Source organism: Pigmentiphaga daeguensis (assembly GCF_039523035.1).
GTDB lineage: Bacteria > Pseudomonadota > Gammaproteobacteria > Burkholderiales > Burkholderiaceae_B > Pigmentiphaga > Pigmentiphaga daeguensis.
This window is the reverse complement of the sequence record NZ_BAAAEN010000007.1, coordinates 1-113,507: the sequence shown is the minus strand read 5'-3', so window position 1 is coordinate 113,507 and position 113,507 is coordinate 1. Positions and strand designations below refer to the sequence as shown.

The following is a 113,507-nucleotide window of genomic DNA, read 5'->3' as shown; positions in this document are numbered from 1 at the left end:
ATGCGTGATGGCGGCCAGCAGCCGGCCGTGGACGCGCAGATACAAGGGGTGGAGGGCGTCGGCCTTCGAGAAATAATTCAGCGTATGGACCAGGCGGCACAGCCGGTCCAGCCGTACCAGCGTCGCGTCGTCCGCGGCCCGCGAGAACAGGCCCCAGGGGCTGATGACGTCGCCGTCGGTCGCGTGCGAACGGGCATAGGCGTCATAGCCGGCCACCGCCCGCGTATCTATCCTGACCACCGGCTGGAAGCCGCTGGCCAGTTCGAATTCGTAGAACCTGCCCAGGACGGTGCCGTCGGGGGCCAGGCGCAGCGCAGCGTGCAGGTCGGGCTGGCTGGAGAGCTTTTCTATCAGTGTCCGGATCGCCGCGTATGCCACGGAATGCTCCTGAAGGGACGCTTGGAGGATTCCCCCGAGCGTACCGCCGAACACCATAACGCCAAACGATTGTTTCGCCGATCGGATATTTCTTCAGGTTCTGAAGGCTCAATAGCGTTGGCCGAGCTGCAGTTCGTCCAGCAGCCGGCCGTAGAGCGCATGGCGCTGGGGCGCGATCCGGCCCGCCTCCAGGGCTTCCAGCACGGCGCATCCCGGTTCGTGGATATGGGTGCAGTTGTAGAAGCGGCAGTGTCCCAGGTAGGGCGAGAATTCCGGGAAGCCCTTGACGATCTGCGCGCCGTCCAGGTGCTGCAGGCCGAAGGCCTGGAATCCCGGCGAGTCGATCAGGTCGGCCCCGGCGGCCAGCGTGGCGGGCAGGTGATACAGGCGCGTGCTGGTGGTCGTATGCTTGCCGGCGCCCAGCGCCTGAGAGTGCTCCTGGGTGGCGGCCAGGGCATCCGGGACCAGGGCGTTGAGCAGCGTGGACTTGCCCATGCCGCTCTGGCCCAGCAACAGGCTCGTGCGCCCGGCCAGCCTGGGCGCCAGGGCGGCCCGCGTGGCGGTGGCGTCGTGGGCGCTGAGTTCCAGCACCGGTACGCCGAGTGCCTGGATGGGCGCCAGCTTGCGGCGCGCGGCCGCCAGGCCGGCCGTGCGGTCGACCTTGTTCAGGATGACGATGGGAGCGATGTCGGCATTGAAGGCCCCGACCAGGGCTCGTCCCACCAGTTCGTCGGAGAAATCGGGCTCGGTGGCCACGACGATGAGCAACTGGTCGACGTTGGCGGCGAACTGCTTGGTCCGCATTTCATCGGAGCGATAGAGCAGGTTGCGGCGTGGCAGCACCGACTGGATGGCGCCTTCTGCCGGGCCCTCGGGCGCCACCTCGACCCGGTCGCCCACGGCGGCGGTGCCTTTCTTGCCGCGCGGGTAGCACTGGCGGGTCGAGCCGTCGTCGCACTCGACCGTGAAATGGCGTCCGAAAGCGGCCACGACACGGCCCTGCAGGCCGGTCCCCGGAGTGTGCCGCTGGGGCTTCATGGTTCGTAGCGCGCGTCGATCTTGGCCGCACAGATGAAGTCGTTGATGGAAATGCCGCCTATTTCGTGCGTGGTGTAGTGCACGCGTACCCGCCCGTGACCCACCAGCATCTCGGGGTGGTGGTTCTCCTGCCCGGCGATCTCGGCCACGGCGTTCACGAAGGCGATGGTGCGGGCATAGTCCGCGAATTCGTAGTCGCGCTCCAGGACGTCGCCGCGCCGCGCCCAGATGGGCAGGACATGGATCTGCTCGTCGATGTGGGCCGGGCTCATCGGCGCCCGGTTCTTCATGGGCACGCAGCGGCCCGAGCGCAGCTGTTCGATACTCAATACGCGGTTCATGCCGGTTCCTGGAGACGGTCGAGTGGGGCGGCATGCGGCGCGGCGGCTCGCAGCCTGCCGATGCGTATGCCGGCGGGCGGGTGCGAGTCGTAGAAGGCCGAATGCACGGGGTCGGGGGTAAGGGTGGCGGCGTTGTCGTCGTAGAGCTTGACCAGCGCCGAGACCAGGTTCGCGGGATCGGTCTGCTCGCTGGCGAAGCGATCGGCCTCGAACTCGTGCTTGCGCGAGTACCAGCTCGCGAGCGGGATGAAGGCGAAGGTGAAGACCGGCGCCACGAGGAAGAACAGGATCAGGGCCAGGCCGTCGTTGTGTCCGCCCAGCAGGGGCATGGTACCGAGCCCGGTGTAGAACCACACCTGCCTGGACAGCCAGCCCAGCAGGGCGAAGAACACCAGCGACACGCCGAAGCTGAACGCCAGGCGCTTGAGAATGTGCCGGTGCTTGAAGTGGCCGAGCTCGTGCGCCAGCACGGCCTCGATTTCCTCGGGGGCCAGGCGGGCCAGCAGCGTATCGAAGAAGACGATGCGCTTGCTCTTGCCGAAGCCGGTGAAATAGGCGTTGCCGTGCGCCGACCGCTTCGAGCCGTCCATGACGAAAAGCCCGTTCAGCGCGAAGCCGGTGCGGCGGGCCAGCGCCTGGATGCGCTCGGCCAGCGCCTGGTCGGCCAGCGGCGTGAACTTGTTGAACAAGGGCGCGATGACGGTGGGGAAAAGCAGCATGACCGAAAGGTTGAAGACGATCCACAGGCCCCAGCCCCACAGCCACCAGTAGGTTCCGGCACCCGCCATGAGCCAGAGCAGGGCCGAGAGCAGCGGCAACCCGAACACCACCGCCAGCGCGAGGCCCTTCATGGTATCGGCAGCGAACAGCCGCAAGGTCATCCGGTTGAACCCGAACCGGGCCTCGAGCACGAACTGCCGCCACAGGGTGAAGGGAAGGTCCAGCAGCGACAGCAGGGCTGCGGCCATCGCCACCAGCAGCAGCTGGCGGATGAAATCGGACGAGGCCAGCGAGGCGGCCAGCTCGTTCAGGGCCTGCAGTCCACCCAGCAGGGTCAGGCCGATCAGCACCGCCGTATCGAACAGCAGCGCCACGATGTCGAAGCGGATGCGGGCGATGGTGTAGTCGGCCGCCCGCCTGTGGCTGGTTTCTCCGATGCGGTCGGCGAACTCGGGCGGTACGCGGTCGCGGTGCAGCGCGACGTGGCGGGTCTGGCGGGTGGAGAGCCACAGCCGGGTAGCGACGCCGGCCAGCAGCATCAGGACGAACAGCAGGGTAAACACAATGACGGCTCGTAGTCAGGGGGGGCGTACGCACAAGCCCCGACGGACCCCGGTGCGGGTTCGGAAAGAGGAGGCGCCAGCCTGTGAGAAAATTGCCATTTGTGCCCGCGCCGCCGTCCTGGCGCCGCGCGCGCGATCATGCATGGTTCCGGAGCACCGATTATATGGCGTTGAACGAAAATCACCTGGTTTGGCTCGACATGGAAATGACGGGCCTGGATCCGGAAAAGGAACGGATCATCGAAGTCGCGGTGGTCGTGACCGACGCCCAGCTCGAAGTGGTGGCCGAAGGGCCGGTCCTGGTCCTGCACCAGTCCGACGAACTGCTCGACGGCATGGACAACTGGAACAAGGCCACCCATGGGCGCAGCGGGCTGATCGACAAAGTAAGGGCTTCCTCGTTGACCGAAGCCCAGGCCGAGGACGAGCTGCTGGCGTTCCTGGGCCAGTACGTGCCGGCCGGCAAGTCGCCCCTGTGCGGCAACACCATCAGCCAGGACCGCCGCTTCATGGTCCGCTACATGCCGCGGCTCGAGGCCTTCTTCCACTATCGCAACCTGGACGTCAGCACGCTGAAAGAGCTCTGCCGCCGCTGGAAGCCCGAGATCTATAAGGGGTTCGAGAAGAAAAGCCGGCATGAGGCGCTGGCCGACATCTACGAGTCCATCGACGAACTCAAGTACTACCGCGAGCACTTCCTGCGCGTCTAAGCCCTGGGCTGCGGCACCGCGGGAGCGGCCGGACGCCGGGCGGCCACCCGCCAGTAGACGTACTGCAGCATGAGCGACGAAACCGCCATGCTGAAGGTCGCCATCAACCACATGGTCCCGGCGCCCGTGGGCGCGCCGGGCATCAGCATCCCGACCACGCCGCGCAGCGCGCCGGCGCCCGGACCGAATGCCAGCCACCATCCTCCCAGCAGGCCGATGCCCCACAGCGCGCCGGCCTGGATCAGCATGGGGCCGACCGCCATCTTGTAGGCGCGCAGCAGGTAGCTGGTCATGCACTGCAGCGAATCGAACAGGTGGAAGAAGGCCAGCATGCCCAGCAACCCCAGCGCCACCACGGCGACCTGCGCATCGCTGGTGTAGGCCTGGACGATGGGGCCGCGCGCCAGCATCACGGCCGCGATCGTCAGCAGCGCGCCCGTGGTGCTGATCATCAGTCCGGCCGCGCCCGTGCGCCGTGCGCGCAGCGGATCTCCCGAGCCGATGGCCTGCGCCGTGAGCGCGCCGGTCGACACCCCCAGCGCCAGCGGCATCATGAAGCACAGGGCGACCAGGTTGGCCATGATCTGGTGTCCGCCGGTGGCGTAGACGCCCTCGCGCGCCACCAGCAGCGCCATGAACGTGAAGGACGTGACCTCGATCAGGTACGAGCCGCCCATGGGCAGGCCCAGCCGCAGGAGCTCTCCCAGCGTCTTTCTGTCCGGACGGCCGATGCGCAGGCCGAATTGCCGGTAGAACGGGTCGCGGCGCAGGACGAGGGCGCTCAGGCCCACGCTTATCCAGAAGACGAGGGCGGTGGACAGTCCCGCCCCCACCGCGCCCAGCGCCGGCAGGCCGAACTTGCCGTAGATGAAGAGCCAGTTGAACAGCGCCTTGAACCCGATGCCGGCAATGTTGATCATCATCACGACCTTGGGCCGCGATACCGCGGTGTTCAGGGCGTAGACGGTGCGGAAGACCAGCGCGGCGGGCAGGGCGACGATCAGCATGGCCAGGTAGCCGCGCACCTGGGCGCGCACGGCAGGGTCCACGTCTCCGGACATCGCCAGCCAGGTGTCGGGAAACAGCATCGCCAGTCCGCCCACCACCGACAGGCCCAGCGACAGCCAGACCGCCTGCCCCCAGGCGCGGCCGATCTCGGCCAGCCTGCGGCCGCCGAAGTGCTGGGCGGCGATGGGAATCAGCGCGTGCAGCACGCCGGTCAGGCCGATGAACACGGTGACGTAGATGGACACCGCCAGCGCCATGGCGGCCAGTGCCACGGGCGAGGCATGGCCCGTCATCGCGGTATCGAGCACGCCGAAGGCCATGCTGGCCCACTGGCCGACCAGGACCGGCCAGCCCTGTTGCAGGATGCGGCGCAGGGTCGCGCCCCAGCCGGATGGGAGCGCGAGCCCGGCTTCGCTCACGAGGCGGGACGCCCGGCCGGGGCCGGGCGCAGCAGGATGAAATACTCGCGGAACTGGGGCGCGCGGCGGAATTCCGCCGCCCGGGTGCCTTCCCACAGCACGCGGCTGCCGGCGTACTCGCCGCGCTGGAGCACGTTGCGCAGTACGCTGGCGTTGCCTTGCAGCAGGACGAGGGGGCAGTCGCCGGACAGCTCGAAGCGCAGGTTGTCGAAGACCGCGAACGAGGCGCGCTGCGACAGCCCCAGGCCCGAGCTGCGCACGCATTCCTGCCGGCCCGTGCGGACCCGCTCGGCGGCCAGGGCATGCGCCATGCCGTTCGAGACCTCGCGGTAGCTCTTGTTGTAGTTGATCGAGGGCAGCCACAACGTCATGATCAGCAGCCAGCACGCGACCACGCCGCCCGCCGACAGCACCGTTCCGCGCCACAGCCCGGTGGGGCGCGAGCGGAAGCGCCAGATGATCAGCGCGATCCAGGCCAGGCTGGCCGCGACCGCGGCGGTGAAGGCGAACAGCGAGAAATCGGCGTCGAAGCCCGGGGTCTGGCGGGCGATGTTGCGGGCGATCTTGGGCGGTACGCCGGTCATGATGGCGATCCATCCCATCCAGACCACGCAGGCGGTTGCCGAGAACACCATGACGGCAAACCAGTCCAGGGCGTTGATCAGGCCCCGCCGCAGCGTGGGCAGCGCGAGTGCGCCCAGCATTGCGCAGGGGATGACCAGCGCCAGGTATTCCGCATCGACCGGCTCGCGGGTGGCGAGCAGCATGGCCAGGCCCGCCAGCATCAGCGCCGCCGGGATCTGCACGTGGGGCGAGAGCAGGTATCCACGCCACCGCCAGAGCGCGAGCAGCGCGAGCGGTCCGGTGGGCCACAGGAACCAGGGCATGTTGCGCAGCGCGTCCGACAGTCCGCGCGGGGTCAGCATCCCGAACACGCTGGCGTTCCAGTGCCACCAGCCGCTCATCCAATAGGGGTGGAGCTGCGCGGTGGCGATCCACCAGGCCAGCGACAGCGCCAGGCCCAGCGGCAGGCTCAGCAGCGCGATCCAGCGCACGGCGGGCCGCAGCGCCGGGCTGGTGCCGGCCAGGACCGCGACGGCCAGCAATTGCGGCATGACGGCGGGGAAGCCTCGCGCCAGGAATGCGCCGCCCAGCGCAAGCCCCAGCGTCAGCGCGCCGGAGCGGGGATGGTCGAGCATCCGCGCGAGGGAATAGAAGGCGAGCGCGTGGAAGGCGAGCGCGGCCGGCTCGGCGGAGGTCTCGTGGGACCGCCACAATATGCCCAGGGTGGCCAGCAGCAGGAGCAGCGCGGCGTCGGCCAGCATGCGGCCGTAGTCGCGCGGTTCGGGCTGGCCGCCAAAGGGCAGCGCCAGCGGCTGGGCCTCGGCTCGCCGGCCCAGCAGGTAGGCGCCGTACCAGAGGCTGGTGCTGGCGATGCCGAACCAGATGAGGTTGGGGACGCGCGCCGCCAGGATGTGCCCCAGCAGCGGCGAGAAGACGGCCATGCACAGCGCGCCCACCCACGTCGCCAGGGGGCCTTCCTGCGACACCGCCACGCCGGCCGCCTCGGGCGCCAGCCATTGCGCCCAGCCGCCATCGTAGGCGGACCACATCTGCGCCAGGCCGATGACGTCTTCGCTCTTCCAGGGTTCGCGCATGACCAGGCCGGTCACGATGTACAACAGGCACAGGGCCAGCAGGCCCCAGCGCGGCAGCTTGGTTGCCGCGAGCGCGGTCAGCCGCGCGGGGGTGGGCGGCAGGATGGACGTATGGAAGGGCGACGGGAATCGGTGAGGCATCGAACCGCTGGGATTACCTAACAGGCGACAAGACGGATTCTAGTGTCCCGGCAGGCCGCGACACGCAAAAAATGGCGGAATGCGAAGCCGGATTGCAAGCAATTGCAGCGGCGGGCGGATTCCCGCGCCATGAACCCCGGCCGGGCGAGCGCAAGCAGGGCGCAGAAAAAAGGCAGCCCGCAGGCTGCCTTCTGGGTGCGCGGACGGTGCCGTCAGGCGGACGTCTTGCCGGCGCCGGTGGTGCGGGCGAAACGGGCGCGGAACTTCTCGACGCGGCCGGTTTCCACGATGCGGGTTTGCGCGCCGGTGTAGAAGGGGTGCGATTCCGAGGTCACGTCGCACTTGAACAGCGGGTAGGTCTTGCCATCGAGTTCGATGGTTTCGCGCGTGTTCAGGGTCGAGCGGGTAATGAACTTGTTGCCGGTCTGCAGATCCTGGAACACGACGTCGCGGTATTCGGGGTGGATGCCTTCTTTCATGGTCTTCCTTGGGAGTATGCGGGTCGCCAGCCGGACGAAGGTTTGCGCCTTGGGGGCGGTTTTCCCCAGGGGGGTTCCTTTATGGCGGCTTCCGTGTGTTTACTGCTGGACGGAGCGCCGGCCCGACAACGTGCCCAATTTCTAGAGCTAAGCCGTAAATTATCGCGGGATTCCCGGATTTGTGCAATCAGTACGATGTTTTGGGCGTTTTGCGCTTCAAAGGCATCGCTTGACGAGGCGATCGGGTTCTTTATCCGGCCGTCTCCTGGGCGGGCGCAGCCCCGTGGGCGCAACGGAGCCGGTCCCGGCGTTGCCGGGACTACCCGGTGTCGGCACGGTTGGCGGGGCGGGCGCAGAACTCGCACCGGGGTAGCCCACTGGGCTACCCCGAAAGCCGTGCTCAAACAGCTGCGCCCTTGCTTCCCCGCCAACCGTGCCGACACCGGCGGCTCCAATGCGCCCACGGGGCTGCGCCCGCCCAGGAGACGGCCTCCGGCGGAAGTTGGCCGGGAAGAGAGCAAGGAGGGCAGAAAACGTGGGGGAAGGCGGAAGTGAGGTGGGGGAGATGGCGGCATGCAAGAACGCCACGCCCCACCAGCCTGGTAGTACCCCAGGATGCGGTGGATCCGGCTCCGCCGGCCACCCGCATCGCCCCCCGGGACCCGGCGCCGGGCCGCCCCAAGGCGGGTCCCGGCCCCCTCGGGGGGCTGCCGCGTAGCGGCTGGGGGCTCACCATACTGGGCGCGCGAAGCGCGTAGGGGGGACCTATTTTTTCATCATGTCGAAGAACTCGGCGTTGTTCTTCGTCGAGCGCATCTTGTCCAGGATGAATTCCATGGACTGGATCTCGTCCATGTCGAAGATGAACTTGCGCAGCACCCACACCTTCTGCAGCACGTCCGGCTTGATCAGCAGCTCTTCGCGGCGCGTGCCGGACTTGTTCAGGTTGATGGCAGGGTAGACGCGTTTCTCGGCCAGGCGGCGTTCCAGGTGGACTTCGCTGTTGCCGGTGCCCTTGAATTCTTCGTAGATCACGTCGTCCATGCGGCTGCCCGTTTCGATCAGGGCGGTGCCGATGATGGTGAGCGAGCCGCCTTCCTCGATGTTGCGGGCCGCGCCGAAGAAGCGCTTGGGCCGCTGCAGGGCGTTGGCGTCGACGCCGCCGGTCAGGACCTTGCCGGAGGCGGGCACCACGGTGTTGTAGGCGCGGGCCAGGCGGGTGATGGAGTCGAGCAGGATGACGACGTCGTGCTTGAGCTCGACCAGGCGCTTGGCCTTCTCGATGACCATCTCGGCCACCTGCACGTGGCGGGTGGCGGGTTCGTCGAAGGTGGAGGCGACCACTTCGCCGCGCACCGAGCGCTGCATTTCGGTCACTTCTTCCGGACGTTCGTCGATCATCAGGACGATCATCGTGACGTCGGGATGGTTGGCGGTGATGGCATGCGCGATGTGCTGCATCATCACCGTCTTGCCCGATTTCGGGCTTGCCACCAGCAGGCCGCGCTGGCCCTTGCCGATGGGGGCGAAGATGTCCATGATCCGGCCGGTCAGGTTTTCTTCGCTCTTGATGTCGCGTTCGAGGCGCAGCGGCTTGTTCGGGTGCAGCGGCGTCAGGTTCTCGAACATGATGCGGTGCTTCATGGTCTCGGGCGCCTGGCCGTTGACCTTGTCCACCTTCACCAGGGCGAAGTAGCGTTCGCCGTCCTTGGGAGTGCGGACCTCGCCCTCGATGGAGTCGCCGGTATGCAGGTTGAAGCGCCGGATCTGGGAAGGCGATATGTAGATATCGTCGGTGCTGGCGAGGTAGGACGTTTCGGGCGAACGCAGGAAGCCGAAACCGTCGGGCAGCACTTCCAGCACGCCATCGCCGAAGATCGGCTCGCCCTGCTTGGCGCGCCGCTTCATGATGGCAAACATCAGCTCCTGCTTGCGCAGGCGGCTGGCATTCTCGATCTCGAGCGTGGCGGCCATTTCCAGCAGTTGCGAAACGTGCAGCGCCTTCAGTTCATTGAGATGCATCTCGGGTAAAGCTCCGGGGGGAGTTCTTGGTGGTGACACGTCCTCGTGGGAGGACTTTGCGCAGGGAGTCTGGTGCTCTTGGGGCGGAGGGCTGGATCCCGAGGCCGGGGCGCGCCGCCGGTGCGCAAGGAGAGGGCGTGGTAAAGGTTGATCGGAAAGGACCGGCTCGGGGCCGGTCCGTGTCGTGCTACCTGCTTACAGCGAGCTGTCCAGGAAGGCGGTGAGCTGCGACTTGGACAGCGCGCCCACCTTGGTGGCCACGACCTGGCCGTTCTTGAACAGCATCAGGGTCGGAATGCCGCGGATGCCGTACTTGGCGGCCGTGGCGTTGTTGTCGTCGACGTTTAGCTTGGCGACCGTCAGCTTGCCCTTGTACTGGGAGGCGGCCTCTTCCAGGATGGGGGCGATCATCTTGCAGGGACCGCACCATTCTGCCCAGTAATCGACCAGGACAGGCTCATTGGCTTGAAGTACGTCGGCATCGAAGCTGGAGTCGCTCACGTGCTTGATCGCGTCGCTCATGGTTTTCCTTCTGGAGGTGTGCGCAAAGCGCGGGAAGAGTGGTGCAGTGCGCGGTAAACGGGTATGTGATTCGATAGATATATGTGGGCGCGTGTGCTTGGATTCCAGACCCCTGAGGGGAATTTTTTTATATGCGCGGATCCTGACGGGAGTACCCCTGGGCGATGCGTGGGAAGCGCGAAACGCGAGGGGAGCGGGGCAGGTAGGCGCCGGAATCGGTCGGCGTAGAGCCCGAGATAAACCAATGGTAACCGCAAAAAAGCGGTTTTTCCAAGAGCCTGTCCGGCTAGTGTGGTTTTTAGAGCCCAGGACAAGGGAATTGGGTGGCGAGCCTGACTTCGGCACTGACGGTTTACAGCTATGGCTGCTTCGTTCCCGACCTGACCAGGTTCACCGCTCCGCCATGCGAAGGGGCCCGCCAATAAGAATTATAGCACCCCCCCTACGCCCTTCGGGCGCCCCCCAGGGGGCGGCACTGGCGGACCGGCAAAGCCGGATCCGCTGTGCCCTGGGTCTAGGGCCGGTTTCTTGGGTTGGGGCACCGGTGCTTCGCTGGCAGCAGCGGTAAATGGGTGCCCCAAATCAGGGCAAAGGGGTTAGGCCCAGGATGCGGTGGATCCGGCTTTGCCGGTCCACCCGCATCGCCCCCTTGAGGGGGCGCGCGTCAGCGCGTAGGGGGTGGGTTTCCCCATCGCCCGAAGGGCGTAGGGGGGTACAATAACCTTTATGACATATCTGGTGCTGGCTCGTAAATGGCGGCCGCGTTCATTCGATACGCTGGTCGGACAAGAACACGTGGTGCGTGCGCTGACGCACGCGCTTTCCACGCAGCGCCTGCATCACGCCTGGCTGTTCACGGGCACGCGCGGGGTGGGCAAGACCACGCTGTCGCGCATCCTGGCCAAATCGCTCAATTGCGAGACCGGGATCACGGCCACGCCGTGCGGCCAGTGCCGGGCGTGCACCGAGATCGATGCCGGCCGCTTCGTCGACTACCTCGAGCTCGACGCCGCGTCGAACCGGGGCGTGGACGAGATGACGCAGCTGCTCGAGCAGGCGGTCTATTCGCCCACCTCCGGCCGCTTCAAGGTCTACATGATCGACGAAGTGCACATGCTGACCGGGCATGCGTTCAACGCCATGCTCAAGACGCTGGAAGAGCCGCCGCCCCACGTCAAGTTCATCCTGGCCACCACCGATCCGCAGAAGATCCCCGTCACGGTGCTGAGCCGCTGCCTGCAGTTCAACCTCAAGCAGATGCCGCCGGAGGCCATCGTCGGCCACCTCGAGCACGTGCTGGCGCATGAACAATTGCCGTTCGAGATCCCGGCCCTGCGCCTGATCGGCCAGGCGGCGCGCGGTTCCATGCGGGATGCCTTGTCGCTGACCGACCAGGCCATCGCCTACAGCGCAGGCAACCTGTCGGAAGAGGCCGTGCGCGGCATGCTGGGCACGATCGACCAGCGCCACCTGGTGCGCCTGCTCGACGCGATCCGCGCGGCGGACGGCGCCGGGGTGGTGGGCGTGGCCGACGAGCTGGCGGCGCGCAGCCTGTCGTATGCCGGGGCGCTGGCCGACCTGGCCGTGATGCTGTCGCGCATGGGCATGGCCCAGCGCGTGCCGGGCGCGGTGTCGGAAGAGGATCCGCTGGCGCCGGACATCCAGCGGCTGGCCGGGGAATTTTCCGCCGACGAGATCCAGCTGTTCTATTCCATCGCCGTGCACAGCCGCGCCGAGCTTGCGTTGGCGCCCGACGAATACGCCGGGTTCGTGATGGCGTGCCTGCGCATGCTGGCATTCACGGCCGAACCGCAGGGTGCTTCCCAGGAAGCGCCCGTGCCGGCACCGCGATCCGCCGCCCTGAAGGCGGCGCCCGCGGTGGCCGCCTCGATGCCCGCTCCGGCTCCAGCCACGGTGCCGCCGGCCGCGCGTGCGCCAGCTCCCGCGCCCGCGGCGCCCGCGCCGGCCCGCGCGTCGGCGGCGGCCGAGGCGCTGGCCGCGGCCCGCAACATGTCGATGGCCGGCAACAAGCGTGCGCCGGCCTCGGCGCCTGCCCGGCCGGCCGGCAATACGGCGCGGACCGCGCCGGCGGCTGCTCCGGCCTCGCCCCCGGAAGGGGCGGGGGCCGACGAAGACGGGCCGCCTGCCTGGCACTCGGAGATCGAGGCCGGGCTGCAGGAAGAGGCGCCGCCGGTGGAGCGGGAAGCTCCCGCCGCGCCGGTTCCCACCGTGGCCCGGGCCGAGCCCCCGCGCGGCGAAGACGCCGCGGGCGCGGCCGGCGGCCCGATTGCATTGAACGAGCCGTGGCCCGTGCTGGCGGCTCGGCTGCCCATCAAGGGCATCGCCGCCCAGCTCGCGCAGCAAAGCGAGTGGGTGGGCGTCGAAGGCGGCACCGTCGTGTTGAAGGTCGCGACCCGCGGGTTGGCCGAAGGCGCGGGGGTCGAACGCCTACGCACAGTGCTCGAGCAGCATTTCGGCGTGCCCGTGCGGCTGCGCTTCGAGATCGGCCAGACCGGCGACGCCACCGCGTTCGCGGTGGCCGAGTCCGAGCGCCAGGCGCGCCAGGCCGAGGCCGAGCGCGCGATCATGGCCGATCCCTTCGTACGCGAATTGCTCGACAGTTTCGGCGGCCAGATCGTACCCGACTCGATCCGCCCGGTATCTTCCGAATCCAAACAAGGAACCCAGCCATGATGAAAGGACAGCTTGCCGGTCTGATGCGCCAGGCGCAGCAGATGCAGGAAAACATGAAGAAGGCCCAGGAAGCGCTGGCCGACATGCTCGTCGAGGGCGCCTCGGGCGGGGGCCTGGTCAAGGTGACCATGTCCTGCCGCAACGACGTCAAGCGCGTCGCCATCGATCCCAGCCTGCTGGCCGACGACAAGGACATGCTGGAGGACCTCGTGGCCGCCGCGTTCAACGACGCGCTGCGCAAGGCCGAGGCCACGAGCCAGGAAAAGATGTCCGCGCTGACCGCCGGCCTGCCCCTGCCTCCGGGCATGAAGCTGCCCTTTTAAGCGGGACGGGAATGGCAGGCGATCGATTCGTCGGGCCGGCGCCGCTGTCGGTGCTGGTCGATGCCCTCAAGCGCCTGCCGGGAGTGGGCGCCAAGTCGGCGCAGCGCATGGCCTACCACCTGCTGCAGCACGACCCGCACGGCGCCCGCATGCTGGGCCAGGCCCTGGGCGACGCCGTCGACCGGCTGCGCCATTGCGCGCGCTGCAATACCTTCACCGAATCCGAGATCTGCGAGACCTGCGCCAGTCCCCGCCGCGATGCCAGCCTGTTGTGCGTGGTCGAGACGCCGGCCGACCAGAACATGATCGAGGCCAGCCACAGCTACAACGGTCTGTATTTCGTCCTGATGGGCCGGCTGTCCCCGCTCGAGGGCGTGGGGCCGAACGAGATCGGTTTCGACCGCCTGCTCGCACGCGCCACCGACGGCCAGGTCAGGGAAGTCATCCTGGCCACCAATTTCACGACCGAAGGCGAGACCACCGCCCACTACCTGGCCGAGCTGCTGCGCGCGCAAGGGCTGGGCGTGACCCGGCTGGCGCGCGGGGTGCCCGCGGGCAGCGAGCTGGAATACGTCGACGCCGGCACCATCGCCTGGGCGCTGATGGACCGCCGCGCGCCGTAGGCGCGCTTTGCCGTTTCAGTAGTGCGGAGGGATCTCGTCGCGCAGCGATGCCGGCGCGGCCGGCCCCTGCGCGCTCTGTTCCCGGACCCGGGCCAACTCGCGCGCCAGCGCATCGATCTGTTGCTGCTGCCGGTAGACCAGTTCGTTCAGTTGTTCCACCAGGTCTTCCATGAAGGCGAGCTTGATCTCGACTTCCATCAGTCGCTGGGGGGCGGGTGTGTCGGGCATGTGGGGCTGTCGTCAATAGGCCTTGCTGTCGTGGACGACCAGGCGCAAGGTCATGAAAAGAATGCGGATGTCCAGCCAGGGCGACCAGTGCTGGATGTAGTAGCGATCGTACTCCACCCGCTTCATCATTTTGTCCAGGGTGTCGGTTTCGCCGCGCAGGCCGTTGACCTGCGCCCAGCCGGTGATGCCCGGCTTGACCGTGTGGCGCAGCATGTAGCCGCGTATCTGCTGCCGGTAGAACTCGTTGTGTTCCGCGGCATGGGGGCGCGGGCCGACCAGGCTCATGCTGCCGTTGAAGACGTTGAACAACTGGGGCAGCTCGTCCAGCGACGTGCGACGCAGGATCCGGCCCACGGGCGTGATGCGGGGGTCGCCGCGGGTGGCCTGGTGGATCTTGCCCGGGTCCGGCTGGTGCGTGTACATGGACCGGAACTTCATGACCTGTATCGGTTCCCCGTCAAGGCCGTAGCGGGTCTGGCGGAAGAGGATGGGGCCGGGTGAGCTCAGCCGCACCAGGGCCGCGATGATCAGCATGGGGACGCCCGCCGCGAGCAGCATCAGGCCGGCGAACAGCAGGTCCATGCAGCGCTTGATGCCCCGCGCGATGCCCAGGATCTGGGTGTCGTGCAGGCGCAGCAGGGGCACGCCCGCCATGTTGCTGACGCTGACCTCGAAATCGCCCAGCGCGGGCGATTCGGGGATCAGGTAGATGGCCGAGGTCGAGTCGCCCAACTGGTTCATGATGGGCTGGGCGTAGGGCGTCTTCATCAGCGTCATGCTGATGAAGGCGACGTTGGACTTCTGTTCCTTCAGGTGCTCGACCGCCTGGGGCAGATTTCCCAGGTAGGGCAGGGAGTCCAGCGGCTCCGGCCGCGGGGTGTCGTCGAAGTAGCCGTCCACCAGGATGCCCATGGCCGGCGAGCGGCGCAGCCGGATGGCCAGGGTCTGGGCCTGGAAGCCGGGCATGATGAAGATGGCGCGGCGGACGTACTGGCTGGCGCCGTACAGGTGCTGCGCGCTGAGCCGCATCAGCGCCAGGCCGGGCAGCAGCGCCACGGGCGTCAGGAAGGCCCAGGCCTGCAGGATTTCCCGGCCCAGGTTGCGGTGCTCGATGGGCAGCAGGATGAAGGCGAGCAGCGTCACCATGACCACCTGCGACCAGGTCAGGATGGCGCGCCACAGCATGAAGGCCATGGTCCGCGTGCTCAGCAGCTGTTCGAAGCGGTAATAGGCGATGCCAGTGGCCAGCGCGATGACGAGCAGCAGCGCCCCGTCCTCGTTCGAGGGCTGGCGCCCGAAATAGAGGCTGGTGGCGGCATGGCAGAGCAGCGCGATCGCGGCTGCTCCGATGGCGGCCATGCTGTAGAACATGCGCTGGTGGGAGGGAAGGCGGCTGGTGGCCATGGACGGCTCCGGTCAACTGCCGCGAACGCGGGAGCGACGATATTCCCGCCAGCAGAGGGCGAGGAAACGAGGGTCTTCCTTCAGGTAACGCCGCCATAGTCGCTTGGGGTCGCTCAGCAGGCGCCACAGCCATTCGAACCCTAGGCGCTGGATCGGGATGGGGGCACGTTTCTTGAGACCAAGTGCGAACTCCATCGAGGCGCCGACTCCGAGCGTTACGCCATGCGGAAAGCCGGGAGCGTGGCGAATGATCCAGCGTTCCTGTTTGGGCAGTCCCAGGCAGACGAAGACCAGGTCAGGTGCCATCGCGCGGATCCGATCGGCGGCTTCTTGCCCTTCCTGCCCGTCCGGCTGGAACTGCATGGATGGACACATAACCCGTACGAGTAAACCAGGGTAGACCTGGGCGAACAGGTTTTCCAGTTTCTGTTCCTCGCCCGGCATCCCCCCTAGTACCACTACTTGCCATTGACGGGCGACAGCCCGGTGACACAGGGCCACGAACAGATCCGCTCCGGTCACGCGTTCCGGGAGCGGTTTGCCGAGCAGGCGGCTAGCCCAGATGACGGGCATGCCGTCGGCGAACAGGTAATTCGCCTGGGCGTAGAACGATCGCCATTCCGGGTGAGTGTCCAGGCGGACGATATGGTCCACATTGGGCGTGAATACCGACTTGGCACCAGGAAGGCGCTGTTCGACGGCACGTTCGAGAATGTCCACGGCTTCGGCAAAGCGGGCTGGGAGAATCTCCAGGCCGAATAGCGTCACAGGGCAAGGGGAGGCCGGTATTGGGGCGGTCGAGGGCATGGATCTCGGCTGAGCAGCGACGCACTCCTCTCCGGTGTACACACGGTAGGGGTATGTCCGGATGATTCCTGTCTATCTGAGTTGGCGCAGTATAAACCTCAAAGAAACAAGTATCTGTATGTTTCAAGACGGTTTAGGGTGCGTGTTTTTAATTATTCATGATTGAGCCTGGCTGAGCGGTTGCCTCGCCCTATAATCGCGCGTTGAAGCGGCAATATCTCGGAGACTGTGCAAATGAAGTTGGGCCAGATCGTGTTCCTTGCGGGCGTCATCCTGCTCATCTTCTTTCCGCCTGTCCATGCGCAGTTGTCCGATGAGGCGGTTCCTCATCCCGGGCGCTATGCGCCGCAAACCGTGATTCCGTCCCAGATCGAAGATGGTGCGGTGACCTTGCTGGGAATGGGTGATACGGTTTATCTGACTGTTTTCGGCCAGCCGGACATGTCGGCGCAGCTTACGGTCGATGACCAGGGCAATATCGTCGTGCCGCTTCTCGGACAGGTTCCGGCTGGAGGGCGGTCACCCTCGGCAGTGGCCAAGGAGATCGCCGCGGGCTTGCGCAGCCAGGGGTATCTGACCAATCCCCAGGTTTCGATCGAAGTTGTGCGAGTGCGCAGCCGCATTGCTTCCGTGCTCGGCGAGGTGGCCAAACCTGGGCGGTATGTGCTGGACGGCCAACTCAGCGTGCTGGAGTTGCTGGCCAAGGCGGGCGGCGTCAAGGAAACGGCGGACGATGTGGCCTTCGTGATTCGTCGTGATTCCAAGGCAGAGAGCGGGCAACGTCGGATCGAGGTGGTTGTGGCCAATAAGCAGCTACCCGATCAGCCTGTGGAGGATCTTCCGCTGGAGCCTGGTGACGTTCTTTATGTTCCCCAGGTGCGCAAGTTCTATATCTATGGCGAAGTGCTGCGGTCCGGGGCCTATCCAATGGAACCGGAACTGAATGTGATGCGGGCGTTGGCGCTGGCTGGCGGGCTGACCCAGCGAGGTTCCGAGCGCAGGGTCAGTATTTCACGTAAGGATCGGGTTTCCGGCGAGCTGCACAAGCAGAAGGTACGGCTCGATGCGCTTGTGCAACCGGGCGACGTGATCTATGTCGACGAGAGGTTTTTTTGAGCCCGAGGCTGCGTGGTCGGTAATTGTCGACGCTCCCGCTGGTGGATCGGCGGAACCCTGGCCGTCCCGCTGCTGATCGCGTTCGGCCCTACTCAGGCCGATCCGCCAGGGCGGCGTGCTGCGAACGATTCGTCTTCAAGCCGAATCGATGCGGTGATCGCCAAGGTGATCCGCGACATCAGTCCGTCTGTCCCGCCTCCTGTCGAGGCGCCCGCGGATTCCTCGGACCGAACCTCTCCAGCGGCCAAAGGCGTAGGGGCGGGTTCGCCTGCTTTGCCGGAAGGGGTTTCGTACTCTCTGGAGTTCGAGCGCAATGTCCAGCGCATCACCAATCCCTATCGCTTGTTGAACAGCGCGGGTAGCCAACGACATGCCGATACCGCTGTCACTGACGAGTTGCGAGCGGCATTCGTCGTTCCGTTAGCTTCCGAGCGCACTCGCTTGCTGGCGTCGGCGGCGTTCGGCAATGTCGGATACCAGGACCAGAGCAAGCTCGACTATCACCCTCACGCATTGCGTGCCGTCCTGCAATGGCAGGCGGGGGATTTGCTCCGGGGCAGCGTGATGGCGTTCGACAGGGTGCGCCAGAATCGCTTCCTGGCGGCAAGCTGGCCGGAACGGGATCTACTCAAGCAGCGCTTGTTCGCCGCGGATGTCGGGTTATGGGTGACGGAGTCTCTGGCCTTGCCCAGGCTGAGTGTTTCCCGGACCCAATCTCGGTATGAGTTTGCGGCCAATCAGGCCCTTTACAACCGTGACGATAGTCAGGTTCAGGTCGCGGCCAGCTACTTGGGCAAGGAAAGTTCGTATGCGATGGCGGGATTATCGATGATCCGCAGCCGTTATCCGGACAGAACGCCGTTGCAGATCCAGCAATTGGACGATGCCTACCGGGACCGCGAGTATTTCGTCAGCGGCCTTTGGGATTACAGTGCGAAAACTCAAGTCGAGGCCTATCTGGGCTGGCGTCATCGCCGCTATGCCAATTTATCCGCGCGGGACGTGAATTTTCTGACTGCGGATTTGAAGGCGAATTGGCTCTATTCGGCCAAGACCTCGTTCCATGTGCACCTCTGGAGCCATCCTTACGGTAATGAAGAAGATCCCGCCACTTTGTATTCGATCCAGAGCGGTGGCAGATTCTCGGTTCGGTGGAAGGCGGGCGAGAAAACCTGGCTATCCATGAATGTGGTACGGGAGCGGCAGAAGAATCACTTGATCGGAGCGGGTGGAGTGTCGGAAACCATGGCCTGGCGTTTTGGCCCTCGCCTGGAATGGCAGATGAATCGGAACGTGCTGCTGACATTGGACGGCTGGCGAGAGCAAGTCTCCGGGGCTGGCTACCCTGGCTATGGCGGGTCGGTGGTGCGGATCGGCGTGGTGCTGAGCCACGACAACGATGGCTCTCCTCCCGCCTCGCGGCAGTACGTGCATGTGGAATGCGATGCGCCGCGTTATGTGGAAACGACTTTTTCGTGTGATCCGTGATTTTTTTTATTCTCCTGGACTCTTGCAGATAACATGCTGCTCAATGCCAATGATCTACCGGACCATGCCAGGCTTGCCGCGGATATATGCATCGTCGGTGCAGGCGCGGCGGGAATCTCCATGGCTCTGGAGCTGTCGGATTGCGGGCTGGATATTGTTTTGCTGGAATCGGGGACGAAGGAACCCGACCCCCGGACTCAGGCGCTCTATCAGGGAACCGTCGAGGATCCTGCGCTGCATAGCCCGCCGGACCGATACCGTCAGCGCCAGTTGGGAGGTTCGACGGCGATATGGGGCGGACGCTGCATGCCGTTCGATGCAATTGATTTCCAGGCTCGTCCCTATATGGCCCACAGCGGTTGGCCCATCGGCCTACCGGATCTCGCCGCGTTCTATCCCAAGGCCAACGCCTGGTGCGAGGCGGGCGAGTTCGCCTATACCATCGAGACGGCCTTTGATGATACCCGTCGACCCATGCTCGAGGGGTTCGACGAGCGCCATTTCACGACGGATACTCTGGAACGGTTCAGCTGCCCAACCGACTTTGGTACGCGCTATCTGAGCCGGTTGCGGGTGTCGCCTGACGTTCGGGTGGTCCTTGGGGGGAGCGTCACGGGGCTGACCATGAGCGACGACGGTGCCGAAGTGCGCCAAGTAGAAGTCCGGACCCTGGCGGGCAAAACCTGTACCGTAGTCGCGTCCAGCGTCGTGCTGGCGGTGGGGGGGCTGGAAGTGGTGCGCCTGCTGCTTTCCACGCCAGGGAAGTCGGGGCGGGGTGTCGGTAATGCCCATGATGTGGTCGGGCGTTTCTATATGTGTCATCTTGCCGGGACGATAGGCCAGTTGATGCTTGCGCCCTCTCGTCGGGGCTGGCATGGGTACGATGTGGCCGACGATGGCACGTATTGCCGCAGGCGGCTCGCTTTGAGGCCAGAGGTTCAGCGAAGCGCTGGGATAGGCAACTTCATCGCTCGTCTCCATCACCCACGCATTACTGATCCGGCCCACCGCACTGCGATCCTGTCGCTGCTGTTCCTGGCTCGTGCCTTCGTACCCTACGAATATGCGAAGAGGCTGCACGGTGACGACAAGATTCCCGCGTCGCACTGGCTAAGGCATATGCTCAACGTCCTTGCCGGCCTGCCGTCGGTTATCGCGTTCTTGTGGCATTGGCTGAGGGACCGCACCCTGGCTGCCCGCAAGTTCCCTTCCATCATTATTCATCCTAGGACGCAGCGGTACAGTATCGATTTCCACGCCGAGCAGGAGCCGAATCCGGACAGTCGGGTGACGTTGGGGACCGGGGTGGACGAGTTGGGTATGAGGCGACTGCACGTCGATTGGCGCTACACCCGACAGGACGTGGTGACAGTACAAAAAGCGCTGGCCTTGCTGGCGCAGGATGTACAGGAATCGGGTGTAGGGGTCTTCGACTACGATCCCCAGGCGGTGGAAGCAGAAATGACGCGCTATGGTGCGTATGGCGGGCATCACCTCGGAACGGCGCGAATGGGGGACGATCCGCTCACTAGCGTGGTGGATCGCAACTGCCGCGTACATGAGGTCCGCAATCTTTTCATCGCCAGCGCTGCGGTCTTTCCCACCTCGAGTCAGGCCAATCCCACTCTGACCGTGGTGGCTCTGGCGCTCAGACTGGTCAGTCATTTGCGGGTCTTGCATACGAATGCCCGCCCGCCAGCTGGGGACATGCAATGAAAATGCGTGTATTGATACTGGGGGCTGGGGGATTCGTCGGCAGGCGTATCGTCCTGTCGTTCAAGGACAGCGGCTGGGCGGAGCCTGTTGCGGCGATCCGGGGCGCCCGCGCGGACTCCGGGGTGGAAACGGTGACGTGTCATGCCACCTATGCGGAATCGCTGGCACGAGCTTGCGCGGGCGTGGATGCGGTGGTTAACGGCGTGGCGGGGAGTCCGCAAGCAATGATCGCCACCGCGCGGGCCCTGCAGGCGGTTCAGGCATCGCGTTCGGCACCGCTGCATATCGTTCATTTCAGTTCGATGGCCGTCTATGGAGACGCCCTAGGCGACGTCACGGAGAATCATCCGCTGGCGCAATTGGCTCCTGCTTCCTATGGCGGGGCAAAGCTTGCCGCCGAAGCAGCCTTGGCCGAAACCGACCGCGTCTGCATTCTGCGCCCGGGCTGCATTTACGGTCGAGGCAGTCCTCAATGGAGCGTGCGTATAGCCCGTCTTCTGGCCGCCCGGCGCCTGGGGGACTTGGGTCCGTATGGCGACGGCTGCAGCAATCTCGTGCATGTCGATGACGTGGTGGCCGCCGTCGGCAGCGCGTTGCGCCAAGGACATGAGGGATGCTTCAACCTGGCGATGCCGAACGCCCCGACTTGGAATACATATTTCATGCGCCTGGCGCGGGCCATGGGAGCCGTGCCAGTGCGCCGGATTCCCGCCTGGCAGTTAGCCGTGGAGCGCAAGCTGCTGGCCCCTCCTTTAAAGATCTGGGAGATTGCACACGCGCGGTTGAAGCTGCCCAGCGGGCCTCCCGTGATGTCTCCCGCATTGATGTATTTGTGGCAGCAGGATATCCGCCTTCGGTCGGAGAGGGCGACGAATGCCCTTGCCTTGGCCTGGACTCCCTTGCAGGAGGGGTTGGCGGATTCGTGGCGGGAGAATGCATGGAAGCGATGACGAAGGAAAGCGGGCGTAAGCCATGTGTGCTCGTGCTGGGAGCGGCCGGGTATATCGGCAGGCATCTGGTACGTGCATTGGCGGCATCGGGGCGTGCGGCTCCCATAGCTGCCGTGCGCCGGCAGGCCGGCCTGCCCGCCGGTATGCCGATCCGGTATCTGGATGCAACCGATGCATCGGCGCTGGCCCGAGCGCTTGAAGGCGTGGATGTCGTCGTCAACTGTATCGCCGGGACTCCGGAGGTTATCGTACGGGGAGCAGAGGCCTTGCGGGACGTGCTGGCGGCAAGCGTGCATCGTCCCAGGTTGATTCACTTCAGTTCGATGGCCGCCTATGGGACGGCGACGGGGCTAATCGACGAGTCCCACCCTTTGCTGGGGGATGCGAGTGCCTATTCGCACGCGAAGGCCGTTAGCGAATCCATGTTGGCTGGTGTTTCGGACCTTGTCGTGTTGCGGCCAGGCTGCGTGTACGGCCGAGGCAGTCCCCAGTGGACTCAGGATATCGGCCAGCTATTGCGGTCGGGACGGCTGGGGGATCTCGGCGCCCTGGGGGGGCATGGCAGCAATCTCGTCCATATCGACGATGTCACGGACGCCGTGTCGCGTTTGCTTCAGGAGCCGGCCCACTGCGGACCGTTCAACCTCGCAATGTCTCTGGCACCCAGTTGGAACGAGTATTTCCATGCCTATGCCGAGATGCTGGGCGTGGCGCCGCTGCGGCGTGTCGGCCAGGTACGCCTGGCGCTGGATGCCTGGGGAGCCGGGGCCGCCTTGAAAATGGCATCGATCGCCGCACGTCGCCTGCCTATCGTGGCAAAAGTGGATATGCCTCCCAGGCTGCCTCCTTCGTTGATCCGACTGTGGCGTCAGGATATACGCCTTGATAGCACGAGGGCGGAGCGGGAGCTGGGCGTAAGCTGGACTGCGCTCGATCAGGGGCTGCGGACCTGATCGCTTGCCATGCTGACGCGCATGGCTATTGTTCTGCGCGGCTTTATTCGTCGAGGCGGCGCGTCTTCACCCATGCCTTGTTGCGGCGGTGCCTGAACAGGGCTCCCAGCTTCCAAAGCACGAAAAAGGGGGCGCGTGTCAGGTCGAGCAGCGCGCTTGGGCCCAGCGGACAGAGCTGCCAGCCGCGCAGGATGTGTGCGGCCAGAACCAGGATCATGGCGACGCAGGCCCACAGCCAGGCCAAGAACGCCGGCTGCCAGATGCTAGCCAGCGTGGCCAGCACCGCAACCAGCATGACTTGCAGTCCGATATATCCCAGGGGAGGCGTCAACAGATCCAGCGCGAGGTCCGATGCGAGTGCTCCGCGTGGCTTGACGGCCCTGGCCAGCAACCGGCCGGTATAGGCTCGCGCAACGGCGAAGCGGCCGCCTTCCCAGCGATGGCGTTGCGTGTCCGACCCGGCCGCTGACGGCAGAAGTTCGGCGTTGGCCTCTGCTTCGTCGACGTAGTGCACACGAACGCCCTCGAGTCCGAGTACGATGCCGTACTCGAGGTCTTCGGCCATCGACTGTAGGGTGAACGGGAGTCTGTTAAGCAGTTCGCGGGTGAAGCCCATGCCGTTGCCGCGCAGGCCGCAGGAGACTCCCAGGCGTTCGCGTGCTCGCGAACGTACTGCGTGAAAGGCGCCATAGGCGATGGTGATGGTTCGCGTGCGCCAGGAGTCATTGGGATTGAGCACGCCGTAATTGGCTTGCATGGCACTGGCGCCGTCGGCAATACGCGAGGCAAAGGCCGCCAGCAGGTTGGGCGTGGTGACCGTGTCGGCATCAATTACCACCACGGCGTCGGCAAAGCCGTCCATGGCGCTTCTGGACATGCCGAATTGCAGCGCATAGCCTTTACCTCGCCGGCTTGCATCGTGTCGCTCGAACACCGTGGCGCCGTGCTCGCGTGCGACCGAGGCGGTCTGGTCGGTGCAGTTGTCGGCGATGACGACGATACGATATTGCTCGGCAGGCCACTCCAGCTTGCGCAGGCTCGCCACCGTGCGGGCAATGACCTGCTCTTCGTCATGGGCGGGGACGAGTATGTCGAAGCGCAACTGCTGTCCGCCAGGCGGCGGTGGCCGCAGCCGGGCCGATAGCAAGGTCAGCAGCGCGATGTAGGCGCAGGCGAGGATCGGAGGCAGCGCCAGCAGGAAGAGCAGGACGTGGAGGGCGGCTTGCATTCAGAGGATGGGATCTGTCACCGGGGGCAGCGGTACGAATGTCGTGGTCGCATGGTAGACCGGATGCTCGGTGTCGGCATGGTGGATGGCCAGCGCGATCTCGTTGAAGTGCAACGCGAAATCCGCTGGTACGCGAGACGGGCGACCTTGTTCGATTGCCAACGACATTTCTCGTGGGCCGCGGGCGAAATCCATGGCGGCCGATCCACGCCGCTTGGTAGCGGGCCCGGTTGGCGTGAGCGGCAGCCTGTGCCGGATTGGCGACAGCATGAAGCGGTTGCGGATGCGCAGGTAGCGGCGGTAGTAGGCTGACGTTCGGTAGAACCAGCAGTCCGCGGCATGCAGGACGCCTTCGTCGCCTATGATGCGAAACCCGTGGTCGTGGGGTGCCACGATGGAGCATGTCAATCGTGCCACCATGCCGGAATGGAATTCCAGCGCGGCCAGCGAAAAATCCGGGGCTTCATGCTCGCCGTCGATGGGTTTGCCGGGAAAGCGGAGGGACTGGTAGGCCACGATTCGCCGCACTGGTCCGAAGAACAGCAGCAGCCATGCGAGGTTGTAGCCTGCATGTTCGAGCGTGCAGCCCACGGCGAATTCGTCGCGATAAGGCCAGTAGGCGCCCGATGCGCTGCGCCAGTTCCGGTAGGGGGCCAGCGCGATGAAGTTGTCATCCATTTCGGCATAGGTCAGGCGGGGAGTGCCGATACATCCTTGAGCCAGGGCGCGGGCCATGGCCTGTGGGGCTTCGCCGAGATGGTTGCAAGGGGCCGAGGTAAAGTGCAGGTTCAGGCTGCGGGCCAGCTCCACCAATTCACGCGCCTGTTCAAACTGCATGGCCATCGGTTTTTCCGAATAGACGTGCTTGCCCGCGTTGAGAAAACGCTTCGAAACGGCGTAGTGCGAATCGGGATTGGTCAGATTCAGCACCATCTGGAAGTCGTGCGCGGCCAACATTTCGGCTGCATCGACGAAGACGGGGATGCCCCAGTGGCGGTGAAAGCGCTCCGCATGTTCTGCGACGATGTCGTGCGCAGCGATGACCCGCAATTGGGGGTGGTCACGCAGCGTGGCCATGTAGAAATCAGCGACGAAACCACAGCCGACGATGGCGATGTTCATGGGTCAGGGAGCCTTGCCGGCGGTTGAGGGGAGAACGGCGGATGCGGTCGGCCGAGAGGACCTGCCGCCGAAACGGATACGTGCGGGGCGTTCGATGAGTCTGTAGGTGAGGGTCGACAAGGCGATCACCCATGCGGTAAGCAGCAAGCCTCCCAGCACGGCATGGACATGGGAGGAGGCCATCCACTGTGGGCTGACGAGACGGTAGCCGACCGAGCTGAAAAGAAAATGCCCCAGATAGACCGAATAGGAGATTTCGCCCAGGAAGTTCAAGGGAGGAGAACCCAAGGCGCGGCCGACCGGATTGTTGCCGCACAGACTGAGCAACAAGGGGGAGCAAGCCAGGGCGATAATGAAACCGGTGTCGGGCACCAGTCCGTAAGTCAGCAGCAGCAGGCCTGCCGCCAAGAGGCTGCCCCGCCGGCTAGCCAACCATTGCGCCGCGGACCCTTCCGCGCAGAGGGCAACGGCGCATCCGAGCCCGAACTCGGTCAATCCGCGAGTAACCGCACCTGGTCCAATGATGCTCCAGGCGTAGATGATATTGGTGCTGATACCCAGCGCGACAGTGATCATGAGTGCCCAGGCTGCGCGATGCCTGCGTATGCGGAAGGCAAGCCAGAGCAAGAACGGAAAAAGCAGGTAGGCTAGCCATTCGACGCTGATGGACCACGACGGAGGATTCCAGGCCCCGGGGCCTGGCATGAAAGGTCCCCAGGCATGAATCAGCAGCAGGTGTTGAGGGAGCGTGGCCAGGTCGAAACGCTCGAGTCCGTTTCGGACGTTCAAGCCGGCGAGAGCAGCGGTCAGCGCAGCGGCCGCGACCAGCAGCAGCATGAAGAGGTGCAGTGGATAGATCCGCGCCAGGCGTCGACGCAGAAAGATGAGATACTCCCGCAGACTGACTCTGGTGGCAAACCAGGATTGGTAGGTCAGCGTCATGATGAATCCGCTGAGGACGAAGAAGACGTCCACCTGGCGCCCCCCGCTCAGGAACATGCGCTCGACCAGAGGGTGCCATTCGAGTCCGGGGTTGAGGGTGATCAGCGTTTCCTTGAGGTGAGCCCAGAAGACCATGAGCGCCGCCACGCCGCGCAAACCGTTCAGTCCTTTGATTTCTTGCATCGTGCGTGCCCCGTGTCTCAACGCCTGCTGTCCGCCGCTTGATCACGGGCAATGATCTCATACCATGGGCTGGCATGTTCGGGTGCTTGTCGAAGATCAAGTTCGACAAATCCCGCTTCGACTCTTGCCCGTTCCGGCTCGAGGGGGGGGAGCCGCTGCCCCCGGCCGTCCAGCGGATAGACCGTGATTTTCCGGGCGTGCGTGGCCCAGCGCAGGTGTACCGGAGCCGTGGTCAGCCAGGCTGGAGGCGTGGCATAGCGAGAGCCGGAAAGACTGCCAGGATGGTTTGGATCGGGTTCCAGCGTCCAGGAGTACGATCCTGCGGGATGACGGATCCAGCGTTTGGGGCGAGGCGGAACGCTGCCGGGCTGGGAGCCGACCGTCCCGCTGCCCAGACTTAGCAGCAGAGCGCGTGATCGGGATATTTCTTCGTTGTCGAGGGGAGTCAGAAGAATGCTGAAAGGAAAGGCTTCCGTGACGTCAACCAGGGCTCGAAGGGATGACGTGTCGTTGCCTGCGGCTATGCCGAGACCGGCCAGGGCCCAGGCGCGCGGGGCACGCAGGGTGAATGTCTTTTGTTCCGGGTCGTAGCTGGCGATATCGTCCACGGACGATGGGTCAGTATCCGTGTCCGGACGTGGCGTCGCGGCGCTGGCGGATACCGTCATACCCAGCCGACCCTGCCACAGCGTTTCTACTCCTATGTTCCCGAGAACCCGGGCGTAGGCTTGCAGGGGTGCCGAGGCCCGGCTGGCGGCGATACCTGCCAGGGCCTCGGTGTCCAGAGACAGGCTGCGGTCGTGGCCGAGAGCCGGAATGGCCCCGGTTCGGAACATCCAGGCGCTTTGTCCGAACTGCACATATTTGCCCCAGTCGCCGCGCAACGCGAAGTTACCCGGCGCGCCGGACGTGGTATCGAAAATGTCGCCATAGTCGAAGAAGAACAGTCCATCCCAATCCTGGCGCGCGGCGAGGGTTGCCATGATGGGTAGGATTTCCGCGCCTTGGCGATTGGGGAAAGGCTGGTTGTATTCGCTCACGACAAAAGGCTTGCGCATGTCGCGCATCAGCGCAATATCCAGCAGTCGGCGCATTTGCGAACCGGTGAGTGAGGTGTCCCAGACGCGCCAGTTTCGGTCGTTGGCCAGGCCTTGCGGGAAATGGGGATGGTCGACATAGAAATGCGCGTCGATGTAATCCATGTCACGGTGAGAGGCCAGATTGAGAGCATTGCCATAGCTCATCTGCGTTCCGGTGACGGGAACCTGTTCGCCGGCTTCCTGGCGGACTACACGTGCCAGCCGATCGAAATAGGCGCGATCCGTATCGGCCAGGAACATCAGAAAATCCCGCAAGCGCCGCTGTTTGCCGGTGGCCGGCACCCTATCGAGCGCCTCTCGGTTGCCGGAGAGCGAAGGTGAAAGCGTGGAGAGTTTCCGGGTGACCTTGCGAATAAGCTCATTGGCCAGGCTGGAGGGCTGCCCAGTATCCGCCGGTGCGAGCAGCGGCAGGAGGGAGGATGCGGAGCCGCCTGGGCAGTCTTGCCACGCCTTGCAGGCAGCCTCGCGGGACCCGTAGCGTCGTACCAGCCATTCGTTCCACTTTTGAAGGAGCGCGGGTTGGTATGCCTCAGGGACGGCATCGCCCCATTCGCCGGGTTCCTGCCATGAGGCCAGCAGCGACGACTCGTTATTGATCTCCACCATGGCGAGCGCGGGGGAGCGATTCAGGTCTAGGCGTCTGATGAGTTCGCGGGCATAGATTTCTTGCAGAGCAATGGATTGTTCGTCGTAGACGATGATGGGAGTGTTCAGCGGCCGGACCAGGTCATTGGCCTTGAAAGGAGGCACACCGTCGATGTCAGGCCGGAAGCGATATCCCACGTGCAGATTCAGGTTTACGTAGATACCTTCGCGGGCCAGCGCCGAGATGAAATGGCGCAGCCGGGCCACGGCTTCGGTGTTGAAGGAAGGATAGGGGCCAGGGGTAAGGATGCTGCGAGGAGGATCGGTTGCTTCGCCGGGGGCGGTGTCCAGGTGATGCAGCCGGACGGCGTTGATGCCGAGTTTGCGCAGCCTTCGGGCAATCCGCGGAGCGTCCTGCAATTTCGGGAAATTGGCGCTGAAGCTCAAGTTGATGCCATAGATACGCACGCGCCTATCGTCGCTCGTGCCAGCGAGGCCGTCGGCGCCGATCGTGCGGAAGGTTCCGCCGTGGACGACGATGCGGTCGCTTGCCTCCAGTGAGGTGTTGAGCCAGGAGTAGTCAGGCGCTCCGTTCAGGTTGTCTTCGTCCACCGTGAATGCGTAGGTGGCGGGCGCTGCATTGGAGATTGATGTCCAGGCAAGCGCGATCAATGCGCAGGCCAGGGCGATGATGGATTGGCGGAGTGGCCCGGACCGAGGATGGCAACCTTTCACCTTGCCTCCCTACGCTGGTTCAAAGCTTGGGTGGCGACGTGGATTTCGCGATGTTCAGCCAGGGTCGAGGACACGATTATTGCCGAGTAGATGAACAGGCAATTCTGGAACGAGAGGCCGAGCAGGAACGTACTTTCGGAAAAATTGCCGATGATGATCATTGCGAACAAGCCGAAATGCAATGCGGTCTCAGCACTATCGTATCGGCTCAAGCGTGCGAGCCTGAAAAAATGAACAACGAGGATCAGGACCAGCAGTGTGAGCCCGGCCAAGCCGAGCTCGTTCAGCATGTCAAGGAAGCCGTTGTGTCCATGGGAAGGCATCCAGAGTATCCGATCGGCGATGTATTGGGCTGGGCCGCCGGGGCCGATCCAGAAGGCGCCGTAACCGATTCCCAGCCAAGGGTGTTGCTCGATGGACAAGGATAGCAACGCCCAGATCTGGGTACGCCCGGTCAGGTCCGGGTCTTTGCCAAGCAGAGAGACTAAGGGGCTGATGATGTCCGACCAGGCGGGCAGATGACCATGAAGGACATAAAAAGCCTGCAACGCAGCCAGCGCCCCACAGCCGAGACCCAAGACAGTCATAAGACCCACGCGACTGGAGAATAACTGCAAGTAGCGCGTAGCGATGTAAAGAACCACCGCGATGGCCAGGATGACCAAGGAGGTCGAGCTCCGCGACATCAGCACCATGAATAGCGAAAATGCCAATCCGGCAAGGGGGAGCCGCGATCCCCGTCCCTGGTCGCACGCATGGTGAAACCACAGCAGCGCACACACGGCTGCTCCGGCTCCAAGGCTGTTTTTTTGCCAGAAAAGGCCGTGCCAAGCCTGTTGATGGGAAGCGTCCACTCCATATTGCGGCAGCAGCAGCGCCATCAGCATGGAAAGAACAAGCATCAGGGTAAGGGTGTCCCGGAGCGAGCGTACCAGGCCTGCCGTGCGGATGCCGGGCAGGGTTGCGAGATAGCCGATCAGTAGCAGCCCGCCCAACTGAACTACGCGTTTGAACGTGACCACGGGATAGGGGGACCAGGCGATGCTGGCGGCGCATAGCGCCAGGAAAATGGGCAGCAGCAGGCCGTTCTGCTGGAAAGCCTGCCAGATCTGACGCTGATAGTTCCAGGCGACGAACAGGGCGGCGAGAAAGCAGGATCCGTAGACGATCTGCGTCTTGGCCGAGCCTGCCGTGGTCTGGATGACGTCCGCCGCCGCAAGGTCGAACATGCCGGTGCTGCGTAGCTGGGGAAATCCCATGGTGATGGCCAAAATGGCAAGAACGGCCAGTTCCGCTAGCCAGGATGGTCCGTTCGCGGCGGATGCGTCGAGGCGAGGCGCGGGTGGGCGTTCAGGACGCTGCGTATTCACGATTGTGGTAGCCGACGATGGCGCTGAGCTTGCCCGCCTGGGCCGAGGCTGTGTTCAGCCACCGGATCGCCTTGAGGCGCGACACCGGAAGCAGGCACAGCGCGAAGGCGCCAGCCAGCAACAACTGCGTAGTCGCCCGAAGGCCGAGATAGGCGAAGAGAGCGGCCTTGCGGGCCGGAGGCAGCCGATTGGCGCGAGCTCGTACCAAAGTCTGCCCCCCCCAATATGCCCGCCGGAGGATCCAGGCCAGATTGGTACGAGCCGTCGGTACGTGTTCCGAGACTGCGGCTTCGGCGCACCAGACCATGCGCGCGGATAGACCGTGCATGTCCCACAGGAACATGGCGTCCTCGCCGCCAGTGGCGCCGAAGGCAGGATCGAAGGGGCCAGGGAGTTTCAGCGCCATCTCGCGTCGGATCAGCGTATTACCCGAGTAGCCCTGGTCCGGTCGCAGGCTGTCACCCGTCGCGTGGGCTCGCGGGGCGAAGAAGCCTCCCGCAACGATCCAGGCTGGAGCTTGCTCATGGTAGCGAGGGCATACCGGGCCGACTACGATATCCGCTTTGTGCGCGGCCTGGGTGCGTAGCATGTGCAAGGGCCAGTCGGGCTCGGGGCTTTCGTCGTCGTCGATGAACAGGATGAAGCGGCCGGTGGCGGCGTGGACTGCGGCATTGCGAGCCATGGAAATGTTAGGGGTGGGGACGTGGACGGTCTGAATGGGAAGCGGCAGGCATGCACTCCATTTCCGAGCGACGGGGAGCCCGGAGGCGGCAGGGTCATTGTCCACTACGACGATCTCGGCGCGCACACCGTCGAACGATTGCCGACCGAGGGCTGCCAGTAGATGCCCAAGAAGCTCGGGCCGGCGGAAAGTGCAGATGCAGATACTCAGGTCCACGAGATAGGGCTCCTACTGCCGGAGGCCGGGCATGGATGAAGCTGACAGTACTACTATCGAACGCCCTAGCAGAAGAAGCGCAAGAATCTCGGCCGCCGATAGGGCGATGAGCGCTCCCACGGTACCGAACCAGGCCAGCAAGGGTGACAGCGAAACCAGCAGCAGGGCCAGGCTGGCGACGGCCGCGATCAGCAGCGTGCGGTACTGGTCTCCCGCCATCAGCAAGGCGGTGCCTATCCAGCGGGCGGCGTAGATCATGAAATACACACCCCAGGCCAATACTTGAGGACCCAGCCCGCGATAGTTGTCGCCTAGAACATGGGCTTCCAGCCACGGAAGCATCAGCCACAGCAGGCAGATGTACAGAATGGACAGCCCTTCCAGCACGCCTGCCGAATGAACAATGATCTGACGTAGACGCCCGGCCTGACTTGCGTGCAGCAGCCGACCCATCATCGGGCAGGCGACTCGGGCCCAGGCCACCACGCATAGCGACAAGGGCATGAGAAGCAGGCGCGACGCCTGCAGATCGGCCGCGGCAGCCGTGCCCAGCCACAGCGCCGTGATGTACAGGTAGCTGTAGTTGATGACCCACGAAGAAAGCGCGCCGGGCAGGGCGAGCCGTCCTCGTTGCCAGGCCGCGGCCAAGTTCTTCCGATATCGGTCGGCCTGGTGTGAGAGGCGGGGCCGGCGCGGGGAGCCAGCCAGGGCTAGCAAGTTGGCCAGTGCCATGAGGCCGAACAAGCCGGGTAGCGTGATCCGGTTGCCGAGCGTGAGCAGACTGACACCTGCGATCAGGGCCAGACCGTACACTCCGTCCAGTAGCAGGACGCGGTCCGGCCTGCCGTCGATGAAATCCAGCGTGCGCTTGTACTCGCGCTGTGTATAGGTATAAACGTAGGCACCGAAGCATAGGCTTAGTACCCATGGCGGGGTGCCTGTCGCGAGGCCGGTGACGGCGGCGCATGCCAGGGCCATCACGAGCGCGAGGGCTTGTGCCAGGTATTGCTGCAATCGGCTGAGATCGGCGATGAGCGACTCCCTGAGCGTTGCATCGGCCGATGACGCGAGCGTGGTCAGCGGGCTGCTGACCAGGGCTTCGACCACCGTGGTGGCGAACAGTCCCGCTACGAACAACTGGGAATACAGTCCGTAGTCATCCTTAGTCGCCAGCCTGATCAGCAGCAGGCCGAGTCCCAGATTGAGAAGGCTCAACCAGCCTTGGTCCACGATGGACGTCAGGGATTGCGACAACGCCTGCCTTCCACGGGGTACGGGGGGCAAGGCGGAATCTTTCACGGGAGCCGAACGGACCGGTGCCATGAACGGGAGTCCGTGCCGTAGGCGTTGTAGACCACGCCCGCGATCTGCGTGCCGGTATTGAGCAGCGCGTCGCGCAGACTTTCCATTTCGCGCAACTTGCTCCAGTCCTGGCGGCCGACTAAGAGGCAGGCGTCGCTTTGCCGGACGATGATCGACGCATCGTCGGACTCCCGTGCTGGAGGTGTGTCAAGGATGACGATCTGGTAAGTCTGATGCAAGGCCAGGATCAGGTTGCGCAGACGCGGTTCATTCAGCAATTCCTGGGGGTTCGGTGGCAGCGGACCCGCATCGAGCACGGATAGTGACGGGAAGCCTGGAACAGAGGGCAGTTCCTGAAGGCTGCTGCGTCCTGCAAGAATGCTCGACAAGGCGGCTGGCTGCCTCGAACTTTCTTGAGCGATCGCCAGCCCGTGAAGCCGATCCGGCGAAGCGGTGCGCAGGTCGGCGTTGACCAGCACGGTTTTTTGCCCCGACTGGGAGAAGGCGATCGCCAGGCTTGCCGCCAGATAGCTCTTGCCCTCGCCCGCTCGCGGGCTGGCGATGGCAATGGAAAACGGTTGATTTTCCGTGATCAGCCCCAGCAGGGCGGTGCGGATTTTTCTGACGGCTTCAGCTTCGGCGCTGGAGGGCGCATGAGCGATGGAGAGGTTAGGCGATAACGTGGTCGACGAAGTCAGGGCGGTGGCGTAGTTGTACTGCTCGTTCAGCACAGCCAGCACCTGGTCCTGGCGCAGGAATCCCAGCTTGATCGCTGCTTCGCCGAAGCGCAGTTGCTCTTCTGCCTGTAAACGGCTGATTTGCTCGATCTGCGCCGGCGTGAGCAGGCCTGCCTGGATGAAGCGCTCGCCCATCCGGCTTGGCGAGGTAGATTGGGAAGCGTCGCTGTGTTCGTTCATCGGGCTTTCCTCCTGCCGTCTGCCCCTGTTTTTCCGATGGAGGCCAAGAGAGGCAAGTGGGTGCTACGCATCAGGTCTTCAGGGCAGCGGATGCGCCGGGTGGCGAGCTCGAGCATGAGTGCCAGTCCGACACCCAGCAGCAGACCGACCACGGCGCTTGCGGCCAGGCTGCGCATCACCTTGGGGCTACTGGGTTCGCTAGGCAGATCGGCGGGACGCATGACCGAAATGTTGGTGAGCGTCGATTGGCTGGCAAAAAGCAGACTGTCGTATTTTTGCAGCGCGGAGTTGTAGATCTGTTGGACGCTGGCGAGTTGCCGCTCGTAGTCGGCGATGCGGTCCCGTTGCCCCTTTCTTTTCAAGACGTCGGCCTGCGCTGCGGCGAGATCCTGGCGGAGTCCTTGCTCCTGGCTCGCCAGTCGCGCGTCATCGGCCAGCATGCCATCGAGTGCCGTCTGGGCCTCGCGGGCCAGGCGCACGCGGCTCTGTTCCAGCTCGGCCTGCAATGCCAGCATGGTCGGGTGGCGCGGACCGTAAGTGCTGCGGGCTTCGTTAAGCTTGCGCTGTATGGCGACGATGGCGGACTTCAGGTCCTGAATGGTGGGCAGCTGGGCGATGCCGGGTAATTCCGCTGGCGCGATTCCCTGGCTGATCAGGCGGCGCGCATTGGCGGCCTGGGCCTGGGCTTCCAGGCGCTGGTTCTGCAGCATGGCCAGGGCAGACGTCTGGCTTTGCAGGCGCTGCATACTCAGGTCGCTTTCCTCTGTGTTGCTGAGAATGCCTGCTTCCTGCTTGAAGCGGGTGAGGTCAGCCTGAATGGTATTGGTTTCGTTGCGCAATTGATCGATCTGGTGTTCGTACTGCTCGAACCGATTGCGAGCGGAGGAGGTCGCCAGATCCTGGCTGACAGAGATATAGGCCTGGACGATGGCATTGGCTGCGTCGCGCGCCGTTGCCGGAGATTGGTCACGGTACATCAGCGTCAATAGCTGGCTGCCGCGGCCGCTGATGATTTCCGTGTTCTTTGTGAGCTTCGTGATGAGTAGCGCGTCGGCATCGGACTTGCCGTGCCGGGCGACTTGAGCCGCATAGTCGGCTCCCTGCCGCCAGCCCAACTGGTCGATGGCCTTATCTGCGACACGCTGGCTCGTCAGCATGTCGATCTGCACCTGGGCATAACCTTCGTTGAACATGCCGATAGGCGCGGCCAGCCGGCTGTCGACCGCCGAAGTATCGATATAGATGTCCGTCGACGCGGTCCAGGTGCGCGGCAGGAGCAGCACGGCGAGCCCACAGCACAGAATTGTCATGCTCAGCACGACCAGGATGAGCCGCCTGCGTGCCTTGAGCATTGCGAGAATCTGATTGAACGAGATCAAGGTGTCGTCGTGAATAGGCGACCGCAAAGCGACCGTATGGCGGGCGGGCGTTTGATTCATGGTCGCATTTATCTCGTCTATCGGTGGCGTCCGGCGATCGCTGTGGGCGAGTAAGCAAGCTCGGTGGGTTTCGGCCGAAAACAGCAGAAATCGCAATCGATGTGACCTATCCCCGAGTGTCGCGTGAGTATACTAAACTCGCCTCCAGCATCCGTCGGCGGTTTTTGCGGGAAAGATGGTACCAAGCTGTCCCGCGTTTTCTGTTTTTCTCTGTCTGTTTTTCAGGCGTCGTCCAGTTTCCTCCGTAACTCAGTCATTACCGATCTGATTGTCCTCCAGGGCTGAGCGGGTCGCCCTTCAGACTGGTTGGGGGGGCGTCGCGAGTCTCGGATATCGGCATCCGGAGGTCAATGGTGTTGCGGGTCTTGTTTCTCAACGGTTTTCTGTTGTTTGCATTGCTTGCTTTCCGCCGCCAGCGCCGTATCCGGGCGATTCTCTGGGCAGTTCTGGGTATCTGGCTGGTCAGGTATTTTCAGCCTGTCAGCGATTGGCTTCAAACATTAGGTCAGGATTCGCTGGCCGAAGCACAGAAATTCGCGATATCGGAAGCCTGGTTTTTCCTGGAAACGCTGGGTGCGACACTCGTGCCCATGCATTGGGATCGCGTGCTTGTGCTTGTCGTCGCGACGGCGGCGTTGACCTTGGCGCTGGGGTTGGGGTGGAGATGGCTGGCAACGCGGTTCGGATGGCCGGCTTTGCTGCGCTGGGAGCGCAGCGGTCTTTTCCTGGCGGCGGTGGCGTCCATCGCAGTTCCCCTGGTGTGGCAGTTGAGCGAGATCGCGCCGCAGTTTCGCTCCAATTCCGATATCTATGCGAGTGCCAGCAAGCATTTCGCGAACCAGGCGGAGCGTCTCACCTTTGTTCCCCAGGGCAATTCGGAGATGCGGGTGATCGTCTACATCGGGGAGTCGACCACCAGTATGCACTGGAGTCTGTACGGTTACCCCTTGAGCACGACTCCGCAACTGGCCGCTTTTGCCCGGGAGCACGCAGGGCTGCTGAAATTCGAGAATGTTGTTTCGACGCAGACTCTGACCTCGCAAAGTCTGCTCGAGGCCTTGAGTATCGGGATCCCGGGCGGTTCCGACTATCTGCCGATCACCGACAGGCCGCGTGCGTCGCTGGTCGATGTCTTGAAGCACCTGAACATACCGACCTTTCTCATGAGCACCCAGGGAAATACGGGGGTTTGGAATCTGGCCAGCTCCATCATTTTCTCCGGAGTGGATTCCCGGAACTATGCCAGCGCCACCTCTGTCTTGGGGCAGAGTGCCGCGCAAGGTGAAGCGAGCCGTGTCTGGGACGATATTTTTTTCAGCGACGCCGTGCAGAAATTCAAGACGTTCCGGCCCGCCGGAACGGCGGTGGCATTCTTGCATTCCTATGCCGGGCATGGTGTGTACGCCGATCATATCCCGCCGCGAGCCAGGCGGACAGGGGATGCTTTTCTGAATGACGCCAGTCCGTCGCTGATCTATGGCGAGGGAGTGGTTCAAGGGGCGGACAAACCTGGCCTGCTGGACAGTGTGCAAAATCGCATCGAGTCTTTGCTGGACGGCGTGAAGGGAGGTGGCGCGGCGGCAAGGCCTGTCATCGCTGATTACGACGACGCGATGCGCTATATCGATGGCAATCTCGCTCATCTGTTCCGGCAGGTCGCGAACGAGGAGGCGCCGACCGTCGTGCTGTATTTTTCGGATCACGGGGAGTCTCCAGGGACCGGGGTGGGGCATGATTCCTCGCGTTTCCAGCACGAAATGACGAGGGTGCCGTTCCTGATGTATTTCAATCGTGCCGCGCAGCAGGTCAACCCGAAGCTATTTGCCGAGTTTCGGGAAGCAGCCGAGGCCCGTCGGGCTGCAACCCTGGCCCAGGTGCCGGCCACGATACTGTCGCTGCTTGGATATCGGGTCCAGGGCAGCCAGCATGACTACCGGGGGGTAGGCTTGGATGCTGAAGAGGCACTCGTTCCTGTCGTGGTCAGAAAACTGGTCGATGGAATGGTCTATGTGCGTACCCATGGCGTCGAACGAGAGCACCGCTCCGATGCTCGCGATCTGACCGACCCGGCAGCGACCATCTGGCTCAATAGCAAGGCGCGATCGGCCGGAAAGTCACGCCCCGCGCTTTGCTACGGCGGGGTCAATACCTGGGCCAAAGCCAACCGCGGCGCCATCGTTGCTGATTGTCTGGCTACTAGGCTGGAAATGGATGAGGAGCAGATCGATGCGGCGCCTTTGGACAAGAAGGCGCCGGGCTGGGCTCTGGATGCGTTGGCGCGAGTGGCGTCGGCCCGCCACCTACCGCTTTGGCTGGATGGCGCGTCCTTGCCGCTTCAGGGGCTGTGCGTACGTCTGGATGCCTGGTTGGGAAAACAGGGGGGGGCGGTTGAAGCCGAGCACTCCACCTCGCCTCGGCCTTCCGTCATGCTGGCGCTCGCACCGGAGCAAGGGGTGGGGTTTCCACCAGCCTGCGCCGACTTGAATAGGCATGGGGTCGAGATCTTCATGCGCGTGCCGTCGCCGCTCATGGGCGATGCCGAGAAGGCCGGCACTTGGGCGCGCGGGCTGGTCGCTGCCGGATGGCCGGCGCGCTACGCCCTGTCGGGTCGGCCCGGTGGGGCATTGCGCGAGGCGCTGAGGTTGGGGCCTGAGTCACAATGGGTGCTGCTGGACATTCCTGTTGATGAGCTGCCGTGGAGCGAAGCCGCTGCGGTACCTCTGCCGGCCTTCATGGTGGTGGATACCGCATGGGATCCGAATATCAGGAAATAGCTGGCCGGGAGGGAGGTTGGTTTTGGCCTGTTCCTTCCAGCAGCCCGTCCAGCTTGCGCGCATCCGCGACGAACGCCCGTATCCCCTCGGCCAGCTTGTCCGTGGCCATCGCGTTCTCGTTCAGCGCGAAGCGGAAATCGGCCTCGCCCAGTTGCGCCCCGGGCGGCACGGTGCTGCCGGGGGGCGTCAATTGGCGGGGCACCGCGCCGTCGGCCGCCTGCAGCTGGCCCAGCAGCTCGGGGCTGATCGTCAGCAGGTCGCATCCGGCCAGCGCCAGGATCTGCCCGACATTGCGGAAGCTGGCGCCCATGATCTCGGTCGGGACGCCGGCGCGCTTGTAGTGGTCGTAGATGCGCCGGACCGACTGCACGCCCGGATCGGCGCTGCCGGCGTTGGCCGCCTCGTCCCAGGCCGCGCCCTGGTTCTTCTTGTGCCAGTCGTAGATGCGGCCGACGAAGGGCGAGATCAGCTGCACCCGGGCCTCGGCGCAGGCGATGGCCTGCTCCAGCGAGAACAGCAGGGTCATGTTGCAGCGCACCCCCTCGCTTTGCAGCACGCGCGCGGCCTGGATGCCTTCCCAGGTCGAGGCGATCTTGATCAGCACCCGTTCCCTGGGGATGCCCGCGGCGGCGTACAGCGCCATGATGGCGCGGGCGCGCTCGACCGTGGCGCGGGTGTCGAAGGACAGGCGGGCATCCACCTCGGTGGAGACCCGGCCCGGCACGATGTCCAGGATGGCCTGGCCGAAGGCCACCAGCAGGCGGTCCATCCGCTCGGCCGTGGAAGCGCCCGCGTGGTCCCGCACCACCCGGTCCAGCAGGGGCCGGTATTCGCTCTTCTGGACCGCCTTCAGGATCAGGGAAGGGTTGGTCGTGGCGTCGGTGGGACGGAACGCCCGCATGGCTTCGAAGTCGCCCGTGTCGGCGACGACGGCGGAATGCTGGCGCAGGGCTTCGAGCTGGTTGGACACGGTTCCTCCGTATAACAGGTTCTATAAGCTATAATTGTAAGGTTTGACGTTCAAATTCCACGTCCTCCCCTTAGCGCGTACCCCGATCCCCGCTGCTGATTCGTACAACCGCGTGCTGCAGATCATCTGTTGCAGCCGTAGCCGTCGAAGGCCTGGTGCCGCCATGCGATTCGCCGTCCCGTGCCCGTTTCCGGTGCCGCAGGACGGCGGCGAGTGGCGAGTTGGCACCGCGCCAGGCCCGCGCAGGAAGCTGCGCAAGAATGGCTGAGCCGGGTTGTGCCGCCCGACACCTTGCGGCGCCTGTTGGCGTACCCTCGGGAGGAGGACTCCATTCGGAGATTCTCTCTTGTTGCCGTCTCTCTTTCCCGAGACTACCCCCGCAATACTGGCGCTTGCCGACGGCACGATCTTTCGTGGCACGTCCATCGGGGCGCCTGGCCATGCAGTGGGCGAGGTCGTGTTCAATACCGCCATCACAGGGTACCAGGAGATCGTTACCGATCCCAGCTACAGCCGCCAGATCGTAACGCTCACCTATCCCCACATCGGCAATACCGGCATCAACGACGAGGACCGCGAGGCCGCCAAGGTCCACGTGGCGGGCCTGGTCGTGCGCGACTACTCGTTGGTCGTGTCGAATTTCCGCTCGCAGCGTTCGCTGTCCGACTATCTCGTCCAGCAGAACGTCGTGGGCATCGCCGGCATCGACACCCGCAAGCTTACCCGGATCCTGCGCGACAAGGGCGCCCAGAACGGCTGCGTGTACGCCGGCAGCGACGAACAGGAAGCCCTGCGCCTGGCGCGCGAATTCCCCGGCATGTCGGGCCTGGACCTGGCCAAGGTCGTGTCCGTGGACAAGGCCGCCGAGTGGACCGAAGGCATCTGGCGCCTGGGCGCCGGCCACGCGCCCAAGGGCGATGGCCGCTTCCACGTCGTCGCCTATGATTTCGGCGTGAAGTGGAACATCCTGCGCCTGCTGGTGGACCGCGGCTGCCGCGTTACCCTGGTGCCGGCGCAGACCCCGGCGGCCGAGGTGCTGGCCCTGAATCCCGACGGCGTGTTCCTGTCGAACGGCCCTGGCGATCCCGAGCCCTGCGACTACGCCATCGAGGCCACCCGCGCCTTCTTCGAGCGCCGGATCCCGGTGTTCGGCATCTGCCTGGGACACCAGATCATGGGCCTGGCGCTGAACGCCAAGACGCTGAAGATGAAGCTGGGCCACCACGGCGCCAACCATCCGGTCAAGGACGTCGCCACCGGCCGGGTCTTCATCACCAGCCAGAACCACGGCTTTGCCGTCGACCCCGAGACCCTGCCGGCCAATACGCGCGTCACGCACGTGTCGCTGTTCGACGGCTCGCTGCAGGGCTTCGAGCTGACCGACCGGCCGGCGTTCTGCTTCCAAGGCCATCCCGAGGCCAGCCCGGGACCCCACGACATCGTCGTCCTGTTCGATCGGTTCACCCAACTGATGCAACAGAGCAAGCAACAAGGTTAAGCCGCGTCATGCCCAAGCGTACAGATATCCAAAGCATCCTCATCATCGGCGCCGGCCCGATCGTCATCGGCCAGGCGTGCGAGTTCGACTACTCGGGCGCGCAGGCCTGCAAGGCGCTGAAGGCCGAGGGTTACAAGGTGATCCTGGTCAACAGCAACCCCGCCACGATCATGACGGACCCGGAAACGGCCGACGTCACCTACATCGAGCCCATCACCTGGCAGGTGGTCGAGAAGATCATCGAGAAAGAGCGCCCCGACGCGCTGCTGCCCACCATGGGCGGGCAGACCGCGCTGAATTGCGCGCTGGACCTCGACAAGCAGGGCGTGCTGGCCAAGTACGGCGTGGAGCTGATCGGCGCCAACGCCCATGCGATCGAGAAGGCCGAGGACCGCCAGAAGTTCAAGGACGCGATGACCAGCATCGGCCTGGAGTCGGCCAAGTCGGGCGTCGCCCACTCCATGGACGAAGCCTGGGACATGCAGCGCCGCATCGCCGAGCAGACCGGCACCAGCGGTTTCCCGGTCGTGATCCGGCCCAGCTTCACGCTGGGCGGCACGGGCGGCGGCATCGCCTACAACGCCGAGGAATTCGAGACCATCTGCCGCCGCGGCCTGGAGGCCTCGCCCACCAGCGAACTGCTGATCGAGGAATCGCTGGTCGGATGGAAGGAATTCGAGATGGAAGTCGTGCGCGACAAGGCCGACAACTGCATCATCGTCTGCTCCATCGAGAACCTGGATCCCATGGGCATCCACACCGGCGACTCGATCACGGTCGCCCCGGCGCAGACGCTGACCGACAAGGAATACCAGCTGATGCGCAACGCCTCGATCGCGGTGCTGCGCGAGATCGGCGTGGACACCGGCGGTTCGAACGTGCAGTTCGCGGTCAACCCGGCCAACGGCCGCATGATCGTGATCGAGATGAACCCGCGCGTGTCGCGGTCGTCGGCGCTGGCCTCGAAGGCCACGGGCTTCCCCATCGCCAAGGTGGCGGCCCGGCTGGCGGTCGGCTACACGCTGGATGAACTGCGCAACGACATCACCGGCGGCGCGACGCCCGCCTCGTTCGAGCCCACCATCGATTACGTGGTCACCAAGGTGCCGCGTTTCGCGTTCGAGAAGTTCCCGCAGACCGACGCCCACCTGACCACGCAGATGAAGTCCGTGGGCGAGGTGATGGCCATCGGCCGTACCTTCCAGGAGTCGTTCCAGAAGGCGCTGCGCGGCCTGGAAGTGGGCGTGGACGGCTTGAACCAGAAGACCACCGATCGCGAGCGCATCGAGGTCGAGCTGGGCGAGCCCGGTCCCGAGCGCATCTGGTTCGTGGGCGACGCCTTCGCGCAGGGCTTTTCGCTCGAGGAAGTGCACCAGCTGACCCACATCGATCCGTGGTTCCTGGCGCAGATCAAGGAAATCGTCGATATCGAGCTGGCGCTCGAGAAGAAGACGCTGGCCGATCTCGACCGCAACACTTTCTGGCAGCTCAAGCGCAAGGGTTTCTCCGATCGCCGCCTGGCCTATCTGCTGGACACCACCGAGACCGAGGTGCGCAAGCTGCGCCACCAGTACGACGTGCGTCCGGTCTACAAGCGCGTCGACACCTGCGCGGCCGAGTTCGCCACGCATACCGCCTACATGTACTCGACCTACGAGGAAGAGTGCGAGGCCAACCCCACCGACAAGAAGAAGGTCATCGTGCTGGGCGGCGGACCGAACCGCATCGGCCAGGGCATCGAGTTCGACTATTGCTGCGTGCATGCCGCCATGGCGCTGCGCGAGGACGGGTTCGAGACCATCATGGTCAATTGCAACCCGGAAACCGTCTCGACCGACTACGACACTTCCGACCGGCTGTATTTCGAGCCGCTCACGCTGGAGGACGTGCTCGAGATCGTCGACAAGGAAAAGCCGGTCGGCATGATCGTCCAGTACGGCGGCCAGACTCCGCTGAAGCTGGCCAAGGCGCTGGAAGCCAACGGCGTGCCCATCATCGGCACCAGCCCGGAATCCATCGACATCGCCGAGGACCGCGAGCGCTTCCAGAAGCTGCTGCACAAGCTCGGCCTGCGCCAGCCGCCCAACCGCACGGCGCGCACCGAGGCCGAGGCCCTGGCGCATGCCCAGGACATCGGCTATCCGCTGGTGGTGCGCCCCAGCTACGTGCTGGGCGGCCGCGCGATGGAAATCGTGCACGAGCAGAAGGACCTCGAGCGCTACATGCGCGAGGCGGTCAAGGTCAGCAATGACTCGCCCGTGCTGCTGGACCGCTTCCTGAACGACGCCATCGAAGTCGACGTGGACTGCCTGTCCGACGGCAAGCGCGTCTTCATCGGCGGTGTGATGGAACACATCGAGCAGGCCGGCGTGCACTCGGGCGATTCGGCCTGCTGCCTGCCGCCGTACTCGCTGTCGGCCGAGCTGATCGAGGAAATCAAGCGCCAGACCGGCCTGATGGCGCGCGCGCTGAACGTGGTCGGCCTGATGAACGTGCAGTTCGCGATCCAGCAGGGCACCGTCTACGTGCTGGAAGTGAATCCGCGCGCCTCGCGCACCGCGCCGTACGTGTCCAAGGCGACCTCGCTGCCGCTGGCCAAGATCGGCGCCCGCGCCATGGCCGGCCGTTCGCTCGACGACCAGGGCCTGGGCGAGGAAATCGTGCCCAGGTATTTCTCGGTCAAGGAAGCGGTGTTCCCGTTTGTGAAGTTCCCGGGCGTGGACACCATCCTCGGACCCGAGATGAAGTCCACCGGCGAAGTGATGGGCGTGGGCGAGAGCTTCGGCGAGGCCTTCGTGAAGTCGCAGCTCGCGGCCAGCGTGCGCCTGCCTGAAAGCGGCACCGCCTTCATCAGCGTCAAGAACGAGGACAAGGGCAAGGTCATCGCGGTTGCGCGCGGCTTGCACGGCCTGGGCTTCTCGCTGGTCGCCACGCGCGGCACGGCGGCCGCCATCGAGGCCGCGGGCATCCCGGTGAAGGTCGTCAACAAGGTCACCGAGGGCCGGCCCAACATCGTCGACATGGTCAAGAACGGCGAGATCGCGCTGGTGATCAACACCGTGGAAGAGCGCCGCAACGCGATCGCCGATTCGCGGGCCATCCGGACCTCGGCGCTCGCCTCGCGCGTCACCTACTACACGACGGTGGCGGGCGCCTGGGCGGCGGTCGAGGGCATGCAGTACATGCGCCAGGGCGCCGGCCTGCAGGTGTATTCGCTGCAGGAACTGCACCGCTCGGTGGCCTGACGGCTTCCCGCCGGAACGTTCCCGGCGAGGGCGCTTCCCCGCAAGGGGGAGCGCCCTTTGTCTTGGCGCGCCGCCAGATGCGAAGGCAAGGGAAGGGCGCCGTCAGGCGTCCTTGCGCAGCTTGCCCAGGATGCCGACCAGCGCCGCCAATTCGTCCCGTGACAGGCGTGACATCTCCGCGGGCGGGCGCTGATAGGCGGCCATCAGGTCCTGCAGGGTCTCCGTACCCCTGCGCGTCACACGCACCAGCTTGACCCGCCGGTCGTCGGGCGAGGGTACCCGCTCGGCCAGCCCTGCGCGTTCGAGGCGGTCCACCAGCCAGGTCGCCGTGGATGGATCGCACCCCCACTCACGCGCCAGCGTGCCCACCGGCTTCCCCGCCTTGTCCAGCGAGAAGAGCGCGCGCGAATCGTTGGGCGTGAGGCCATGCTTCTGCTGGCTCTCCAGGCGCTGGGGGGCCGACTTCATCAGGAAATCGAACATCAGTTTCCAGGCGTCGGCGGCGCTGGCATCCGGCTGGTCGGGAGAGGTCGTCATCGCGGTTCACGAATTTCCAGTCGGCCTATGTTGACATATTTTGATCAATAAAATATTTTGATCATTCAAAATAATTGGCCGGAAGGGATGGTCCGTCCGGCAAACCGTCAGGAGAAGCCATGAATGCCTTACGCAACGAGACGAGCATCCGCCCGAAAGTCGCCCGTTTCCTGGCGGCCGAGGCCGCGCTGTTCGCCGCCGCCAGCCTGGTCCATGCCGGCGTCCTGGGCCATGCCTACGGGCATGCGAGGGCGGCCACGGCCGAAGGGATCATCGCCGGGGTGCTGATTCTGGGTTTGCTTGCGGGGCGGCGGTGGGCCGGCGCGGCCCGCCGCATTGCGGTGGGGGTCCAGGCATTCGCCCTGCTGGGGACGCTGGTGGGCGTTTTCACCATCGTGATCGGAGTGGGGCCGCAGACCTGGCCGGACCTCGTGTTCCACATCGTCCTGCTGGGGGTGCTGGTGCTGGGAATAGCCATGGCGGCGCGGCCGGCCAGTCGTTCCAAGGGTTAACCCTTGGTTTTCAAACGGTAAAGTTTGCCCGAGGGCGCTTGCGCGTTCTCGCCAGTTTTCGGACAATCTACATTGATCGCCCCGGTTCCTGATCGAGCCGGGGTTTTATTTTTCACCATCGCCATTCCCGGCCGCGCACGTAGCGCGGCAGGCGCCAGCTTGCGCCTTCGCGGGGATGCGAAATCCACAGACGTAAAGGAAGTACACATGGCTGCCATTCCGCTGACCTTGCGCGGGGCCGAGCGCCTGAAGCAGGAACTGCATCGACTCAAGACGGTGGAGCGACCCGCCGTGATCACCGCGATCGCCGATGCCCGCGCCCAGGGAGACCTGTCCGAGAACGCCGAATACGATGCCGCCAAGGAAAAACAGGGCTTCATCGAAGGGCGCATCCAGGAGCTCGAGGCCAAGCTGTCGAATGCGCAGATCATCGATCCGGTCGAACTGGACGCGGGCGGCCGCATCGTGTTCGGCGCTACGGTCGACCTGGAGGACCTGGAGTCCAGCGAGCGTGTCACCTACCAGGTGGTGGGCGACGACGAGGCGGACATCCGGTCCAACCTGATCTCGGTATCCAGCCCCATCGCGCGCGCGCTGATCGGCAAATCGGTCGGCGACGTGGCCGAGGTGCAGGCGCCGTCCGGCATCCGGGAGTACGAGGTTCTGGACGTCCGGTATATATAGTCCCCCCCCTACGCGCTGACGCGCGCCCCCCAGGGGGCGATGCGGGTGGACCGGCGGAGCCGGATCCACCGCATCCTGGACTTGAGGGGGTGGGGTTCTTTTGCCCTATTTTTGTCCTGATTCAATGTGTTGGTCTGCCCTGGAGGCTGATTGATGGCTACGGTGGTGCGGCTGTTGGCGGCGCTGTGGTGTGGGGCGCTTTGGACGATCGGGCTGCTGGTGGTGCCGTTGTTGTTTTCGCAGCTCGAGCCCATGCGCGCGGCGGCGACGGCGGGGTCGTTGTTCCGGTTGCTGGCCTATGGCGGGCTGGTGGTGGCGTTGTCGATGCTGCTGCTGGACCGGTTGGGGCGCGGGTTGCCGCTGGGAGCGGCGGGGCGCCGCACCGTGCTGGTCATGGCCGTGGGAGTAGGGTTGGGGTATTTCGGCACCCGGCCCGTGATGGACTACGGGCGGGCCTTGATCGCCGCCGGCCAGGCCGTACCCGCCTGGGCGGATTTCGGGACCTGGCACGGGGTGTCGAGCGTGCTTTACTTCTTGGTGGCGGTTCTGGGTTTGCGGCTGGTGGCGGTCGTGCGTTGACGGGCCGAGGCCGGCCGCCTGCGGGCGCCGGCGCGCAGCGACAGCGCGCTGCCCGCCCGTTTTGCCGCCGGCTTGCCCGAGGCGGTCTTGCGGGCCGCGCCCAGCGTGGAGCCCAGGCCCGAGGGCCGGCGGGCCGGCGTGGTGCGCGCGGCGCCCCGGCGCGAACCGGTTTCCTCGTGGGTGGATGGCCGCTGGCGCTTGTCCGTGCCCAGGTAGCGTTCCCGGGCGGTCAGGGCGCCGTCGCCGCGCTCGGCGCGATCCTGGCGTTCCGCGCGGGTACGGGCCGGCGCCGCGGGCTTGCCGGCCACCGCCAATTTCTTGGGCAGGTGGGCTTCGTTGGCCTTGCGCGCCCCGGTGCCCAGCGTGGACACGTCCGACTTGGGCTTGCGGGCGCCCAGCAGGCCGGCGGCATCGGGATCGCGCTCGGTCGGGCGGTACAGGATGAAGACCTTGCCCAGGTGATGGACGGGCGCGCAGGAAAGCTCGCCGCAGATCTGGTAGAGCAGTTCATCCCGCGTGGCGCGGTCTTCGCCGCCGGCGCGGACCTTGATCAGGCCGTGCGCCGAGAGGTTGCGGTCGATTTCCTGCAGGACGGCTTCGCTCAGGCCCTTGTCGCCGATTAGGACGACCGGTTTGAGCGGGTGGGCAGCGGCCCGGAGGGCGCTGCGCAGTGTCGAATTGATGTCTAGGACTGGCATGGCGAGATTGTACGGGAGCCGGGCCGGCGGCGCGATGGCTCCTTTGGGTTTCGGGGGAGCGGGCCCTGGACCGCAGTATGCTCCGGATGGCGCGGCGATGCCGCATTGATTTGAATCGATACCGACCCGGATGACCGGGCAGATATGGCCAAGAACAAGTTTTCGAAGAACTGGTTGCACCAGCACATCAACGATCCCTACGTGAAGCTCGCGCAGCAGAAGGGATACCGGGCCCGGGCCGCCTTCAAGCTGACCGAGATCCTGGACACCGAGAAGCTCATGCGGCCGGGCGACGTGGTCATCGACCTCGGTTCGGCGCCCGGCAGCTGGTCCCAGGTCGCCCGCGAGCGCCTGGCCGGTCCGCAGGGTACGATACGGGGACGGATCATCGCGCTGGACCTGCTTCCCATGGAGCCGGTGGCCGGGGTGGAGTTCATCCAGGGCGATTTCCGCGAGGAAGAGGTGCTGCGCCAGCTCGAGGCCCTGCTGGGCAGCCAGCCGGTGGACCTTGTTATTTCGGACATGGCCCCCAATCTATCGGGGGTCGGTGCCGCGGACTCGGCGCGTATCCAGCATGTGTGCGATCTGGCACGGGAATTCTCGCAGGAGCATCTCAAGCCCGACGGGGCGCTGATCGTGAAGGCATTTCACGGCAGCGGTTTTTCCCAGATCGTGCAGAGCTTCAAGCAGACTTTCCGCCGAGTGGTGGAACGCAAGCCCAAGGCGTCGCGGGACAAATCCTCCGAGACCTTTCTCGTGGGGGTGGGGCTGAAGAATCCCGGCGGCCGACAATAGTAGAATCGGACTTAGTGTCCGATCGGGCCGGATATTTTCCGGCAGGTCGACCGATCGGCAATCAAGTAGGAGATCGACCTTGAACAACATGTTCTCCAAAGTCGCGGTCTGGATGGTGATCGCATTCGTCCTGTTTACGGTCTTCAAGCAGTTCGAGGGCCGTACCCGTCCGCAGGACACCGTGTCCTACTCCCAGTTCATGGAAGAGGCCAAGGCCGGGCGCATCCAGAAAGTCGACATCCAGGGCGATGTGCTGAGCGTCACGCCCACCGACGGCCGTCCCTACAGCATCACGTCCCCCGGCGATCTCTGGCTGGTCAGCGACCTGATGAAGTACGGCGTCCAGGTGTCGGGCAAGGCCAAGGAAGAGCCCTCGCTCTTCATGAGCATCTTCGTCTCGTGGTTCCCGATGCTGCTGCTGATCGGCGTCTGGATATTCTTCATGCGCCAGATGCAGGGCGGCGGACGCGGCGGCGCGTTCAATTTCGGCAAGTCGCGTGCGCGCATGCTGGACGAGAACTCGAACACGGTCACCTTCGCCGACGTCGCGGGCTGCGACGAGGCCAAGGAAGACGTCCAGGAACTGGTCGACTTCCTGCGCGACCCCTCGAAATTCCAGAAGCTGGGCGGCCGCATTCCGCGCGGCGTGCTGATGGTGGGTTCTCCGGGTACCGGCAAGACCCTGCTGGCGCGCGCCATCGCCGGCGAGGCCAAGGTGCCGTTCTTCAGCATCTCCGGCTCGGACTTCGTCGAGATGTTCGTCGGCGTGGGCGCGGCCCGCGTGCGCGACATGTTCGAGAACGCCAAGAAGCATGCCCCCTGCATCATCTTCATCGATGAAATCGACGCCGTCGGCCGCCAGCGCGGCGCCGGCCTGGGCGGCGGCAACGACGAGCGCGAGCAGACCCTGAACCAGATGCTGGTGGAAATGGACGGCTTCGAGACCGGCCAGGGCATCATCGTGATCGCCGCCACCAACCGGCCCGACGTGCTCGACCCGGCGCTGCTGCGCCCGGGCCGCTTCGACCGCCAGGTCGTGGTGCCGCTGCCCGACATCCGCGGCCGCGAGCAGATCCTGAAGGTCCACATGCGCAAGGTGCCGGTGTCGTCCGACGTCGACGCCACCATCCTGGCCCGCGGCACGCCCGGTTTCTCGGGCGCGGACCTCGCCAACCTCGTGAACGAGGCCGCGCTGTTCGCCGCCCGCCGCAACGGCCGCACGGTGGACATGCTGGACTTCGAGAAGGCCAAGGACAAGATCATCATGGGCGCCGAGCGCCGCTCCATCGTCATGCCCGAGGAAGAGCGCCGCAACACCGCGTACCACGAGTCCGGCCACGCCATCGTCGCCAAGATGCTGCCCAAGACCGACCCGGTGCACAAGGTCACCATCATCCCGCGCGGCCGCGCGCTGGGCGTGACCATGCAGCTGCCCGAGGGCGATCGCTACAGCATGGACAAGGACCGCATGCTGAACACCATCGCGGTGCTGTTCGGCGGCCGCATCGCCGAAGAAGTCTTCATGAACCAGATGACCACCGGCGCCTCGAACGACTTCGAGCGGGCGACCCAGATCGCGCGCGACATGGTCACCCGCTACGGCATGACCGACTCGCTGGGCCCCATGGTCTATGCCGAGAACGAAGGCGAGGTGTTCCTGGGCCGCAGCATCACCAAGACGACCCAGGTGTCCGAGGCGACCATGCAGAAGGTCGATGGCGAGATCCGCCGCATCATCGATGAGCAGTACGCGGTGGCGCGCAAGATCCTGGAGGACAACCGCGACAAGGTCGAATCCATGACCCGCGCGCTGCTCGAGTGGGAAACCATCGACGCGGACCAGATCAACGACATCATCGACGGACGTCCGCCGCGGCCGCCCAAGGCCTCGGATTCGGCCGGCGCGCCGCCCAACACGCCGCCCAGCACCGGCGGCGTCGCGCAGAACGCAACAGCGGTGGCTTAGCGGTCCCCCTACGCGCTTGGCGCGGCCCCCAGGGGCGGCACTGGCGGACCGGCGGAGCCGGATCCGCCGTGCCCTGGGAGGGCAACTGGCTGGTGGAGGGCGGCGTTTTTGCCGCCCTTTGTTGTTTCGTGGCGTAAGCATGCATGCAGGGTTCCGTGCCAATTCATTCCGATACTCCGCTTCGGCTTCAGTGCGGTCGCTTTTCTCTTGAGTTTTCCCGGCCGCTGGTCATGGGGATCATCAACGTCACGCCGGATTCGTTTTCCGATGGGGGGAAGAGTCTGGCGCTGGATGCGGGGATCGCGCATGCGCGGCAACTGGTCGCCGAAGGGGCCGACATGCTGGATATCGGCGGCGAGTCGACGCGGCCGGGGGCCGCGCCGGTGTCGTTGGAGGACGAGCTGGCAAGGCTGTTGCCGTTGATCGAGGCGCTGCGGGATTGCGGGGTGCCGTTGTCGGTGGACACCTTCAAGCCGGCGGTGATGCGGGCGGCGCTGGATGCGGGCGCCGACATGATCAACGATATCTACGGATTCCGGCAGCCGGGGGCCATTGAGGCGGTGGCGCGGGGGGCGAGCGGTTTGTGCGTGATGCACATGCAGGGTGAACCGCGCACCATGCAGCAGGCGCCGGTCTACGGCGACGTGGTCGGCGAGGTGGCCGCCTTCCTGCGCCAGCAGGCGCAGCGCCTGCTGGCGGCAGGCGTGGCACGCGAGCGGATCTGCCTGGACCCGGGATTCGGGTTCGGCAAGACTACCGCCCACAACTACCAGCTCATGCGTAGTTTGCCCACTATCGGTGCGCTGGGATATCCGCTACTAATCGGAGTGTCCCGCAAGACCATGATCGGGGCGGTGACCGGCAAGCCCGTGGGGGAACGGGTGGCGGGCAGCGTCGCGGCGGCCCTGGCCGCGGTGGACCGCGGGGCGGCCATCGTCCGCGTCCACGACGTCGCGGCCACCGTGGACGCCCTGAAGGTCTGGCAAGCGGTGCGGGCCTGGGACGAATGATGGCCGCGCGCTTCTCGCGCGGACAAGAACAACAAGCAGGGGGCCATCCAAGATGGTTGGACGACGCAAGTATTTCGGAACCGACGGCATTCGGGGCAAGGTCGGATCAAAGGTCATCAACGCGGAATTCGCGCTGCGCCTGGGGTATGCGGCCGGTCGGGTCCTGACGGCCGAACATCGCGAGGGAGGGAAGCCGGTCGTCCTGATCGGCAAGGATACGCGCATCTCCGGCTACATGCTGGAATCGGCGCTCGAGGCCGGGCTGTCCGCGGCGGGCATCGACGTGCTGCTGGCCGGTCCCATGCCCACGCCGGCCATCGCATACCTGACCAGGGCGCTGCGCCTGTCGGCCGGCATCGTGATCAGCGCTTCGCACAATCCCTATTTCGACAACGGCATCAAATTCTTCTCGGCCACGGGCATGAAGCTGGCCGACGAGGTCGAGCTGCGCATCGAGGCGGCGCTGGGCGAACCGGTCGGATGCGTGCCGTCCGGCAAGCTGGGCCGCGCCAAGCGCCTGACGGACGCGGCGGGCCGCTACATCGAGTTCTGCAAGAGCGGTTTCCCCAACGACCTCGACCTGGCCGACATGCGGCTGGTGATCGACGCCGCCCATGGCGCTGCCTACCACGTGGCGCCCGCGGTGTTCGAGGAACTGGGCGCCACCGTGAGCTGCATAGGCTGCGCGCCCAACGGGATGAACATCAACGACGGCGTCGGCGCCACCCACCTGGACGCGCTGGCCGAGGCGGTGCAGGCGCAGAAGGCCGACCTGGGCATCGCGCTCGACGGCGATGCCGACCGCGTGTTGATGGTCGATGGCGACGGCAGGCGCTACAACGGCGACGAGCTGCTGTATGCCATCGTGACGGATCGCCTGCTGGCCGGGCCGGTGGCGGGCGTGGTCGGTACGCAGATGACCAATCTTGCCTTCGAGCACCGGATGCGCGACCTGAACGTGCCGTTCGCGCGCGCCGCCGTGGGCGACCGCTACGTGCTGGCGATGCTGCGCAAGAAGGGCTGGCTGTATGGTGGCGAGAGTTCCGGCCACGTGCTGTGCCTGGACCGGCATACGACCGGGGACGGCACTATGGCCGGGCTCCAGGTCCTGGCGGCGATGCGCCGCCAGGGCAAGTCGCTGGCCGAGCTGTTGGAGCCGCTGCGGCTGTATCCTCAGAAGCTGGTGAACGTTCCGCTCGCGCCGGGCCTGGACTGGCACGAGCACGCCGGGCTGGCCCATGCCAGGGAAGAGGTCGAGCGGCGCCTGGACGGCCAGGGACGGGTACTGATCCGTGCCTCGGGTACGGAGCCCAAGCTGCGCCTGATGGTCGAGGCGGCCGAGGAGGCCCTGGTCGACGAGTGCCTGGGACTCCTGTCCGCCAGCCTGGCCTAGGGTCTGTCAAGCCTCAGTCATGCCCGGCAGGCAAAATCGGGAGCTTCGATCATGACCATGCAAGCAGCATCCATGAACCTGATTCTCTGGCGCCACGCCGAGGCTGAAGACGGCCCGAACGACCTGCAGCGCGCCCTGACGCGGCGCGGGCACAAGCAGGCCGAGGCCGTCGCCGCGTGGCTCCGGGCCCATGGCCCTTCCGACCTGATGGTCATGGCCAGCCCCGCGGTGCGCACGCGCCAGACCGCCGACGCCCTGGGCTGCGACTACACCGTCGTGCCGGAACTGGCGCCCGAGGCCGCGCCCGCCCACGTCCTGGCCGCCTCCGGCTGGCCCCTGTCGCCGCGATCGGTGCTGGTGGTGGGCCACCAGCCCACGCTGGGGCGTGTGGCCAGCACCCTGCTGGCCGGCGAAGACCTGCCCTGGAGCCTGAAGAAGGGCGGCCTGTGGTGGCTGGCCCGCCGCCAGCGCGACGAAGACTTCCAGGTCGTCGTCCGCGCGGTCATCAATCCCGAGTTTGTCTAGGGAGGGGAATCCCACCCCCTACCCGCTGACGCGGGCAAGGAAAGCCCACCCCCTACCCGCTTACGCGGGCCCCCTCAAGGGGGCGATGCGGGTGGACCGGCGGAGCCGGATCCACCGCATCCTGGGTCTAGTACCCGTTTCTCGGGTTGTGGCGCCGGTGCTTCGCTGGCTGCCAGCGAAGCACCGGTGCTTCAGTCCAAGACAGTTTCCCTAGACCCAGGAAACCGCGGATCCGGCTTTGCCGGTCCGCCGGTTTCGCCCCCTGGGGGGCGCGCGTAAGCGCGTAGGGGGGGGCTCCATTCGTAAGCAGGCGTTTCAACAAGGGCACGGATTGTGACCGATTCATGGTACCGTCATTATTCTGTCAATGACGTGAAACGCTAAGCACCGACACTCGACTTACCTGTCAAGGAGTGTGCATATGCTCGAATTCACCCGCATCGAAGCGCGTCGCGGCCTGGCCGACGAACTTCAAGGCGGTGTCCAGACCCCCGGCCTGGCTGTGGGGCTGGCGCGTTCCTGGGAAGAGGTCCGGCAAGCCCAGCGCCTGCGCTACGAGGTGTTCACCGAAGACATGGGGGCCGTGTTCCCGACCGCCATCGACGGCATCGACGAGGACCGGTTCGATGCATGGTGCGAACACCTCATCGTGCGCGAACTGGATACCGGCCGGGTCGTGGGCACCTACCGCATCCTGGGGCCCGATCAGGCCCGCCAGGCCGGCGGCTACTATTCCGAATCCGAGTTCGACCTGTCCGGCCTGGGCGCCATCCGCAGCGAGCTGGTCGAGTTCGGACGTTCCTGCACCCATCGCGACTACCGCAGCGGCGCCGTCATCATGCTGCTGTGGTCGGGGCTGGCCGAGTTCCTGCGCCGCACCGGAAAGCGCTACGTGTTCGGTTGCGCCAGCGTCAGCCTGCGCGACGACGGCGCGACCGCGGCCGGGGTGTACCGCTCGGTGGCGGCCGACATCGAACAGGCCCGCGACCTGCGCGTGCAGCCGCTGCACCGCCTTCCCGTCGAGCGCCTGGACTGCAACCTGCCGACCCGCGTGCCGCCCCTGATCAAGGGCTACCTGAAGGTGGGGGCCCGCGTCTGCGGCGAACCGGCCTGGGACGCCGATTTCAACACGGCCGATTTCCCCATGCTGCTGTCCATCGACGCGCTGGACGATCGCTATCGCCGGCACTTCGGGCTGGAATCCCAGGTCTCGAGGCGTTCGTGAGGTCCGTGGCGTCGCCTGGCCGCCGCCTGGCGGCCGCGTTCCCGCGTCCGTCGGCAACGCGGCGCAGGCGTTTGCGGTTGACGCGGCGGCTGCGCCGCACCGGGGTGAAGGTATTGCGCAGGCTGACCCGGCGCCTGCGTTCAGAGCTCAAGCAGCTCGAACGTGAATCCCACCTTGCGCCATTCTGATTCCTCGGCGCGCAGCGTGAAGTCGGTCAGCGGGTGCGCACTCATCCAGGCCGCGTCGGTCTTGACGATGATGGACGATCCCTTGACCGAGACCTTGATGGGCGGCGCGGCGATGTCCTCGCGCCGGCGGTAGAGAATGGCCGCCAGGCGCAGGCACAGGATGGCGATCCATTGCTCGTGGTGGTTGACCAAGTGCTGGAGCTTGGCCAGCTTGCCCTGGTGGCCCAGCGCCAGGAGCGCGAGCAGCGCCTGGTCCTGGCGCGAGAAGCCCGGCATGTCGGCGTGTTCGAGGATGTAGGCCGAGTGCCGGTGATAGGTGTTGTGGGCGATGGACAGGCCGATCTCGTGCAGGTCGGCGGCCCAGCCCAGCACCCGGGTCAATTCCTGGTGCTCGTCGGCGGGCATGGGCACCAGTTGCTTGAACAGTTCCAGCGCCGTCTGGCGCACGCGCGTGGCCTGGGCGCGGTCCACCTTGTAGCGGCTCATGAACTGGCGCACCGTGTCGTCGCGCTTGTCCAGCGAGGCGTCGCGGCCGGCCAGGTCGTACAGCACCCCCACGCGCAGCGCGCCGTCGGCCGTGCGCATCACGTCCAGGCCCAACTCGTCGAAGATCGCGCTCATGATGGCCAGGCCCCCGGGCAGCACCGAGATGCGGTCCGGCTTGATGCCCGCCAGCTGCGCGCGTTCGACCGTACCGGCCTTGATCAGCTTGTCCTTGAGCTTGTCCATGCCGCGGCGCGTGATGCCGGATTCCGAAAAGCCGGACTCGGTCAGGATCGCGCCCAGCGCCTTGCTCGTTCCCGACGAGCCGTAGGCTTCCTGCCATCCCGCCTTGCGATACTGCTTGGCGATGACCTCGATCTCGCGGCGGGCGGCCATTTCGGCCTGCTTCATGGCGTGGGCGTCGATGATGCCGTCGGGGAAGTAGGCGCGGCTGAAGCTCACGCATCCCATGTACAGCGATTCCATCAGCTCGGGCTCGAAGCGCCGTCCGACGATGAACTCGGTCGAGCCGCCGCCGATGTCGACCACGAGCCGCTTGGCGGGGGAAGGGGGCAGGGAGTGCGAGACGCCCGAGAAAATGAGGCGCGCTTCCTCGCGCCCGGCGATGACCTCGATGGGAAAGCCCAGGGCCTCTTCCGCCAGCGGCAGGAACTCGGCGACGTTGCGCGCCACGCGGAACGTGTTGGTGGCCACTGCCCGCACGCGTTCCGGATGGAAGCTGCGCAGGCGTTCGCCGAAACGGCGCAGCACCTGCAGCGCGAAATCGGTGGTCGAGGTATCCAGCGTCTTGTCCGCCCGCAGGCCCGCCGCCAGCCGCACGGTTTCCTTGAGCCGGTCGACCGGGTAGATCTGGATGGTCCCGCCTTCGTCGACCACGCGGCCGATCACCAGGCGGAAACTGTTGGAGCCGAGATCGACGGCGGCGAGCAATTGGTTCATGGAATGGAAAGAAGGAATGCGAACTGCAAGAATAAGGCGCTTCGATGACAGAATGGTTGCACTGTCATAAGGTAGTCATCATTTTGACGCAAAAATAACCGTCTCAGCTTCGTCGCCCATTTTTGCGGATATTCCATGGTTGCCAGATTGCCTGCCAAAGACCTGTTCCTGAATCGCGAGCTTGCCTTGCTCAAGTTCAACGAACGAGTGCTGGCCCTGGCCGAGGACGACCGGGCGCCCCTGCTCGAGAGATTGCGGTTCCTGTGCATCGTCGCATCGAACCTGGACGAGTTCTTCGAGATCCGCGTGGCCAGCCTGCATGAACAGGTGCGGCAGAATCCCGGTGCGCGCGGGTTGGATGGCCGCACGCCGGCCGAGGTCGTGCAGCGTGTATCCGAGGCCGCCCATGCGCTGGTCGAGCGCCAATATGCCTTGCTGAACCGCGAGGTGCTGCCGCGGCTGCAGGCCGAGGGCATCGTGCTGCACATGGCGCAGAGCTGGACCCCGGCGCAGCGGGCGTGGGCGCACGAGGTCTTCCGGCTGGACGTCATGCCGCTGTTGACGCCCATCGGCCTCGACCCGGCCCATCCTTTCCCGCGGGTATTCAACAAGAGCCTGAACTTCGCCGTCCAGCTGTCGGGACGCGACGCCTTCGGCCGCAATGCCGCCATCGCCATCGTGCAGGCGCCCCGCGCCTTGCCGCGCCTGACGCAGATGCCGCCCGAGCTGTCCGGCCACCCTCACGGCTACGTCATGCTGACCTCGTTCATGCAGGCCTTCGTGGGCGACCTGTTCCCCGGCATGACGGTGGACGGCTGCTACCAGTGGCGCCTGACGCGCAACAGCGACCTGTTCGTCGATGACGAGGAAATCACCAACCTGCGCCAGGCCCTGCAAGGCGAGCTGACGCAGCGGCATTTCGGCGACGGCGTCCGGCTGGAGCTGGCCGACTCCAGTCCGGTGGAGCTCGAGAACTTCCTGCTCAAGGAATTCTCCCTGACGCCCGCCGACGCCTACCGGGTGGACGGGCCGGTCAACCTGGCGCGGCTGATGCAGCTGGTGAACGGCATCAACCGGCCGGAGCTGAAATTCCCGCCGTTCCGCGCGGCCATTCCATCCCCCTTCGACCGCAACAACCTGACACCGGACGAGCTGTTCAAGGCCATCGCCACGCAGGACCGGCTGCTGCACCATCCCTACCAGTCGTTCCAGCCAGTCATCGATTTCCTGACGGCGGCGGCGGCCGATCCCGGCGTGGTCGCCATCAAGCAGACCATCTACCGCACCGGCGAGGACTCCGAGCTGATGCGCCTGCTGCTGGCGGCCGCCCGTTCGGGCAAGGAAGTGACCGTGGTGGTGGAACTGATGGCACGCTTCGACGAGCAGACCAACATCAACTGGGCCGCCCGCCTGGAAGAGGTGGGCGCGCACGTGGTCTACGGCGTGGTGGGGCACAAGACCCACGCCAAGATGGCCCTGGTGCTGCGTCATGAGCGCGGCCGCATCCGCCGCTACGGCCACCTGGGCACCGGCAACTACCATCCCAGCACCGCGCGCCTCTACACCGACTTCGGCCTGTTCACCGCCGATGCGCGCATGTGCGAGGACATGGAGCAAATCTTCTCGCAACTGACCGGACTGGGCGCGCGCCGCCACCTGAAATGCCTGCTGCAGGCACCGTTCTCGCTGCACGAGACCATGGTGGCGCTGGTCCGCCGCGAGGCACGCCATGCGCGGGCGGGCAAGCCGGCGCGGATCATGGCCAAGATGAACTCGCTGCTCGAGCCCTCGGTAATCGAGGAGTTGTACAAGGCCAGCCGCGCCGGCGTGCGCATCGATCTGGTGGTGCGGGGCGTATGCACCCTGCGCGCGGGCGTCCCCGGGCTGTCGGAGAACATCACCGTGCGGTCCATCGTCGGCCGCTTCCTGGAGCATTCGCGGGTGTTCTACTTCCTGAACGGCGGCCAGGAGATGGTCTACCTGGCGTCCGCCGACTGGATGGACCGCAATTTCTTCCGCCGGGTCGAGGTCGCTTTCCCCATATTCGACCCGGCCCTGAAGAAGCGGGTGATCGATGAATCCTTCACCTTCGCCCTGCGCGACAACCAGCTGGCCTGGCAGCAGCAGCCCTCGGGGGATTACGTCCGGGTGCGATCGCGCCGCCGGCCGTTCAACCTCCATGCGCACCTGATGAAGGCGCTGGGCGGTTTCGACGAAACAGCCGGTTAGGCCCGGCGCGACCGCAGCAGCGCCGGCGTCAGTACCAGCGTGGCCAGCGCCAGCCCGACGCCAACCATGAAGCTGCCGCCGTAGCCCGCCAGCGCGGCCAGGGCCATCAGCGACGAGGACGCGGCCATCTCGCCCAGGTCACGCATGCTCTGCACGGCGGTCATGTCGGTGCCGGCCTGGTCGCGCGCGTGGGCGAAGCGCATGGCGGCGGTCATCATCGCGACGGATGCGCTGCCGGCGCCGAAGCTGGTCAGCAGCGTCGCCACCCAGACCGCGTAGGCGGGCAGCGCGGGCGAGGTCCACGCCAGCGCGGTCCAGACCGCGGCCGCCACGCCCGCCGAGGCGATGCCGGTGAAAAACACCGCCCAGGTGCCCAGCCGCGACACCAGCCAGGCGCCGCCTCCGCATCCCAGGACGATGGTGACTGCGCCGCCGACCATGCCCACCTGCCCGATCTTCTCGAGCGCCCAGCCGGCATCGACCAGCAGCAGCTTGGACAGGCCGTGGCAGGCCACCACGGTCACGGCGGACAGGAAGGCGGCGGCGACCAGGGCCCAGGCATGCCGACCTGACCGCAGGAAGCGCCACAGGCTGGCCTGCCGCGGGCGCGGCCATCGATCGGAGAGGGACGCGGGCTCGCGCCAGGCGGCGACCAGCGCCAGGCTGAGCGCGATGGGCAGGGCCAGGAGCAGCAGCGCGCCCGTCAGGCCGACGCGCGCATAGGCCATCAGGAACACCGGGCCGCCGTAGAAGAAGCCGATCATGGTGCCGGCGACCTGGACCGCGTTGGCGGTGCCGAGCACATGAGGTTCGAACCGTTCGGCGACCAGGCCGTCGGTGGCGATGTCCTGCGTGGCGCTGGCCAGCGACGCGGCCACCGACAGCGCCAGCAGATAGGGCAGGGTGGCCTGCGTGACACCGATCGCCATGACGCCCAGCAGCAGCGCCAGGACCAGCGCCTGCATGGGCAGGATCCAGCTGCGCCGGCGCCCCAGGCGTGGCGACCAGTGGTTGTCCACGATGGGTGCCCAGCCGCATTTCAGTACCCAGGGCAGGCTTACCAGGGGTAGGTAGGCCAGGGCCCCGAGGCTGGCGCCCTGGCCGCGCAGGATGGCCGGCAGCGCTTCCATCGCGAGCCCGAAGGGGATGCCCTGGGAAGCGTACAGGCAGGCGATCATGGGCCATTGCAGCAGCGTGGCGCCGCGCCGTGCCGTGGAGGCGGGGGAATGGGTGTGCATGTCAGTCTTCCTGGTCGTGGGGGCGGTGCAGGCGGTGCTCGCTGTCGGTGGCGGGAGTGACGAACATCAGGCGGCCCGGCTGGCCTACCTCCAGCCGGTGCCACCATCCCTGGGGAACGACGAGGGATTCGCCCGCGACGACTTTCAGTTCGCATTCGGCGCCCGCGTCCGCGGCCAGGACGACACGCAGCGATCCTTCCAGCAGCGTCAGGATTTCGTCGCCGCGCGGATGCCGCTCCCAGTGGTTGCCGTGGACCGAGGCGGTATCGGAAATGGGTTTGATGCCCATGATCCAGCCGGCCCGCGGCAGGCCATTCCGCTGGAAGGGCATCAGATGGACGGTCGCGTCGGCCTGGAGGACGGCCAGCGAAGAGGACAGCGCGAAAAGCCGGGGCTGGCGCGAGGCGTCGCCGGCGGGGAGTTTGTGTCGGGTCATGATGGATGGCGAAAGGAAAAACGGGCGAGCTGCCACGTCAGGGTGCCCGCCAGGATCAGCAGGAGGTCGAAGGCCAGCGCCGGCAGTTGGGCGGCCAGCGGGTGGCCGGCCTGGCGCGCCAGATCGGCGATGGCCGCCAGCCAGAGCAGCAGGCCGGCAAGCCGCAGCGCGGCCGTGGTGCGCCGGCCGCCGTGTCCGGGCCAGGCGAAGCCGGCGGCCGACGCCAGCCAGGAGCCCCAGAAGGCCCACGCTTGCAGCGCCGGCCGGTCCGGCATGGCGTCCGGCGTCAGGCAGGTCATGGCCAGGAGCACGCTGCACGAGAGCGTCAACCCCAGGCAGACGCCTTGTGCGATCCGCCTCGGCCAGGCCAGCGGACGGTCCGGCGTTGCCCGCCGCCGCAGCCAGAGCCAGGTGCCGGAGGCGGCCAGCAGCGCGGCGGCCATGCCGCCCGCCGCATGCAGCCAGCGGCTGGCCGTGCCGCCGTACTGCGCGAAGTGCAGGGGCTGGATGGCGATGAACGCCTGGGTCCAGGGCCCACGCTGCGCCGCGCTATCGTGGCGCAGCAGCGCGCCGTCGCGCAGACGGTAGTGGAAGCGCTCGAACACGCCGGTGCTCAACTGGCCGGCGCCGTGGCCGCGCAGGGTGGCGTAGGCCTGTGCATCGCCCCAATGCAGGATGGCGACGCTTTCCACCTGGAATCCGGGATGGGCCTGCCGGTGCCTGTCGACCAGGGCGTTCAGGCTGGACATGGCGGCGGGCTGCCCCAGCGCGGGGAAGGAAGCATTGTCCATCAGCGCCTGCATGGCCCGGCGCGGGTCGTCGGGGAAGGCGTGGGGCGCCAGGTTGACGGTCGCCAGCGCGCCCAGGCCCGAGAAGATGCCCGTCACCGCGATCAGCAGCAGGAGCGGCGACAGCCAGAGCCCCAGCAGCTTGTGGACGTCCAGCGCCAGCGTCCGGACATCCGCGCCGATGCGCAGGCGCAGCAGTCCGGGGGACCGGCGGGGATGGTTGGCCACACCGCCCACGACCAGGAAGGCCAGCGCGAAGCCGAACAGGCTGACGACCACCCGCCCCGGAAAGCCCGCGTGCAGGGTGTTGTGCAGCGTGACCAGCAGCTCCGCCGCGCCGCCACGGGTGGCGGGCATGGGACGGGCATCGTCGGCGCGCAGGACCAGCGCGGCCTGGCCGGTGGCCGGCCGGCCGCCGGCGGAGGCCACGATGGCATGGCGCCGCAGGCCGTCCGGCAACTGGATCATCAGCGACGCGGCATCGCCGAATCGCGCCTGGCCCGCATGCAGCAGGGCGTCCAGGTCGGGTCGCGGGGCGGGGGCCTGCCGCTCGGATGGCATCTCCCAATAGCGGACTTCCTGCTTGAGCACGGCGAACACGCCGGTCAGGCAGACCACGAACAGCACGAGGCCCACGATCATGCCGGCCCACGCGTGGGTGACGGCCACGGCGCGGCGCATGGGCACGGCTGCGCGTGTGCCCAGGAGCAGGCTGCCGCCCAGCAACAGCAACTGCGCCAGCACGCCGATGAACATGCCGGCATACAGCCGGTCCAGCGCATCGTCCAGCGGCGCCCGGCGCGCGATGGCGATCGCCAGCCCGATGGCGGCCGCGGGGGCGCCCAGGACGGCCAGGCCGGTGCGCAGGGGCCAGTGCGGAGCCGGCACCCTAGTACTCCATGCGCAGCGTCAGCGCCACGCTGCGGGGTTCGCCGTAGCGGTTGTTCCAACTGGTGCCGGACAGGCTCTGGTAGTAGCGCCGGTCGAATAGGTTGTTGACGTGCAGCGCCGCGCTCATGTGTTTGTTGATGCGGTAGCCGATCCGCAGGCTGGCCAGGGCATAGCCGCCCTGGCGCAGGGTCACGCCGCCGGACTGCACGGTGTAGGCGCTTTGCGCCTGGATGCCCACGCCCGCGCTGAGCCGGCCATCGTTTCCGGGCAGTACGGTATTCGTCCAGAGCCTGAAGATGTGCTTGGGCGTGAAGCGGGCGAAGGGCTGTCCCTGCGACTGAGCATCCTTCAGGTACTCCGTGGCGTTGTAGGTATAGCCCAGCGACAGGTCCAGCCCCGGCATGACCCGGCCGTTGACTTCCGCCTCGATCCCGCGGCTCTCGACTTCGCCGCCAGCGATGTAGTAGCAGACCGCGCCCGCGCAAGGATGCGCGGGGTCGGTCTGCGCGCGGTTGCGCTGCCGGATGTTGAAGAGGGCCAGGCTGGCATCCAGCCGCCCTTCCAGCAGGCCGCCCTTGATGCCGACTTCCCGGTTGCTTCCCTGGACCGGATCCAGCATGCCGCCCTCCCACGTGGTCTGTGTCTGGGGCTGGAAGACCTGTGCGTAGCTGGCGTAGAGCGCCCACTGCGGCGTGATGTCCAGGACCAGGCCGCCATAGGGCGTGAACTCGCTGCTGAGCCGGGAACTGGCGGAGGCGGTGTCCTGCTTCCATCGGCTCACCCGTCCCCCCAGGATCAGCTTGAGAGGATCGGCCAGCGAAAACCGGCCCATCGCATAGATGCCCGACTGGACCATGCGCGTCGGCCCGCGCGACGCGTAGGGACCGACCGCCGGTTCGGGCACGCTGCGCGGATCCCATTTCCATACGTCCACCGGCACGCCGATCGGCGCCAGGAAACTGGCGGAGAACTGCTCGGTGCTGGTGCGCAGGTGGTTGATCCCGACCAGCGCCTCGTGCCGCCGGCCGAACAAGGTGAAGGGGCCGTTCAGGTAACCGTCGGCGCTGGTCTGGCGGTTCTCGAATTCATAGGCGCCGCCGGTCAGGCGCGGACCGGTGCCCGTTGCGGGATCGACCGCGCCATTGGCGCCGGCATATTTCAGGTCGGCGTCGCCCGTCAGGTGGTTGACGTTGAGCCTGGCGGTCCAGCCGTTGTCGAACGCATGCTCCAGGCCGGCGAACAGCCGCGTGTTGTCCCAGTCGAAGCGGTCCCAGGCGACATCCAGGTAGGTCGAGCGCGGCAGGCCGATATCGCGGCCGTCGCGATAGAAGGGAACCCCGGCCATGTTGGTGATGGAACGGATGCGCTGGTGATGGACACCCACCGACAGCACGGTGGCGGGGCCCAGGTCGAGTTCAGCCGTGCCGTACAGATTGGTGGACTTCTGGCCTGCCACGTCGTAGAAGAAATCGCGGTCCTCATGGCTGGCCACCAGCCTTGCGCGCAGGCTGCCGCTTTCGTTCACCGGGCCGCCCACGTCCGCTTCGGCGCGGTAGCGGTTCCAACTGCCGGCGGTCAGCGCGCCGCGCGCCTCGAACCGCCGCGGCGCCCGCCTGGGCACGAGGTTGACGGTGGCGGCCGGGTTGCCCGTGCCCTGGAGCAGGCCGTTGGCGCCGCGCACGATTTCCACCCGTTCGTACATGCCCATGTCTTCCGGCGCACTGGCCGTCTGGCCCATGAGCACGGGCACGCCGTCCTGCTGGAAGGAGTCGATCTTGAAGCCACGGGCGTAGTAGCCCGTGGTGAGCTGCTGATAGGGCTGGACGGTGATCCCGGGCGCCTGCTGCAGCACTTCCTCCAGCGTCTGCAGGTTCTGCTGCTGCATGCGCTCGCGGTCGATGACGGTGATCGACTGCGGCGTTTCCTTGGCGGACTGCGACGTCTTGAGCAAGGACGACGGCGTGTCCGCGCCGCCGGTGACGGTCACCGCGGGCAGCATGCTGGCCGGCGGCTCGGGGACGGCCTGGGCATGGACACCGGCGCCCAGCAGCATGATGGCCGAGGCCAGCGCGGTGCGGGCCGGGCCGGGTCGGAAGGCGCCAGGCCGGGAATGAAATGGCTTGCGGATATCCACGGAGACCCTCTCCCTTTCTTGAATTGAGAATCAATCTCAACAATTCTAGGGAGGGCGCCGGGGACGAATTGGCGGTTGCCGGTATCAATCTGGCGATCGGGCGTATCCGCGGGCTAGCGGCGCAGTCCGCGCGGCGCGATGCCGAAACGTTTCTGGAAAGCCTTGGAGAAATGCGAATCGCTGTAGCCGGCGGCAAACGCGGCCTGGGCCACGGTGCATCGGCCGGCGGCCAGCATGCGATAGGCGAGTTCGAGACGCTGGTCGCGCACGAATTGATAGACGCTGCAGCCGAACACGGCCCGGAACCCCCGCGTCAGCGTCGTGACGTTCAGGCCGACCTGGCGACCCAGGGCCGCCAGGCCGGGCGGATCGGAAAGCTGTTCGAGCAGCCGCGCGCGGGCCTCGTGCAGCGCGTCGAGCTGGCGCGGCGACAGCATGAGCGCATCGGCCTGGGCCGGGCTGGCGGCGGGAATCAGTTCCAGGCCGGCCAGCACGGTGGCGGTCAATTCCAGCGCCTTGCCGGCCAGGTAGAGATCACGCAGGTTCCCGCGCAGGGGGCAGGCCAGCAATTGCCGGCCCAGGGCCTGCAGGATCCGGTTGGCCTGCCGGTCGAGGAAAAACGGGGTGTCGGTGCCGTTGCGCTGGCGGGCATGCCGTCCGATGTCGAGGTCCAGGCCTTCCTGCAGCGCTTCCTCGGGCATGCGCACGGCCACGTAGTGCAGCGGCGAGGCGGCATGGAAGGCATGGCTGACCATGAACGGGCTGCGGCTCAGGCTGAGGTGGACCGCGGGGCCCTTGAGGCCTATCTGGCGGTGTTTTTGCATCGAATAACGCAGCTCCCCGCCCAGCAGCAGGACCAGCTTCAAGCCGGCGTCGTTCTGCTCGGTAATGGCCTGGTCTTGATCCATGCGCAATATGCCACCGCTGATGGACAGCGAGGCGGTCATCGCGGGGACATGCCATTGTTCGGGCACGGGAGCAGGCATCATTTTTTTTATGAATGAGAATCGTTAATGATTCTACATGTCCAGTTCCATGGCCGTCATGTGTGCTGTCATGGTCATGTCATATTTGCTACGTAATCTGACGCCGTCGTGAGTTTTACCTCCCACAAAGCAGAGGACCTGCAAATGTTCAAACTCGTATTCAAGCAAGTGTCGGTGGGCGTCGTGCTGGGCGTTGCCGCGTTGTCTGCGCACGCTGCCGACATCACCGGTGCCGGCGCGTCGTTCCCCTATCCCATCTATGCCAAGTGGGCCTCGGACTACAAGGCTGCCACGGGCAACACGGTGAACTACCAGTCCATCGGTTCGGGCGGCGGCCAGAAGCAGATCATCGCCAAGACCGTGGATTTCGGCGCGTCGGATGATCCGATGAGCGGTGAAGACCTGGCCAAGAACGGCCTGGTCCAGTTCCCGGCCGTGATCGGCGGCATCGTCCCTGTGGTCAACCTGCAAGGCATCCAGCCCGGCCAACTGAAGTTCACCGGCGCGCTGCTGGCCGACATCTACCTGGGCAAGGTCAAGAAGTGGAACGACGAGGCCATCGCCAAGCTGAACCCCGGCGTGAACCTGCCTGCTGCCGACATCATCGTCGTCCACCGCTCGGACGGTTCGGGCACGACCTTCGGCTGGACCAACTACCTGTCCAAGGTTTCCGCCGACTGGAAGTCGTCCGTGGGTGAAGGCAAGGCCGTCAAGTGGCCCGCCGGCCAGGGCGGCAAGGGCAACGAAGGCGTCGCCAACTACGTCAAGCAGTTCCCCGGCGCCATCGGCTACGTCGAATACGCCTACGCCAAGCAGAACAAGCTGGCGCACGGCCAGGTCCAGAACAAGGACGGCAAGTTCGTCCAGCCGGAAGAGGCCGCCTTCGCCGCCGCCGCCGCGAATGCCGACTGGAAGAGCGCGCCGGGCATGGGCGTGATCCTGAACAACGAGCCGGGCGAGAAGAGCTGGCCCATCACCAGCGCCACCTTCATCCTGATGCACAAGGCTCAGGACAAGCCGACGCAAGGCGCCGAAGTCCTGAAGTTCTTCGACTGGGCCTTCAAGAACGGCAAGAAGTCCGCTTCGGAACTGGACTACGTGGCGCTGCCCGACGCGGTGACGACGCAGATCCGTTCGCTGTGGAAGTCCGACATCAAGGACGCCAGCGGCAAGTCGCTGTACTGATCCGCCGAGGTGCCATAGTGGCGTGAAACGGGGCCGGGCGGAGTCGTCCGCCCCGTTTTTCGCGTCTCCTGGCCCCCGGGGTCGACCTGTCTCCCTTTCCGGAAACTCCCATGAGCGCGGTCCTTGATAACATTTCGGGCGAGATTCGAGGAAATTCTTCCTCCGAGCCGACTACTACCGGGAATACGCCCCCGATGAAGAAAAACCGTAACGCGGCCATGGACGCGTTGTTCAAGAACCTGACCCGGTTCTTCGCCTTTGCCGTGCTGAGCCTGCTGGCCGCCATCCTGGTGTCGCTGGTCTTGGGCAGCCAGATCACGCTCGAGAAATACGGCGTCTCGTTCCTGTGGTCCTCCGAATGGGACCCGGTCAACAATGAATACGGCGCGCTGGTGCCCATCGTCGGCACGCTCGTCACCTCGGCCATCGCGCTGCTGATCGCGGTGCCGGTGTCGTTCGGCATCGCGCTCTTCCTGACGGAGCTGTCGCCCACCTGGCTGCGCCGGCCGCTGGGCACCGCCGTCGAAATGCTGGCGGCGATTCCCTCCATCATCTACGGCATGTGGGGCCTGTTCATCTTCGCCCCGCTGTTCAAGCAGTACGTGCAGCCCTTCCTGATCGCCACGCTGGGCAACATTCCGGGGGCCGGCATCCTGTTCCAGGGGCCGGCCTTCGGCATAGGCGTCTTCACCGCCGGCATCATCCTGGCGGTGATGATCATTCCCTTCATCACCGCCGTGATGCGCGACGTGTTCGAACTCGTGCCGGCCATGCTGAAGGAGTCGGCCTACGGGCTGGGCGCGACCACCTGGGAAGTCGTTTCCCGCGTGGTGCTGCCGTTCACCAAGGTCGGCGTGGTCGGCGGCATCATGCTGGGGCTGGGCCGCGCGCTGGGCGAGACCATGGCCGTGACCTTCGTCATCGGCAACGCCTACCGGCTGTCCGGCTCGCTGTTCGCGCCGGGCAACTCGATCGCCTCGTCCCTGGCCAACGAATTCGCCGAAGCCTCCGACGACGTGCACCTGTCGGCGCTGATCGAGCTGGGCCTGATCCTCTTCCTCATCACCACCATCGTGCTCGCCTGCTCGAAGCTCCTGCTGCTGCGCCTGGCGAAGAGCGAAGGCGCCCGGTCCTAAGGAGCCGCGATGTCCGTCATCACCATGCAGAACTCCGTCTACCGCCGCCGCCGGCTGACCAACAAGGTCATGCTGACCCTGTCGGCGGTCGCCCTGGTGTTCGGTCTCTTCTGGCTGTTCTGGATCATCCTGACCTTGCTGTCCAAGGGCGCCGCGGCGATATCGCCCGCGCTGTTCACCGAGATCACGCCTCCTCCGGGGCAGAACGGCGGCCTGCTCAACGCGCTGCTGGGCAGCGTCATGATGGCCGGCATGGGCACGCTGATCGGCACGCCCATCGGCATCCTGGCCGGCACCTACCTGGCCGAGTACGGCCAGCGCGGCTGGCTGGCCCCGGCCACGCGCTTCATCAACGACGTGCTGCTGTCCGCGCCGTCGATCGTGATCGGCCTGTTCATCTATACCGTGTTCGTCGCGCGCATCCAGCACTTCTCGGGCTGGGCGGGCACGCTGGCCCTGGCCGTGATCGTGATCCCGGTCGTGGTCCGCACCACCGACGACATGCTCAAGCTGGTGCCCAACAGCCTGCGCGAGGCTTGCATCGCGCTGGGCTGCCCGCACTGGAAGATGATCACCATGGTGTGCTATCGCGCCGCGCGTTCGGGTATCGTCACCGGCATCCTGCTGGCCGTGGCCCGCATCGCCGGCGAGACCGCGCCGCTGCTGTTCACCGCGCTGAACAACCAGTTCCTGTCGTTCAACATGAACGCTCCCATGGCCAACCTGCCCGTCACGATCTTCCAGTTCGCGATGAGCCCCTTCGCCGACTGGCAGCGCCTGGCCTGGGCCGGCGCGACGCTGATCACGCTGCTGGTCCTGGCCATCAACATCATTGCTCGCATCATGTTCCGCAAACAGGCCGCCTGACGCCCGCGACAAACCGGACACGCCATGGAAAACATCGTCAACATTTCGAATCCCAAGCTGGAAGTCAAGAACCTGAACTTCTACTACGGGAAATTCCACGCCCTGCGAAACGTCAGCATGCAGATTCCCGAGAAGCAGGTCACGGCCTTCATCGGTCCGTCGGGCTGCGGCAAGTCGACGCTGCTGCGCACCTTCAACCGCATGTTCGAGCTCTATCCCGAGCAACGCGCGGAAGGCCAGATCAACATGGACGGCGAGAACCTGCTGACCTCGAAGATGGACATCTCGCTGATCCGCGCCAAGGTCGGCATGGTGTTCCAGAAGCCCACGCCGTTCCCGATGAGCATCTACGACAACATCGCCTTCGGCGTGCGCCTGTTCGAGAACCTGAGCAAGGGCGAGATGGACGAGCGGGTGGAATGGGCCCTGACCAAGGCCGCGCTGTGGGAAGAAGCCAAGAACAAGCTGCACCAGAGCGGCCACAGCCTGTCGGGCGGGCAGCAGCAGCGCCTGTGCATCGCGCGCGGCATCGCCATCAAGCCCGAGGTCCTGCTGCTGGACGAACCGTGCTCGGCCCTGGACCCGATCTCCACGGCCAAGATCGAGGAACTGATCGCCGAACTGAAGAACGACTACACGGTGGTCATCGTTACCCACAACATGCAGCAGGCGGCGCGCTGTTCCGACTACACCGCCTACATGTACCTGGGCGAACTGGTCGAATTCGGCGTGACGGACCAGATCTTCATCAAGCCGACCAAGAAGGCGACGGAAGACTACATCACCGGCCGTTTCGGCTGAGCCTTCCGGCTCCGCGCGCCGGTATCCGCCCAAGGAACCGGTCGCGCCGCGCGGGCGGCCGGTGGCAGCCGCCTTCCCACCCGGGCTGCCCCCCGAGCGTCGCCACGTTCAATAGATAAGCGGATTCAGGCTGATCCAGCCCCGCACGTCCACGATGCCCAGGCGAGCCTTGGCACCCGCGGGCAGCGGCTCGCGCGTTCCACGGGAGATCCGCTGGCCCGGGGTGATGGGCACGAACGGCACGTCGGCGGCGGCTGGCGGCGCGATCCAGTGGCCGAGGTCGTTCTCGTCCTGCACCAGCCAGAGGGGTTGCGCGCGGGCATTCTCCGGCAGGCCTTGGGGGCGTGCCACCCCGGCGGAGTTGTTGTTCGCCAGTGCGCTCAGGAACCCGGTGATGCGCAGGACGCCTGGTTCGGCGGCGTCCGATACGATCAGGAGGCCCCGCTGCAGGTTGTCGTCATCATCGGCGTCGCTGGGCGGGGGAATGTGCAGCGTGACGGGAATCAGGAAGTTCTCGGGAGCGTCGACCGCAAAGCGCATGCCGTCGGGAAGCGCGGAAAAATAGATGGGCGTGCCGGCGTCGTCCAGGTTGAACCAGCCTTGCATGAAAGACGGATCGACAAGCTTGTCGACGGTGCTGTCCGTCAGCGGCTTGATGGCGGTGATCCAGCCGGAAGCGTCCTGGACCGCGGCGAAATCGCGGGCCACGAGCGCCCGGTCCACGGCATTCAAGGGCGCGTCGACCGAGGTCGGGGCGGTCGGCGAGCCATCGTGCCAGTCGATGGCGCCGATGGTGGGCAGCGGCAGCTTGGTATTGTCGGTGCCGACGTCGGAATGCTGCCGGATGAAGCCGCGCTGCGCCTCGGGCAGGAAGGCCAGCGAGGCGTAGGTCTTCGTGTCGGCCGATGTCTCGGCGACGCGCTGCGGCAGGTAGAACGTCAGGCCGGCCAGGTTGGAGAAGGCCGCGGTGTGCTTCTGGTGGACCACCGCGCGCTCCAGGGCTTGCGTCAGTCTTTCCCGCTGTCCGTCGGCCAGCCTGATGCCGTTCCAGTCGAACATGCGCAGGTCGACCAGTTCCGCGGGGCCGGGGGACAGCAGGACCGAGCCGAAGATGAATGCCTTGGCGCGGGCCTCGGCGATGTCCAGCCAGGTCTGCACCGGGTCGGCGGCCAGTTGCCCGTTCAGCGTGGCGCCGATGTCGGCCAGCGCGGCGCCAACTTCGCCTATCCGGCTCAGGTCCACCAGCGACAGCGTGGCTTCGGCCGCGGGATCTTCCTTCAGCTGCTTGGCGATGAAAGCGTCGACGATGGTGCGGCCGAAGGCTTCGGTGCTGTCCGTGGGGGACCGGGTCAGGTGCGACACCAGCGCGGCCCAGTCCTGGCCGGTGCCGGGCTCGAGCTCCTGCGACGCGATCATGTAGTCCGCATAGGGAGCCAGGGCCTGCCCGACTTCCACCGAGCCCATCAGGCAGGCATCGAAGCCTACCAGGGCGAGCTTGCGCCCGGAAGCCTGGGTGGCGGGGGCCAGCGCGCCGCGTATGTCGTCCAGCGACAGCGCGTTGTTGGTGAACGGGTCGGAACCTATGCCCCGGTTGGGGCCGCCGCCGTGGTCCCATAGCACGAGCATGGTTCGTTCGGCCGGGTAGGTCTTCATGCCCCAGGCGAGGAAGTCCCGCAAGGTCTGGGCGCTGCCCATGTCCACGGCGCCCAGGTCGTCCAGCAATTCGACCTGCTGGCCGCGTACGCGCTTGCGCTGTACGGTGCGCCAGCCATCCTTGTCGGCGGCGCCGGTGGTCAGCACGACGTTCACCCGGTCACTGGGCGCGACGCTCTGCATCTCGGCGATGTTGCCGGTGGCCGCGCCGTTTTCGCTTTCGAGGTTGGTGCCCATCATGTAGACGAGCAGGGTGATGTCCGCCTTGGCGGCCGGCTGGCTGCCGGACCCCCCGCAACTGACGACGAGCAAGGCCAGTGCCGCGACGGTTAATGCCGATCGCAGGCGAGCCGCGAAGATGCGGAAAGCCGGGAGATTGGGGGCGGGCATGCGACTGTCCTCTTGTTGATTATTTCGGAAGCATCTTGTAACACTTTCCGGTCCAGTCGGCGATACCGCCCCGCCGTCGCGATCAGCGTCGCGGACGCGGCGCCTGCGCCATCGACCCCCGCGCGTAGGCCACGAACGAAGCCAGGTAGTCGATGGCGGCGTCGGCCTCGCGCGTGCCCAGGAAGATCTGCTTGGCGATGCCGTCCTTGCCCAGCTTCACGCTCGCCACGGGCATGCGGTCGGCGTATTCCTCGGCCAGCCAGCGCGGCAAGGCCGCCACTCCGCGGTTGCTGGCCACCATCTGCAGCATGATGTCCGTCGTCTCGATGGTCTTGTGCCGGCGCGGCGCGACGCCGGCGGGGCGCAGGAACTGGTTGTAGATGTCGAGGCGGTCGGTCTCGACCGGGTAGGTGATCAGCGTCTCGTCCGCGAGCTGGTCGGGCTTGATGTAGCGCAGCGTGGCGAAGGGATGGTTCTCCGCCACGACCAGCACCTGCTCGTAATCGAACACCGGATCGAAGCGCAGGCCAGGGCGCCTGAGCGGATCGGGCGTGACGAGGATGTCGATGTCGTAGCCGAACAGGGCGCCGATGCCGCCGAACTGGAAGCGTTGCTTGACGTCCACGTCCACGTCGGGCCAGCGCGCCAGATAGGGCGACACCACCTTGAGCAGCCACTGGTAGCACGGATGGCATTCCATGCCGATGCGCAGGGTGCCGCGCTCGCCCGCCGCGTACTGCTTCATGCGCGACTCGGCGTGCTCGAACTGCGGCAGCAGCCGCTCGGCCAGCGCGAGCAGGTACTGGCCGGCCTGGGTCAGCCGCAGGCTGCGGCCTTCGCGGTCCCAGATCGGCGTGCCCAGTTGTTGCTCGATCTTCTTGACGGTGTGGCTGAGCGCGGATTGCGTCAGATGCAGCGTGCCGGCGGCGGCGGTCAACGATCCCTGGCGGTCGACTTCCCGGATGATGACGAGGTGTATGCGTTCGAGCATGGGGGTACCCGGCAATGAATGAATAAATATAATGGATAGATGAAATAATGCCATTTTATTTCATCGATCGATGTCCCTATCATGACTGCCTTCCCGCGTCGTTTCGCGCACTCATTCATTGGATGGCAGTTCACATGGTCACCACTCACAACCTAGGTTTTCCGCGCATCGGCGCCAAGCGCGAACTCAAGTTCGGGCTCGAGCGCTACTGGAGGGGCGAGTCCTCGCGCGACGAGCTGAAGGCGCTCGGCGCGAGGCTGCGCCAGTTGAACTGGGCCAGCCAGAAGGGCCTGGACCTGGCGCCGGTAGGCGATTTCGCGTTCTACGACCAGGTGCTGGACATGAGCTTCACGCTGGGCAACCTGCCGGCGCGCGTGCAAGGCTTTCATGGCGATGCGCTGGACAATTACTTTCGCGTCGCGCGCGGCCGCTCGGCCGGGGCCGCGGAAGAACATGCCGCGTGCTGCGGCGGGGTTGCCGCCGGCGAAATGACGAAGTGGTTCGATACGAACTACCACTACATCGTCCCCGAGTTCACGGCCGACACGACGTTCAAGCTGGACGCCTCGCGCTACGTCGAACAACTGGCCGAGGCCCGCGCGCAAGGCGTCAAGGGTAAGCCGGTCGTCATCGGCCCGGTCACCTACCTGTGGCTGGGCAAGGCCAAGGACGACTCCGACAAGCTCGCGCTGTTGCCGCGCCTGTTGCCCGCGTACGTCGAACTGCTGGCCACGCTGGCCGCTCAGGGAGCCGAATGGGTGCAGATCGACGAGCCGGTGCTGGTCACCGAACTGGCTCCCGCCTGGCGCGAGGCCTTCCGCACCGCCTATGCCGCGTTCGCCGGCGGCCCGGTGAAGCTGCTGCTGGCCACGTATTTCGGCCAGCTCCAGGAGAACCTGCCGTTGGTGTGCGAACTGCCCGTGCAGGGCGTGCACCTGGACACGGTCAACGCGCGCGGGGAAGTCGAGCCGCTGATCGCCGGCCTGCCGGCCGATCGCGTGGTGTCGCTGGGCGTGATCAACGGCCGCAACATCTGGAAGACCGACCTGGATGGCGTGCTGGACTGGCTGGTGCCGGTGGCCGCGCAGCTGGGCGAGCGCCTGTGGATCGCGCCGTCCTGCTCGCTGCTGCACGTGCCGGTGGACCTGGACAGCGAACAGAAGCTGGATGCCGAGGTCAAGCAGTGGCTGGCTTTCGCGCTGCAGAAACTCGACGAACTCAACGTGCTGGCGATAGCGCTGCGCGAGGGGCGTGCCGCGGCGCAGGCGGCGTTATCCGCCAATCATGCCGCGATCGAGGCGCGGCGGGCATCGCCGCGCGTGAATAATCCGGCCGTCAAGAAAGCCGTCGCGAGCCTGACGGCCGACATGGGACGGCGACAGCATGCCTACGCCGAACGGGCCGCGAAGCAGTCCGCCCTGCTGAAGCTGCCGGCCTTCCCGACCACCACCATCGGTTCATTCCCGCAGACCGCCGAGATCCGCCAGGCGCGCAGCCAGTACAAGGCCGGCGCGCTGGACGAGGCCGGCTACCTGGCCGCCATGCGGGCCGAGATCGGCCGCAGCGTGCGCGAGCAGGAAGCCCTGGGCCTGGACGTGCTGGTGCATGGCGAAGCCGAACGCAACGACATGGTCGAGTACTTCGGCGAACAGCTCGAAGGATATGTGTTCAGCCAGTTCGGCTGGGTGCAGTCCTACGGGTCCCGCTGCGTGAAGCCCCCCATCCTGTTCGGCGACATCAGCCGTCCCCGGGCGATGACCGTCGAATGGATCAGGTACGCGCAGTCGCTGACCGACAAGCCGATGAAGGGCATGCTGACCGGCCCGGTCACCATCCTGAACTGGTCCTTCGTGCGCGACGACCAGCCGCGCTCGGTGTCGTGCCGCCAGCTTGCGCTGGCCATCCGCGCCGAAGTGCAGGACCTGGAGCGTGCCGGCATCCGCGTGATCCAGATCGACGAGGCCGCGCTGCGCGAGGGGCTGCCGCTGCGCCGCGCGCAATGGCGGGAATACCTGGACTGGGCGGTTGAATCGTTCCGCATCGCCGCCAACGGCGTGGGCGACGAGACCCAGATCCATACCCACATGTGCTATTCGGAGTTCAACGACATCATCCACGCCATCGCCGACATGGACGCCGACGTGATCACCATCGAGACTTCGCGCTCGGACATGGAGCTGCTGGATGCCTTCGACGACTTCAAGTACCCGAACGAGATCGGGCCCGGCGTCTACGACATCCATTCGCCCAACATCCCGACCGAGGCGCATATCGTGCAACTGATGCGCAAGGCGGCCGAGCGCGTGCCGGCCGAACGCCTGTGGGTCAACCCGGACTGCGGCCTGAAGACCCGCCAGTGGGCCGAGGTCATCCCCGCGCTGACCAACATGGTGGCCGCCGCCCGGACCCTGCGCCAGCAAGCGAGGTAAGAACATGAGCCTGCCCCTGAACCCCCCGTTCCGCGCCGACCACGTCGGCAGCTTTCTGCGCCCCGTTTACCTGATCCAGGCGCGCGACCGCCATGCCAAGGGCGAGATCACGGCCGAGGAACTGCGGCGCGTCGAAGACCGCGCCATCGCCGAAATCGTCAGGTTCCAGGAAGACGTCGGCCTGAAAAGCATCACCGACGGCGAGTTCCGCCGGACCTATTTCCACGTCGACTTCCTGCGCCGGCTGGGCGGCGTGTCCAGCGGCGAGCCGGTCGCGGTGCAGCGCGCCGACGGCAAGACCGAACTCGCGCCGCCCGTCATCAGCGTGGTCGACAAGGTGCGCCACGTGGCCGACATCCAGCGCGCCGACTTCGAATACCTGCAAGGCCAGTTGTCGCCCGGTAGCGTCGGCAAGGTGGCGATCCCATCGCCGACCATGCTGCACTTCCGCGGCGGCCGCGCCGGCATCAGCGCGAAGCACTATCCCGAACTCGATCCCGACTTCTACGACGACGTCGCCCGCGCCTACGGCGACGAACTGAAATCGCTCGCGGCCGCCGGATGCCGCTACGTGCAGCTCGACGACACCAACCTGGCCTATCTGTGCGACGCCCGCATGCGCGCCGCCGCCTCCGGCCGGGGCGACGATCCCGACGAACTGCCGCACCGCTACGCCCGGTTCATCAACAAGGTCGCGGCCTACAAGCCCGAAGGCATGGTCCTGGCCATCCACCTGTGCCGGGGCAATTTCAAGAGCACCTTCGCCGCCAGCGGCGGCTACGAGCCGGTGGCCGAGGCCCTGCTGGCCGAGATGAACGTCGACGCCTACTTCCTGGAATACGACGACGACCGCAGCGGCGACTTCCGGCCGTTGCGCTTCCTGCCCAAGGGCAAGATCGCCGTGCTTGGCCTGGTCAGCACGAAGTTCGGCGCACTGGAGTCCAAGGACGACTTGAAACGCCGCATCGACGAGGCCGCGCGCCATGCACCACTGGAACAGCTCGCGCTGTCGCCGCAGTGCGGCTTTGCCAGTACGGTGCACGGCAATGACATCGCCGTGGCGGCCCAGCGCGACAAGCTGAAGCTGGTGCTGGAGACGGCACGGGAGGTGTGGGGAGACCGTTGACGACTCAGTCTGCGAACCGGGCGTGCGCCTCTGGACTTCCTTTGCGGCGGTCCGCCAGCCAGCCCATGTTTTCGCGGCGATGTACCCATTGGTTTACCCACCAGCCGGACAAGACAAAGGCCTTAGACGCGTGAAAGCGTCTAAGGCCTTGATTTCATTGGTCGGGGCGGCGGGATTCGAACTCGCGACCCTCTGCTCCCAAAGCAGATGCGCTACCAGGCTGCGCTACGCCCCGACGGACCCGCATTGTACCCGATGCCAGGCCCCCTTACGGCCCGGCCGGCCATTTCTTGAACGCGGGCACCCAATGAATAGGTGGGCCAAAGGGATCGGCAGCAAGGCCCTCCACCCCGGAATGGCCGGTGCGCCGGGGTAATATCTTTCCATGCGGGCCGAGCCGCGTCCATCCGCCGGATGGGGCGCGGCGGCGGAATGGCCAAGGAGAGCTTCATGAACGAACAAGGGACCCTGGATCGCCTGGAACCGGGGATGGTGATTCCTTACGGCGGTAACCGGTATACCCGTGTGGATGCGGAGCTGGCGCGCGCCTTCCAGGCGGGTGACCGGCTGCTGGTGGTGCAGGAAAGCGGGGCGCTGCTGCGGATTCCCGGGCAGGTGGATGAGGTGGTCCGGGCACGGGTGGGCGAGGCGCGCGCGGCCTTCGAGGCGCTGGCGCAGGCACGGCCGGGCGCGGTGGACCGGTTCTACGAGACCTTCGCCGACGCGCTGGAGCGCGACGAGGTCTGGGCGCAGGTGGTGGCGGCCAACGAGGAGGACGTGCGGCGCGCGCAGCAGCGGGGCCGTTCGACGACGCGGTTGAAGGTGTCGGACAAGATGCGCGCCGCGATGATCGAGGGGCTGCGGGTCTGGCCGGGCCTGGCGGCGCAGGATGACCGGGTGCTGGGCCGGGTGGACCATGGCGACTGGCAGGTCGACGTGCTGCGGGTGCCGCTGGGCGTGGTGGCTTTCGTGTTCGAGGGCCGGCCGAACGTGCTGGTGGACGCCTGCGGGGTGTTGGCCAGCGGCAATACGGCGGTGCTGCGGATAGGCAGCGATGCGCTGGGCACGGCCAGCGCGCTCTTGCGCCATGCGCTGCGGCCGTCGCTGGAGGCGGCGGGGCTGCCGCAGGGGGCGGTCAGCTTGGTCGAGGTCGAGGACCGCGCGGCGGGCTGGGCGATGTTCAGCGACAACCGGCTGGCGCTGGCGGTGGCGCGGGGGTCGGGTACGGCGGTGATGCAGCTGAGCAGCGTGGCGCGGCAGGCGGGTGTGCCGGTCAGCGCGCATGGCACGGGCGGCGCCTGGCTGGTGGCGGATCCCAGCGCGGACGGCGAGCGTTTCGAGCGGGCGGTGCGGCATTCGCTGGACCGCAAGGTCTGCAATACGCTGAACGTGTGCTGCATCGTGCGCGAGGGGGTGGCGGACCTGATGCCGCGCTTCCTGCGCGCCATCGACGAGGCCGGGGCTGCCTTGAGCGGGGCACCGCGCCTGCATGTCACGCCTTCGGCGCAGCCTTTCGTGCCGGCGGAGCTGTTCGGGCGCCGCACCTTGGTGCGGCGTGCCGAGGGGGACGTGGACGAGCCCTATGCCAGCCCGTTGCCCGAGGCGCGGCTGGGGCAGGAGTGGGAATGGGAAGAGACGCCGGAACTGTCGCTGGTGGTGGTGGAGTCGGTGGACGAGGCGGTGGCGCTGTTCAATCGCTACAGCCCCCGTTTCGTGGCCAGCCTGATCGCCAGCGATCCGCAGGCGCACCAGCGTTTCCGGTTGCGTATCGATGCGCCGTTCGTGGGCGACGGTTTCACGCGATGGGTGGATGGCCAGTATGCGCTGGGCAAGCCGGAATTGGGGTTGTCCAACTGGGAGCATGGCCGCTTGCTGGGCCGCGGAGGCGTGCTGACGGGCGCCGATCTGGCCGCTGTGCGGCTGGTGGCCACCACGGCGCAGGAACAGCATCGCTAGATCGCCGTGTCCAAACGTTCCCTGGATATCGCCGCCATCGCGATGCTCGTGCTGCTTTGCGCGAGCTGGGGCGGGCAGCAGGTCGCGGTCAAGATCGCTCTGCCCGATTTCCCGCCTTTTCTGCAGATGGGCATACGCTCGGCCGGGGCCGGGCTGCTGGTGCTGTTCTATTGCCTGGCCACCGGGCGGGGCAGGCTGTTCGTGCGGGACGGCTCGCTGTGGCTGGGCCTGTTCTCGGGGCTGCTATTCTCCGGCGAGTTCGTGCTGATCTACCTGGGCCTGCAGTGGACCGACGCCAGCCGCACTTCGCTCTTTCTTTATACGGCGCCGTTTTTCGTGGCGCTGGGGGCGACCTGGCTGCTGCCGGCGGAGCGCCTGCGCTGGCCGCAGTGGGTGGGGCTGGGCCTGTCTTTCTGCGGGACCGCCATCGTGATGGGTGTCCCGCGCGGGGCCACGTCGCCGCATGCGTGGCTGGGCGATCTGATGATCATCGGGGCGGCGGTGTTCTGGGCGGCGACGACGCTGGGCATCAAGGCCACGCGCCTGGCCACGGCACCTCCCGAGAAGGTGCTGCTGTACCAGCTGGCGATGTCGGCCGTGATCGGACTGGGCGCCGGCATGGCCACCGGCGAATCGGTGCGCGGGGTCAGCCTGGCGCCCGTGCTGGCGCTGACCTACCAGACGGTGTGGATCGCCGCCACGACCTTCCTGCTCTGGCTGCGGCTGTTGACGCTGTACCCGGCCAGCACGCTGCAGGCGGGCACGTCGATGTCGCCGCTGTTCGGCGTGGCCGCCGCGGCGCTGATCCTGCATGAACCGGTCGGGCCGATGTTCCTGCTGGCCGTGGCGCTGGTGGTGTCGGGGCTGGTGCTGGTGAACAGGCGCTAGCCGCCGGCGGCGCCCTGTGTGTTGACGTACAGCGCGTAGATGGACGTGCTGGCGGCCATGAACAGGCGGTTGCGGTGCCGGCCGCCGAAGCACAGGTTGGCGCAGCGCTCCGGCAGCGCGATGTGGCCGATGGCCTCGCCGTCCGGCGCGAACACGCGCACGCCGTCCAGTTCGTCGCTGCCCATGCCCCAGCCGCACCACAGGTTGCCGTCCACGTCCACGCGCAGGCCGTCCGGGGTGCCCGGTCCGGCATCGATGACGACGCGTCGGTTGGACAGTTTCTTGCCCGCCGCGACGTCGAAGGCCAGGATGCGGCGCGGCTTGGCGCGCGACTCCACCACGTACAGCACGGATTCGTCCGGCGAGAAGGCTAGGCCGTTGGGGCTGGCGATGTCGCCGGCGACGACCTCGGCCATGCCGGTGGCGGGATCGAGCCGGTAGAGGTTGGACGGCAGCTCCTGCCTGGCCGGAAGGCCCTGGTAGTAGCCGGCTATGCCGAAGGGCGGATCGGAGAACCAGACCGTGCCGTCGGACTTGACGACGACGTCGTTGGGCGAGTTCAGCGGCTTGCCGTCATGGCGGTCCATCAGCACGGTGACGGCGCCATCGTGCTCGGTGCGGGTCACCCGGCGGCCGCTGTGTTCGCAGGTGACGAGGCGCCCCTGCCGGTCGCGCGTCATGCCGTTGGCGTGGCCGGACGGCGAACGGAAGACGCTGACCGCGCCGCTGATCTCGTCCCAGCGCATGACGCGGTCATTGGGGATGTCGCTCCAGAGCAGGTAGCGGCCGTCGCCGAACCAGACCGGCCCTTCGTTCCAGCGGCAGCCGGTGGCCAGGCGCTCGACCGCGGCCGACGGCAGCCGGTATTGCTCGAACCGGGCGTCGAACGCGCGGATGGCGGGGTCGGGATAGCGCTGCGATGCCTGCCACATGGTGCCTCCTGGAGCGGGGCGCTGGTGGGTGCGCCCGGAGCTTCGATTGTCGGCGATCGGCGCGCCTGCCGCCAGTCCGCGCGATGGCAGCTTCTGCGTCGTGGGCGAGTAGATTTTTCACTTCCACCAGGAATCGCGGCAGGGGAAAGCCCGTGCCGGCCGCCTGGCACGAAGCCTGCTCGACCCGTGCCATGGACTTCACCCATGCATCTTCCTCCGCCTTGACCGCGCTGGCCGGCGACGGGGCCGCCCCGGAACTGGTCTATGTGGACGACACCCGGCCCGGGTATGGCCGCAAGCTGTTCCGGGGCCGGTTCGTGTACGTGGACCAGCGGGGCGAGCGTATCCGCGACCCCAAGGAGATCGCCCGCATCAATGCCCTGGCCATCCCGCCGGCCTATGGCGAGGTGTGGATATGCCCCGACCCGGCAGGGCACATCCAGGCCACCGGCCGCGATGCGCGCGGACGCAAGCAGTATCGCTACCACCCGCAATGGCAGGCGGTGCGCGACGCCGACAAGTATGCGCAATTGTCGGAATTCGGCCGGGCCCTGCCGCGCATCCGGCGCCGGGTGCAGCGGGCGCTCGATGCGCCGGGGCTGGGGGAGGAAAAAGTGCTGGCCGCGGTGGTGCGCCTGCTGGAGGCGACGCTGGTGCGGGTGGGCAACCGCGCCTACGCCAGGCAGAACCGTTCGTTCGGCCTGACCACGCTGCGGCCGCGCCATGCGTCGCTGTCGGGCACGCGCCTGCGGCTGCGCTTCCGCGGCAAGAGCGGGATCGAACACGACGTCACCATTGCCGATCGCCGGGTGGCGCGGGTGGTGCGCCGCTGCATGGAGATTCCCGGGCAGACGCTGTTCCACTACCTGGACGAGGCGGGGCAGCCGCGCGGCATCGATTCGTCGGCCGTGAACGCCTATCTGCGCGAGGCGGGGCAGGGGGATTTCACGGCCAAGCACTACCGGACCTGGGCCGGCTCGGTGCTGGCGCTGGAGTGGCTGCGGCGCATGCCGCGCGAGGAAGGCGCGGCCGCGCGCCAGGCCGTGGTCGAGGCGGTGAAGGCGGTGGCGCAGCGGCTGGCCAATACGCCGGCGGTGTGCCGGGCCTGCTACATCCATCCGGCCATCATCGATGCCTATCTGCGGGGGGAACTGCCGGCGACCTGGCCCGCTTCCGGTCCGCGCGGGCTGAGCGCGGCCGAGCGGCGGTTGCTGGCGTTCCTGGACGGCCTGGGCTGATCGCCCTACGAGCGCGCCGGCCGCGCCCGCCGCCGCTCCAGCCAGGCACCCAGTTCGCCCACGATGCCGCGCCGGAAGGCCAGCACGCAGACGACGAAGATCAGGCCCGTGACGATGGTGACGGCGTCGCCCAGGCTGCCGAACCACGCGATGCCGGTCGCATTCGCCAGCGCGTTGCCCCATTCGCCGATCTTGTTCTCGACCAGGACGATGATGAGCGCGCCCACCATGGGGCCGGTCAGGGTGCCCATGCCGCCCACCAGGGTCATGAGGATGACCAGGCCGGACATCTGCCAGACCACGTCGCTGAGCGTGGCCGAGATGAACACCACCGATTTCGTCGCCCCCGCCAGCCCGGTCAGCGCGGCGGACAGCACGAAGGCCAGCAGCTTGTAGCGGTTGACGTCGTAGCCCAGCGAAGTGGCGCGCGCCTCGTTCTCGCGTATGGCTTTCAGGACCTGCCCGAACGGCGACTGCACCGTGCGGTAGATCAGGAACACGCCGAACAGGAATATCGCCAGCACGACGTAGTACAGCGCCATGTCGTTGCCCAGGTCGATGTGGCCCAGCAGCGTGCCGCGCGGAATGGCCTGCAGGCCGTCCTCACCGCCGGTAAAGGGTGCCTGCAGGTAGAAGAAGTAGAGCATCTGCGCGACGGCCAGCGTGATCATCGCGAAATAGATGCCGCTGCGCCGGATGGCGAGCCCGCCCATGACCAGCCCGATCGCCGCCGCGACGGCCACGCCGAACAGGATGCCCAGTTCGGTGGGCAGCCCCCAGGTCTTGAGCGCATAGCCGGTGGCGTAGGCCGCGCTGCCCAGGAAGGCGGCGTGCCCGAACGACAGCAGCCCGGTGTAGCCCAGCAGCAGGTTGAACGCGCAGGCGAACAGCGCATAGCACATCAGCTTCATCGCGAAGATGGGATAGACGCCGAGGTAGGGCAGTACGCCCAGCCCCAGCACCAGCGCCAGGCAGCCGGCAAGGTGTCGGTTCATGTGGCTTTTCCAAACAGGCCGGCGGGCCGCGCGAGCAGCACCAGGGCCATCAGCACGAAGACGACGGTGTTCGATGCCTCGGGATAGAACACCTTGGTGAAGCCCTCGATCACGCCCAGGCCCAGGCCGGTCAGGATGGAGCCCATGATGGACCCCATGCCGCCGATGACCACCACGGCGAAGACGACGATGATCAGGTTCGACCCCATCAGCGGCGAGACCTGCTGCACGGGGGCCGCCAGCACCCCCGCGAAGGCCGCCAGCGCCACGCCGAAGGCGTAGGTCAGCGTCACCATGAGCGGGACGTTGACGCCGAAGGCCTCCACCAGCCGGGGATTCTCGGTACCGGCGCGCAGGTAGGCGCCCAGGCGCGTGCGCTCGATCACGTACCAGGTCGCCAGGCACACGGCCAGGGAGGCCAGCACGACCCAGGCCCGGTAGTTGGGCAGGACCATGAAACCCAGGTCGGTGGCGCCCTGGAGCAGTTCCGGCACGGGGTAGGACTGGCCCGAGACCCCGTAGAAGCTGCGGAACACTCCCTCGATCAGCAGCGTCAGGCCGAAGGTCAGCAGCAGGCCGTAGACATGGTCGAGCTTGTACAGCCAGCGCAGCATCGTGCGTTCGATCACGACACCCAGCAGGGCGACCGCCAGCGGCGCCAGCACCAGCATCCACCAATAGCCCAGCCCCAGGTACTGCAGGCCCAGCCAGGCCAGGAAGGCGCCGACCATGTACAAGGCGCCGTGCGCGAAGTTGATGACGTTGAGCAGGCCGAAGATGACGGCCAGCCCCAGCGACAGCACCGCATAGAAGGAGCCGTTGACGAGCCCGAGCAGCAATTGCCCGAGCATCGCCTGCAGCGGGACGCCGAAGATCGTCATGACTTCTTCAGCAGCGGGCACTTGGATTCGGCGGGCGTGGTGTAGACCTTGTCGCCGGGCAGCTTCTGCGCCACCTTGTAGTAGTCCCAGGGACCCTTGGATTCCTTGGGCGTCTTCACCTGGAACAGGTACATGTCGTAGATCATGCGGCCGTCCGCGCGCACGTAGCCGTCATGGGCGAACATGTCGTTGATCTTGTTCGACTTGAACCATTTCATGATGGTGTCGGGATCGTCGGTGCCCGTGGCCTTGACCGCCTTCAGGTAGAAGGACGCGGCCGAGTAGTCGGCCGCCTGCAGCGACGAGGGCTTGCGCTTGAGCTTCTGTTCGAACTTGGCGGCCCAGGCGCGCGACTCGTTGCTCTGGTCCCAGTACCAGCCATCGGTCAGATACAGGCCCTGCGTGGCGTTCAGCCCCAGCGTGTGGATGTCGTTGATGAACACCAGCAGGCCGGCGATCTTCATGGTCTTGGTGACGCCGAACTCCGCCGCCGCCTTGGTGGCGTTGATGAAGTCGCCGCCGGCGTTCGCCATGCCCAGGATCTGCGCCTTGGAGGCCTGGGCCTGCAGCAGGAAGGACGAGAAGTCGGAAGCCGCCAGGGGATGGCGGATGGACCCCACCACCGTGCCGCCCGCGGCCTTGACCACCGCGCTGGTGTCGGCTTCGAGCGAGTGGCCGAAGGCGTAGTCGGCGGTCAGGAAGAACCAGCTCTTGCCGCCCTGGGCCACCACGGCCGATCCGGTGCCGCGCGCCAGCGCGACCGTGTCGTAGGCGTAGTGGACGATGTAGGGCGAGCAGTCCTCGTTGGTCAGGCGCGACGAGCCGGCGCCGATGACGATGTAGGGAATCTTTTTCTCGGTGGCCACCTTGGCCATGGCCAGGGCGGTGGAGGAGTTGGTGCCGCCTATCAGGAGGTCCAGCCCCTGCTGGTCTATCCATTCGCGGGCGCGGGCCGAGGCGATGTCGGGCTTGTTCTGGTGGTCGGCGTACAGGACTTCGATCTTCTTGCCGTTGACCTGGCCGCCGGCGTCGGCCACGGCCATGCGGATGGCATCGGCCCCGGCCGGGCCGTCGATATCGGCATAGACGCTCGAGCCGTCGGTGATGAAGCCTATCTTGATGACGTCGCCGGAAATCTTCGGCGCCTGCGCCAGCGTCGGCGCGGTGGATCCCAGGACCAAACCGGCCGTGATGGCCGCTGCAAGGGCTTGCTTCTTCATGCGCGTCTCCTAAGAGGTACTCCTCATACGCCAAGCAGTTCGTGCAGGGTGTCCTGCTTGGCGGCCAGGTCCGACGATGCGAAGGCTTCGATCACGCGGCCGTGTTCCATCACGTAGAAACGGTCGGCCAGCGGCGCAGCGAAGCGGAAATTCTGTTCCACCATGACGATGGTGTAGTTGCGCGCTTTCAGGGCCCGGATCATGCGTGCCAGGGCCTGCACGATGACGGGCGCCAGCCCCTCCGAGATCTCGTCCAGCAGCAGGAGGTCGGCGCCCGTGCGCAGTATCCGGGCCACCGCCAGCATCTGCTGCTCGCCGCCGGACAGCCGTGTGCCGGGGGAATGCCGGCGCTCGCGCAGGTTGGGGAACATCTCGTAGATTTCCTCGACCGACATGGCCCGTTCGCCGGTGCCGCGCAGGGGAGGGGGCAGCATCAGGTTTTCCTCGCAGGACAGCGAGGCGAAGATGCCGCGCTCCTCGGGGCAGTAGCCCACGCCCAGGTGGGCGATGCGGTGGGTGGGCATGCCTATGGCCTCCACGCCGCCTATGCGCACCGATCCGCGGCGCGCGCCGGTCAGGCCCAGGATGGCGCGCAGCGTGGTGGTGCGGCCCGCGCCGTTGCGGCCCAGCAGCGTGACGACTTCGCCGCGCGCCACGTCCAGGTCCACGCCATGCAGGATGTGCGATTCTCCGTACCAGGCATGCAGGTTCCGGATTTCCAGCGCCGGACCGTTCATGCGTGGGCTCCCTGCAGTTCGCCGTCCACCGTGCCCATGTAGGCCTGCATCACTTCGGGGTTGCGGGACACGGCGTCGTAGGGGCCCTCGGCCAGCACCATGCCGCGCGCCAGGACCGTGATGGTGCTGGCGATGGAAGACACGACCTTCATGTTGTGTTCCACCATCAGGATGGTGCGGCCCGCCCCGACCTTCCTGATCAGCTGGGTGACGCGGTCCACGTCCTCGTGGCCCATGCCCTGCGTGGGTTCGTCCAGCAGCATCAGTTCGGGCTCCATGGCCAGGGTGGTGGCGATTTCCAGGGCGCGCTTGCGCCCGTAGGGCAGTTCCACCGCCGGCGTGCCGGCGAATTCGGCCAGCCCCACCTCGTCCAGCAGTTCCATGGCGCGGGGATTCAGGCGGTCCAGCAGCGAGACGCTGCGCCAGAACCGGAAGGTGCCGCCTTCGCGCCGCTGCAGCCCGATGCGGACGTTCTCCAGGGCGGTCAGGTGCGGGAAGATGGCGGAGATCTGGAACGACCGGATGATGCCGCGCCGTGCGACCTGGGCCGGCGCCTCGCCGGTGATGTCGGTGCCGTTGAAAAAAATACGCCCGGAGGTGGGCGTCAGGAACTTCGTGAGCAGGTTGAAGCAGGTGGTCTTGCCGGCGCCGTTGGGGCCGATGAGGGCATGGATGCTGCCCCGCGCCACCCGCAGGTTCACATCCTTGACCGCGACGAATCCCTTGAAGGCCTTGCTGAGGTCCCGGGTTTCGAGGATGAGGTCGCTCATGGTTTCCTGTGTCAGGCTATGCCGCATGCGCCTGCTGCATTGTGTCGCAAATCCTTCTCTTGGGGGCCTAGGTGTTTGCCCGGAACCGCCGGACGGCGGAGGGGCGGCCTGGTGGTAAACTTGCGCGCTCCGGGGCGGCGGTAGCTCAATTGGATAGAGCACAGGCCTTCTAAGCCTGGGGTTACGGGTTCGATTCCTGTCCGCCGCGCCAATCCACGCATCTTTCCGTTCCCTCCGTCAGGCCCGCTTCTTGCGAACCGCTTCCCGTCACGACTACGGGAGACGCGCCTTGGACTGGCCTGGAATCTTCGCCTTTTCCATTCCGCCGCTCGAGACCCTGGTCCGCGGCACGGTCATGTATTGGCTGTTGTTCCTGTTGTTCCGGTTCGTCGTCCGCCGCGACGTCGGTTCGATGGGCATCGCGGACATCCTGCTGATCGTGATCGTGGCCGACGCGGCGCAGAACGGCATGGCCGGCGACGGCAAGAGCGTGACCGACGCGGCGCTGCTCGTGATCACGCTGGTCGCCTGGAACATGGCCCTGGACCGCCTGGCGTTCCATTTTCCGCCGGTGCGCCGGTTCGTCGATCCGGAGAAGGTCATGCTGATACGCAACGGCAGGAAGCTGCGCGACAACATGCGGCGGCAGTCGATCACCGACGAGGAGCTCGAGGCGAAGTACCGGCAGCAGGGCATCGAATCGATCGACGACGTGAAGGCCCTGTATCTGGAGGCCGACGGCAACGTCAGTGTCATCAAGCGGAAATGACGGGCGTCAGTCCGCGCCGTAGGCCATCGTCGTCATCAGGGCGAGGGCGGCCTGGCGGGAATCCAGGCGGGTGTGCTGCACCACGATGGGCACGTCCGATTCGATGACGCTGGCGTAGTCGGTGTCCAGCGGTATCGGTTCGGGGTCGCGCAGGTCGTTGAACCGAAGATGCAGCGTGCGCCGCGCAGGCACGAGGACGCGGTAGGGGCCGGCAGGCTCGCGGTCCGAAAAATACACCGTCAGGCGCACCTGGGCGGGAGCGTCGCCCGTGTTCAGGATGCAGGCGGTTTCATGGCTGGCGGTCTGGCGAGTGCGGTCGTCCCCGGAAGGCGGCAGATAGCCTTCGGCGATGATCCAGCGGCGTTTGCCCAGGGCTTGCATGTGCAGGTCTCCGAAACGGGGATTACAGCGAAACGCGCGGCCGCAGCCAGCGATATCCGTAGCCTCGCAGCCGCAGCCGGACCGGGTGGCCCGATGGGGCGTCGTAGGGGCCGTCGGCCATGACGTCCATCATGTGCTGGCAGTCGGTGTCGTGCAGAGTGAACTGCACCTCCTCCGGCCCGAGGTTGGCCAGCGTCAGGACCGCCACGCCGTCGAGTTCGTGCCGCAGCGCCAGCACCTGGGGGCATTCGATGGAGGCGGGGCGGCAGTGGCCGGCGCCTATTTCCCGCATGCCCAGGCGGGCGCGGATCATCTTGCCGGTACGGGTCAGCAGCGAGTCCTCGTCCAGCGATTGCGCGTAGACGTTGACGTGCCGGTAGCCGTAGGAGCCCGAGTCGATCAGCGGCACCGCCAGCCGCTCGGGGCGCGCGGCGGAAAAGCCGGCACCGGGTTCGTCCGACCATTGCATGGCGGTGCGCACCGCCAGCCGCTCGGGCAGCGACAGGTCGTCGCCCATGCCGATCTCCTCGCCATAGCGCAGGATGGGCGTGCCCGGCAGCGAGAACAGCAGCGCGTGCACCAGCGCCAGCCGCCGCTTGTCGCCGCCCAGCATGGGGGGAAGCCGCCGCCGGATGCCGCGATGATAGATGCGCATGTCGGGATCGGGGGCGAAGCAGTCCATGACTTCCCGCCGTTCGTCCTCGCTCAGGCGTTCCAGGTCCAGTTCATCGTGATTGCGCAGCCAGAGCGCGTATTGCGCGCCTTCGGGCGGGACGGGCTGTCCGGCCAGGGCTCGCACCAGCGGCTCGGCCTTCCCGCGCGCCAGTGCCAGGTAGAGGTAATTGTTGAGCCAGAAATTGAGCACCAGCGTCAGCCGGTCGCCCCGGCCGAAGTAGTCGACGTACTGCCGGGGAGGCACGTCCACTTCTCCCAGCAGCACGGCATCGGCCCGCCGCCGGGAGACGAAGCGGCGCATGTCGTCCAGCAGCCAGAAGCCGTCGTCGGCGGGATCGGGCGAGCGGGCGCTGTCTATCATGTGCGAGGCGGCGTCCACGCGGAAGCCCGAGACGCCAAGCCGCAGCCAGAAATCCATGATCCGCTCGACTTCGTGCCGCACGTCGGGATTGCCGAGGTCGAGGTCCGGTTCGTGCGAATAGAAGATGTGCTTGTAGTACTGGCCCGCCTGTTCGTCCCAGGTCCAGACGCTGTCCTCGACGGTGGGGAAGATGGGTTTCTCTTCGGTGGGCTCGGGGGTATCGGCCCAGACGTAGTAGCCGCGATAGCGCGACGTCCGGTCCCGGCGGGCAGCCTGGAACCAGGGGTGGCGGTCGGACGTGTGGTGCACCACCAGGTCGATGATCACGCGCAGCCCCAGCTCCTCGGCCTTGGCCATCAGGGCGACGAAGTCGGGTAGCGCGCCGAAGCGCGGGTCGACCGCCAGATGGTCGATGACGTCGTAGCCGCCGTCGCGGAACGGCGAGGCATAGAAGGGGGTCAGCCACAGGCAGGTCACGCCCAGGCCGCGCAGGTACTCCAGCCGCTCCGAGATGCCTTCGAGGTCGCCACGGCCGTCGCCGTTGGCGTCGCGGAACAGGCTGGGATCGACCTGGTAGATGATGGCGTTTCGATACCAGAGCGGCATCATGTCTCAGCTCCCGGTTCCAGCACCACGGCGTGTTCGCCCGCCAACTCCCCGCGAAAGCGCGAGCCCGGCGCCTGGCCGTCGCTGCACAGCGCGATGCGCCAGTCCCCCGGGGGATGGAAGCGCCTCGGCTGTGCGGCGAAGTTCACGCAGACCAGGCGGACGTCGTCGCCCCGGCGGCGCCGGAATGCCAGGACCTCCGGCGGGGAGTCGATTTCTTCCCAGTCGCCCAGCCGCAGTGCGGGGCTGGCCTTGCGCACCGCCAGCGCCTGCCGGTAAAGATGGAGAATGGAGCCGGGGTCGGCCCATTGCCGTTGCGCCGAGTGCGACGCGGGGTCGGGCGGGAAGGGCAGCCACGGGGGAGCGCCTTCCCAGCCATGGGGCGGCGCCGCCGTCCAGGGGATGGGCGCGCGGCAGCCGTCCCTGCCGCCCGGGTCGACCTGCCGCTGCGGATCGACGAGGGCGTCTTCCAGGCCAAGTTCCTCGCCCTGGAACAGGAATGGAGTGCCGCGCAGCGACAGCAGCAGAATCGCCGCCGCGCGCGCCCGGCGCAGCGAGCCGCCGTAGCGGCTGCGATGGCGGACGTTGTCATGGTTGGACAGCACCCAGGTCGGCCAGGCATCGGCCGGCCGCAGCAGGGCATCGACCTCGCGGATGCAGGTACGGAAGACGACCGGATCCCAGGGCGCATCCAGCGGCGGGAAGTTGAACGACATGTGCAGTTCGTCCCCGGCACCGTAGTACTGGACGACGCTGGCGGTCGAGCGGATGTTCACCTCGCCGACCAGGATGCGCTCGCCGGGATAGCTGTCCACCAGCCGCCGTATGCCGCGCAGCACCTCGTGGCTGTAGGGCTGGTCGTTGAAATCTGCCAGCGGCTCGCCGGCCAGGCAGCGTGGATGGTCGGCGAAGGTCGGATCCTTGCCGGTGCAATGGGCCACGTCTATGCGAAAGCCATCGACGCCGCGGTCCAGCCAGAAGCGCAGCACACCGTGCATGGCTTCCACCACCTCGGGATTGCGCCAATTCAGGTCGGGCTGCTGGGGCAGGAAGAAATGCAGGTAGTACTGGCCGCTTTTCTCGTCCCAGGTCCAGGCGCTGCCCGCGCCCAGCGCCGCCCGCCAGTCGTTCGGTTCGTCGCGCCAGATGTACCAGTCGCGCCGCGGGCTGGCCCGTGACGAGCGGGAGTCCAGAAACCAGGGATGCTGGTCGGAGGTATGGTTGGGCACGAAATCGAGCAGCAGGCGCAGGCCCCGCGCGTGGGCTTCGTCGATCAGCCGCTGCGCATCGCCCAGCGTGCCGAACAAGGGATCGATGTCGCAGTAGTCGCTGATGTCGTAGCCGGCATCCGCCATGGGCGAGCGGAATATCGGCGACACCCATACCGCGTCGGCGCCCAGGTCGCGGACGTGGTCCAGGTGGGCGAGCATGCCGGGAATGTCTCCCACGCCGTCGCCGTTGGCATCGGCGAACGAACGGGGATATATCTGGTACACGACTGCATTTTTCCACCAGGCTTCATCGGAGCGCGTGCCATTCATGCGGTTTGCCGGCCTTGTCCTTGTCGGGGCGAGTGGTCCAGCAAGTGATATTCCCAAGGGAAATCCGGAAGGCAGGTGGGTACCCTAGGCGGGCGGCGGTTGAACTTTCTCCGCCGTGGCATTGCCTCATGGGTGTACCGTCTGCAGGAGACTTCTATGTCAGAAGGCGCAGGAGAGCACTACAAGGGTTATTACATCCGTACCGTTGCGCGCGCGGTCAATCATCCCCGGGAAGGCATGACGTCGCTGTTCGAGGGTGTCGCCACGATATCGCTGAACCCGGGATCGCAATACCACCCCGTTCCTCCCGACCAGCACCTGGGCGACGACCAGGTGTTCGGCACCGAATTCGAAGCCCATCGATATGCCGAAAAGGCCGCCAGGCGCTACATCGACAAGCTCGAAAAAGGAAAGTAGCGCCACGGCCGCTGCCTGCGGCTTCTTCCGGCTCGTTCCATGGACGCGCCGGCCAGGGCTGGGCCCTGGCCGGCCACGACGCCTCGTCTGATCGTATTGCCTCTCATTGGCCGGATTTCTGTTGCTGACCGGGCTTTTGCTGCTGGCCGGTCTGCGACCGCTGCTGTTGTTGCTGTTGCTGCTGCTGGCCCTGTCCGCGCTGCTGGCCCTGCTGCATGTCGGGGTGTGGCGAGGACGTCCCCTTCTGCCCTTGCTGGTTGCCCGTCTGCTGCTGGCTTTGCTGCGGATTCTGGCTACGCTGGCCGGCCTGTGTCTGTTGGCCGGAGGACGGTTGCTTCTGCTGATTCATGGGCCTACTCCTTGATTATGGATGCGGGGTGGCGGAATGCCCGCCGGCGGTGGGTTCGATACACCGCCCCGGTTTAACCGCAATTCCTGTTCCGCGTTGGGAAGGTCCGCGGCAAGGATTATGGGAGAGGCGCTTGCATGTAATTATTGGGTGCTGCGCTTGTAATTTTTTCTCGTGCGCAAATGCGCGCCGCCATTTTTGTTGTAGGTATTTACCTCATTCGGGAAAACGATAGGTTTGGGGGATTGATTTCGTTAAATCTAAGCGTTAACCCTGGCAAATTTAGTTGATTTTGTCCACTTTGTTGCCGATGTGCCGCGCTATTCCTAGGAATCCGCCACGAGAGGGGTATATCCCCGCATTTAAGCAGGGATATATGGGCAAAGAAAAAATTCATATAAACGCCACATGCCCGGCAATATGCTTGTATCCGAAGGAAACGAAAACGAGTTGACTAAGCCGACGATGCCCCGCATAGTCATTTTCCAGGTGTCAGGCTAGGGTTCTACTCGGTTGGGTCGGCAAGTCGGCTTTCCATTTGGGCACGCCCCCGTTCTTGATTCCGGTTAAGTGATTATCGCGGTACGCACATATTCAAAGAAGGAAATGCATCATGGCGACAGGCATCGTTAAATGGTTCAACGACGACAAGGGGTACGGGTTCATCATGCCGGATGATGGGGGGAAGGACTTGTTCGCCCACTTTTCGGAAATCCAGGCCGAAGGCCGCAAGACGCTGTACGAAAACCAGAAGGTGAGCTTCGAGGCCGTGCAGGGTCCGAAGGGCCCCCAGGCTTCCAAGATCCGGGTCCTGTAAGCCGTCTTCCCTGGCCAGCCAGACGAAACGCCCCTGCCATGCAGGGGCGTTTTGTTTATGCTGCCGAAGCCGCGGCGGTTGACGGACCATGGCGCGCGGGCAATAAAAAATCCCCGAAGGCGCTGGCCTGGGGATCGATGCCGCGCCTTGGCGCGCGGGGTACCTGCTGGTACTGAATGCGGGTGGGGTGGCTGATGGGACTCGAACCCACGACAACCGGAATCACAATCCGGGGCAATTCCTAGGATTTATGCGGGTTTCCGGACGAAACTGGTGGCATGGAGTCGGAAACGTGTCACGATTTCATGCGGGTCTCCGGGGTGCTGCCACCACGATTTTAGGGGCCTGACGCCGGCTGAATAGCCCGCACGTACCCCTGCAACCCCATCAATCTGGCACCGAGCCGGTCAGCCTCTGCCGCCACGTCGATATATCGGTCGACGCACTGGCCGACCACGAACCGCAGCACGGCGGCGTTGTCGGGGGTCCCATCCACGTCGGATCCGGCGCCGGGATCCTGGGAGGCGCCACCACCACGGCCGGTGGCGAGTTGCTGGCGCAGCCTGTCACGCTCAGCGCGAGCGCCAGCAGCAGCATCGGCATATTGCGCCTCGCGGGCACGGGATTCTGTCCGTTCATTTTCTACCGCCTCCTGCATGCGGGTTTCGGTTTGACGGTTGGCCGCCTCGGCCCGGCGCGCGGCGTCCGACAGCGCCGCCCGTTCCTTGCTCCAGTCCCGCTCCAGCGCCGCGATACGCTCGCCGTAGCGCCATCCCTGGGCGACACCTACGGCGATCCCCGCCAGGGCCGCCACGGCCCCGTACCGCAGCCAAGCGGGGATCATGCGGCCCCCTGCAGGCACGTGTCGCGCGCGATACCCCGGCGCTTGGTCAGCCCCGGCAGCTCCACCAGCAGGCCGGCCACGCGCGCCTTGTTCCATCGAGGAAGCTGGTTGCAGGCGCCGACCAGGTCGCCGGCGCGGAGCATTCGCGCCGCGGTGGACTGGCTGACGCTGCACGCGATGGTGGGCCCGAGGTTGTAGACGGCGTCGGCGAACGCGGCCAGGACCTGGGCCGGCAACCCGGGCACACACCGCTCCACTTGATCCACGGCCGCCAGCATCTCGCTGGTGAGCAGCCCGCGGCATTCGGCCGTGTCCTTGTAGTCGCCCATCTGCACGCCACGCGTGTAGCCAAAACAGATGGTCGGGATGCCGACTGGGTCGCGGTAGGCCCAGTTGCGCAGGCCCTCGGCGGGCGCAGCGATCGCGACAGCCAGAGCGGCCGCGGCGGCTCGGCGTTGGAGCGCGTTCATTTCCGGGCCTCCCGACGCCACTTCCAGATCAGATACCCTGCCTGCAGCAGGATGTACCCGATAGTGGCCAAGGCCACGCCGTGATTCAGGTTCCAGTCCGACAGCCAGGAGATCGCCACCACACTGGTGGGGGGCGTGGCCTTTGCCGCTTCAACCGCGACTTCGTTCATTCGTAGGATCCTTTGGGGCATCGTGCCTCCCGTCGATTAAGCATCGCCCGTGTTCCCGGCAACCCGCACACCAGTCATCGTCGCGCCAGTTGTGACGTAACCGGCCGTTTGTGTGGGCGTGTCCTGCAGGTCGTAGAGGTTGTTGTCCTGGAGCCGGCCGCCGAGCCATTGCGTACCGGACTCGACTAGAACGCCGTAGGTGTCCCCCGATACGGCGCGCTGACCGTTCTCCGCGCTGTCGTTGTCCTGGAGCGTCAGATACCGCAAAGCACCGCCGCCGCTAGACGCGACGCGGAACCCGGAGCGACCATTGCGGTAGGCCCTGTTGCCCCTGAGGGATACCCCTCGCACCTCATCGGCGGCGGAGTCGGACGAGATGGAGAAACCCCACGATTTGTTGCCGATGGCCTGGTTGTTCGCCAGCAGGGCGTGAACCTCCATCATCGGCTGGCCGCCCCCGGCCGGTCCGAAGGTAGTCACCTGAAAGCCGATCCCATCGGTGGTCGCGGGTCCCGTTCCCAGGTACGCGATGTTGTTGACGAACGAGGCGCACCGGGCCAGCATGGACCCGAGGATGGCCGTTTTCGAGATCCGGAATCCCCGCCCGCAGCCAACCGCAATGTTCGAATCCCAGATCGTGCCCAGCGAGCCGGCGTCAGTGAACCCGAATGGCATGCCGATAACCACGTTGCCGATGACGCGGTGACCGCTGAGCAGTCCAGCCGGGTCGGCTCCCGTCTGGGTCTCAAGGAATATCCCGTTCTGCCCGACACCCATTGCCGTGCTCGTGACCGTGCTCTCGCTCCAGCGTCCGACAATGACGTTGCCGATGATCAGCGACGGATGAACCACGGGCGGTACCGCCAGACTGGAACTGGTGCCCACGCCGATGCCAGACGCCCCGGGGCCGTTGGTGTTTGCGCACAGTCGGCCCGGCCAGTAGATGTAGTTGTAGCCAACCGTGCACTGGTCGTAAGAGTGATCAAAAGGAATGGATGTAGCCGGCGTATTCCACAGGCCCATGTCATTGATCGAGCAGCGCTGTACGTAGAAAATATTCAATGGCTTCATCCCCGGGTGATAGCCCAGGGGGTTGAACCACATTTCGCATTCGATGCCGAAATCCGTGAAATCTGCGCCGATCAGCGGATTCGCCGAGCTGCGCCCCGTGCAGCTGAGCCAGTCCTGGTTACTGCTGCCGATGGTCGCGGGCGTGTTCTTCAGAATGTGCACCATTGACAACTCTCGGCCCGCGCCGCGCCACTTCACGTAGTTCTTGACCTTGATCGAGGTGCCGGCGACAACGGTTCGGCCGGCGGGGATGTAGACCGTACCCCCGCCGGCGGCTGCGGCCGATTCGTGCGCGTTGCGGATGGCGTTATCGTCGGCGGTGCCGAACGTGCATTTCGCGTTGGTGACGGTGTTCGTGGCCGGCTGAGACAGAGTCGCGACGCCCCCAGACACCGATTGGATCGAGCCGATGTACACGCCGTCATTGGCGTTCGACGAGAAATTCGTGGAGACGACGCCAGCGCCGAGAATGCCGACCCGTTTACCCACGTCACGCGAGGTGAACTGGTAGGACGCCGAGGTCAAGGTGTACTGGCCTGCGGTAATGCTGGCATCGGTGAGCACGCGGCCATCGCATTTCGCGCCGTATGCCCGGATGTCGAAGACCCGATCCAGCAGCCGGGTGAGCACCAGCGGGGGCAGTTGATATTCTGGGTCCACGGTAACGGCCAGGTTATAAGCGGTTGAGGTCTCCGGCGTGCCGGCCTGCCACTTGCTGGCGGCCTTGTTGGCCACCAGAGGCGAGGCCCAGATGCCCACCCACGTGCGGGTGGCAAACGGCGTGTTGACGCTGTCGATCTCGGCCTGCGTCATCTGGTGCGAGCAGGCCTCCACGCCGTTGACGAACAGCCAGCATTTGCCGTTCTCGTCGAGGTAAAGGCTGATCTCGTCCCCGACGGCGGCGAACAGCGACGACGTGGCACGGGTGACGAACGTGAGGCCTGGATAGCCGCCCCCCACCGTGGCTGCATACTGAAGCAGGTAGTTGCCGCCCACGCCGATATGCGCACGGAAGAAGCTGATGTTTCCGCCGTTGAACGTGCCGCCGACGATGGGCCCGATGCCCTGGCCGGTGCCGTAGTCCTCCATGGAGGCCAGGACCATGCTGGACATTTTGTGCACGCTGCCCGCGTCCACGCGCATGACCACGGGCGACAGAGACCCTGCGGTAGCTGTCATGGACTGCTGGTCGGCGCTGGTCGAGAAAACGCCGCCGGTGCCAGACCCGAAACTCACCGTGATCGTTTTGGCCCCAGTCGTCGAGGTCTGCCCGCTCAGGTTCGTGCTGGCCGGATACTGAGCCGGGTCCACGGAGATCTCGGGCGTAAATGCCCCAGTCGGCGATACCTGCGCGGCGTTGGGCAGCGTGTAGAGGCCTGACTCGCGCTCATCGAAATCGGACCGCACGACGTACTGCAGGGATGAGAAGACCCAGGCTGCGCCATCTCCAACATAGAACCCCTTGTCGGCGTTGTCGCCCCATACGACACCTACCAGGTTGGCCGTAGGCGTGGACCCCTGGAGCTCGGCGAGCGTCTCGGCGTAGACTGCATCGATTCCCTGTATCGCCAGTTGTGCGGCCGTCTCGGCTCGGAACGCATCGGCCGCCGCACTCGCCTCGCTCCCCGCCGCCGCCGTCGCGCTCGCCGCCGACTGGTCGCGGGCCGCCTCCGATGTCACTGCCGCCGCCTCAGCGCGTTCGAGCATGCCCACCACGGCGGGCAGGTCGCTGGGGATGGCAATCGGGTTGCCCTGGGCGTCGAAGCCGAGGGCGTTGCCGGCGAGCTCGCTGTTCGGTGGCAACATGGAGTTGATGGCCTGGTCCGTGACAGGCCGCGTGAGCGAACGCCCACCGGTCTCGGTGAGCTGCTGCTGCGCCATCGTCAGCTTGTCGAGCGCCCGCTCGTGGCTCTTGGCCGGGAACGGATCATTCTCCTGGTAGGCCGTTTCCTGCGTGAGAGGGACTACGCGCTGGATGATCAGCAAGCCGGCGGCCGGCGCGACTTGCGCCACCACCTCGCCGCCGCTCGGGTTGCCCGCGCCGGTGACGGAATACTCGCTGCCCAGCGTCCACGGCGTGATCGTGCCGTCAGGCGCAACCAGGCTCACGACGAGGTGCGAGGCCTCGAGGAAGTAGAAAGGAACCGGGAAATCGGTCGTGATCCCGTCGCAAGCGTGCGAGATGCGGGATTCGGTACTCGAGACAGTCATGGGCGCACCTTTGGGGGATGCGCTGTATGGTCAAGCGAGGTGGGGGCAGAGTTTTGCGATTGCGTTGTCGGCGGTATGCTTGATGCTCAAACAGGAGAAGACGATGAGCGGTATTGAGACGGTTGACGGCTGCCTTGACATCACTGCGGCAGAACTGGGCGCCCTGGAGCGTCTGGCTGGCATGGGGGACGGCGATCCGCTTGGCGGCTATTACCGAAATGCAATTTTCAGTCTCGGGCTCGCTGTCGAGGCTCTTCGAAACGAAATCGCCGCTCTCAAAGGAATTCCGGAACGGAAGGTTCCGTTCGAGGCATATAAGTGAAAGCCATCCTCCTGATCGCCGCTTTCTTCGTCTGCTGGTTCGCGCTGCTGGGCATCCTTGGCATTCGGCGCGACGGGCCTGGGCCGGCGCCGCAGGGAATTGTCGACCGAGCGATCGAGGGATTGGCCTTGCTCCGGGACTGGGGCAAGTACATGCTCTGGATTGCCGGCGGCGCGTTCCTGGTCTGGGCTCTCCTGATCTGGCCGTACACGCGGTAGCTACCGCACCGCCTCCGTTGGTCGCAGCAGGAACTCGGTACCGCTCTCGTCGCGCAGGCGCCGTTCCATCCGCCGCAGGTACCCGGGGTTCATGGCCTCCTGCATCTGGTACAGCACCATGTAGTCCAGCACCGGCCGCGCATAGAATAGGTTGGCGAATGGCGTGTTGGCGATGGTGATGCGCAGCGCTTCCGCCGCAGTGTCGTCGCCGCGCAGCGATCGCTGGTACAGATCGATGATGCTGGCGCCGGTGCTGATGACCGGACCGGCGACAGTTGCCAGTGCACCCTGGCCGAACCGGTTGGCCTCGCCGAACAGAAAATCGCCGTAGATCCCTGCGCCGCCGCCCTGGACGAGAGCCGCCAGCAGCACCTTGCCCGCCATCTCCGGCGACTCGGTTGGATCGCGCGGCATGCGCCCCTTGGCCAAGTCCTTCAGCGCCATGGAGCCGTAGCCCAGCAGCGTGGTGGTGACGATCAGGGAGGCTAGGCCCTGCATCTCCCCGTTGCCATTGCGCAGAGCGCCGATGACCCCGTTTCCTTCGTAACCGCGCCCATACAGCTCGCGGCCGATGATCTTCTGCATGTAGGAGCCGGTGAAGCTCTTGAACTGCATGGCGAAGCGGTAGAACTCGCCGGTCCAGGTGCCCGGGCGTGAGCCCTGAAGGATATAGGCCCGCGTCTTGGCGTCGGGCTCAAGTGCGAGGAAGCTGGTCTGGTCGGTCAGGTAGGTCCGCAGCTTATCGGCCGCGGCGGCATCGGCCACGTTCTCGGGCACGATGTAGTCTCGTCCGTCCACGCTGCGCTGGCTGGATGTCCTGATGGCGTCCCAGTCTTCGGGGCCAATATCGTACAGCGACAGCACGCGCCGGTACTCGCCCCCGAGGGCCTCCCAAGTGCGGTCCGAGTTCAGCGCCATGTGGTGCGACATGCCGAAGGCGGCCGACGTGCGCATGCGGTTTACCCACCAGTTCGAGAGGTTCAGCTTCATGAACCACCTGCTGGCGCCGGTCAGCCATCCGGGCTCCGCGAATGAGCCAATCCGGCCGAGCTCGCCGGCCATGTTATCGAGCACGACACCGAGGGCCGCTGCAAGGTCGCGGGTTTCCTGCGGGGCCAGGCTGCGGCCAAGGCCGCCCACGGCCTCCGACATCCCCGACAGGAAGCCGCGCCCCTGGTAGCGCGTGCCCGAGCCGTAGATGGCGATGTCGTTCATCTGGGACAGGAACATGCCGCCCAGCTTGGCCAGCACTTCCCAGGTGCGGACGTTCGCCGCACGGCGCGCCCACATCGCATTGCCTGGGATGTTCATCGAGCCGTCGACGGCAGCCATGAACTGGCCCAAAGCATTGCGGCGATCCTGGAGCTGAATAACCTGATCCTCGCGACCGGCCGCCTTGGCGGCCATGATCAAGTCATCGCGGATCGTGTCGAACATCGCCGCGGGATTCGTGCCCAGCACGCGCATCATGCCTACGCTGTCGGCGCTGCGGATCATGCCTGCGGTAACTGCCTCCCGCAGATTCTTCTGACCGAACCGCTGGTTGTATTCGTACCAGGCGTCAGCGTCCTTGAAATGGATCTCGCGCTGGCCAGAGAGCTTCTTGGCCAGGTTTCCAGGGCCGCGAAAGCCGGTCGGGTCGGCGGGGGCATCCTTGAGGTGGTTGCCGGTCGCGAGGTTGGCGTAAAGGTTGCGCAGCGCCTCGGGGGTCATGACGCCCATTTCGTCGAAGTCGAAGTATTCCATCGCGGCGGCCCGCCACTCGTCGAAGCCCGCGCGGCGGATGCGCTCCGGATCATGGGTTTGCCGTACGATGTAGCCGGCGCGCTTGCCGATCCAGGCTCCGGCCTCGTTGGCGTCCATGCGGGTGACGTCCTGCCACTTGTTGATCACCCTGGCAACGTCGACAGCCTCGGCGGGCAGGGCGCGCAGCGCCGCATCTTCGGTGTCGCGGCCAATTGCCCACAGCGCACGGGCAATGTCACGGTCCATGGCCCCAGAGGTGAAGAGACGCATGTTGCCGGTGCGCTCGACATCGGCAATGAAGCCGGCCAAGTAGCGCTTGCGCAGCATCTCCTGCACCTGGGCGACGCCCTCTCGGGCACCCACTTTGGCGCGGTTTACGCCCACCAGCGTGGCCTCCAGGCCTTCGGCGAGGTTATTGCCGAAGACGTTCTGCACCCACGCTACGCGCTCGGCCCGTTTGACGACGTTGATAGCGGCATTGCGCTTTTCGATGACTGCGGCGAGCTCCAGGGCGTTGGCGATGTCGTCGGCAGCCCGTAGCGCGGCCTCTCGAGTGTCCGTGACGAGCCCCTTGGCCTTGAGGTACCGCTCTCTACGCTGGAGGGCTTGCAACAGCTCGGAAATTTCCTCGTCCGTAAGATCGCGGCCGGCGGCAGCGCGGATGGTGGCGAGGCAGTCTTGGTAGCTCATTGGCGGAGTCCACATAGGGCGGCGGCCCGCGTTGCGGCCGCCAGGCTCTTGGCATCGGCGATGCCTTCGTCGAATGCCTTCAATTCATCGTCCATAGCTTGCAGGCGCTCGGCGCTGAAGCCCGATTGTTCGAGGTTCTGTCGCGCCGCGGCATATTGGGCCGTGGCCGCGTCCAGGTCTCGGGTGGCGGCTTGCATGTCGGCCGTGGGCGGTCGCTCTCGCAGCCGCTGGGCGGCCTGATCCGCAGTTGCGAATTCTGCCGTGGCCACCGATTCCGGCGACGCCGTGCGCCGGGCCACCGCCAGCAACTCTTCCCGACTGCCGCCGCGCAGCACCGGTTCCAAGTCGAGCACGCGGCCGGCGTTGGCCTGGGCGAGTGCGGTTCGCAGCGTGTCCTCGCGCACCTGCGGCGTGGCCAGCGCAGCCACCTGTCTCGCGGGGAAGGCGCGCTGGATCGCCGCGTTGCGCTGGATCTCCCTGGCGCGCATCTCGACGCGTTCGGCAAATCGCTCTGGAATCTGACCGTTGTTGATCGTGGCGAGATCCTGCTCGGCGATCGAGGCACGTCGGTTCTGCTCGATGGCACCCTCGGCGCGAGTAATGCGCGCCTCGAGCTCCTGCTGCCGGTCGGCCAGATTGCGCCGAGCCTGGGCCTCCGCCTGTTTGCGCGAGAGCCCTTCCTCCTGCTGGAGTCGACGCGCCTCGGCTCGAAATGCGGGCTCCTGGGCTAGGCGTCCGAGGTCATTACGTAAGGCGGTCACCTCGGCGCGAAGCTGGGGGACATCGAGCGGGGCAGCACGGTTGCCGGCTTCGGCCAGCAGCTCGGCGCGAAGGTCAGGGGCCAAATCGTCCAGCGCCAACATGCGCGCGGTCTCTGGCGTAATGTCGGCCAGGCGGGGGAAAGGCGCTGTCGGGTCTGGTGTCGCAAGGGAAGAGCGGGAGGCCGCTGGAGGAGGGCGAATGTCCGGGGGCGCCGCAGGCGGCGCTTCGGGCCGAATGTCGGCAACGCCGATGTCTCGGACCACGGCTTCCCGGCCGACGCCGCGCGCCCAGTCCGAAACGCGCCCCGCCGCCACGTGCAGGCCACCGCCCAAGACCGTGCCGAAAGCCAGGTTCAGCAGGGAATCGGACATGTCGTAGTCATCCTGCAGCTGCGTGCGGCCGAAATAAACCAACGGTTCCAGCGCCGCCGCACCTGCGAAGCCTTCAATGGCGCCGACCCGCGCTCGTACCCCGGCCCTTGCCAGCGCGCCGGCGCCAGCCCGTTCCAGCATGCCGGCGTAGCGCGCAGGACCGACCACCGGGATGAAGGCGGAGGCGACGTTCAGCGGATCAATGATGCTGGCGGCCAGGCCCACGCCGAACCGCAGCCCGCCCTGCACGAACCCGCCGGGGGCGCGCGCCAGAATGTCCTGGCGGCGCACCTCGTCGCGCTTGCGCTCGATCAGCATATCCAGCGCCTCGGGCGTGTAGCTGGATTCGGGAATGTCCAGCTTTACCCCCGCTTCCGCGACGCGCTGCTGCGCTTCCTCGCGGGTCAGGCGCGGGTTGGCGTTCAGGTACTTGAGTTTGACGTAGTCGTAGCCGACGGCGGTTGGGTTGCCAGCCAGCGCTTCGTCCAGCGCGGCGGCCCGGCCGGCCTCGGCCGACGCGGGCAGCAGGTCCAGGGGTGTTGCACGCGGGCCGACCGTGCCTGTGGTGTAGTACGGCATCACTGCCCTCCTTCGGCACGGCCACGACTGCGGCCGACACCTGGCAGCCCGATGAAGGCGCCGCCGCCGGTGATGGCCGGCGTCAGCGTGCCGGTGGCGGACGTGGCGGCATCGCGCAGCTGCTTCCACGTGAACGAAAGAATGCTGCCGTCCTCGCCCCGAACGGGGTTCAGACCGTTGTTGCCGTCGACATACAGCATCAGACCGGTTTCATCTCCATTGGTGACGAACACACCGTAATTGCGGACGGTGTCCAGATAGGCCGCTCTTGCGTCCTTGGGATTAAGTCCAGCCAGGGACTCGGGTACCTGTAGTGGAAGGGTATCTGCGCTGCGCAGAATGCGTTCGGTGCCCGCCATGACTTCGCGCGGCAATTCGCCCATCGGAACGCGGTAGGTGGGGCCGAACTCGTAGTTGCCGTTGGCGGTCTCGGCCGCGGCTTGGCGCGCAGCATCGCGGGGATTCTTGCCTTGCGCCGCGTAGCCCAGAGCAAGCGCTTCGGCAACGGTCGCCACGTCACGATAAGTGGATTCCCCACCGTTCTGCACCGCGAGTGATCGATAAAAGGGTTCCAGCTCGTCGCGCAGCGCGTCGCGCACCTCTGCCTGATCGGCGGCGGGTAGGCGCAGCTTGATGCCATTTTGTGCTTCGGGTTGAGACCACCGGGCCGCACGCTCCCGCGCGCCGGCGTCGCGGATGTTCGGGATCACCAGCGCCGCCGGCGGCATCTTGCCGGTCTTGGCGAGCTGCCCGTACACCTGTGGCCAGTAGCTGCCCCATTGCCGTTCCAGTCCTCCCACCAAATCAGCGGCGGTATTCCCGCCTTCCCGCTGATCGAGGAACGTCTGCACAATGGCCTCCGCCTCGGCGGTCGGCAGGATCCTTGGGTTTGCTACCCCGAGGCGGCGCTGTTCGGCGACCTGAAGTTCAGCGTACCGGCCGGCGGCCTGGGCTTGAGCCGCCAGATCCCCCGCAGCCACCGCATCCGCCATGGCCTGGCGCGCGCGCTGGATCGCCGGCATGTTGCGCGCGGTGTAGGTGGCCGGATCATCGTCCAGGGCCTTCTCCACAGCGGCGGCAGCCTTGACCCGCGCTTGGTACACACGCTGCTGCTGATCGAAGCCCGGGCCCGGCCGCGGCGCGCTGCGGGCGATCTCGGCGGCCCGTTCGGTGGGCGACATAGTGGCCATGGCCTGGATGCTGCTGCCCAGGGCCAGCATGCCGGATACTTCGTTCTCGTAGCGCTCCAGACCCTCGACCTGACCATAGGCCTGGATGTACTGCCGCTGGCTCGGGATCATCGCTTGGGGCGGCGCTTGCCCAGCCAAGGCCATCGCTTCGAGGTCGGTTGCAATCTTGCGCAGCCCGGTCTGTGCCTCGGCCATGCGGCGCTTCTCTGCGGTGGCGGCGGCACGCCGGTAGCTGACCAACTCGTCGACCGTCATGTCGTCGATCCAGGGCACCCCCACGGGCACGCGCTCGGGAGGCGTGTCCGCCGCCGGCATGGGCGCCGCCACTGGTGCAGCCGACGCCAGCATGACCGGCTGGCCGCTCAGCGCACTGTCCAACCCGGCGCGCAACTGCGCGTCGCTGTAGGGCTGCTTACCATTCTCCACCTGGATGATGGCCTCGGTCAGCTTGCGCAGGGTTGCTGGCGCGGCGACGTCCAATCGCTGATCTGGCGCCACGCCGATAGCCTTGGCGACCCGGCCGGCGTAGGCGTTGGTGTCGTTCTCGTTGCTGGGCGCCCAGCGGGAAATGATGTCCTGCACAGTATTCAGCCCGTACCGGCGCTGGTAGGTCAATAGGTTGGATCCCAGGGCGGCGATGCCCGCTTCCGGAGAATCGAAGGTCTCGAATCGCGGGTCATCGCCCGCCACCTTGCCGGGCCAGTCGATTCCGCTCTTGATGATGTTGCCCGGATTGTTGTTGCGCAGGCCGCGCTCCGGGTACTGTGCCGCTGGCGGGGCGCCGCGGGCGGCGGTGGGCATGGCACGTTCGAGGGTATCGAATGCCGCATCCGACATGGCCGCGATGTTTGCCTGCATCGCGGCATTGACCAACTGCTTGCGCGCGAAATCTCGCAGGCGCTCTTGGTTCTGCGGACCAACATCGGGAATGGTCTGAGCAAGGGCGGCCTTCGCGACCTGATACTGCGCTGGATCCTGAAGCACGGTCTTTGCCCAGTTCTCTGCGGCACCCCGGTAGGACGATGTGCGGTAGGCAATACGCTGATCCGCTTCGTAGTTCAGTGCCCGTGCCTGCAGGCTGTCGCCGTAGGCGCGCAGGTGAGCGTCCAGGAAGCGGCGGGCGGCGGGCGTAGGCGCTGCGGCAAGCTGTTCGTCGGCCCAGGTGCGGTAATCCTTGACCAGCGAGCCGGTGAAGTCTGGCGCGCCAGGCTGCGCGGTCTCGGTGCGACGCTGGAAATCAGTATCCCAGTACAGGCGGGCATTGCTCAAAGCGGTGCCGGCGAAGGCCTTACCATCTTCCTCCTGCTGACGCTCGACCGCCGCCTGCTGTCGGAGCGCGACCTGCTCGAGACCCACGCCCACCTGGCCCAGCGCCCGCCCAGTCGGATCCTCCACCGCCACCATGGGTGCGCGCGCGAGCGGCGTAGACAGCCCAGGGGCCCGCTGCTGCTGATACTCCGGAATCGGGATGCGTGCCATGTCAGCCCCTCCAGTAACCGGTGGTCGGGGCGCGCAGGCCGATGCCGCCGCCCAGGGAAAGGCCACTACCCGCACCGCTGGCAGCCGCCGCCGGCGCGCCGAAGAGCTTCCCGTAGGAAGCGCCACCCATCAGGGCGCCGGCGGCCGCGCTGACGAAGGCCGCGCGGCGGGTGTTCTTGGCCGATGCGCGCAGCGTCTGCGCCGTGTAGCGGTCCATGGCGGCCTGGCTCTCGTGACCCTGGCCCTGGAGCACGCCCTCATACCGGATTTGCAGGGCATCGAGTTCGGCATTGCGCACGTTCTGCAGCTGGACATCGAGCGCCGAGCCCGACGAGGAATCGAATCCTGATTCGCCGAGGGCTGCCCGAGATTCGCCCAGCACCTGGGCCGCCTGCCGGCGCTGCTGGCTCTCGCGCGCCACGCCCGCGGCGTAGGCCTGGCCGGCCTGCATATCGGCGATGCCGGCGTTGTAGTCGGCCGCCCGAGCCTGCTGGTCGAGCTGGGAGGCCTGGTCGAAGCCGCCGGCCAGCGAGCCCACGGTTTGCAGCGCCGTGGCCGCGATGAACATCGATCCCGGATCCATTACTTCACCCTCGCATAGAGAAAACAGTCCCGCCCGTCGGCGGTGTAGGCGCGCATGAGGCCCTCGCGCACAAAGCCCAGGCGCTCGGCCCAGCGGATGGCGGCGGCGTGCCGTGCGTCCACGGCCATCTCCACCCGGCGCCATGGGGCTTCGGCCAGGATCTGGCGGGTGGCGCGGTGGATCGGACCGAAGTGGCGCAGCGCGGCTTCCGAGAAGAGCGCCCAGGCGATCGCGCGCTGCGGCCCCACCTCCGTCATGCCGGCGCACGCCAGGGTCTGGCCGTCGAGTAGCGCGGCCCAGGCCACGCCCGGCTGGGCGACAAGCTGTTCGGCATACCCCGGCGACAGCACGGCCTGCACGAGCTGCTGGGCGGGCTGCAGGTGAACCTCGGTGACGTGGGCTGGGCGCAGGCGTTCCAGGTAGATCACGGCGTCACCTGTCGTCCTGGACGTGCAGAATGGGCATGATGGCCAGGATCGTGACAGGCAGCGGCTGGTCGTTCTCGTAGCGCATGCGCGCCTGGCGCTCGTAGCCCGAATCCCACGGGATCTCGAAATCCCCAGAGAAGAGCGGCACGGGCTGATTCATGGGGTCCGAGGGCTTACGCAGGCTCAGGACCTGCAACCCGGCGCCCGCCGGCCGGCTTATCGGATCCGCTGGGCCCGCCTTGCCGCCGAGGCTTCGCCAGAACCGGATGACGACGTTGGTGATGCGCTTGGTCTTGCCCTGGGCTGTGCCGTCGGCCGATCCGGCGTTGAGCTCCATGGGCTCGATCGCGCAGACCTGGGGAATGCCCGCGTGCACCAAGGAGCCCGGCACCTGCAGCGTGATGGCGCCGTCCTGCACGGTGCGGCGCGGGTGGGCGGCGCCGTCGACCAGCACGGCGACCTCCTGACCCTCCAGGTGTTCCAGGCCCGAAATGGTGGTGGCCGGCGCGCCGCGATAGGTCAGTCCGCAGTCCACGTAGAACGCCTCGTTCTGGGGTTCGGCGAGCCCCAGTTCCGGCTGCATGATCTCGACGTAGCGGACCGTCTGGCCGTCGACCTCTCGCCGGACGACCATCCAGAGATCATCCCGGGTGCCATCCGGCGAGGGCATCGTCTCCACGCATTCCACGAAGCCGTTGACCATGGGGTGGCGGTGCCAGCCGTAGACGTCGCTGCGCTCGATCTCCCGGTCGTAGGTCTGGGCGATGAGTTGGCCATCGCCACGGGCCGCCCAGATGATCGAGTACGGTTCCTGCTGGCAGGCCATGTCCACAATGCCGGTGGTGTCCAGCTCCAGCATGTCGATTCCGTTGCTCAGCGTCTCCGAGGCGTGGCCAGCGGAGACGTGGTCGGCGAGTTTGGTTGTGTCGTTTGATACATAGTCATCGACGGTGTAGTTGTATTCGAAGTCCCGTAGCTTGCGGCCGGAGGCCTGCACGAAGAGCAGCCGCGAGCCGATCTCGATGGGCACGATGCCCTTGGAGCCATACCGCGTGCGGCGCTCCGCGCGGATATTGCTGGGCCCCAGGGCCTGGGTCGCCTGGATGGGCCCCACCAGCCACTCGTCCCCGTTCGTGCCGATGATGAGATTCTCGGACTCGGCCAGCCACATGATGCGGTTCAACTGCCTGGCGTTCAGCGTCTCCCGGATGGCCGAGTCTGGCGTCACCTCGTCGGCCTCCTTGGCGGCGAAGTTCTCGAAATCCCCGTTCACAGAGAGGGCAATCGTGCGGTCGCGCGCTACGACCAGGCGGTTGCGCCAGAAGACGCCGTGCTCGGCCCAGCCCTCGGCGCCGGAAAAAAGCGCCCGCGCCCACTTGTTGGTGGCCGTGGCGGTGATGGCGCCAGGCAGGCGCGACACCACGTCCGCGGTCACTGTCTGGGAGTCTGTGAAGCCGGTGATGCGCACGATGCCCCAACCGCTGTGCAGGTACTCCCACTCCACTCCGATGGGGCCACGGTCCGGTCCATCATCGGCCACGTCGACACCATCGCCGTCCCATGCGCGTCCTTCGGTATGGGTAGGCGTCACATTGCCGGTCAGCGGCGGAGGCGGATCCACGCCAGGTGGCGGCCCAACCTGCGTGCACACATAAACCCGCGAATCCACCCGGCGCAGGTCGCCTACGTCGATCTTGGCATGGACAACCCACGGCTTTACGGCGGAAAGGTCTTGCTGCTCCAGGTAGAAGAGCGACCCAACGTCCGAGGCCTGGAAGACCGGAGCACTGGCATTGAGGGTGACCGTGCCAGTTTCGCCGGTGGCGGTAATGGTCACTCCCTCGTCCTTGTTGAGGTCCTGGAACGGGCCGTTCTGGAAATTCACCGGGTCGAGGGAAAAGGTCGTGGCGCCCGTGCGGCTTAGCTTCCTGGTCTGATGGCGCCGGTGGAAGATGTACAGGACGTCATTGCTCTGGGTGACGCGCAAGCGGCACGTGCCGTCGACGTCGGTCAGGTCCCAGAACGTGTACGGGGTCGCGATCTCGACCGGCACGCCGCCATCCATGAGCTGCCCGCGGTTGGCATAGAACCGGGCGTAGAGGTGCCCGAACTCGATCATGTAGGTCAGCCGCTCGGCGACCTGGAATCGGATCAACCACGTTCGCAGGGTGGAGTCCTTGACCGAGACCACGTAGCGGGTACCGCCGCGGCGCCGGGCAGGACCCTGGACCAGCGGCAGGAAGTTCTCGAGCAGGTAGCAGCCGTTGGCGAACTTGGCCAGATCGACCCGGCCGCCTATCAGCGGGGAAAGCTCGCCCCCGTCGAAGGACGTGATGATCGGCGATGCCTTAGGCATGGATTACCTCCGGGAGGTGAGCCAGGTATCGTCGGCAATGGCTTGTGACGGGCGCTCGATGGCATTGGCGCGGATGGCATCGCGCAGCGCGCGCTCGTACATCTGTGCCACCCGATCGAACTTGGTCTGGCTCTGGGTGATCGCCTCGCACGCTTCCACGGCCAGGCGCCCGACCAGGGCTTCGCAGAAGAGCGCGTCGTACAGGTTCGGATCCTCGACGCGCCGGCAGTACTGGATGGCGAGCGGGCCGGGCTGGTTAGTGAGGATCTTGCCGCCCTCGATGCTGTAGAGGCCATCGACGGTCGGTCGCGGGTAGACGGCGCTCTCCCCGATCTTGAGCAACCGCAGGAAGTCGGAGGGCAGCTGGAACTGGTGCGTGAAACCGAACTCGGGCGCCGTGGACATGGCCGGCAGGCGCTTGCGCGCCTTGGCGAAGTGCCAGACGTGGGCGCGCAACTCGGCATCGCGCACGGCGTCGAACATGGACTGGATGGTCGCGGCCTGCTTCGTCGCGTCCGACAACGAAATAATCCGCGCCTCACCGAGCTTGGTGATGGCGCGGTTGGCGATGCCGACGATGGACGCCAAAGGTTACTCCGTCAGGGCTTGGCGCTTGCGCCTTGCCCGTCGGATTGCCCGGTCGAGGTCGAAACCTTCTTCTCGCCGGGCCCAGAGGCTTCCTTTGGGGATTCCCCTTTCTCCGACTTGTCGACGCGCTCCATCCAGGAGCCGGGCTTGCCGTTGAAATCGAACACCTCGCCGGGCTCGACGACACGGACGACGCGACGGTCGTCCGGCACATCGGCCCGTTTCGACGGGGTGACCTGGTCCGCGAAGATCTGCCCGCGGCGCAGTGCACGGTATCGAGCCATGGGTTACACCTTCCAGCCGGATTCGTAGGTCTTGCGGTCCTGCGCATCCTTGACCAGGAAGGCTGAGATCGCGCCGGCCGTCATGGGGCCAGTGCCCACGGTGTAGCGCATGCCCAGGTAGCGCTTGTAGTCGCCGTGGGGCAGGCGAATGCGCGCCACCTCGGCACCCGCTACCAGGTCCGCGAGGGCCAGCGCCGGCGTGGTGTAGTGCACGACGGGGCCGGAACTCAGGGCGGCGTTGGCGGCGGACTCCAGGGAGGCGGTCAGCGTCGCGGCGCCGGCGGCCGTGAAGGTGGTATCCACCTGCAGGACCAGCCACACCGGCTCGCCGGCGCCGTAGTCGATGGTGGCGTTCTTGGCGGCGGGATTCACGTCGATGACGTTGGTCGAGATGGCCGTAGCCGTCACCGCCTGGCTGTCCGAAAACTCGTTCGTTCGATCGAGGATCATGCGATTCTCCGGTAGATTGATGGGCAGGCGGCGCTTAAACGACCTGCGCTTCCGTGTTCAGGATTTGATCCACGGTGCGGATCGGGATGCCGAGGAAGTCCGTCTGGAACTGGCCTGCGGCCTCACGAATCGCAAGAGCGTTGTTCGACTTGTTCAGGGCCGCGATGTCGAGCATCTGCCGGATGGTGCGGTTCGCGTAGACGCGCGGCTGAACGCCAGAGAGGGTGGGCAGCAGGTGCTTCGCCTTGATCAGTAGATTGATGATGGCCGTGGTTGCCGATGCCGCCTGCGTTCCGGTCTGTCCCTCGAGGTCGGAAATGTCGACGTTGGCGATGCGGACGGCGTAGCGCCAATCCTTGACCACCAGGCCGCAATCCCACTTGAACAGGTCCATGTAGGCACGGTAGCGATTGCCGGCGTCGTCGAACGCATCCCCTTCACCCAGGTCGCGATGGGAGAGCCCGGCCTTGCTGTTCTTCGGATACATACCGAATACCGTGCGACGGCTCCAGCCGATCAGCCAGATCGAGGTGTTGTCGCTTCCCGTGCCGCCGGCGTCGATGACGTTCTGAGCGCTTGGGCTTCCGCTGATCTTGGAGTAGCGCGGTGCCAGCCCATAGAAACGCTCCGGGTGCAGGCTCGTGTCTTCGTAGATCAGAGTACTGGCGAAGGTTTGGCCCATCGCCTCGACGAAGCTGGCCGCCTCGTCGAGACGGAAGCGGCCCGGATCGTTGGCCATGCGCACGACGTCGACGTCCGGCTCGCTGCGCGCCTCCAGCATCCCGCAGGTGTCGTCCACTTGCGCGGTCTGGCTCTTCGAGGCGGGCACGCCACCGTAGAGCTTGCGCCAGACCGGGGTGGGCAGACCGGTTCGGATCGTTGTGCGGTTACCTGTGGGTAGGTTGCCTTCCACCCAAGGAATGTCCTGGATGATCTCGTTGGTCTGCGACAGCATCTCGGCAACGTCTGCCGTATCCCCGTTCGGGTCCAGTCGCTTGGCGACATCCAGCAGCGAAAGATCGTTGGCGCCGACGACGGGGCCGAGAATTCCCATCGTGAGCGCCGCGTCATGATGCCCCAGGGCCACCAGCACCAGCATGGTCGCCGCCAGCGCAACGAGCTGCACGGTTCGGTTCAGAAAAAAGGCTTTCATCAGGTGGCTCCTATGTGTGCCGGTTGGTCCTACTGCTACTTCTTCGCCATGCTCGGGAACATCCGAGCCGCGCGCGCCGCGTCGGGATCTCCCCCCGCGGGTTGCCCATTGCCGCCCCCGGCCGGCGTGCCGGGGTTCAGCGTTCCTTCGCTCATCGCCTTACCGATGTTGTGGAAGAGACGCAGCGTCTGCGCATCGCCCATCTTTCCGGCCAGGCTGTCGATCAGTTCGGCCGGCACCCCGAAGGTGCGCATCGCGCGCCGCCCGAGTTCGATGTTTCCTTCGTACTGCTGGCCCCATTCGCCGCGCAGCGTGCCCAGTTCCTGCTCGCCCTTCTGCTGCTGGGCGGTGTCGGTTGCCTGCTGCTGGGCCGCCACAAAGGCATTCCAGTCGGCCGCCAGACCCTTTGCCGCCGCAGCGGGGATGCCGTGCTTGTGGAACCATCCGGCCGCGGTCTTCGCAAACGCGCCGTCCTGGCCCTGCGGCACCTCGAGGCCGTAGTCCTCGGGCTTCGCGGGGATGGCGAACTTGCCTTCCATCTCGCGCAGCGCCTTGGCCGCCTCGCCGGCATCCTTGAAGTTCTTTCCGGCCGCCCAGGTCTTCAGGTCCGGGTCGGCGATAGCATCGGTCCAGGGCGTCGCAGAGTTCTGCGGATTTGCCGGTGGGGTTGACTGCCCGGCCGTCGGCGGGTTGCCACCGTCAGCGGGCGGCGTGGGCTGCCCGGCAGGGGCGCCGCCGGGGTTGCCTTGGCCGCCGTCGCCTTCGGGGCGCATCAGGGCGGCAATGTGAAAGGCGGTACGGCGGAATCGGTTAATCAGCATCGGAACGCTCCTTGAGCTGCATCAGCTGTTCATCGGTGAGGGAAAGGATCTGGACGATCTTGTTGAAGACCTCGCGCCTACCCTCGGCAACCATCGTGGCGTGCGTGTCCACGGTGCGGGTGACGGGGGAGACGACGAGGGTGGAACGGCTCACCCGGCAGAAGTCCGCCAGGTGGGCGAGCACGGCGCGGCCTTCGCGGGTCAGCTTGCCGTCCGCGTCGGCGAAGCACCGCCGGTACGCGGCGCGCCGGTTGAAGAGCAGGTAGAACCGGTCAGTCAGACTCATATGCGGGCGGCCTGGGCTGTGGCCTGGGCCTGGGCCAGGTCTTTTGCTGCACCCGCGGCAACCGGGGCCGCCGCAAGGAGGGTTTGGGCTTGGGCGGCCTGTTCGTCGGCTTGCATGGCGGCGTCGACTTCATCTTCGGAATTCACGTAGTCGGAAGGAACGCTGAACACCTCGGCGAGCTTGCGCACGGCCCTGGGCGCGTTGATGACGCGCGCGGCGCGCGGGTCGGCCTGCACGAACGGTGCCGATGCCTCTACCCAGCGCAGCACGCTGGCGCCTTCGCCGGCGCGCATGGCGCGGTTCAGCGGGCTGTCGTACTCGACGTCGACCTGACCGCCGGCCTCGACCAGTTCTTCGGGCATCTCGGGTAACAGGCCCGACTGCGCCGCGATGTCGAGCTCCCGATCGATCATCGGGCCCAGCATCTCGGACTGCATGCGGCCCAGAGGCGGCCCCAGCAACACACCCTTTTCCTGCGCACGCTGCAGGACCTCGGTGGCGGTCATCTGCGGGCTATCCACAAGGATCTGAAAGAGCGTCACGTAGAACGCCAGATTGATGACCTCGCGCTTCTGGTTGGTCAGCTCGACCCCGAGCGGAATCTGTTGCCCGGTGAGGAAGGGCTTGGCCAGCTCCCGGCCTTGATCGTCCAGGCCGCCGTAGTTCAGCGCGCCGGACCGCAGGTCGAAGGCCTCGAGCGCCCCGTCTTCTTGCAGCAGCAGCGGAGGATCAACCGCCTTCTGCGCGCCCCGGATGGTGGTTTTCTCCATCTCGTTGACCTGCTTGATGTCGGGCAGGCCGTCCATGGCCGGGCTGCGGCCGTAGGTCTCGTCGGCGCCCCCGTAGAAGCGGCCGATGGCGAAGGGGAAGGTGCGGAAGCCGCTGCGCTGGATGATTCGTTCGTTCGACGACGAGAGCCAGTAGGAGGCGAACGGCATGTTTGCCGCATCCCGCTTGCGCGGATCCCACTCTTCGCGCGGCCGCACCACGTGGATGAAGTCGAACTGGGCCTCCGGGTCGCGTTGCAGCACGTTGCGGATGGATTGGGGCAGGTTCGCTTCGCCGAAGCGGCGGGCGGCCTGGCGCGCGGTCAATGTCCAGTCCACGTGGGCCTTGTCCACCAGACCGTCCGCGCCTTCCGAGAACAGCAGGCGGCGGATGGGGATGTGGCGGTACCGGGAACCCTCGCCGGGCACATCCTCGACCATCAGGCCGCCGTTGCCGAATGCGCCGCAGCTGCGCCAGATCTCGCCCATCTGGGACTGGAAATTGGCGCGCCAGCGATAGCGCATGGTGAAAAGGACCTTGGTCACCTGTTCCAGGTACCGGACCACGGCCTGCGATTCCACCAGGGCCTCATTCTGGGGCTTCAGGTAGTGCCATTCCTGGGTGCGCGGTGTCACCATCGAGTCCATGGCGGCCGAGAAGTGGCGCAGGGCCAGCGGCGGTGTGGAATCGAACATGCGCTCGGTGCGCTTGGCGCCGGGCTGGGGCTTGCCCTTGTTGAATCCGGGGTGGCCGGGCCACACCCGCTCGGCGACATCGTTCCACTGATCCTCGAACAGCAGCCGGTCGTTCTTCATGCGGGTGTGGTCCGCATGAATTTCCTGGATCAGCTTGACGTCATCGTTGTCCATCAGGACCCCAACAGCGTCTTCGTGGCAACCGAGCCGGCGGGCACGGTGGCGGACTCACCCGCCAGGACGGTGGCAGCCGTGCCGCGCCGGCGGCGCAGGCGCTGGGCCTCGCTGTCAGCCGCGGCCGCCGTGTCCGTCGTGGCGGGCGGAGCCGGGGGCGCGGGCGGGTCGGGAATGCGCGGTGTGCTGGGGTTCAGAAACTGCATGGCGGCGGATACACGGCTGGTCGATACCAGCGCAATCTATCGGCCGGGGTGCGCAGAGTTATGCGGAAATCAGTCCGTGATGGCTCGGGTTGGCCTGGAGCGGGCTGTGTTGCGCGGGCGTGCGATGATGGCCTTGTGCTCGCCCGCCCCAGTCAGCAGGTATTGCAGCGACTCGGCGACGTGGGAATACGAGTTCTTGTCTGGCTTGTCCGTGTACCGGGCATCGCCCGCCACGGCCAGGCGCCGGTAGCAGTAGCCGCCGGCCAGGGCCTTGCGCAGGACGCGGCAGTCCGGATGCACCAGCAGCCCGGGCTCGCCATCGATGAGGCGGCCCATGGCCGTGTCGACCGCCTCGACGCGTAGCGCGAATTCGTTGGTGGGCGCGGGCTTGGCCTCCAGGCCAGCGGCGCGCAGGATCTTGAAAGGCGTCAAGCCCTCGTCGCCTTGCCACCGCTGGTCACCGGCCGGGTCACCCGAGATGCCGCCGATGGGGTTCTCGGGGTACAACTGGGCGATGTGCAGCTTCACCTCGCGCGCGAACGACTTGGCCCCCATGTCGGTGGCCACCACTTCGGACCGGATGCGCCATCCGCCCAGGGGCTTGCGAAAACCGAAGGTGGCCGCCGGCGTCAGCCCGAAGTCCATGCCAATGAAGAGCGGAGCGGAGCGCGGCACCTCGAACGCTGCGCAGTGCAAGCTGTCGACGTAGCCGGGGTGCACCGCCTTGCCGTCCATGACGAAGCCGTACTCGTTGCCCAGGTTGACCCGGATCCAGTCTTCTTTCTTGCCCTGCATGCCCTTGGTGTAGTAGCCGGGCGGCAGGTTGACCAGGTTCTCGGCCTCGGGGTTTTCGACCCACTGGTCACCCACCTTGATGACGCCGCCGGGCTGGCGCAGGAACACGTAGCCTTCGGGCCTGTCTTCTTCGGCCATTCGGTAGTACCAGTGGTCGTTGTCGGGCGCGTTGGTATCGCCGAATAGGCCGTACCAGGTGGGCGGGACCTCCTTCGGGTAGCGGCCCACCCGCAGGTCCAGCATGGAAACCAACGAGAAGGGGATTTCCTTGGTTTCGTTCACCCAGGCGAAGGTGAGCTGCAGGCCCCGCAGCTTGCGTTCGTGCTGCGGCCGGTCCAGCGCGATGAAGACCATTTCGGCTTCGACGCGCGTCCCGTCTTCGAGGTCGAAATCGAGGTAGTGCGTAGGCGGCTCCATCCCGCCGGCCACGTACCGGCCCAGGTCCTCGAACATATCGAGCCAGTCCTTAATCGTTGTGCCGGCCAGGTCGGGGTAGGTGTTGCGCACTGCGGCGCCACGCGAGCGCCGCACGCCGTCGGCATCGGGCTCCTGTTCGCACATGATCCGGAAGGCCTTCCAGCAGCTGCCGTTCGTCTTACCGCTGCCGAGGGGGCCCATGATGAAGGTGCGCTGCTCTCGGGACAGGATGTAGGCCTCCAAGGTATCGCCCTGGGGTTTGTAGACATACTCTACATCGGGTCCGCTCATACGATCGTCAGCAGCTTGCAGTAACCGTGCACCAGCCCAGCGCCAAACAATCCCAAGGAGATCCAGGCAAGCCATTTGGCCGCAACGCCCATGCGCCGATACTTCTCTTCAAGGCGGTAGGGGCGGCCGTGGAATGCCGTGCGAACAGTGCTCGTCAGCGCAGCGGCATTGGAGTGGTAAAGCAAGCCCATTGCAATGATCGCGGTGACAATGCCAAGACCAAACCAGCTTGCAACGGGCGCCAAAATGCGTCCGTCGTTTGCCTTAGTTGCGACGTACGTGAGCACGGCGACCAGAGCGCCGCCGTTGACCAAAACCAGGCTCTTCAAAGTCTCGGTCGCCCATGCCATGGTGGTCTTGGTCGCGATCTCGAGAACAAAATCCAGGTGCTTCTCTGTGACTTGGAACGGCTTGTTCATAGTTGCTCCGGGATAAGGTGGCGCATCGATTCTGCCATGCCTAGTCCGTTGTCGGTTTACGCCCGGTCAGATCCCGCACGCGCACCTTCGCGCGGACCTCAACATCCTGTTTGACGCGATCGGCGAAGCGATCTGGGTGTCGGACCTTTGCGCACCAGCGGTAGTGATGGGCGAGCTCCCGGGCCTTATCGAGGGCGAACTTGTCGCGCGCCCCCTTGATGACCTGCTCGGCCTTGTCCGCGTAGGCCTCGGCCGAGAGCTTGCGCGCGGCGTCTATCTGCCGCTCACGCTCTGGGTCTGCCTTGGCCCAGCGCGTCAGCTGGGCGCGGTGGACCTTGTAGCGGCGTGCGACCGATGCCATGCTCTCGCCGGCCTCGATGCGATCGCAGATATCCTGCAGCACCTCAGGGCCCGCGTCGAATACGCTCTTGATGTTGGTGGCTGCCATGCCTATTCACCTTCCACTTCCACAACTTCTATGCCCGGGAGCGTCAGCGTCCGGGTATCTCCGACGGAGCGGGGGCGTGCCCGTCGCATGGGCTGGGCCGCGCGCTGGATTGCCTCGAGCGGCTTCTTGCCGTCCACCCCATAGAACCGGCCCAGGGCGTCCAGGTCGCTGATGCCTGGCTGCAGGGTAGGGCGCTTCTGCACCGCGCGCCGGGCGCCGACATGCCGGTACGGCGCTGCCCGCGTCGGCGCCTCTTCTCGACCCTTGCCGGTCCTGGCCATCCAGAGGCTGAGCAGCAGCTCGCCGCGCCAGTGCGCCAGCTGCCCGCCCGCCATGTACGACCGGATGCCGCTCTCGCTCACGGCATGGCCCAGGGCAGCACAGATCCCGCCGTGGCTCATGCCGGCGCGCTTCAGGTCGAACACGATTTCCGACCAATCGAAGTCGCGGAGCTGAGTCAATCAGTCCCTCCATCGGTCATCGAACCGCTCTTCCCGTGGCTGTCCGGCCCGGCCCGCCAGCGGCGACATAGGCGGCTGCGCGGCGCGTGCGCGGTCGAGGGCGGCCTGCATGGCGCGGTCGTTCGTGAGCGGCTTGAACTCGCGGGGCGGCCGCGCCGGCGTGGGTTTGGCGTTGGGGTCGATGACGCTGTAGCTGCGGCGCTTGGTCATAGCAGCGCTCCCTGGCGCACCGCGATCACCAGCGGCGTGATGCGCACCGCCACGCGCGCGCCGCCGTCATCGGGCTGCATGCGCTCGCTGGTCATGCGGCGCACCCACCTGTCGTCATCGATGGCAATGCCCTTGAGGGCGTCGAACAGGACTTTGTTCACGTTATCCAGGTCCAGGCACAGCACGGTGTCGTCCCAGGCGAACGGATCCTGCGCGTAACGGCGCGCCCAGTCCTTCGGCCGCTTGGGCCACAGCCGGATGTCGATCTGCACTCGGCCCGTGATCGGCTTGCTGATGCCGCAGGCCTGGGCCAGCTGAGCGACCTGGCGCTTGTAGGCCTTGGCCTCGCTCGAGGGGGCAACCATCATCCGGTTGCCGAGGCGGAAGCTGTTCCAGTAGCGGTTCGCGCTGATCGGGTACGGCAGGACCAAAGTGATGGCCCGGCCGGCGTCGGCCGATTGCGGCGCGGACGTGGGGGAAAACGCGCGCGCGGGCGCGAGACGTTGCGTGTCCTGTCCGCTTTTGTCCGTGGTCAGCGTCATGCCCCGATCTCCTCGGATTCGGCGATCAGCTC

Annotated in this window: 102 protein-coding genes, 2 tRNA genes and 1 other RNA gene (1 of these 105 running past the window's edge); 37 read left to right on the top strand and 68 right to left on the bottom strand. The window is 66.1% G+C overall.

The window, feature by feature from the left end:
* The 4 genes from ABD104_RS11510 to ABD104_RS11495 all read right to left on the bottom strand — a co-directional run.
* Positions 1-378, bottom strand: partial view of an EAL domain-containing protein gene (locus ABD104_RS11510; protein ID WP_165963084.1) — the start only. 450 nt of this gene lie to the left of the window's left edge; only the first 378 of its 828 coding nucleotides appear in the window; it begins with the start codon at positions 376-378; the stop codon falls past the left edge of the window.
* A gap of 108 nt (positions 379-486) precedes the next feature.
* Positions 487-1,416, bottom strand: coding sequence for a ribosome small subunit-dependent GTPase A (gene rsgA, locus ABD104_RS11505; protein WP_343927578.1), 930 nt, complete (start codon positions 1,414-1,416; stop codon positions 487-489).
* Complete coding sequence (locus ABD104_RS11500) at positions 1,413-1,757, bottom strand: 4a-hydroxytetrahydrobiopterin dehydratase (protein WP_087840750.1); 345 nt, start codon at positions 1,755-1,757, stop codon at positions 1,413-1,415. The genes rsgA and ABD104_RS11500 overlap by 4 nt, the downstream gene beginning before the upstream one ends.
* Positions 1,754-3,016 (bottom strand): M48 family metallopeptidase, encoded by a 1,263-nt coding sequence (locus tag ABD104_RS11495; protein ID WP_132979439.1) that lies wholly within the window; start codon positions 3,014-3,016, stop codon positions 1,754-1,756. The genes ABD104_RS11500 and ABD104_RS11495 overlap by 4 nt, the downstream gene beginning before the upstream one ends.
* Positions 3,017-3,204: 188 nt before the next feature.
* Here ABD104_RS11495 and orn point away from each other — a divergent pair, with 188 nt between their 5' ends.
* Positions 3,205-3,750: an oligoribonuclease gene (orn, locus tag ABD104_RS11490; RefSeq protein ID WP_087840858.1), complete on the top strand. Its 546-nt coding sequence runs from the start codon at positions 3,205-3,207 to the stop codon at positions 3,748-3,750.
* Here orn and ABD104_RS11485 read toward each other — a convergent pair.
* The 6 genes from ABD104_RS11485 to ffs form a co-directional block, all read right to left on the bottom strand.
* Positions 3,747-5,177, bottom strand: a complete 1,431-nt coding sequence (locus ABD104_RS11485) for an MATE family efflux transporter (RefSeq protein ID WP_343927577.1) — start codon at positions 5,175-5,177, stop codon at positions 3,747-3,749. The two genes, orn and ABD104_RS11485, sit on opposite strands and share 4 nt — an antisense overlap.
* A complete protein-coding gene (locus ABD104_RS11480) occupies positions 5,174-6,976 on the bottom strand; it encodes an ArnT family glycosyltransferase (protein WP_243724439.1) in 1,803 nt (600 codons plus the stop codon). Before ABD104_RS11480 ends, ABD104_RS11485 begins: the two co-directional genes overlap by 4 nt.
* Positions 6,977-7,188: 212 nt before the next feature.
* Positions 7,189-7,455 (bottom strand): type B 50S ribosomal protein L31, encoded by a 267-nt coding sequence (locus ABD104_RS11475; protein ID WP_087840748.1) that lies wholly within the window; start codon positions 7,453-7,455, stop codon positions 7,189-7,191.
* Positions 7,456-8,220: 765 nt separating this feature from the next.
* Complete coding sequence (gene rho / locus ABD104_RS11470) at positions 8,221-9,477, bottom strand: transcription termination factor Rho (protein WP_087840747.1); 1,257 nt, start codon at positions 9,475-9,477, stop codon at positions 8,221-8,223.
* Between the two features lie 195 nt (positions 9,478-9,672).
* On the bottom strand, positions 9,673-9,999 hold the full coding sequence (gene trxA, locus ABD104_RS11465) for a thioredoxin TrxA (protein WP_087840746.1): 327 nt from the start codon (positions 9,997-9,999) through the stop codon (positions 9,673-9,675).
* Positions 10,000-10,321: 322 nt separating this feature from the next.
* An RNA gene (gene ffs, locus ABD104_RS11460) (signal recognition particle sRNA small type) lies at positions 10,322-10,419 on the bottom strand.
* A 306-nt stretch (positions 10,420-10,725) separates the two neighbouring features.
* Here ffs and dnaX point away from each other — a divergent pair.
* From dnaX to recR, 3 genes are read left to right on the top strand one after another with little or no spacing between them, the layout of a single operon-like run.
* Positions 10,726-12,693 (top strand): DNA polymerase III subunit gamma/tau, encoded by a 1,968-nt coding sequence (gene dnaX, locus ABD104_RS11455; protein WP_343927576.1) that lies wholly within the window; start codon positions 10,726-10,728, stop codon positions 12,691-12,693.
* On the top strand, positions 12,690-13,016 hold the full coding sequence (locus ABD104_RS11450; RefSeq protein ID WP_087839737.1) for a YbaB/EbfC family nucleoid-associated protein: 327 nt from the start codon (positions 12,690-12,692) through the stop codon (positions 13,014-13,016). Before dnaX ends, ABD104_RS11450 begins: the two co-directional genes overlap by 4 nt.
* A gap of 11 nt (positions 13,017-13,027) precedes the next feature.
* Positions 13,028-13,639 carry a recombination mediator RecR gene (gene recR, locus ABD104_RS11445; protein ID WP_130361279.1) on the top strand — a complete coding sequence of 204 codons (612 nt, stop codon included), beginning with the start codon at positions 13,028-13,030 and terminating at the stop codon, positions 13,637-13,639.
* 15 nt (positions 13,640-13,654) lie between these two features.
* Here recR and ABD104_RS11440 read toward each other — a convergent pair whose 3' ends face one another.
* Genes ABD104_RS11440 through ABD104_RS11430 form a run of 3 tightly spaced genes read right to left on the bottom strand, consistent with a single transcriptional unit; the run spans position 13,655 to position 16,078 of the window.
* Complete coding sequence (locus tag ABD104_RS11440) at positions 13,655-13,867, bottom strand: SlyX family protein (RefSeq protein WP_130361281.1); 213 nt, start codon at positions 13,865-13,867, stop codon at positions 13,655-13,657.
* Between the two features lie 12 nt (positions 13,868-13,879).
* Positions 13,880-15,271: an undecaprenyl-phosphate glucose phosphotransferase gene (locus tag ABD104_RS11435; RefSeq protein ID WP_343927575.1), complete on the bottom strand. Its 1,392-nt coding sequence runs from the start codon at positions 15,269-15,271 to the stop codon at positions 13,880-13,882.
* A gap of 12 nt (positions 15,272-15,283) precedes the next feature.
* Positions 15,284-16,078 (bottom strand): WecB/TagA/CpsF family glycosyltransferase, encoded by a 795-nt coding sequence (locus ABD104_RS11430; RefSeq protein ID WP_343927574.1) that lies wholly within the window; start codon positions 16,076-16,078, stop codon positions 15,284-15,286.
* A 234-nt stretch (positions 16,079-16,312) separates the two neighbouring features.
* Between ABD104_RS11430 and ABD104_RS11425 the strand changes: the two genes are divergently transcribed.
* From ABD104_RS11425 to ABD104_RS11405, 5 genes are read left to right on the top strand one after another with little or no spacing between them, the layout of a single operon-like run.
* Positions 16,313-17,194 (top strand): SLBB domain-containing protein, encoded by an 882-nt coding sequence (locus ABD104_RS11425; RefSeq protein WP_343927573.1) that lies wholly within the window; start codon positions 16,313-16,315, stop codon positions 17,192-17,194.
* A gap of 12 nt (positions 17,195-17,206) precedes the next feature.
* The gene (locus ABD104_RS11420; RefSeq protein ID WP_343927572.1) at positions 17,207-18,682 is read left to right on the top strand and encodes a hypothetical protein; all 1,476 of its coding nucleotides are present in this window, start codon (positions 17,207-17,209) and stop codon (positions 18,680-18,682) included.
* A 33-nt stretch (positions 18,683-18,715) separates the two neighbouring features.
* Positions 18,716-20,398 (top strand): GMC oxidoreductase, encoded by a 1,683-nt coding sequence (locus tag ABD104_RS11415; protein ID WP_343927571.1) that lies wholly within the window; start codon positions 18,716-18,718, stop codon positions 20,396-20,398.
* Positions 20,395-21,348: an NAD-dependent epimerase/dehydratase family protein gene (locus ABD104_RS11410; RefSeq protein WP_343927570.1), complete on the top strand. Its 954-nt coding sequence runs from the start codon at positions 20,395-20,397 to the stop codon at positions 21,346-21,348. Before ABD104_RS11415 ends, ABD104_RS11410 begins: the two co-directional genes overlap by 4 nt.
* Positions 21,336-22,301 (top strand): NAD-dependent epimerase/dehydratase family protein, encoded by a 966-nt coding sequence (locus ABD104_RS11405; RefSeq protein ID WP_343927569.1) that lies wholly within the window; start codon positions 21,336-21,338, stop codon positions 22,299-22,301. Before ABD104_RS11410 ends, ABD104_RS11405 begins: the two co-directional genes overlap by 13 nt.
* A 43-nt stretch (positions 22,302-22,344) precedes the next feature.
* On the opposite strand, the gene ABD104_RS11400 is transcribed toward ABD104_RS11405, so the two are convergent.
* The 9 genes from ABD104_RS11400 to ABD104_RS11360 are packed head-to-tail and all read right to left on the bottom strand — an operon-like array spanning position 22,345 to position 34,122.
* Positions 22,345-23,529, bottom strand: coding sequence for a glycosyltransferase family 2 protein (locus tag ABD104_RS11400; RefSeq protein ID WP_343927568.1), 1,185 nt, complete (start codon positions 23,527-23,529; stop codon positions 22,345-22,347).
* Positions 23,530-24,651, bottom strand: a complete 1,122-nt coding sequence (locus ABD104_RS11395) for a Gfo/Idh/MocA family protein (protein ID WP_343927567.1) — start codon at positions 24,649-24,651, stop codon at positions 23,530-23,532. It abuts the gene before it with no gap.
* A gap of 3 nt (positions 24,652-24,654) precedes the next feature.
* Positions 24,655-25,776, bottom strand: coding sequence for an acyltransferase family protein (locus tag ABD104_RS11390; RefSeq protein WP_343927566.1), 1,122 nt, complete (start codon positions 25,774-25,776; stop codon positions 24,655-24,657).
* Between the two features lie 17 nt (positions 25,777-25,793).
* On the bottom strand, positions 25,794-28,133 hold the full coding sequence (locus ABD104_RS11385; RefSeq protein WP_343927565.1) for a glycoside hydrolase family 5 protein: 2,340 nt from the start codon (positions 28,131-28,133) through the stop codon (positions 25,794-25,796).
* Between the two features lie 59 nt (positions 28,134-28,192).
* Positions 28,193-29,566 (bottom strand): O-antigen ligase family protein, encoded by a 1,374-nt coding sequence (locus ABD104_RS11380; protein WP_343927564.1) that lies wholly within the window; start codon positions 29,564-29,566, stop codon positions 28,193-28,195.
* Positions 29,547-30,464, bottom strand: a complete 918-nt coding sequence (locus tag ABD104_RS11375) for a glycosyltransferase family 2 protein (protein ID WP_343927563.1) — start codon at positions 30,462-30,464, stop codon at positions 29,547-29,549. Before ABD104_RS11375 ends, ABD104_RS11380 begins: the two co-directional genes overlap by 20 nt.
* Before the next feature lie 12 nt (positions 30,465-30,476).
* Entirely contained in the window at positions 30,477-31,718 is a 1,242-nt protein-coding gene (locus ABD104_RS11370) for an MATE family efflux transporter (RefSeq protein WP_343927562.1), read from the bottom strand.
* A 41-nt stretch (positions 31,719-31,759) separates the two neighbouring features.
* Positions 31,760-32,683, bottom strand: coding sequence for a polysaccharide biosynthesis tyrosine autokinase (locus tag ABD104_RS11365; protein ID WP_343927561.1), 924 nt, complete (start codon positions 32,681-32,683; stop codon positions 31,760-31,762).
* Positions 32,680-34,122, bottom strand: a complete 1,443-nt coding sequence (locus ABD104_RS11360; protein WP_343927560.1) for a Wzz/FepE/Etk N-terminal domain-containing protein — start codon at positions 34,120-34,122, stop codon at positions 32,680-32,682. The genes ABD104_RS11365 and ABD104_RS11360 overlap by 4 nt, the downstream gene beginning before the upstream one ends.
* A 350-nt stretch (positions 34,123-34,472) precedes the next feature.
* Here ABD104_RS11360 and ABD104_RS11355 point away from each other — a divergent pair, with 350 nt between their 5' ends.
* The gene (locus ABD104_RS11355) at positions 34,473-36,896 is read left to right on the top strand and encodes a sulfatase-like hydrolase/transferase (RefSeq protein WP_343927559.1); all 2,424 of its coding nucleotides are present in this window, start codon (positions 34,473-34,475) and stop codon (positions 36,894-36,896) included.
* Here the strand turns inward: ABD104_RS11355 and tal are convergent.
* Entirely contained in the window at positions 36,886-37,866 is a 981-nt protein-coding gene (gene tal, locus ABD104_RS11350) for a transaldolase (protein WP_343927558.1), read from the bottom strand. The two genes, ABD104_RS11355 and tal, sit on opposite strands and share 11 nt — an antisense overlap.
* Positions 37,867-38,212: 346 nt before the next feature.
* Here tal and carA point away from each other — a divergent pair, with 346 nt between their 5' ends.
* The gene (carA, locus tag ABD104_RS11345; RefSeq protein WP_087839719.1) at positions 38,213-39,364 is read left to right on the top strand and encodes a glutamine-hydrolyzing carbamoyl-phosphate synthase small subunit; all 1,152 of its coding nucleotides are present in this window, start codon (positions 38,213-38,215) and stop codon (positions 39,362-39,364) included.
* A gap of 8 nt (positions 39,365-39,372) precedes the next feature.
* The gene (gene carB, locus ABD104_RS11340) at positions 39,373-42,609 is read left to right on the top strand and encodes a carbamoyl-phosphate synthase large subunit (protein ID WP_343927557.1); all 3,237 of its coding nucleotides are present in this window, start codon (positions 39,373-39,375) and stop codon (positions 42,607-42,609) included.
* Positions 42,610-42,711: 102 nt separating this feature from the next.
* Here the strand turns inward: carB and ABD104_RS11335 are convergent, their stop codons facing one another.
* On the bottom strand, positions 42,712-43,146 hold the full coding sequence (locus ABD104_RS11335; protein WP_343927556.1) for a MarR family winged helix-turn-helix transcriptional regulator: 435 nt from the start codon (positions 43,144-43,146) through the stop codon (positions 42,712-42,714).
* A gap of 119 nt (positions 43,147-43,265) precedes the next feature.
* Between ABD104_RS11335 and ABD104_RS11330 the strand changes: the two genes are divergently transcribed.
* The 3 genes from ABD104_RS11330 (at position 43,266) to ABD104_RS11320 (ending at position 44,921) form a co-directional block, all read left to right on the top strand.
* Complete coding sequence (locus ABD104_RS11330) at positions 43,266-43,658, top strand: hypothetical protein (RefSeq protein ID WP_343927555.1); 393 nt, start codon at positions 43,266-43,268, stop codon at positions 43,656-43,658.
* A gap of 207 nt (positions 43,659-43,865) precedes the next feature.
* Positions 43,866-44,342 carry a transcription elongation factor GreA gene (greA, locus tag ABD104_RS11325; protein WP_087839715.1) on the top strand — a complete coding sequence of 159 codons (477 nt, stop codon included), beginning with the start codon at positions 43,866-43,868 and terminating at the stop codon, positions 44,340-44,342.
* A gap of 153 nt (positions 44,343-44,495) precedes the next feature.
* Positions 44,496-44,921, top strand: a complete 426-nt coding sequence (locus ABD104_RS11320) for a DUF4149 domain-containing protein (protein ID WP_242621634.1) — start codon at positions 44,496-44,498, stop codon at positions 44,919-44,921.
* On the opposite strand, the gene ABD104_RS11315 is transcribed toward ABD104_RS11320, so the two are convergent.
* The gene (locus ABD104_RS11315; protein ID WP_343927554.1) at positions 44,870-45,619 is read right to left on the bottom strand and encodes a YhbY family RNA-binding protein; all 750 of its coding nucleotides are present in this window, start codon (positions 45,617-45,619) and stop codon (positions 44,870-44,872) included. The two genes, ABD104_RS11320 and ABD104_RS11315, sit on opposite strands and share 52 nt — an antisense overlap.
* 144 nt (positions 45,620-45,763) lie before the next feature.
* On the opposite strand from ABD104_RS11315, the gene ABD104_RS11310 reads away from it, so the two are divergent.
* From ABD104_RS11310 to ABD104_RS11285, 6 genes are all read left to right on the top strand, one after another.
* A complete protein-coding gene (locus tag ABD104_RS11310; RefSeq protein ID WP_124690438.1) occupies positions 45,764-46,414 on the top strand; it encodes an RlmE family RNA methyltransferase in 651 nt (216 codons plus the stop codon).
* Between the two features lie 79 nt (positions 46,415-46,493).
* The gene (ftsH, locus tag ABD104_RS11305; RefSeq protein WP_087839711.1) at positions 46,494-48,380 is read left to right on the top strand and encodes an ATP-dependent zinc metalloprotease FtsH; all 1,887 of its coding nucleotides are present in this window, start codon (positions 46,494-46,496) and stop codon (positions 48,378-48,380) included.
* A 143-nt stretch (positions 48,381-48,523) separates the two neighbouring features.
* Positions 48,524-49,390 carry a dihydropteroate synthase gene (folP, locus tag ABD104_RS11300; RefSeq protein WP_343927553.1) on the top strand — a complete coding sequence of 289 codons (867 nt, stop codon included), beginning with the start codon at positions 48,524-48,526 and terminating at the stop codon, positions 49,388-49,390.
* 52 nt (positions 49,391-49,442) lie between these two features.
* Positions 49,443-50,783, top strand: coding sequence for a phosphoglucosamine mutase (gene glmM / locus ABD104_RS11295; protein WP_343927552.1), 1,341 nt, complete (start codon positions 49,443-49,445; stop codon positions 50,781-50,783).
* A 72-nt stretch (positions 50,784-50,855) separates the two neighbouring features.
* A complete protein-coding gene (locus ABD104_RS11290; protein ID WP_087839708.1) occupies positions 50,856-51,308 on the top strand; it encodes a SixA phosphatase family protein in 453 nt (150 codons plus the stop codon).
* A gap of 421 nt (positions 51,309-51,729) precedes the next feature.
* On the top strand, positions 51,730-52,533 hold the full coding sequence (locus ABD104_RS11285; RefSeq protein ID WP_087839707.1) for a GNAT family N-acetyltransferase: 804 nt from the start codon (positions 51,730-51,732) through the stop codon (positions 52,531-52,533).
* Positions 52,534-52,673: 140 nt separating this feature from the next.
* On the opposite strand, the gene ppx is transcribed toward ABD104_RS11285, so the two are convergent.
* A complete protein-coding gene (gene ppx / locus ABD104_RS11280; RefSeq protein ID WP_087839706.1) occupies positions 52,674-54,164 on the bottom strand; it encodes an exopolyphosphatase in 1,491 nt (496 codons plus the stop codon).
* A 135-nt stretch (positions 54,165-54,299) separates the two neighbouring features.
* Here ppx and ppk1 point away from each other — a divergent pair, with 135 nt between their 5' ends.
* A complete protein-coding gene (gene ppk1, locus ABD104_RS11275) occupies positions 54,300-56,393 on the top strand; it encodes a polyphosphate kinase 1 (RefSeq protein WP_132979351.1) in 2,094 nt (697 codons plus the stop codon).
* Here the strand turns inward: ppk1 and ABD104_RS11270 are convergent.
* From ABD104_RS11270 to ABD104_RS11250, 5 genes are all read right to left on the bottom strand, one after another.
* On the bottom strand, positions 56,390-57,571 hold the full coding sequence (locus ABD104_RS11270; RefSeq protein ID WP_371695562.1) for a RhtX/FptX family siderophore transporter: 1,182 nt from the start codon (positions 57,569-57,571) through the stop codon (positions 56,390-56,392). The two genes, ppk1 and ABD104_RS11270, sit on opposite strands and share 4 nt — an antisense overlap.
* Before the next feature lie 61 nt (positions 57,572-57,632).
* On the bottom strand, positions 57,633-58,067 hold the full coding sequence (locus tag ABD104_RS11265; RefSeq protein WP_343927551.1) for a cupin domain-containing protein: 435 nt from the start codon (positions 58,065-58,067) through the stop codon (positions 57,633-57,635).
* The gene (locus ABD104_RS11260; protein WP_343927550.1) at positions 58,064-59,743 is read right to left on the bottom strand and encodes a PepSY-associated TM helix domain-containing protein; all 1,680 of its coding nucleotides are present in this window, start codon (positions 59,741-59,743) and stop codon (positions 58,064-58,066) included. The genes ABD104_RS11265 and ABD104_RS11260 overlap by 4 nt, the downstream gene beginning before the upstream one ends.
* 1 nt (position 59,744) lies before the next feature.
* A complete protein-coding gene (locus tag ABD104_RS11255; RefSeq protein ID WP_132979437.1) occupies positions 59,745-61,799 on the bottom strand; it encodes a TonB-dependent siderophore receptor in 2,055 nt (684 codons plus the stop codon).
* A 194-nt stretch (positions 61,800-61,993) separates the two neighbouring features.
* Positions 61,994-62,869 (bottom strand): helix-turn-helix domain-containing protein, encoded by an 876-nt coding sequence (locus tag ABD104_RS11250; RefSeq protein ID WP_132979347.1) that lies wholly within the window; start codon positions 62,867-62,869, stop codon positions 61,994-61,996.
* Between the two features lie 141 nt (positions 62,870-63,010).
* On the opposite strand from ABD104_RS11250, the gene pstS reads away from it, so the two are divergent.
* From pstS to pstB, 4 genes are all read left to right on the top strand, one after another.
* Positions 63,011-64,051 (top strand): phosphate ABC transporter substrate-binding protein PstS, encoded by a 1,041-nt coding sequence (gene pstS, locus ABD104_RS11245; RefSeq protein WP_087839700.1) that lies wholly within the window; start codon positions 63,011-63,013, stop codon positions 64,049-64,051.
* 110 nt (positions 64,052-64,161) lie between these two features.
* A complete protein-coding gene (pstC, locus tag ABD104_RS11240) occupies positions 64,162-65,187 on the top strand; it encodes a phosphate ABC transporter permease subunit PstC (protein WP_279819190.1) in 1,026 nt (341 codons plus the stop codon).
* A 9-nt stretch (positions 65,188-65,196) separates the two neighbouring features.
* A complete protein-coding gene (pstA, locus tag ABD104_RS11235; protein WP_243724434.1) occupies positions 65,197-66,054 on the top strand; it encodes a phosphate ABC transporter permease PstA in 858 nt (285 codons plus the stop codon).
* Between the two features lie 24 nt (positions 66,055-66,078).
* Positions 66,079-66,855 carry a phosphate ABC transporter ATP-binding protein PstB gene (pstB, locus tag ABD104_RS11230; protein WP_087839698.1) on the top strand — a complete coding sequence of 259 codons (777 nt, stop codon included), beginning with the start codon at positions 66,079-66,081 and terminating at the stop codon, positions 66,853-66,855.
* A gap of 108 nt (positions 66,856-66,963) precedes the next feature.
* Here the strand turns inward: pstB and ABD104_RS11225 are convergent, their stop codons facing one another.
* Both ABD104_RS11225 and ABD104_RS11220 read right to left on the bottom strand, forming a co-directional pair.
* On the bottom strand, positions 66,964-68,898 hold the full coding sequence (locus ABD104_RS11225; protein ID WP_338615846.1) for a clostripain-related cysteine peptidase: 1,935 nt from the start codon (positions 68,896-68,898) through the stop codon (positions 66,964-66,966).
* 82 nt (positions 68,899-68,980) lie between these two features.
* Positions 68,981-69,889: a LysR family transcriptional regulator gene (locus tag ABD104_RS11220; protein ID WP_338615845.1), complete on the bottom strand. Its 909-nt coding sequence runs from the start codon at positions 69,887-69,889 to the stop codon at positions 68,981-68,983.
* A 134-nt stretch (positions 69,890-70,023) separates the two neighbouring features.
* Between ABD104_RS11220 and metE the strand changes: the two genes are divergently transcribed.
* Positions 70,024-72,318, top strand: a complete 2,295-nt coding sequence (metE, locus tag ABD104_RS11215) for a 5-methyltetrahydropteroyltriglutamate--homocysteine S-methyltransferase (protein WP_338615844.1) — start codon at positions 70,024-70,026, stop codon at positions 72,316-72,318.
* Positions 72,319-72,322: 4 nt separating this feature from the next.
* Positions 72,323-73,444: a 5-methyltetrahydropteroyltriglutamate--homocysteine S-methyltransferase gene (locus ABD104_RS11210; RefSeq protein WP_087839694.1), complete on the top strand. Its 1,122-nt coding sequence runs from the start codon at positions 72,323-72,325 to the stop codon at positions 73,442-73,444.
* 158 nt (positions 73,445-73,602) lie between these two features.
* On the opposite strand, the gene ABD104_RS11205 is transcribed toward ABD104_RS11210, so the two are convergent.
* Positions 73,603-73,679, bottom strand: a tRNA-Pro gene (locus ABD104_RS11205).
* Positions 73,680-73,894: 215 nt separating this feature from the next.
* Here ABD104_RS11205 and ABD104_RS11200 point away from each other — a divergent pair.
* Together ABD104_RS11200 and ABD104_RS11195 are read left to right on the top strand one after the other, a co-directional pair.
* A complete protein-coding gene (locus tag ABD104_RS11200; protein ID WP_338615843.1) occupies positions 73,895-75,400 on the top strand; it encodes an aldehyde dehydrogenase family protein in 1,506 nt (501 codons plus the stop codon).
* 6 nt (positions 75,401-75,406) lie between these two features.
* Complete coding sequence (locus tag ABD104_RS11195; protein ID WP_207958606.1) at positions 75,407-76,288, top strand: DMT family transporter; 882 nt, start codon at positions 75,407-75,409, stop codon at positions 76,286-76,288.
* Here ABD104_RS11195 and ABD104_RS11190 read toward each other — a convergent pair.
* Positions 76,285-77,220: an SMP-30/gluconolactonase/LRE family protein gene (locus tag ABD104_RS11190; protein ID WP_087839692.1), complete on the bottom strand. Its 936-nt coding sequence runs from the start codon at positions 77,218-77,220 to the stop codon at positions 76,285-76,287. The two genes, ABD104_RS11195 and ABD104_RS11190, sit on opposite strands and share 4 nt — an antisense overlap.
* A gap of 191 nt (positions 77,221-77,411) precedes the next feature.
* Here ABD104_RS11190 and ABD104_RS11185 point away from each other — a divergent pair, with 191 nt between their 5' ends.
* Positions 77,412-78,458, top strand: coding sequence for a DNA topoisomerase IB (locus tag ABD104_RS11185; protein WP_132979436.1), 1,047 nt, complete (start codon positions 77,412-77,414; stop codon positions 78,456-78,458).
* 5 nt (positions 78,459-78,463) lie between these two features.
* Here ABD104_RS11185 and ABD104_RS11180 read toward each other — a convergent pair whose 3' ends face one another.
* From ABD104_RS11180 to ABD104_RS11160, 5 genes are read right to left on the bottom strand one after another with little or no spacing between them, the layout of a single operon-like run.
* Positions 78,464-79,453, bottom strand: coding sequence for a branched-chain amino acid ABC transporter permease (locus ABD104_RS11180; protein WP_279820866.1), 990 nt, complete (start codon positions 79,451-79,453; stop codon positions 78,464-78,466).
* Positions 79,450-80,334, bottom strand: a complete 885-nt coding sequence (locus ABD104_RS11175; RefSeq protein WP_087839690.1) for a branched-chain amino acid ABC transporter permease — start codon at positions 80,332-80,334, stop codon at positions 79,450-79,452. The genes ABD104_RS11180 and ABD104_RS11175 overlap by 4 nt, the downstream gene beginning before the upstream one ends.
* The gene (locus ABD104_RS11170) at positions 80,331-81,554 is read right to left on the bottom strand and encodes an ABC transporter substrate-binding protein (protein ID WP_087839689.1); all 1,224 of its coding nucleotides are present in this window, start codon (positions 81,552-81,554) and stop codon (positions 80,331-80,333) included. Before ABD104_RS11170 ends, ABD104_RS11175 begins: the two co-directional genes overlap by 4 nt.
* A 23-nt stretch (positions 81,555-81,577) precedes the next feature.
* Positions 81,578-82,291: an ABC transporter ATP-binding protein gene (locus tag ABD104_RS11165; protein ID WP_132979341.1), complete on the bottom strand. Its 714-nt coding sequence runs from the start codon at positions 82,289-82,291 to the stop codon at positions 81,578-81,580.
* A complete protein-coding gene (locus ABD104_RS11160; RefSeq protein WP_165963081.1) occupies positions 82,288-83,061 on the bottom strand; it encodes an ABC transporter ATP-binding protein in 774 nt (257 codons plus the stop codon). Before ABD104_RS11160 ends, ABD104_RS11165 begins: the two co-directional genes overlap by 4 nt.
* A 134-nt stretch (positions 83,062-83,195) precedes the next feature.
* On the opposite strand from ABD104_RS11160, the gene ABD104_RS11155 reads away from it, so the two are divergent.
* Positions 83,196-83,272, top strand: a tRNA-Arg gene (locus ABD104_RS11155).
* A 78-nt stretch (positions 83,273-83,350) separates the two neighbouring features.
* Complete coding sequence (locus tag ABD104_RS11150; protein WP_243724433.1) at positions 83,351-83,830, top strand: DUF421 domain-containing protein; 480 nt, start codon at positions 83,351-83,353, stop codon at positions 83,828-83,830.
* A 6-nt stretch (positions 83,831-83,836) separates the two neighbouring features.
* Here the strand turns inward: ABD104_RS11150 and ABD104_RS11145 are convergent, their stop codons facing one another.
* From ABD104_RS11145 to ABD104_RS11135, 3 genes are read right to left on the bottom strand one after another with little or no spacing between them, the layout of a single operon-like run.
* Entirely contained in the window at positions 83,837-84,211 is a 375-nt protein-coding gene (locus tag ABD104_RS11145; RefSeq protein WP_087839686.1) for a sensory rhodopsin transducer, read from the bottom strand.
* A 22-nt stretch (positions 84,212-84,233) separates the two neighbouring features.
* Complete coding sequence (locus tag ABD104_RS11140; RefSeq protein WP_343927549.1) at positions 84,234-85,856, bottom strand: alpha-amylase family protein; 1,623 nt, start codon at positions 85,854-85,856, stop codon at positions 84,234-84,236.
* Positions 85,853-87,349: an alpha-amylase family glycosyl hydrolase gene (locus ABD104_RS11135; protein WP_243724432.1), complete on the bottom strand. Its 1,497-nt coding sequence runs from the start codon at positions 87,347-87,349 to the stop codon at positions 85,853-85,855. The genes ABD104_RS11140 and ABD104_RS11135 overlap by 4 nt, the downstream gene beginning before the upstream one ends.
* 201 nt (positions 87,350-87,550) lie before the next feature.
* Between ABD104_RS11135 and ABD104_RS11130 the strand changes: the two genes are divergently transcribed.
* A complete protein-coding gene (locus ABD104_RS11130; protein WP_343927548.1) occupies positions 87,551-87,811 on the top strand; it encodes a hypothetical protein in 261 nt (86 codons plus the stop codon).
* Between the two features lie 103 nt (positions 87,812-87,914).
* Here the strand turns inward: ABD104_RS11130 and ABD104_RS11125 are convergent, their stop codons facing one another.
* Entirely contained in the window at positions 87,915-88,160 is a 246-nt protein-coding gene (locus ABD104_RS11125; RefSeq protein ID WP_087839682.1) for a hypothetical protein, read from the bottom strand.
* 613 nt (positions 88,161-88,773) lie between these two features.
* On the opposite strand from ABD104_RS11125, the gene ABD104_RS11120 reads away from it, so the two are divergent.
* Positions 88,774-88,977 (top strand): cold-shock protein, encoded by a 204-nt coding sequence (locus tag ABD104_RS11120; RefSeq protein WP_087780849.1) that lies wholly within the window; start codon positions 88,774-88,776, stop codon positions 88,975-88,977.
* A gap of 337 nt (positions 88,978-89,314) precedes the next feature.
* On the opposite strand, the gene ABD104_RS11115 is transcribed toward ABD104_RS11120, so the two are convergent.
* Genes ABD104_RS11115 through ABD104_RS11100 form a run of 4 tightly spaced genes read right to left on the bottom strand, consistent with a single transcriptional unit; the run spans position 89,315 to position 93,743 of the window.
* Positions 89,315-89,821, bottom strand: a complete 507-nt coding sequence (locus tag ABD104_RS11115; protein WP_343927547.1) for a DUF2514 family protein — start codon at positions 89,819-89,821, stop codon at positions 89,315-89,317.
* A complete protein-coding gene (locus ABD104_RS11110; protein WP_343927546.1) occupies positions 89,818-90,291 on the bottom strand; it encodes a lysozyme in 474 nt (157 codons plus the stop codon). Before ABD104_RS11110 ends, ABD104_RS11115 begins: the two co-directional genes overlap by 4 nt.
* Positions 90,288-90,461 (bottom strand): hypothetical protein, encoded by a 174-nt coding sequence (locus ABD104_RS11105; RefSeq protein ID WP_338615561.1) that lies wholly within the window; start codon positions 90,459-90,461, stop codon positions 90,288-90,290. Before ABD104_RS11105 ends, ABD104_RS11110 begins: the two co-directional genes overlap by 4 nt.
* Before the next feature lie 36 nt (positions 90,462-90,497).
* Entirely contained in the window at positions 90,498-93,743 is a 3,246-nt protein-coding gene (locus ABD104_RS11100; RefSeq protein ID WP_343927545.1) for a hypothetical protein, read from the bottom strand.
* Between ABD104_RS11100 and ABD104_RS11095 the strand changes: the two genes are divergently transcribed.
* Both ABD104_RS11095 and ABD104_RS11090 read left to right on the top strand, forming a co-directional pair.
* Positions 93,742-94,065 carry a hypothetical protein gene (locus ABD104_RS11095; protein ID WP_343927544.1) on the top strand — a complete coding sequence of 108 codons (324 nt, stop codon included), beginning with the start codon at positions 93,742-93,744 and terminating at the stop codon, positions 94,063-94,065. The genes ABD104_RS11100 and ABD104_RS11095 overlap by 2 nt on opposite strands.
* Positions 94,062-94,283: a hypothetical protein gene (locus ABD104_RS11090; protein ID WP_343927543.1), complete on the top strand. Its 222-nt coding sequence runs from the start codon at positions 94,062-94,064 to the stop codon at positions 94,281-94,283. The genes ABD104_RS11095 and ABD104_RS11090 overlap by 4 nt, the downstream gene beginning before the upstream one ends.
* Here ABD104_RS11090 and ABD104_RS11085 read toward each other — a convergent pair whose 3' ends face one another.
* The 20 genes from ABD104_RS11085 to ABD104_RS10990 form a co-directional block, all read right to left on the bottom strand.
* A complete protein-coding gene (locus tag ABD104_RS11085) occupies positions 94,284-96,719 on the bottom strand; it encodes a hypothetical protein (protein ID WP_343927542.1) in 2,436 nt (811 codons plus the stop codon). It abuts the gene before it with no gap.
* Positions 96,716-98,431 carry a hypothetical protein gene (locus ABD104_RS11080; RefSeq protein ID WP_343927541.1) on the bottom strand — a complete coding sequence of 572 codons (1,716 nt, stop codon included), beginning with the start codon at positions 98,429-98,431 and terminating at the stop codon, positions 96,716-96,718. Before ABD104_RS11080 ends, ABD104_RS11085 begins: the two co-directional genes overlap by 4 nt.
* A complete protein-coding gene (locus ABD104_RS11075; RefSeq protein WP_343927540.1) occupies positions 98,431-101,100 on the bottom strand; it encodes a hypothetical protein in 2,670 nt (889 codons plus the stop codon). The genes ABD104_RS11080 and ABD104_RS11075 overlap by 1 nt, the downstream gene beginning before the upstream one ends.
* 1 nt (position 101,101) lies before the next feature.
* Complete coding sequence (locus ABD104_RS11070) at positions 101,102-101,683, bottom strand: virion core protein, T7 gp14 family (protein ID WP_343927539.1); 582 nt, start codon at positions 101,681-101,683, stop codon at positions 101,102-101,104.
* A complete protein-coding gene (locus ABD104_RS11065) occupies positions 101,683-102,111 on the bottom strand; it encodes a GNAT family N-acetyltransferase (RefSeq protein WP_343927538.1) in 429 nt (142 codons plus the stop codon). Before ABD104_RS11065 ends, ABD104_RS11070 begins: the two co-directional genes overlap by 1 nt.
* Positions 102,112-102,115: 4 nt before the next feature.
* Positions 102,116-104,467, bottom strand: a complete 2,352-nt coding sequence (locus ABD104_RS11060) for a phage tail protein (protein WP_343927537.1) — start codon at positions 104,465-104,467, stop codon at positions 102,116-102,118.
* Between the two features lie 3 nt (positions 104,468-104,470).
* Positions 104,471-105,055, bottom strand: a complete 585-nt coding sequence (locus ABD104_RS11055) for a phage connector family protein (protein WP_343927536.1) — start codon at positions 105,053-105,055, stop codon at positions 104,471-104,473.
* Positions 105,056-105,066: 11 nt separating this feature from the next.
* A complete protein-coding gene (locus ABD104_RS11050) occupies positions 105,067-105,339 on the bottom strand; it encodes a hypothetical protein (protein ID WP_343927535.1) in 273 nt (90 codons plus the stop codon).
* 3 nt (positions 105,340-105,342) lie between these two features.
* A complete protein-coding gene (locus ABD104_RS11045; RefSeq protein WP_343927534.1) occupies positions 105,343-105,789 on the bottom strand; it encodes a Bbp16 family capsid cement protein in 447 nt (148 codons plus the stop codon).
* Positions 105,790-105,823: 34 nt separating this feature from the next.
* Positions 105,824-106,942: a major capsid protein gene (locus ABD104_RS11040; RefSeq protein ID WP_343927533.1), complete on the bottom strand. Its 1,119-nt coding sequence runs from the start codon at positions 106,940-106,942 to the stop codon at positions 105,824-105,826.
* A 35-nt stretch (positions 106,943-106,977) separates the two neighbouring features.
* Positions 106,978-107,763: a hypothetical protein gene (locus tag ABD104_RS11035; protein ID WP_343927532.1), complete on the bottom strand. Its 786-nt coding sequence runs from the start codon at positions 107,761-107,763 to the stop codon at positions 106,978-106,980.
* Positions 107,753-108,049, bottom strand: coding sequence for a Bbp19 family protein (locus ABD104_RS11030; RefSeq protein ID WP_343927531.1), 297 nt, complete (start codon positions 108,047-108,049; stop codon positions 107,753-107,755). The genes ABD104_RS11035 and ABD104_RS11030 overlap by 11 nt, the downstream gene beginning before the upstream one ends.
* Entirely contained in the window at positions 108,046-109,686 is a 1,641-nt protein-coding gene (locus tag ABD104_RS11025; protein ID WP_343927530.1) for a portal protein, read from the bottom strand. Before ABD104_RS11025 ends, ABD104_RS11030 begins: the two co-directional genes overlap by 4 nt.
* On the bottom strand, positions 109,686-109,892 hold the full coding sequence (locus ABD104_RS11020) for a hypothetical protein (RefSeq protein WP_343927529.1): 207 nt from the start codon (positions 109,890-109,892) through the stop codon (positions 109,686-109,688). The genes ABD104_RS11025 and ABD104_RS11020 overlap by 1 nt, the downstream gene beginning before the upstream one ends.
* Before the next feature lie 69 nt (positions 109,893-109,961).
* Entirely contained in the window at positions 109,962-111,395 is a 1,434-nt protein-coding gene (locus tag ABD104_RS11015) for a TerL (RefSeq protein WP_343927528.1), read from the bottom strand.
* Positions 111,392-111,814, bottom strand: a complete 423-nt coding sequence (locus ABD104_RS11010) for a hypothetical protein (protein WP_343927527.1) — start codon at positions 111,812-111,814, stop codon at positions 111,392-111,394. Before ABD104_RS11010 ends, ABD104_RS11015 begins: the two co-directional genes overlap by 4 nt.
* Before the next feature lie 40 nt (positions 111,815-111,854).
* A complete protein-coding gene (locus ABD104_RS11005; protein ID WP_343927526.1) occupies positions 111,855-112,262 on the bottom strand; it encodes a terminase small subunit-like protein in 408 nt (135 codons plus the stop codon).
* A gap of 2 nt (positions 112,263-112,264) precedes the next feature.
* Entirely contained in the window at positions 112,265-112,723 is a 459-nt protein-coding gene (locus ABD104_RS11000) for a hypothetical protein (protein ID WP_343927525.1), read from the bottom strand.
* On the bottom strand, positions 112,724-112,933 hold the full coding sequence (locus ABD104_RS10995) for a hypothetical protein (protein WP_343927524.1): 210 nt from the start codon (positions 112,931-112,933) through the stop codon (positions 112,724-112,726).
* Positions 112,930-113,475 carry a RusA family crossover junction endodeoxyribonuclease gene (locus ABD104_RS10990; protein ID WP_343927523.1) on the bottom strand — a complete coding sequence of 182 codons (546 nt, stop codon included), beginning with the start codon at positions 113,473-113,475 and terminating at the stop codon, positions 112,930-112,932. Before ABD104_RS10990 ends, ABD104_RS10995 begins: the two co-directional genes overlap by 4 nt.
* Positions 113,476-113,507 lie beyond the last annotated feature (32 nt).

Excerpts from the sequence above, each read along its gene's own strand:
- ABD104_RS11290 (WP_087839708.1), top strand. The coding sequence starts at position 50,856 with ATGAACCTGATTCTCTGGCGCCACGCCGAGGCTGAAGACGGCCCGAAC.
- ABD104_RS11095 (WP_343927544.1), top strand. The coding sequence starts at position 93,742 with ATGGGCGCACCTTTGGGGGATGCGCTGTATGGTCAAGCGAGGTGGGGG.
- ABD104_RS11105 (WP_338615561.1), bottom strand. The coding sequence starts at position 90,461 with ATGAACGAAGTCGCGGTTGAAGCGGCAAAGGCCACGCCCCCCACCAGT.
- metE (WP_338615844.1), top strand. The coding sequence starts at position 70,024 with ATGGTCACCACTCACAACCTAGGTTTTCCGCGCATCGGCGCCAAGCGC.
- ABD104_RS11110 (WP_343927546.1), bottom strand. The coding sequence starts at position 90,291 with ATGAACGCGCTCCAACGCCGAGCCGCCGCGGCCGCTCTGGCTGTCGCG.
- dnaX (WP_343927576.1), top strand. The coding sequence starts at position 10,726 with ATGACATATCTGGTGCTGGCTCGTAAATGGCGGCCGCGTTCATTCGAT.
- ABD104_RS11270 (WP_371695562.1), bottom strand. The coding sequence starts at position 57,571 with ATGATCGCCTGCCTGTACGCTTCCCAGGGCATCCCCTTCGGGCTCGCG.
- ABD104_RS11320 (WP_242621634.1), top strand. The coding sequence starts at position 44,496 with ATGGCTACGGTGGTGCGGCTGTTGGCGGCGCTGTGGTGTGGGGCGCTT.
- ABD104_RS11185 (WP_132979436.1), top strand. The coding sequence starts at position 77,412 with ATGGACTTCACCCATGCATCTTCCTCCGCCTTGACCGCGCTGGCCGGC.
- ABD104_RS11010 (WP_343927527.1), bottom strand. The coding sequence starts at position 111,814 with ATGAACAAGCCGTTCCAAGTCACAGAGAAGCACCTGGATTTTGTTCTC.
- ABD104_RS11285 (WP_087839707.1), top strand. The coding sequence starts at position 51,730 with ATGCTCGAATTCACCCGCATCGAAGCGCGTCGCGGCCTGGCCGACGAA.
- pstB (WP_087839698.1), top strand. The coding sequence starts at position 66,079 with ATGGAAAACATCGTCAACATTTCGAATCCCAAGCTGGAAGTCAAGAAC.
- ABD104_RS11070 (WP_343927539.1), bottom strand. The coding sequence starts at position 101,683 with ATGGATCCGGGATCGATGTTCATCGCGGCCACGGCGCTGCAAACCGTG.
- ABD104_RS11140 (WP_343927549.1), bottom strand. The coding sequence starts at position 85,856 with ATGATGCCGCTCTGGTATCGAAACGCCATCATCTACCAGGTCGATCCC.
- folP (WP_343927553.1), top strand. The coding sequence starts at position 48,524 with ATGCAGGGTTCCGTGCCAATTCATTCCGATACTCCGCTTCGGCTTCAG.
- ABD104_RS11020 (WP_343927529.1), bottom strand. The coding sequence starts at position 109,892 with ATGCAGTTTCTGAACCCCAGCACACCGCGCATTCCCGACCCGCCCGCG.
- ABD104_RS11395 (WP_343927567.1), bottom strand. The coding sequence starts at position 24,651 with ATGAACATCGCCATCGTCGGCTGTGGTTTCGTCGCTGATTTCTACATG.
- ABD104_RS11170 (WP_087839689.1), bottom strand. The coding sequence starts at position 81,554 with ATGAAGAAGCAAGCCCTTGCAGCGGCCATCACGGCCGGTTTGGTCCTG.
- ABD104_RS11035 (WP_343927532.1), bottom strand. The coding sequence starts at position 107,763 with ATGCTGATTAACCGATTCCGCCGTACCGCCTTTCACATTGCCGCCCTG.
- pstA (WP_243724434.1), top strand. The coding sequence starts at position 65,197 with ATGTCCGTCATCACCATGCAGAACTCCGTCTACCGCCGCCGCCGGCTG.
- ABD104_RS11050 (WP_343927535.1), bottom strand. The coding sequence starts at position 105,339 with ATGGCTCGATACCGTGCACTGCGCCGCGGGCAGATCTTCGCGGACCAG.
- ABD104_RS11100 (WP_343927545.1), bottom strand. The coding sequence starts at position 93,743 with ATGACTGTCTCGAGTACCGAATCCCGCATCTCGCACGCTTGCGACGGG.
- ABD104_RS11075 (WP_343927540.1), bottom strand. The coding sequence starts at position 101,100 with ATGGCACGCATCCCGATTCCGGAGTATCAGCAGCAGCGGGCCCCTGGG.
- trxA (WP_087840746.1), bottom strand. The coding sequence starts at position 9,999 with ATGAGCGACGCGATCAAGCACGTGAGCGACTCCAGCTTCGATGCCGAC.
- ABD104_RS11425 (WP_343927573.1), top strand. The coding sequence starts at position 16,313 with ATGAAGTTGGGCCAGATCGTGTTCCTTGCGGGCGTCATCCTGCTCATC.
- ABD104_RS11405 (WP_343927569.1), top strand. The coding sequence starts at position 21,336 with ATGGAAGCGATGACGAAGGAAAGCGGGCGTAAGCCATGTGTGCTCGTG.
- ABD104_RS11080 (WP_343927541.1), bottom strand. The coding sequence starts at position 98,431 with ATGCCGTACTACACCACAGGCACGGTCGGCCCGCGTGCAACACCCCTG.
- orn (WP_087840858.1), top strand. The coding sequence starts at position 3,205 with ATGGCGTTGAACGAAAATCACCTGGTTTGGCTCGACATGGAAATGACG.
- ABD104_RS11495 (WP_132979439.1), bottom strand. The coding sequence starts at position 3,016 with ATGCTGCTGGCCGGCGTCGCTACCCGGCTGTGGCTCTCCACCCGCCAG.
- rho (WP_087840747.1), bottom strand. The coding sequence starts at position 9,477 with ATGCATCTCAATGAACTGAAGGCGCTGCACGTTTCGCAACTGCTGGAA.
- ABD104_RS11475 (WP_087840748.1), bottom strand. The coding sequence starts at position 7,455 with ATGAAAGAAGGCATCCACCCCGAATACCGCGACGTCGTGTTCCAGGAT.
- ABD104_RS11415 (WP_343927571.1), top strand. The coding sequence starts at position 18,716 with ATGCTGCTCAATGCCAATGATCTACCGGACCATGCCAGGCTTGCCGCG.
- ABD104_RS11310 (WP_124690438.1), top strand. The coding sequence starts at position 45,764 with ATGGCCAAGAACAAGTTTTCGAAGAACTGGTTGCACCAGCACATCAAC.
- ABD104_RS11145 (WP_087839686.1), bottom strand. The coding sequence starts at position 84,211 with ATGCAAGCCCTGGGCAAACGCCGCTGGATCATCGCCGAAGGCTATCTG.
- ABD104_RS11040 (WP_343927533.1), bottom strand. The coding sequence starts at position 106,942 with ATGAAAGCCTTTTTTCTGAACCGAACCGTGCAGCTCGTTGCGCTGGCG.
- ABD104_RS11210 (WP_087839694.1), top strand. The coding sequence starts at position 72,323 with ATGAGCCTGCCCCTGAACCCCCCGTTCCGCGCCGACCACGTCGGCAGC.
- ABD104_RS11005 (WP_343927526.1), bottom strand. The coding sequence starts at position 112,262 with ATGGCAGCCACCAACATCAAGAGCGTATTCGACGCGGGCCCTGAGGTG.
- ABD104_RS11175 (WP_087839690.1), bottom strand. The coding sequence starts at position 80,334 with ATGACGATCTTCGGCGTCCCGCTGCAGGCGATGCTCGGGCAATTGCTG.
- ABD104_RS11335 (WP_343927556.1), bottom strand. The coding sequence starts at position 43,146 with ATGACGACCTCTCCCGACCAGCCGGATGCCAGCGCCGCCGACGCCTGG.
- ABD104_RS11115 (WP_343927547.1), bottom strand. The coding sequence starts at position 89,821 with ATGATCCCCGCTTGGCTGCGGTACGGGGCCGTGGCGGCCCTGGCGGGG.
- pstS (WP_087839700.1), top strand. The coding sequence starts at position 63,011 with ATGTTCAAACTCGTATTCAAGCAAGTGTCGGTGGGCGTCGTGCTGGGC.
- ABD104_RS11355 (WP_343927559.1), top strand. The coding sequence starts at position 34,473 with ATGGTGTTGCGGGTCTTGTTTCTCAACGGTTTTCTGTTGTTTGCATTG.
- ABD104_RS11400 (WP_343927568.1), bottom strand. The coding sequence starts at position 23,529 with ATGCAAGCCGCCCTCCACGTCCTGCTCTTCCTGCTGGCGCTGCCTCCG.
- ABD104_RS11060 (WP_343927537.1), bottom strand. The coding sequence starts at position 104,467 with ATGCCTAAGGCATCGCCGATCATCACGTCCTTCGACGGGGGCGAGCTT.
- ABD104_RS11365 (WP_343927561.1), bottom strand. The coding sequence starts at position 32,683 with ATGAACGAACACAGCGACGCTTCCCAATCTACCTCGCCAAGCCGGATG.
- ABD104_RS11410 (WP_343927570.1), top strand. The coding sequence starts at position 20,395 with ATGAAAATGCGTGTATTGATACTGGGGGCTGGGGGATTCGTCGGCAGG.
- ABD104_RS11125 (WP_087839682.1), bottom strand. The coding sequence starts at position 88,160 with ATGAATCAGCAGAAGCAACCGTCCTCCGGCCAACAGACACAGGCCGGC.
- ABD104_RS11030 (WP_343927531.1), bottom strand. The coding sequence starts at position 108,049 with ATGAGTCTGACTGACCGGTTCTACCTGCTCTTCAACCGGCGCGCCGCG.
- ABD104_RS11225 (WP_338615846.1), bottom strand. The coding sequence starts at position 68,898 with ATGCCCGCCCCCAATCTCCCGGCTTTCCGCATCTTCGCGGCTCGCCTG.
- ABD104_RS11480 (WP_243724439.1), bottom strand. The coding sequence starts at position 6,976 with ATGCCTCACCGATTCCCGTCGCCCTTCCATACGTCCATCCTGCCGCCC.
- ABD104_RS11045 (WP_343927534.1), bottom strand. The coding sequence starts at position 105,789 with ATGATCCTCGATCGAACGAACGAGTTTTCGGACAGCCAGGCGGTGACG.
- ABD104_RS11180 (WP_279820866.1), bottom strand. The coding sequence starts at position 79,453 with ATGAACCGACACCTTGCCGGCTGCCTGGCGCTGGTGCTGGGGCTGGGC.
- ABD104_RS11255 (WP_132979437.1), bottom strand. The coding sequence starts at position 61,799 with ATGCTGCTGGGCGCCGGTGTCCATGCCCAGGCCGTCCCCGAGCCGCCG.
- ABD104_RS11315 (WP_343927554.1), bottom strand. The coding sequence starts at position 45,619 with ATGCCAGTCCTAGACATCAATTCGACACTGCGCAGCGCCCTCCGGGCC.
- greA (WP_087839715.1), top strand. The coding sequence starts at position 43,866 with ATGGCTGCCATTCCGCTGACCTTGCGCGGGGCCGAGCGCCTGAAGCAG.
- ABD104_RS11390 (WP_343927566.1), bottom strand. The coding sequence starts at position 25,776 with ATGCAAGAAATCAAAGGACTGAACGGTTTGCGCGGCGTGGCGGCGCTC.
- ABD104_RS11160 (WP_165963081.1), bottom strand. The coding sequence starts at position 83,061 with ATGAGCGACCTCATCCTCGAAACCCGGGACCTCAGCAAGGCCTTCAAG.
- ABD104_RS11500 (WP_087840750.1), bottom strand. The coding sequence starts at position 1,757 with ATGAACCGCGTATTGAGTATCGAACAGCTGCGCTCGGGCCGCTGCGTG.
- ABD104_RS11430 (WP_343927574.1), bottom strand. The coding sequence starts at position 16,078 with ATGCCCTCGACCGCCCCAATACCGGCCTCCCCTTGCCCTGTGACGCTA.
- ABD104_RS11435 (WP_343927575.1), bottom strand. The coding sequence starts at position 15,271 with ATGGCCACCAGCCGCCTTCCCTCCCACCAGCGCATGTTCTACAGCATG.
- ABD104_RS11025 (WP_343927530.1), bottom strand. The coding sequence starts at position 109,686 with ATGGACAACGATGACGTCAAGCTGATCCAGGAAATTCATGCGGACCAC.
- recR (WP_130361279.1), top strand. The coding sequence starts at position 13,028 with ATGGCAGGCGATCGATTCGTCGGGCCGGCGCCGCTGTCGGTGCTGGTC.
- ABD104_RS11165 (WP_132979341.1), bottom strand. The coding sequence starts at position 82,291 with ATGAACGGTCCGGCGCTGGAAATCCGGAACCTGCATGCCTGGTACGGA.
- ABD104_RS11450 (WP_087839737.1), top strand. The coding sequence starts at position 12,690 with ATGATGAAAGGACAGCTTGCCGGTCTGATGCGCCAGGCGCAGCAGATG.
- ppx (WP_087839706.1), bottom strand. The coding sequence starts at position 54,164 with ATGAACCAATTGCTCGCCGCCGTCGATCTCGGCTCCAACAGTTTCCGC.
- ABD104_RS10990 (WP_343927523.1), bottom strand. The coding sequence starts at position 113,475 with ATGACGCTGACCACGGACAAAAGCGGACAGGACACGCAACGTCTCGCG.
- ABD104_RS11085 (WP_343927542.1), bottom strand. The coding sequence starts at position 96,719 with ATGAGCTACCAAGACTGCCTCGCCACCATCCGCGCTGCCGCCGGCCGC.
- ABD104_RS11130 (WP_343927548.1), top strand. The coding sequence starts at position 87,551 with ATGTCAGAAGGCGCAGGAGAGCACTACAAGGGTTATTACATCCGTACC.
- ABD104_RS11250 (WP_132979347.1), bottom strand. The coding sequence starts at position 62,869 with ATGATGCCTGCTCCCGTGCCCGAACAATGGCATGTCCCCGCGATGACC.
- ABD104_RS11190 (WP_087839692.1), bottom strand. The coding sequence starts at position 77,220 with ATGTGGCAGGCATCGCAGCGCTATCCCGACCCCGCCATCCGCGCGTTC.
- ABD104_RS11265 (WP_343927551.1), bottom strand. The coding sequence starts at position 58,067 with ATGACCCGACACAAACTCCCCGCCGGCGACGCCTCGCGCCAGCCCCGG.
- ABD104_RS10995 (WP_343927524.1), bottom strand. The coding sequence starts at position 112,933 with ATGACCAAGCGCCGCAGCTACAGCGTCATCGACCCCAACGCCAAACCC.
- ABD104_RS11360 (WP_343927560.1), bottom strand. The coding sequence starts at position 34,122 with ATGAATCAAACGCCCGCCCGCCATACGGTCGCTTTGCGGTCGCCTATT.
- ABD104_RS11200 (WP_338615843.1), top strand. The coding sequence starts at position 73,895 with ATGAACGAACAAGGGACCCTGGATCGCCTGGAACCGGGGATGGTGATT.
- ppk1 (WP_132979351.1), top strand. The coding sequence starts at position 54,300 with ATGGTTGCCAGATTGCCTGCCAAAGACCTGTTCCTGAATCGCGAGCTT.
- ABD104_RS11330 (WP_343927555.1), top strand. The coding sequence starts at position 43,266 with ATGAATGCCTTACGCAACGAGACGAGCATCCGCCCGAAAGTCGCCCGT.
- ABD104_RS11015 (WP_343927528.1), bottom strand. The coding sequence starts at position 111,395 with ATGAGCGGACCCGATGTAGAGTATGTCTACAAACCCCAGGGCGATACC.
- ABD104_RS11440 (WP_130361281.1), bottom strand. The coding sequence starts at position 13,867 with ATGCCCGACACACCCGCCCCCCAGCGACTGATGGAAGTCGAGATCAAG.
- ABD104_RS11220 (WP_338615845.1), bottom strand. The coding sequence starts at position 69,889 with ATGCTCGAACGCATACACCTCGTCATCATCCGGGAAGTCGACCGCCAG.
- rsgA (WP_343927578.1), bottom strand. The coding sequence starts at position 1,416 with ATGAAGCCCCAGCGGCACACTCCGGGGACCGGCCTGCAGGGCCGTGTC.
- pstC (WP_279819190.1), top strand. The coding sequence starts at position 64,162 with ATGAGCGCGGTCCTTGATAACATTTCGGGCGAGATTCGAGGAAATTCT.
- glmM (WP_343927552.1), top strand. The coding sequence starts at position 49,443 with ATGGTTGGACGACGCAAGTATTTCGGAACCGACGGCATTCGGGGCAAG.
- carB (WP_343927557.1), top strand. The coding sequence starts at position 39,373 with ATGCCCAAGCGTACAGATATCCAAAGCATCCTCATCATCGGCGCCGGC.
- ABD104_RS11120 (WP_087780849.1), top strand. The coding sequence starts at position 88,774 with ATGGCGACAGGCATCGTTAAATGGTTCAACGACGACAAGGGGTACGGG.